This is a genomic window from Pseudomonas sp. NFACC45 (assembly GCF_900113505.1).
GTDB lineage: Bacteria > Pseudomonadota > Gammaproteobacteria > Pseudomonadales > Pseudomonadaceae > Aquipseudomonas > Aquipseudomonas tehranensis.
In genome coordinates this window covers 1-115,343 of sequence record NZ_FOPO01000008.1, presented here as the reverse complement: position 1 = coordinate 115,343, position 115,343 = coordinate 1, and the positions used below count along the sequence as shown (strand labels likewise).

Sequence of the window (115,343 nt, the reverse complement as noted above, 5' to 3'; positions counted from 1 at the left end):
TGCATCGCCTGGGCGCCAAACGCGTGATTATCTATGGCGGCGCGATCGCCGCTACCGGGTTCCTGTTGGCGACCCTGGCGCCGATGTGGCAGGCGGCGCTGTTGGGGTATGCGCTGGTGGGGGTAGGTTGTTCGAATATCGTGCCAGTGCTGTACACCGCGGTCGGCAAGCAGACCCTGATGCCTGAAGCGATCGCCGTACCGGCCATCACCACCATCGGCTACGCCGGCATCCTCGCCGGCCCGGCACTGATCGGATTCGTCGCCCATGGCAGCAGCCTGAGCTTTGCGTTTGGGTTGATTGCCCTGTCGTTGGTGGCCGTGGCGGTGAGTGGGAAAGTGTTGAAGGTTTGAAGCGTTACACCACGCTTTCTGTGGAAAGGAGATTTATCTGTGGCGAGGGGATTTATCCCCGCTGGGCTGCAAAGCAGCCCTAAAATCACCCACTCGGTGTGTCAGGCAGATTGAGCCTGCCGCTTCGGGTCTGCTGCGCAGCCCAGCGGGGATAAATCCCCTCGCCACAGGAGCACGCGTCAACCCTGGTTGTTCATCAGAACCCTACACTCGCCTGCACAAAAAACGTCCGGGGTGCGCCCACATAAATGCCCGAGTTGTTGTCGCTGGAGCGGGTGTAGTACTGATGGTCGAACAGGTTCTTCACCCCAGCGCCGACCTTCAGGTTCGATAGCTGCGAACCGAAATCGTAGCCGGCGCGCACGTTCCAGAGCACGTAACCGGGCATGTCACCGTAGCGTCCATCGGCGCTGCCGTCGGTGATGTAGTCGTCGCTGAAGCTGCCGTCGGGGTTCACGCTGTTGCCGGGTGAACGTTGTTTGGACTGAGCAAAGGCATCGAGGTTGTACGTCCAGCGATTGATCTCATAACGCAACCCCAGGTTCGCCACCTGACGCGAGTAGAACGGCAGGTCACGGCCCTTGAAGCTTGGAATATCACCTTCATAAGTTGCACGGGTGTAGGTGAAACCGGCATTGGCGCTCAGGCCTTCCAGGCGTGGATCCAGCGCAGCCATGTCGTAGTGCACCGAGGCTTCCAGGCCCTGGTGCTTGGTCGCGCCCATGTTGGTCCAACCCACGTCGTTGCTGATGTACTGCAACTCGTCGTCGAAGTCGATGTAGAACAGCGTCACTTCCCCGCCCCACACGTCATCGTTGTAGCGCGTACCGATCTCGTAGGTCTTGGCTTTTTCCGGGCTCAGGCCGTTGGCGGTGTCGTTGCCGTTACCGCCCTGGCCGAGCTGGAAATACTGCAGGCTGCCAAACGAGGTTTCGTAGTTGGCGAACAGTTTCCAGGCATCGGACAGGTGATACATCACGCTCAGGGCCGGCAGCGGCTCGTTGCTGTCGATACTGCGGCGTTTCTCCTCAACCGGGCGGCCGGCGGTGTCGAGTACCGGGCGGTCGTGCCACTCAGTGCTGATGCGTTCAAAACGGATCCCCGGGGTGATGGTCCATTTGCCGACGTCGATCTTGTCATCGATGTAGACCGCGTGGGCTTCAGTGCCGCCAGTGCGGTCCTGATAGACATGGCCGTCGGACCCCGGCCGCACCACCGGCTGATTATCGCGCAGCGCCAGGCGACTGGCCTCTTCGTGCATGCCTTCCTTGAGGTAGCGATAACCGACGCTGGCTTCCTGAGTGGTCGAGCCCAGGTCAAACACATGGGACACCCGCGGCTCGATGCCGAAGGTGTAGTAAGTACGCGGGTAGGACACCAGGTTGCGCTGGTCCCGGTTGGCGATGGTGCTGCCCCGGTAGCTGTCGGAATAATAGGTCAGCACTTCGGCCTGGGTACGGTCGCTGATCTCGCGGATCCACTTGAACGACACGTCCTTGCGCCGGCCGGCGAAGTTGTCCCAGTCACGGTCGGACTGATACGGGTCCGCGTCGTATTGCGCCTGGGTCAGGCCGCCGGGCATGTCAGCCTTGGCGTCGTAGTAATGGAAATTCAGCGAGAAGTCGTCCACCTCGGTGGGCGCCCAATGGGTCTTGAGGATGACGTCGTCGATGTCATTATCGTTGTTGCTCCGGCGATAGCCATTGCCGTTGACCCCCGAATACAGGAGCGCAACGCCCATGCCGTTATCGGCCGTGCCGCCGAGAAAAGCGCTATCGATGTGCTTCCAGCCGCCGCGCTGGGAGGTTTCCAGGGTGGTGCCGATTTCACCGGTGGCTTTTTCCGGAATGGCGCGGGTCACGAAGTTGATCACCCCGCCGACGTTCTGCGGCCCGTAACGCACGGACCCGGCGCCGCGCACCACATCGATGCTGTCCAGGTTGCCCGCAGAAATCGGCGCCATGGACAGTTGCGGCTGACCGTAAGGCGCAAACGCTGCCGGCACGCCGTCGATCAGCACCGTGGAACGGGGCGACAGACGCGAGGTGAGACCGCGCACGCCGACGTTCAGCGAGATGTCGCTGCCGCCAGTGCCATTGGCATCTTGCACCTGCACACCCGGCACCCGCCGCAGTACATCGCCGACGTTCATCGCACCCTGCTCCACCATCGCTTCGCGGCGAATTACCGTACGCGCGCCGGCATGGTTCTGCACCACTTCGGCATTGGCATCGCCGAGCCAGTCACCAACCACCTGGATGGCGGTGGCCCCCAGTTCCAGCGGGCCGCCAGTGGACGCCGAAGGCGCTGGCAGCACGGTCACCGAACCCTCATCGATCTGGTATTGCAGGCCGCTGCCTTGCAGCAGTCGGCCGAGGGCCGCTTCCGGGGACAAGTTGCCGTCCACCGCCGGGGCTTGCTTACCGGCCACCAGCTCCGGGCTGAAGAACACCTGCAAAGAGGTCTGCTGGCCGAGCTGGCTCAAAGCCTGAGCCAGCGGTTGCGCCTGGATGTGAATGGGCGTGGCGGCCTGATCGGCGAAGGCCTGGGGCAGCGCAGCGCTGACGGCCAGGGTGAGGGCCAGCGGCAGCCAGCGGGCGGGGGTGCGGTTGTTATTTTTGAGGGAGGTTTTCACGTCGAACCTTGTCCTGTTGAATCGCAAGAATACGCGTCTGTTAATGCAAACCAGTTGCAGTTGGACAAGAAGACGAAGAACTCGAAAAAAACCTGAATCTACCGCGCAATTATTTCCTGGCTGCCGTCATCCAGGGTGCGCACGGCCACCGGCAGAATGTTCGGCAAAGCCTTGAGCAGCGCCTCGGGGTTATCCGAGCGAAACACGCTGGTCAGACGCAGGTTGCCCACCGCCGCGCTGCCGATGCGCAGGGGTTTAGCGCGATAACGGGACACCTCCTGGGCGACTTCGCTCAAGGGAGCGTTGTTGAACACCAGTTTTCCGTGGCGCCAGGCGGTGAGTTCATCGGCGTTGATGCCATAAGGTGCGCCGACCTTGCCCTGTGCATCGATACGCGTGCCAAGGCCGGCCGTGAGGCTGACGAACTCGGCCTGCGACGCGTCGCGCCCCTGGACCTTGACACTGCCCTGCTCCACCGCCACCCGGGTTGAGTCGGCATCGCGGCGCACATCGAAGCGCGTTCCGGTCACCGTCACCCGGCCGTTGCCCGCCTCCACCGTAAACGGCCGGCCGGCGTCATGCTCGACGCGAAACAACGCCTCGCCTTCGGCCAGCTCCACGCGCCGTTGATGGTGGGCGAACTGAACACGCACGCGGCTGCGGCTGTTGAGGTCGATCACCGAACCGTCCGGCAAAGCGATATGCCGGCGCTCGCCCAGGGCCGTGGCAAATTCAGCGCTGTAATCGCTGGAAGCGCCCAAGCCGCTGAACAACCCCAGCCCAACCGCCATCGCCAACAGCCCGGCGGCCACGGCGAAGCGCAACAGCGGTCGACGCTTGGGACGTTTGGCAGGTGGTTCGCACAACGCTTGCAGACGTTCCTTGGGCAACAGATCCGTGGCGCTCCAAATGCCCTGCAGCAGTTGAATCTCATCACGGTGATTAGGATGTTCGTCCAGCCAGGCCTCGTAACGCTGGCGCTCATCGACACTCATGACGGGGGCTTGCAAGCGTACGAACCATTGCGCCGCCTCGTCGCGCACCCGGTTCTGCCCGCACGGGCATTCACGGTTATCCATCATGGAAGGTCCTGTGGCTCAGGTGGAAGATAACGACGGGTCATTGGCCAGGCCCGTCCAGACGATCGCGCAGATGCCGCAGGGTGCGGATCATATACTTTTCCACCATGTTTTTTGACAAGCCCAGGCGCTCGGCGATTTCCGCCTGGGTCAAGCCTTCGATCTTCTGCCAGACAAACACCGTACGGCAATTGGCCGGCAGCTCGGCCAGTGCCCTTTCGATGGAGTCTGCCAACTGGATCGCGTGCATGTAGTGCTCCGGGTCGCCCGAAAGCGACTGGCTGTGATCGAGCGCCGCCTCCTCCATGGCGCCCCGTCGATCTTCGCGCCGATAGCCATCCACCGCAATGTTGCGTGCCGTCTGGTGCAAATAGGCCCGCGGCTGCTGGACATCGGCCGAATCGGACTCAAGCACCCGCACGAAAGTATCGTGGGCCAGGTCCTCGGCCTGCTGGCGATTGCGCAGACGACGGGTCCAGGTGCCGATCAACTCTTCGTAATGTTCGAAAAAGCCTGGTCTGCGGGGCGGCTTGGGGGTCATCGCACTGCGCTGTGGGGACGGGGCGTGAATAGTAATGCTTCCTATTAAGCTGAAGCAAACGTATTGCAGTGCCTGTCGTCCGAAGCTTCAAAGCTGAGTGTAAGCGCGCGGCAGATTTGGCACCGCCTAGCGCGCTGTTTGGCACCGCTAGCCTCATGCGGCGGTCAACACACACTGCCGCTCACTCCATACCTGTAAGCCAAACAGGCGCCATAGGTCGTTGCGCACTGTTGGGGAAGTCTACTGCTTGCGGCCAATCACGCAGCGCCTGGCGGTAGGTCAGCATCTCGTCGAACTGCTCGGTGCCTAGCGTGGTAGGCCGCTGTAGGCCCTGCTCGTCGCGATGGCGGTTCACCAGCCACTCCGACGCGCTCAACGCGCCATCGCGCCACGCCCGCTCAACCAGGGCAGCCTCCTCGGTTGCCGCAGGCATGAAAGCACCCTCGATATAGCGCTCTCCCTGGACCGTCCCCACTGTACAGGGAAGCCACTCAAGCGATGGATGGAAGCGATCCACCGGATCGGTGCCGGTCACTTCGCGCACCACGCCATCTACAATCAATGCCCACATATCACGCTACCTCAATCAAGACTTCGCCGACGGCACCAAGGCCACCTCCACGCGTACCCGACGTGCCGGAGCCACCCGAAGCGCCACCGCCTGGGGCTCGACCGTCAGGCCCTTTTAACCAGGACTGCGCCCGCCCCTCGCCACCATAGCCTCCACCTGTGCCCAAGGCTGTCGGTAGCCCCGCGCTCGCCGCCGAAACGGGGTAGATAACATCCCCCGTCGTCGTTCCCGATGAGCCCGCCGAGGTACCGGCAGAACCGCCTGCCCCGCCCGATGAGCTGATGTACGCACCAAAGGATGAGGTGCCGCCGTTACTGCCCGAGTTACTGGCGCCCGCCGCTCCGCCAGTCCCGCCAACGCCTACCGTAACTGTGACCGAGGTCACACCAACCAGATCGATAGCGGATGAACCGCGCCCACCGCCGCCACCACCACCGCCTGACCCTGTCGCTGACTCCGTATGCCCACCGCCACCGCCGCCGCCAGTAACCGTTACTCGCGCCCGACGACGCCCCGAGCGAAACACCGCTGGAACGGTATAGGTGAAAACGCCAGCAGCCTGATATTTGGCAATGACGGACGTGATGCTTGGAGGCAATTGCGCCTGGCCCACGCACCACCACTTACCGGCCCCGTCACTGCGTAAGTGCAGGTAGTCACCTGCAAATAGCAACTCAGTAGAGGGCAAGCCAGTAGCTACCGTGGAAGTGTCCAGCATGATCTTGTCAGTGCCGGACGTGACAATAACCAAGCTATTCGCCGCGAGGTCAACCCGGCGCAGAACCACCTCCAGAATGCCCAATGCAGCGTCGGAGGGTGGCAAGCTGAAGGTGCGGTCGCCAGCCCCTGCATCCAGTAGTAACAGTCCACGGTGAGCTGACGTAAGGGCCGTGTTAGCGCTAAGACTAACGACACCGCCATACAGCTGCCCCATCGTAACGACATGCTGACTCCGTGAGCCATTCGCCGCTTGGAGCGCCCCGCCTGAGGAACTAACCAGCACCCATTTATCCAGCACGGCCGACCAGATCACAACGCACGTCCCGTTGGCAACGATCTCTCCCCCTTGCAGGGCAGCCTGGCCGAGGCCAACAATCGGCTTGGCAGCCAAGCCATTCAGGGAGAATGTGCTGGCGCCAGTGTTCGCGGCTTTAGCCCTGAAACGCAGCATCATACCGTCCGTCAGGACCTTAATAACTGGGGTACATGCAATGGCATAGACGTTTGCAGCGCCAGTATCAGCAGCATATGCACTAGAACTCTGCTGAAGCAGTACCTGTATTGCGCTCAGCACTTGATCATCTTTAGCAGGGTCAAGATCAATACCCGCAGCAACTATCACAGCAACCAGCTCACGCTGGACGGCATTAAGCCACTGCGCTTTTAGTAGCGTTGCGTCAACACCTGCTCCAGGATTGCCCTCAGTAAACTCACTAGACGCATTCGCGGTGGTGGTACTGTCTCCGATTTTTTGCATCAGTTATCTCCATATCCAAACAGCAAAATTGATTCGGCGGGCTTCATTTGGCTAAGCCGACATTCAAGGGATCTATTGCCCCACGCAGCCAACGGGTCACCTGCTCCGGTGATTCCCGCCCGTGCATAGCTGACTGTCACAGCGGGAGCGTTCACTCGCCAGGTGAACGCCCAATCGCCGCCATAAAGAGAATCGCCCGCCCGTGCCAGGCCTGCCTGGGGAGGCCTGAAAGTAGCAATGGTGATGTCGTAGCCGAGGGACTTGGCCAGAGCGATAAAGAACGGCTTGCTCTGACCACCACGGGCTTGCACCTTGCTACAAACGGCTTGCACGCGCTGCCCCACTGACTGGGAAACCCCGGTCAAACAAGGATCAGGCAGTGCCAAAACACGCTCCCAATCCTTTAGCGCTTGGCCAGAGTCAGGAAAGATGGCGCCATAAACCGCGTCCGCCTGCGTGTCAACCAGGTTCAAGGCATTGGCTTCTGCCTCTATCGCCGCCGAGAGGATTGGCGCGGTACCGTCATAGGAAACCGGAGGTAGCAGCGATCTCAATTGATCGGCAAGGCTACTCATTCCAACAACCCCAAAGTGATAGTGCCGGGCCTAATCCAACCCACAAGCACGGGATCATCGGAGGCGTTCACATTGCCAATTGGCGTAGACACAGAACGGTCGACGACGCCAGCAAGATTGTTGATCATCGCCTCGATCTGGGAGCGCTTGAGCACGTCGAGCGGTCTCAGGGCGCCTAGCAATGCCTCATAGGCTTTCTGCGCGGTTATCTGGACATCAGCGAGAAGATAGCCGGGGGCCAGCTCAACCAGTGCCGTCGAGTCCACCACTCGAATGGTGGGGACATATACCCATACGTCGGCGATGACGGAGCACTGACTCAGGATGTGCTCTCGACAGTTATCAACCACCTGGGCGGAGGGAAGACCGCCGCTGGCGGTAATGACTAGATCGACAGTGCCCGCACCTCGACGTTTTGGCAGTGGCAATACATCGGTAACGCCGTCGACCTCCTTCGCCCAACGAACATAGTCGTAGACGGCACCGCCTGCGGGTGGGTTCTGGATGATTTCCAGCAACCGTGCCAATAGCGATCCCGGTTTCTCCAGATCCTCACCACCTGCGGTTTCCCCGACAAACGTCGCTGCCGAGTCCATGCCCAGAGGTGGACTGATGATGATCAAATCGCCGCTCAGATGATTCAGACCGCTGCCGACTGTCTCGGCTTTAACGAGTACGGAAGCTGTTCCACCGGTGCCAATTGACACGCTAGACAAGGCGACAAACTGCTCTCCCGTGGTGACGTGTTTGAATTCTGCCCCCTGGAGCAACCCGACACCGGCAACCCCCTTCAGTGCAACTGTGCCAGTCGCGGCTACCGGGTCTTTACGCGGAACCCCACGGATGGCAGCCGCATGGACCAACTCTTCTTCGTCAGCGGTGTCTGGGAATATCTGGCGAAACACCCAACCTATTTTTTGGTAGAGCCCTTCAATTGCTGCGGAAACAGCAGCGGAGCGGACATAGTTATCACTGTCCGGGCCGATATCTGCCTCGGCTTGAAGGTTGCGAATGTCTCGTAGGATCCCCGCGAGGATGGTCTCCAGCGAGGGAGAGGTATAAGCCATTCAAATCACCCTTACAGGTTGGCGAAACACGTGCGGATTGCCGGTGGCGTCGATGATGTCGATTTGCAGCTCAAGCCAGCCGTTATGGGGCTGCTCGGCGGTGATGGTGATCTTCTTGGCGCGGCTGTCGTCCAGCAGGGGCTGGAGCGCTTGCTCGGCGTACTGCTTTGCAAGGATGCCCACCCGTGGGCGGTCTTTTTCGCGGCGAAGTTCGTGCAGGCGGGAGCCCAACGAGGGATCAGCCCACCAGGTTGCGAGGGGAGTCATGAGGCGGATGTAGACGGCGTTCGCCAGCGTATTGATACGCTGGCCCGTCAAGTCGCCAGTGGTGGGGTTTATGCCTGCGTCCATGGGGATGCATGGTGCAAAGGTACATGCAGGGAGTGTATTTCAGGACGGCTTAAGGTTTAGTCGGCCTGGAGGTCTAACAGAACATCACGACTTCAGATCGATAGTCACATGCTTGTTAAGGTCAGCCTTGAGGCAGTTGAATGCCACATCCGAAAGATCTCCAATATTGATAGTGCGCGAATCGGCATTCGACGTCCCGTTGTAGACAAAAATCCGATACTCCTTCTGATGACTGAAACATCTCTTTTTCCGCATTATCGCTTGGTCCTCATCAAACGAACCGCTGAAGGTTTCAGGGTCAAAATACTCAACCAAGCCCCGACCGACAACGCTGCCGGCTTGCGCCTCGATATTTAGCACTTCATCCAATCGTTCGATGAAGACACGAGCCTCGATAACTGAGCAATAGTTACCTAAATCTCCGGTCTCGACGTCTAACATTATGCTGGACTTCAGCTCTTCAAACGTCTCAAATCTGGATTCATCGTCAACGTAGATAGCCGACATACAGTAAACATGGTAGTCGTTATGACGCGTGAGCCCCACTAAAATTGGTCCTGCAAAATCCGTTATCAGGCGACTCTCACCGGTAGCCGAATCCTGAATAGTTAACCTTATCTGATCAGGCTGATACCAGCCTGATGTCCCCTCGTGCTTGTCCCCAATATTGCACGAATCTTGTTCCTCATACGCCTTAAAAAATCTCAAACGATTCATATACAAATCACCGCGTAGGAAAGTATCGCGATGTGATTCCGTTTTAAAAAAACGGACGAAGGCGTAAAGTTTTTTAGCCATGGGCTGGATGTCCATAAGGATTTTTAGTGGGAACTTCCATTCACTGCATCGGCGACGGCTTGGGGCCGCCTCCATGATCGTGTTGATTGTAGAGGGCCCGATCCATCTGCATAGTCCGCTTATGGTCGGCGATTTCCCCATCAGCCTTGATACTTCCCTCGACTTGTTGATCGCCACTCATTTCAACCAACGGCGTCTCGAAGCACACCTTAATTCCGGCTTTGACCACTAGCGTATCGGTTACGATCTCGATCACCCGTCCGCGCTTCAAATGCACGTGATCTCCCTCATCGGTGTAGATCGACACTTCGCCGTCCTGAAGCTCGATTCTATAGCGGCCATCCTCACTGGCAGCGACGATGGCATGTTTGCTGTTCCCGCCTACAGGTATAACCAGATACTCGGCCCCCGGCAGAGGCGCCGAGCTGAAGCCATAGTGCTGGAACAGCTCCCCAGTCACCGACTCGCCGGACAACCCCTGCATGTCCACACCGATCAGCTTGCCATGGCTGTTACGGGCCGCGACCGCACGAAACGGCAGCCGTATATTCGACATGACGCGACCAACCTGCTCGCGAATCAATCGCCCCATATTGCTCATCACAACCCCTTAACCATTTCGATGAAGGCCGCGTCTTTATTGACTTTGCCTTTGTGCTTCTTCTGCTTCACACCATCGAGCACCCACATTTTGTCCTCTCGTAAACGCAGCTCGGTAATAGCCCCTTCGCCTCGGGACAAGCGCAGCGTGCGAGCCATTAGAAAATAGGTGGCATCCAGCTCGTGGGGCTCGCTACGGACGATGATGCGCTGGCCAGGTGTCCAAACCTGCCCGTTGTCGGCCCGGTGCCCCTGGACGATGGCGCGGATCTCGAAACCTTCCAGACGGCTGTCAGCCAACAGCTTGCGGGCGCGGGTGGTGGCCATGTCCTGATTCTCGCTGGCGCTGTCGATAATAACCTTGGGCCGAAAGATCCCCCGGCGGGCCAAGGTTTCGTCCTGGATGACCGAACGCAAGTGGGAACGCTTGATGTCGAGGCCGTCATTGTCGTACTGCCCGTGCTGGCCAAGGACGGTGATCTGGCTAAAACGGTTGGCGATGGAACGGCGCACGCTCAGGCGTTGCACGTTGTTGCCGACGCCATCCTCACGCATGATCAGCGCACCAACGGGTGGTGTGTTGTAGTCGGGGCCACCGATGACCAGGCGGCCATCGGGCTCGACCCATGGCCATAGTCCATTAGCCTCGGCGACCTGGAGCAACGCCTCCCAAGCTGTTTGGCCTGGCTCTATCTGAATGCGGCGCCGGGTCTTGGCCTGGTCGGCGCGGATCTCGACCCGGTCAATGCCCAATGGCTTAACCACCTGGTCGAGGATCTGCGCCAATGACGCTTCGCGCATCGACACGAACGGCGCCGAGCAATCGACCAGGGGCGCAGCGCGGTCGCGGCCGTTGATGCGAATTGAAATGCCCTGACGGGAAATGTCGTGCTCGAACTCGTCGAGTTGCCCCGTCAGCACGCGATCCGTCCCTAGCGTCAGGGAACACGGCGCCCCTTCTTTCAGTACGGACGGCAAGCGCGTCGTGTCCTTGGTGTACAGCTCCAGCTCAAATGCATCCGCTGGTGTCAGCAAGTCGGATTCAACCGACCAACCGTCCCAAGTGTCGTGGGCCAAACCACCAATGGCGAGGCGGATCGGGGCCGTTTGGTCATTCTGCGTAGGCACGTAGCACCCTCCCGGCCGGGATGTTGTGTGGGGTACTCAGGTCGGGATTTAGACGGATCAACTCAAGGGCTCGGGTGTGGTCGCCATACCAACGATGGGCCAATAGGCGAAGACTGGCCGGTGTCTCGACCACGCGCTCAACCATGGGCGGGCTCTGCAAGATGACCTGACGAGCGCGGGCCTGGATCAACGCGGCAGTGTTGCGCAACGCTTCGATGATTGGCCGCGAGGTCTCAACGTCATACAAATGTCGCTGAAGCAGGATTGCGGACTGGACCAAGGAACGCACCAGGTTAACCAGGCCTTCCAATTCCAACGGGCTGAGCGTCGGCTTTTGGCCTTCGTCCTCGATGACGATGGCCACCGCCTGGGCATGTGCCGCCGCCAATTCAGTGATGACCAGCACCACCAGGGCAAAGCCACTACTTTCCACTGGATCATCAGGCATACCGTCGGGCAACAGGTTGGCATCCGGCGCAATCCCCTGGCGGGCGCTAATCAAAAAGGCGTTACCCGCTCGTACCGCTTTAGTGGTCAGGCTGGCACCGCCGGGAATGCTGGCCGGGACGCCGGACATGGACAGTAATGCAGTCGATGAACTGGGCGTGCTGCCTTGGATGGCACTGCGGATCTGCGTCGGGGTGCGGAACAGGTCAACCAGCGGATCGTAGGCAGCCGAAGGGTGTTTGGCCATGGACGCCACACCGGAAACCACGCCGAGGATCTGTGAGCGCAGTTGTTGCACACGGAGGAAAATACCGGGCAAGCCCAAAGCTTTTTCGATCAGGCCAACCCAACCACCACCGATCCAGGATTGAATCTCGCTGACCAGGGAATCGATACGGCCGAACAAATCAAAAACGCCATCCTGCCAGCTCGCTTGCTCTTCTGCGTCAGTGACGCCGATGTCGACGAATTCGAACTGGCGGGCGAAGAATGGCAGCTCTGGTGTGTCCTCCAGAAATAGCAGGCTGACCAGGGCCGAGTCGGGGCCGTCCGCATTGTGCTTAACCTCCCATGTCTGGCTAACGACGCTGAGGCTGCCATAGATGGGATGGATCAGCTCTCCAGAGCCTGGCGTGTCCAAGGCCCGCAAGATGTTCTGTAGTTCCAGCTCATAATTGACGCCGAATACCACGACCTGCATCTGGAAACGACGGGCGCCGCGCCCCAGATCCCGGACACTGTCCCCGTCTTTAAAGGGCGTGGCGTGCTCGGCCAAAGCCCGTTGGGCCTGGAGGCTTTCCTCGACCACCTGGATTGGCACCCCGCGAAACGAAGCGTCCAGTAGCGTCTCTGTCCAGCTCATTGGCCACGTCTCACTTGCAGGTCAGTACGGCGCTCGACTTCGGCCTGGATCATTCGAGAGTCTGACCGAACTTCGATAACCAATGGTTTGTCCAGGAGCTGTTGCAGTCGGGCCACGGCAGCTTGAGTGTCGGCACCAGCCCCCACGGCGCGGTTGGCAACGCCAGCCGCCCAGGCGTTGGCGCCTTCAACAGAATTACCCGATGCAGTCAGCCCGGTTTGTTGATGTGCCAGGCGCTGGGCCTGACTCGATAACCAGTCCTGCGATTGATTGGGGTTCTGCCCGGCCAAGGCGATACGGTTGCTGTAGAACGCTGACTGATAAGCACGTTGCCCGTCGTTCAATAGTTTGTTCCTGGCGACCATGGCCAGGCGATCTTCGTCGGTATTCTGGCCGGTCGAGCCGCTGAGCTGCGTTGCGCTGGCACCGAGCGCAAGCGGGGCCAACCATGGCGCGATAAAACCACCCGGCTTGCCCTTACCAGATGAAGAGGTGCCACCGGGCATATCCGGCATGCCAACACCAGGTTGCATATTGCCGGGCCAGTTGGTCACAAACACTGAAGTGACTCCCGTGGCTTCCTCCAGCACCTTCCCGACCGCTATGTTCTTCAGCGTCTCTGGGCCACCCATTACCTTATTCACCAATGCACCTGCACCGGCTTTGGCACCGCGCCCAGCGTAATAACCACCCACACCCAATGCAGCGCCACCGAAGAGCATTTGCTCGCCCGATAAATTCAAGTCATCGAGCAGGTAGCTCCCCATGTCCGCGAAGCTTTTATTAATTGGAGTTGCCATCCGGTCGATGGCCTCACCTAAAGTTGCCTTCATCCTGGTAGCCGTGCCGCTGGCACTGCTGGTGTTTTCCTTCAGATCATTTTTAAAAATCGGTTCTGCTTTTTGAAGCGTGGCAGCACCACTGCGGAAGTCGTCCAAGCGCTCACCGGTCAACATGCTGCGCATACCGCGCACAGTGTCCTGGTCCATACCCTTGAAAACGACGCCCATAAACTTTGCGCGCTGCTCATCGGTTTTCATTGCGCTGTACTTTCTCTTCAACTCTTCAAATACAGCGAGTGGGTTCTTTGATGTCCCGTCTTTGTTGAAAAAGCCAACACCGCTTGAGTTGGTGATTTGGTCTCGGTACTGCTTGTTACTGAATACGCGAAGGGTAGATTCAGCCAATGTCCCCAGACGATCCGGTTGCTGTTCGACTTTCGAAAGGGCTTCAGTGAAGGCAAGAGCTTGTTCAATCGACATTCCCGCGGCTGATGCGACACCGCCAATCTTTGGAAATAGATCAGACAAGTGCTCAAGCTCTGCCGTACCGAGGCGCCCAGCGACGGTCATTTTCTGCAAAAGGTCTAGGGCCGCACCGCCTTTGTTCAAATCGATGTTAAAGGCACTCGCAGCCGCAACAACGGCCTTACCCAGGACAGCAGAATCCGCGCCAGTAATGGTTGATGCCTGGCCAATCGCGTCGGCAGTCTTTTTGGCCGGTTCATAATCAACGCCGGACGCGATCAATGTATTAAAACCAGAATCTACACTTTCGCGGCTCAGGCCATAGTCTTTCGCAATCCTGAAACCTTCGTTCTTCCAGTCATCTTTCTGCTCTGGCGACATGTTCGCCGTTTGCTTTGTACGAATTAATTGACGATCTAAGCGAGCACTACCGGTTAAACCCGCGACAGCGCCGACGCCAACGCCAAGGCCTGCCAACTGGCCTTGAGCGCTCGATCCCAAAGACTTGATTCGATCAAACTCTTTTCGAACACCTGCTGCGACAGCCTTAAGCGCCTGGAGGTTGCGACCGCCGTTCTGCGCCAGGCGACGGAAGGCTGATTCGGTGCGTTCAACGCTTTGACGAAGCGGCCGCACACCTTGACTGTCCGCACTTGCGGAATCGGCCTTGATGTCGCGAGCAGCCTTGCGCCCGGCGTCGGCCATTGCTTTGAGTTCTTCCTTGGTCTTGCCTATTTCCAGCCGGGTCTGCGAGCCCGCTTTCGCGGTTTCGCGCATGGAGTTTCGGATTACCTGGTAACTCGTTGCGCCAGCCTGACCAACCTTCGAAATGGCCGCTCCAGCCTTCCAGCTTTCATCGGCCAATGACTTCGCGCCTTCCTTGCCAGCTTTGCGCAAGTCGCGGTTGAGCTGGTCGATTTCGCGGCGGCTGTTTCCCGAGTGGGCTTGAATACGGAGCGCAACGCGCAAATCTGAACTCATCAAACACTCCAGAGCGTCTTACAGATACAAGAAAGGCTCGGTGTCGAGCCTTTGAATCACTTGGGGACTGGCAGCTTTTTACGTTGCCGTTTGCTCACGTACCGCGTGGCCTTGGGCTTGCCTACGATTAGGTCAATACGTGCGTCGATCTCCGGCCGAGTCATCTGCCGAATTTCGTCTAGGCGGTAGCCTGCTCGGACAAGTGCATGTTCGATGCGTCGCCAGTCGGCGATGCCGCGCTCGGCGGCGCGAGCTTTTTTTCCAGGTCCATATCTGCATCTGCAATGACCCCAAGGTCAGTTTCGCTCAGCGCTTCGCGCAACAATTCCACTGTCAACGCTTCGGGCGGAATGTCACCCAAGGACAGCAACTGGCGGTGATACACCGCCAAGGTGATGAGCTGAATGGACCCATTCGGGTATTGCTCTTGAGCGGCGACTAGGTCTCCGGCCATACCGATACGCAGGGTGAAGCGCTTGTGGCGCAGACCTGAGTAGTAAACGCCGTGGTGCAACTCGCCATTGGCGGTCAAACCTTCCCACTGCTTGTTCGATTGCTCAGTCATTGCCTCACTCCGTGTAGTAGTTCAATGCGGCGACGGTTAGGTCGCGGGTGGCTTCGCCTTCAACCTGGTACTTGCTGCCCATCTCCAGGAGCGAACAACCGGTCCAGGTCTGGCGTTTACTGCCGCCGTCCTGGGGATAGATCGTGATCTTGGCGTCCATCAGGGCACGCCAGTCCGGCTCGCCGGATTTAGGAATCGCCACCGAGATTTTCAGCTCATGCTCTTCAATGCCCTTGGCCGTGCCGGTGGCCCGACCGGTGCGGTTCATGGTCTTGACCACCTTGCGCCCGGTCTTGAGGCTCGGCTCAACGCTGAGCACTTCATAATCGGTGCCGTTGATCTCCAGGACGATTTGTCCCACATAGTTATCAGCCATCTAGCGTTACCTCTTACAAGAGCAGGTCGATGCGACCGGCGAACACATGCAGGCCGTTGACGACATCGGTGGGAATGGAAGCGTTGAGGCGGTTCACGTCCTGGAGCGAGCGCTCGACCACCAGGCCATCGGCGTTGGCCTCGACCTCTTCGATGATCTCCAGCTCTTCCAGCTTGAGCAGCACGTCCAGCAGCTCGCCGCGCACGGCGTCGGGCGTTTTCTTGGAGAGCTTCGAGCGAGGAAAGCGCAGGCGGATGCGCTCGCGACAGGCATTGCGCACGTAATACAGGGTGCGCATGGTGGTCAGATCGAGCAGCGACACATCCGTCGCACCGGCTGCGGACTTGGTGTAGGTCGTGACGGCACGCACGATTTGAATCACATCACCGGCCGCGACTTCCAGCGGTGTGACGCCGTTGGCCAGGGCGGTTTCCTGCTCGGTGCGGCCGAGACGCTGGGTGATGGTCGGCACCTGGATACCTTTCAGCACCAGGGTATTCAATGGCCGGGCCGGATCTTCCTCCGAAGCAATCACGGCGGCGTAGGCAGCGGCGACCTGTCGCGCTGTCGAAGTGGTACCCGGCAGTACGGCCAAAGTAATTGCGCCCGCGTTCAGCGAGGCGGCTAAGGTGGTGGCGGCGGACAAGGTGCTGGTCAACGCGGCCACACCGATAATGCTTTGTTGCTCGATAGAGTCGGTGTAGGTCTGGATATGCGTGCGCAGCGCAGTTAGAGCGGTTTGGCTGAACCAAGCAGGCACCAACAGCGTGAAGCCGCCCAATGCCGTGGCATCCAGCGCAGCGTCAATGTTTGGCTCGGCATCACCTTCAACCACAACGCCGACGGCCGAGATAGCCACGTAGCGATAGGCGCCAATCGCGGCGGCGACCATCTCTTCCGCAACCGGCCCGAAGAGCTTTCCAGCTTCAATGGCGCTGTAGACCTGGATTGGCACGTGCGGTGTCGCCGTCGCATCGGCACCAAGCGGAACAATCAGGCAAATACTTTGCTTGTTGGTCGGCAGCGTGCGCACGGCAAGGCTGGTGTTGAATTCAAAATAGGCACCCGGCTTGCGGATCGAGGCTGGGATGGTTTCAAAGTCGATGGTCATTCGACGGGCTCCTGTGCGGGTTGTTTGGCACTGCTGCGCGACTTCTTGCCAATCAGCAGTTCGCCCGTCGCGATTCGGCGACGGTAATAAGAGGTGTCCGGCACCTCGACCGAGTCAGCGGGTGCTGCCTCGATATATTGGTGTGGGTCTTTTTCCATGGGCACCCGATGACCAGGCGCGGCGATTACGTGCATTACACGTCCCTCAATTCGATGTTGTCGGTGGCCACCGGCTCGGGGTTATCCGAGGGCGAGTGGTACGCCATGTTGATGCCCAACAGATCCGGCAAGGCCTCGGCTGGTTTCTGCCAATCCAGTTCAATCAGGAATGATTGGCCCAGGACAGAAAGGTGATCGCTCGACAACTTGCCGTTGACCAGGTTGGATAGTTCTGTAGGCCGGATGGCGGCGCGTTTTTCCCACGGCTGCCAGTCCACCAGTTGATGCATGCAGGCCTCCCAAAGCGCATAGCTGCCAATATCGGTTGGCGTCGTTCCGCGCCGGGTTTCCCGCTCACCGCGTGGGTGACGGGTGGCTATGACCAGGCGGAACGTAATCGGCACGCTGTAGCGCCCTTGGGCGGAACGTTTGAACGTCACTTTCGGCACCATCACCAGCACGGCCGGGCAACGCTTAAGCAAGCCGGACAACAGATCGGGGTCGCTCAATTCACCGCCATAGCTTTCAACGGCCAGCCTGGGCAGCTTGGCTTTCAGCTCTGTGAGTCGCGCCTCGATCAAGTCCTCCAGCTCGCCGAGCATTACAAAGCCCTCAAGGTGCGACGGCTCATAAGCCGGGGCTGACTGCTGACTTGTAGACCGGACTGGCCACCGTCACCGGCGTCGCGCTCCTTGTCCTCGGCAGCCAGGGTTTCCAGGCGCTTGATAACGTCCTTGTAGAGCACGCGCACTGTCGAATCCTCCTTCCCGGCGTCGTCGTACAGGTGGTAGCGGGCAATCTCGGCCAGGTCATCAGCCACCCATAGGGGCGCATCCTCTCCGGCCGGGCGGAAACGCAGGTAAAAAGAAACTTCACTGCGGGCCCGGGTCACGGCGTCGGCGATCCTGGCCAACGTCGCAACCGCAATGGCGATGTCTTCGGCGGGCCAGTCGTCCAGCGGTTGACCTGACGCAGCCGCTGCCAGCAGCTCCGGCTCAATGGGCCGCCCGTCATCCGGCGCCGCGACCTGGGAAATGTCGCGGGCACCAAAGCGGATCAGGAGTTGGGTAGCCGATGGCAGCGTCAGATTCATTTGCCGTCAGCCTTGGCTTTGGTGGAGCGGGCTTTCTCAGGCCTAACAGGCTCTTCAACAGCAACCGAAGGTGCAGGCGAATCGTCCGCAGGCCGACCATCTACCGAGACCTGGCCAGGTCCCTGAGCATCCGGTCCTGGCTCGCCGTCGCCCAAGACTTGAACGACGGTGTCGACCACCGCATCACCCACAGGTGCAGCGTTTGCTTGAGGCGCTTGCGACTGGCTTGTTTCCAAGGCGTCGGGCGCTTGCGATAACGGGGCTTGCGACAAAGGTTCATTGACCTGCTCCTGCACCTGATCGAATCCATCCTCCGCATAGGCGATGATCAATTGCGGCTCCTTGCTCAGCGCCTCCAACTGTTCATCCGTGAAGAAGTCATCCGCGTAACTCGTCGGCGTGCTGGGGTGGGCGATACCGCAGCGACGGAAACCGTCGCGCTTGGAGGTGATAACAATCGTCATGGCGCCCCCTTATCCCAGCCAGCTTGGCGCCAGCACTTCGGCGGTGCCTGCCCATTCGTTGCCGTTGTCGGCGTCCTTGACCAGGATCTTGCGGGCCATGCCTTCCAGTTGGGACGGAACGACCAGCAGCCCAGGGTTGATGCCGAGCGGACGGCCACCGTCGGCTTGAAAATTCTTCATGGCGGCACGGGCGGCGCCGTAGGTCTCGGCGGTCAGCGGCTCTTTCGAGCAGTATGCGAATTGCCAAAAACCAAAGCCGACATTGACGCGGGCGTCGACGCCGTAGCGGTACTCGTCGCGCATGAACACCTGCTCATCGTCCATGCTGGTCATCGCTTTGAGGGCATAGTTGCGACGGGTCTGGAAGATGATCGGCTTGATTGCGCGACTGACATCGAGCAGATACCAGGCCGGACCGGTGCCATCTTTGTAGTTGCTGACCGATACAGCAGTACCGGTGCCGTCGGTCTCTGGGTAGACAGGGTGATCGGCGTCGAAGAAGTTTTGGCCGTCGTAGCACTGCGTAGTCAGTCCGGCTTTCAGCAGGCCAAACACCAGCTCGTCGGGGTGGGCGCTAGAGGCCCGGCCCATCTCGGCGAACAGCGGCTTGTAGACGCCGATCTCGTCGTCTTCGATGGAGTCGCGAGGAACGCCTACCGACGATTCGAACTTTTTGTTAGTGATCGAGTAGCCGTGCGCCGCCATGTTCTTGAGCACACGGTCGCCGATCCACTCGCGGAAGGTCGGGAACTGACCCAGCCAGCCATAGGTATTGCTGGCGGAGGACGACGGCACAGGCGTAGCGATGCGCTTCCAATCCGTTGGGGTTGTCGCCTGGGCGTTTTGAAACTCAGCCTTGAACGCGGTAAACAATGCCGTCAAGGCGCTGGAGGTGATAATCATTGGGGGCTTCCTATATAGAGGGGTGGTTTACGCTTTGCCCTTGATGAACTCGGCTTCGCTCATACCCAGCAGCGAAGCGACCTTTTGCTCCTCGGCGTTCAGCGCAGTACCGGTGTTGTCGGGTTTGCGTTCGCCCAGGTTGGTGTCTGCGGCCACAACCGGGGCCGCCTCAACGAAGGCCTTGAAACGAGCCAGGCCGGTTTCGTCCTGGCAGGCGGCGCGGTGGTACTCGACGGTGGCCGGAGTGATCTTCCCGGCCTGAGCGGCAGCGGTGATCAGCGCGTCGACAGCCTTTTCGTGGTCGACCTTCTTCTGCGTGGCCAGGGCCTGTTCGGCGTTGGTGGCACGAGCTTCCAGAGCGTTGTAATCCGCCCGAGGGACGAACTGTTCCAGGTTGGGCCGCTCGGCATTCATTGCCTGGGCGGTGGTTTTGAGTTGCGTGGTGGCCGCGATGGCCTGTTCTTCGGTGGCGGTTTCGGGCAAGCCGAGCGTGGCCAAAAGCGCAGGTGAAAGCTTCACAGGCGAGTTCTCCAGGGTTTCTTGGTTGAGGGCTGTCAGCAGAAAATTGGGTTTATTGGTCAGCCCAGCGCTGACCAGGCGCACGATGCGCGTGGAGTCGGATTCGTAGTCGAAGACAGGAGAAAGGAAGCGGTACTCGCGGTTGATGACCTGAGTGGCACCGCGTGGCGTCCAGGCGACAAGACCCCACAGGCCGCCATTCCGTATTTCCAATTCTTTGATCCAACCAGCGGCCGGGGCGTCTTCGCCCTTGGTGGCGCGGTGCTGGGTGGCGTGCTCCCAATCAATGGGCAGGTCGATACCGCGACCGGTGAAGCTGGATTGCACCAGCATCCCGGCCTGCTCATCGAACAGCCATTGCCGACCGTCGCGGCCGGTGACCTTTGGGCCTTGGGGGATTAGTTCGACCCATTCAGGCGCCTGGCCGTCAGAGACGGCGGCGGACAGGTCGGTATTGAGGGCGAGTTGTGTATTCATGCCGCCAGCTTGGGCGGATCATGAAGGAAAGTAATTTCAGACCGGTTTAAGGTTTACCTTAAGGTTCGGTCAAAACTTGGAGGGGATTACTCTATCGAATTCCGATTCCAGTGCTTTGCCAAAAGCCTGGATTCGATCAAGAACTTTCCGAACGTCCTCGGCTGACACCGTAACAGCGTTCCCTTCTTTGTTCTTTCCGCCTCGATGGACGATGTCATGCCTCAAGAGAATATCCCCTTTCAGCTCGCTCGTTTTGGGGAACTCAATACCGAAACCTTTTTCAAAAATTTCTTTGACATCATCTAGTCGGTGCCAGACGTAGGTTTGCAAATACGCAAAGACTTTTTTCTTTAGACCGTCCATCTGTCCAAATATTTCGGACAGCTTTAGAGACCCGCCGCCAAGTTTAGGGTCCGTATTTTTTTCAACAAAAGATCGTAGTGACTCATCACTACTAAGCGCTCGCCAAGAAGCGACTTCTAGGAGATATGCTTCAAGAGCGGCGATTGCGGCACCATAGGCTAACTGCGTTACAAGTGCCTGGATATGCGGGCTGCCGTGAGCGGTGAGCACTTCTTTAACCTGCTCGAGCTTTTCAAGCAGCATCCTAAAAGGCGTTCCCTCATCTTCAAATAAAGAAAGAGCCTCACCGTATTCCCATTCATTAATGTCGTGATCCACAGGGGCCCACTCATCCCCAGCCTCCTGATACAGCTCGTCGATAAGTTCTTTCATGACATCGAACTCAACGAACTTTGAAAATCGTTCTTGTATCTCTTCGTCGGGATCGAAAGGGCCTCCGTAGACGAACTGATATCCGCCTTCGCGCCCATCGTAGGGCGTGCAATTAGCCGGATCCTCGTAGCGGGCGTAGAACCACCGTCGCATCGCCTCGATCTGCTCTTCTTTGGAGGCCTCGCTCAACCATTTATCATTAGGTTCAAACGGCATCAGCTCATGATTTCCGGCTTCATCCGGTAGGTCCGGTCTGTCGTTGACTGCGTACATATCCATGCCAAATTCTCCTCCGATAGATTCCAAGACTAGCGCCAGCTAGGATGCAGCCTCTCAAGGTCAATCTAACGCATCTCTAACGCCCTCTCGAAGCATTATCTATGGCGATATGCCCATAGAGCCTCATCGCAGCCCGAGGGGCGCGCTATGCCTCTACTCTCTGAGTGCTGCCCAAAGATAATCGTTGACGATCAGAACGACCTCGTTGTCGTCTTCGGAGGATAAGCCTAGATAAGGCCTCTCCGGCATCTCCATTGAGTGAGCGCCTCGTGTAATCCACCGAGCGAAGTTGGATTTACCTTTCTTCACGAAACGATTGCCGACGGAACCATCCTTACCCTGACGGAAGTAGACCTGTTGCGATCTTGCCGCGTGCTCGATCTTGCCGCCGAACTGATGGATCGCACCGTAAGCACGGTCGGTGCCAAACGCTAACTCGTTGTTGCTGACGCTGTGACGTAGAGTGTCCTGGAGGACGCCGGTCTCTCGCAGAATGCGTCCGTCTTTCTTTTTGGCCAGTGTTGACGGCGCGAGAGGCGCCCAGGGAGAACCGTCAGGAGCAATCTGGCGACGGAATCGATCATCCGTTGATTGGTGTAAATATTCAGCGATATCCAGAAGGGGCGTCGTCAGGTCACCAAGGCGTTCCATCAGCTCTGTGAGCGCGTCCCCCGCCCGGCTGTCGTCCAACTCCACATTAAGCATTGCACCGGCCACAAGCACCTCCTACTATCTATTCAGCCCATTGAGTGAGCAGTCCCCGCCAGGACCTCCAGGCCTACACTCAGGGTCTATCGCGTGTGGCGGCGCGCGGTTTTATTTCTGATCAATCTGCGGGCGGCGATACAAGCGAACCCCGATCCTTAGTTGCTTCAGGTAGTCGGGATCATTCGACTCTGGTGAAAACGTCGTTACACCGTCCCACCCATCATCCCCCACCTCGAACACAGACAGCGCCGGTACAAGTTCGCCATCGACTTGATAGCGAGAGATGTAGCGGCGGCGCACAACAGCCTTGTTCCTGGAATAAAGCCACTCCAAGCGCACCCATACCTCATCGGGATCTTTGATCGCATCGGCCAGAAGCAACAGCTCGCGAGCGTGGCCTCGTTTGCGGATCTTCAAAGCGCCGGTTTTGGCATTGGTGAACAACTCACGCCCGATGACCACTGCATCCCCCGTCACGTCCCTGAACACCACCGGCTTTGCGTCGGTCGCGCCGAATTCGCCAAGGAATCGTTCTACATACTCTGAGTCGCTTAAGTCCGTCGGCAACAGCCGGTCGGGCGCCATCTCCCGCGCCGCAGGTAACGCACCTGGTGCGCGACGGTTCGGCAGTCCGGCCCCTTGAACACTACTTGCACGCGCTCCGGGATCCGGCAGAGGGTCATAGGCTCGCAGAGGTGGAACGGCTGCATTCAGCCGCGATTGACCAGGCGCATAGTCGAAGCCTGGATCAATGCCTTTCGGCACCTGGACCACTCTCGGCCCGTTCGGACTGTTAACCCCAATGGTCCTGCTTTCGTACTCAATAACTGGCGCCGGGCCAACCGTGAGTCCTTGCCGGTCAACGTCTCGCTGACTCAGCATGAACTTCTTGCACTTGCAGCCCCAACCATTTTGCGGGCTGTGAGTTGCCCACCATGGATCATCCAACGCTAACACCGTGCCATCCCATGCCAAATGCTGCGGCCGAGGGTGCGCGCTGTCTCCGTGACGATATATCCCGAAGGGCCGACTCTTGCGCAGCTCGGGGTCTGCCATCTGCGTTTCGCGGCCAGCGTTATAGGACTGGCGTAGGTTGGTTTCGTAAATCACGCGGGAGCGCCAGCCCCGGCCGCCGTTGTACTGCCATCCATGCTTAACAACGACCTGATCAAAATCCTTTCTGAATTGTTCCAGGGTGAGCCCTTTACTAATCGCTTTCTCAACAGCGCCGTGCATATCACAGAGCAAATCCCGCTTCATGGTTCCGGCAACTACAAACGCCCAGTCATGCTCCACGTTGTAGATATCGGTCCAAGCGCGGGTAGGGATATCTGTCTTGCCTAAGAAATAGTTGATCTGCTCTTTGAACGGTAACGAACCGTGAGAAACTGCCATTATCGAAGCCCAATTAAAATTTCAGGAGGTAAGCGATGATTACGAAAAACGACATCAAACAGGCCCGTGAGCTGTGGATTCAGGCAAAAGAAAGAACGAGCATCGCTCTTGGAAAACTTGAACTCGTTACGCGAGCGTTGCGCGATATCAATCAAAACTTCCAAGCCACCCCAGATACTGCTAAGGCAGTGGCGGAGTTGGGTAAGGCCCTGGAGGGGGCGACACAGGAACTGCAAGGTGCTGTTCGCGAGCAAGACCGCGTTGAACGTCAGTACTCATCATTGCGGGATCAGTTCGATGAGCAAGCTCGTGATCCATCACAAGCCTCTTAAAATGTCATCCCGCCCCGCCAAACTGGCAGCCGCGAGCCCATCGGCAATGGCATCTGCAACTTGGTCGGTGCTCATCGCCGGGTAGGTTTCGATCAGCCTATCCCGAAACTCTTCCAAGCTATTGACGGTGTCGAGCAGTTCTTTAATTTGCTCGACCATGTCATCCAAGGGACCTGCTACGGCCTGTTCCAACCTTCGCACCTGGTTATCAACGATGTCCGGCACAACCGCTGGCTTGACTGGCGTCTGCTCGCGGTTCGTTGCCTGTGCCAAAGCTGGAGAAACGACCGGTGCTGGTACGCCGAGCAGTTCCGCCCCGTCCGCTGGTTCGGGAATGTTGAGCTTGTCCCGAATAACCGACTGCTCGACCTTCAGGCCCAGTGGCACGAGATCCTTTAGCGCCTGTATCAGAATCTTCGAATCTTCCGGCTGTGGCACGTCCAGGATCAGGCGCGGATAAGGTCGACCAGGTGCAAAGTTCAGGTCGCACCATGGCCGGACAAAGTATCGTTGCAGGGTGTTGGACTCGGCCTTGGCATCGGCTTGCAAGAGGTCGAGTCGTACCTCGTTGTGAACTTTGGCCTGGGCCTGGCTGGAGCCATCGTCGGTGGACATGGTTTGCCCGACCACCGCCTTGCTGACCTGTTTGTCCCACCACTCAGCCAAGCCTTTGAAGAAGTCACCCGCGCCCGTGACATTGGCGGCCTGGGTGAAGTCGATACGCATGCTGTCAGGGATGACGGCGGCGGCATCGCTGCCAAGGTTGGCCACCGCCGACATGAGTGTCGCAATGTCTTCTTTACTCGCCCCTGGCCCATAGCGACCGACGCGCATGGGCATCCCAAAGATGTCGGCAAAACCCATCCAGTCCTTCCATGTCCAGGCCTTGCACATGTAACCAACTGCGGCGAGACGCGCCAGGCCGCCCCGGATCGGCAGACCCGAACGGATGCGCGGCAAGTGGACGATGAACTTGTAAGGTGCCAACGCAACGCCGTCGACGGGATCAGCCTCATCTAGCAAGCGCAGTTCCCGGCCGGTGTCACGGTCGAACTGAAAGAAGCGCTGGTCGCGGGGTTCAAAACGCGATGGGTTCCAGGTCTTGCCGCTGCGGTCCCACATGATCTCCGACACGGCGTAACCCTTGCCCATCGCGTCGGTCAGGTCAGCTTGCAGCTCGCCAAACTCGGGCGAGTCGACGATCTCTTTTAATGCGTCGGCCCGCCGGATGTCCTCGGCATCATCGCTGGCAGCCTCGACCCGGATGGTCAGGCCAGCCACCGCCAACTTGCGAGTGCCCAGGACCGAGGCGTAATGCAAGTCGCGCTCTTCCATTTCCTCGGCCAGGGTCAGGTAGTCATGGGCCGAACCTTCGGAGGCAGCTTGCAGGATGTTGGCGAGCCGACCAGGCGTCAGGCCGCTGGCCACCGACTGGTGCCAAACCTGACGAATGCCGGTGGTGCGGGCGGCGGCCAGCTCTTCGGTGAGTTTGTCGTATTGGATGGGGTGACCGTACTGGTCGACGATGCGGGAATCAGCCATTACCAAATGCCTTTCTGAGTGCGCCAACCGGCCCCGAGCTTGATCTCGCGATCCAGCTGGGCAGCGGGTTGGATTCGGTGATATTCGAAGATTTCGGTTTCTTGCCGAGAGGCATAGTCCGCCAATACGGCCGCGATACCCGCGTCGCCGTGGCGCTTGGGACCGGACTTTTCGCCTTTCTCGTTGGTGCGCTTTTCTGGGATGCGAGCGACGCCCTTGACCATGCGAAAGGCGCGTACATCGCCAACCACATCCTTATCGGCCGGGATGTCATAGAAGGTGTCGTCTTCCAGGGCTGCCTTGAACGGCGGCATGTTGTCGCGATACCAGCCCTCGGTAAGCATCACCCGCTCAATACGGTTGAAGCCGAATTCAACGGCGGTATCCTCGGATAGTTGTGAACCGTTGCCCCTGGCATCGTCTGCGCCCTTAAGGAAGTTGGGCAGGCGACGGAGGATGTAGAACTTGATTTGTAGTTGCTGCTTGAACGGCACATTGCGCAGCTCCACCACAAACGGCGTGCGTTTGCGCAGGTTCTGTTCCTTGACCAGCGGCCAAATAACCGACAAGTCACCGCTACGCCCGAAGTCCATGCCGTAAAAGCTCTGAACGTCCAGCGGGATCGCTGCCAGCAGCGGCTTGAGATGTTCCTCGCACCATTCCAACGAGTCAGCCAGGCGCAGATGCTCGGGCATGACTTCGTAACCCTGCGGGTAGGCCAGGCGCAACACCGGCACGTCCCGGTTACTGCGCTGCTCGACCAGGGCCAGGCTAAGGAAGGCACCACCGCCTTGGGACGGCACACAATCCAACTCTTCTTCTGAGGCATCGCCATAGAAGTCATAAACGTCCTGGACCCAGGCGGCTTCCTCTTCGGGTTTGTACTCGATGCCCTTGCGCAGACATACGCGCTGGTAGAGCCCATCGGCTACCGCTTCGCGGAATGGGCAGCGGAACAACGCCCCCTTGCGTTTGCCTGCGCGAATGTCGTTGATCAGTTCATTGAAGGCATTTTCGGTGCCGTCGTGGGTACTGATGACGTGAACTTCGCCGCCCCAGATCAGCAGCGCCAGTGCGGCTTTCAACAGCTCGGCCAAGTCCTGGTGAAACGCCGCCTCGTCGATCACAACGACGCCCTGACGGCCGCGCAGGTTGGACGGGCGGCTGGTCAGCGCGACGATGCGGTGCCCGCTGGGAAATGCGATGGTGTAGGTCTTGATGTGCTTGTCGGGATCGCTGTCGGGCCAAATTCCTTCCTCGATCTCTCCGGCCGCGTAGTTGAAAGCCCGCGCCCACATGGCGCAGGCCTGGATGTATTCGACCGTCATGTCCTGGTTGTAGCCCAGGTAATAGACCGTCTGGCCTGACGCTGATTTTTCGGCGGCGGCCACTAGCACATTGTCAGCCGCTTCAGCCCAGGTGAGACCGATTCGGCGAGACTTTTCGCCGACCTTTAGCGGGGCTCGAATTCCGATCCATTGTTGTTGGTATGCCAGCAAAACCGCCGGTGCTGCTACGCTTGCGGTATTCTCAAGGACGATTGGCAGGCTCATGCTATGCACCGTTCAGCCCACAGTTTTACTCGACCAACAAAACTCAAAGGAAATGAAAAATGATTGACTGGGTTGCCGCCGCGTTCTCGAGCGCAAAAGCTGCGGGAGACATCGCAAAAAGTCTGGTAACTCTGCGAGACGAAGAGCTTGTAAGGGGTCGAGTTATGGAATTGACCAGCACGTTGATGGACTTGCAGCAGCAGATGATGCAGGGACAGTTGGAACAGATGGCCCTTATAAAGAAAATTGCTGATTTGGAGGACGCACTTAAAAGCACCAAAGCCAAACAGAACGTCCTTGAGCGCTATGAGTTGCGGGGTGTCGGTCCGGCGAAGGTTGTGTATGCCCTTAAGCCAGAATATGCAGACGCGGAGCCGGCTCATTTTTGCTGCACAAATTGCTACGACAAAGGACACCGTTCGGTTCTGAAAGCTATGCGGCAAAACAATTCGACCTCGATGAAGTTCTCTTGCCCTGAATGTTCGAACACCTTCTTCATTACCGGGGAGTACCTCCCTGACACACTGAAGGCCCGCTAAACAATACTTCATGCTGCCATCCCGAGGATTTCGCGACGGATCTCATCAACCGTCGCTTGATTCAAGCCACCTTTCTTGGCGATTTTCTCCACACGTGACGCAGCCGCTTCGACTTTCTCACGGTATTCAGCCTGCCATTTCTTTTGCACGACAGATGCTTTGCCCAGTTCGGCGACCGCCTTGGCGACCTTCGGCAGGTCCATCTTGTCGTCGTCCGCCATGAGCAATTTGAACAAGTGTTCTTGCACTAGGCGCATCAGCGCCTCGTTGACTGCTCCCTCTTCGTCCGGGGCGGCAGCCACAACCGCACGCGCTTGTTCACTCGCCACCCGCAGTGCCGATAGCTTGGATTCGAAGTCCTGGCCATAGCGATGCAGCGCTGACTTGCTGATGGAAAAGCCCTTGGCCGACAGCTCGGCCGCGAGGCTTTCGTACTCGCCGAAGCCGTTTTCAGCGAGGGCTTTATCCAGCCAAGCTTTAACAGCCGCTGGCAGGCTGGCGACTTTGCTGCGCGGGGGCATGGCTTAGCTCCAGTATTTTTCGGGGCGGGCAATGCCGGGATTGCAGGGGATGGTGTATTCAGCAATGTCTACACCGTAGTGAGTCAGGCCGCAGATCCAGACACCGTTTGGTTGCTTGTCCAGGGTCACCAGGCTACGGTCGGCCAGGTAGTCCAGCTCGCGGCGCAACTCCATTGTGGTTGAGTCCGGGTAGATGCCTTGAATGGTGGCAAGTACCACGGCTTCGTGCGGATCCACAGGACGCGAAGTGTCCAGGGTCTTGATGATGTACCAGCGCAGGGATTCCCGACGCGTCTTGGCGGGGTCGATCATTTGACGGTTCCTTTCAGTTGAACGTTTTCCAGCTTCATGGCCAGCGCGTCTAGCTTGGCCTCGATGACGGTCTGGTTACGTACGTAATCTTCCCGGCGCACGTAGTGCAGCGGCATGTCTCCCCGCAGTCGTTCAAAGCTCAGCTCAAGCTGACGCAGACGTTCACCGTCTTTAGCGATAGCGTTAAACCGGTCATCCATGACGGCGTTGCGTTGATCAAGACGACGTTCCATTTGCAGCAGCAAGAGTTTCACCAACCCAGCAAAGCCGCCCAGGACAGTCACTCCCACACCAATCAGTTGCCAAGCGGGCATTTCAATCATCAGCATCAGCGCCCCCTTGCTCGGTCTCGGCGAGCCTGGCATTCGGCGCAAAATTGCACGCCAACCAAAGCCAAGCGACGCCCTTCGGGGATCGGCATTTCACAATCCGGCATCTGGCAGAATTCGGCGGAGGGTCCAGTCAAGATTTCCCGTTGTGCCAAATGAGCCGCCAAAGAGGTTTCGTTGTGAATCGCCTCCAGTTCGCTGGCTCTATCAGTTGCTTTCATTCAGCGTCCAATCAATCAAGTTGTTGAGCTGCGCCCGGCAGATTCCATGCAGCTCGGCATTGCGCACCTGGTTGGCCAGGATCTGAGCCTGGCCAACGCCGGAGTCGAGTTCATCAGCGGCTCCGGTTCCGCTGGCCGTCGCAGCAGCTCCGCTGGCGTCGTTCGGGGTTGGCACTGCGGTGTAGATTCCGTTGGCGTTGTTCCACACGCGGACAAAGCCAGTAGTGAACACAGCAACAGGTAGCGGTTCGAGCTGCGCGCCAAGAATGGGACGGTAGAGACTGGTAACACGGGCTATTTCTCCAGTGAGTTTGTCGGTGGTCTTGCGCAACAAGTCCTTGGTGTCCGAAAGCTGGCTCGCCAGGCGGTTGCCCTTGGCCTGTTCGGCAATCAATGAGGCCGACGCTTGTTTCGCTGCACTGGCGGCGGCTTCGGACATGCCTTGTTTTTCCTGGGCGAAGGTTTCGCGCAGTCGGGCGACAACGACGTCACCGTCGGCTTTGCCAACCGCATAGCCATCGTCATAGCCATCCTGCCGGTTGAGGTGCAGGCCGTAGACGACCACTGCGGTAACGCCCAGATACCAGAGGGCTGGCTTGAGCAATTCGAAAGGCGTTTTCATGGGCAGACTCCCTGGCCCCAACCATTGGCGACATACAGAGCTTCCCAGCGCAAAAGGATTAGGCGCGGGTATTGGCGGTTCTCCTTGAAGGCTGCGGCCGAGCGGCCTGCGTTGTACCACTCGACGGAGTTGAACCAGGTCAGCGGATCGGCCCCTTTAGCCGATGCCAACTTGCGGTCGCGAAACACCCAGCCCAAGCCACCGTTATAGGCGGACAGGGTCAGCGCCGCGTGTTCGCACGGATCACGCCCCTGGAGACGAGACGACAACCAACGGTCATAGCTGACAAGCGCCTGCATGGACCAAATCGGGTTGAACGGCTCAACCTTGCCCAGAGCTTTAGGGAACACCTGAGCAAGCCAGGTCGCGGTCGAGGGCATCACCTGGCCCAAGCCTTGCGCGCCGACTGGCGACTTGGCGTCGAACCGCCACCGGCTTTCCTGGTGGATCTGCGCGGCAAAGGTCGCGACCGGGGCATCCAAGCCCCATTCCGCCTGCGCTATGCGGGTCAGGTCGCGGCGGTAGCGTTCGGCTTGGTCGGGGATCTCTGCGCGTACCGGCAAGCTGGCTGCCAGCCCAACGATAGAAGCCATGCAGAGCGCCGACAGATAAAGAAAAGGCGTTCGCATGATTAGAGCCCCAACGTCAGGCCAAGCACACAGGCCAGCACGACCAGAGCACGGCGGACTCCGGCCATGGCGCGTTCGGGGCGAGCCACTTGGTTGGGTCGTGCATAGGGGAACAACGCACGATCAATCCAATAGCCGAGCACCCCACCCAGCGTGACCAGCCCAGCTTTATAGAGCACGACCGGAAGTTTGGTGGGAGCGACCAGGGCAAGGCAGATCAAGAGAATCAGAGTGATCAAGGTCCAGTCGGTCATGCGTGGCGCACGGCGGCGCCGTTGAATGTGTTCCATCAACGAACTTCCTTTGTTGGTTTGAGTGCGGCGCGAATATCCGCAATTGAGCGCGCAGCAATAACGGGATTGCTCCGTACTGCATCCACGGATGTGTAGGTGCTTAACGCTGGCGCTGCGATTCGCTGTTTAGGTCGGAGTTTTTCTTTCTGCCGGACGTGTTCAGCAACACGTCGTTCATGACTCGCCACCATCAACTCGACAGTAGGCCGCCACTCCGGCGGACACTTGTCCAGGAGCGCTTGGGATTCATCCGCAAACGGAGTATCAATAACGAGTTGGGCGTATTGCCTGGATGAACGGGGCGCAATGGCCATGTGCGAACCTGCCGGAGTAGATGTCCGGACTAGATTCGCTCGGGAAGGAATGCCGCAGTGTTTCTTAAACGCACAAGAAAAAGCCCCGACTGTGCGGGGCTTTGATTAAAGGCCTCTGATCGCCTTCATGGTTTCGATCTCTGTATCCGTGGCGCCTTCCTTTCGGCGCTCCGCTTCCCATTCTGAATCCGAAAGCGTTTCCATATTCGATGATGGTTTGGCTATTTGCGCGGCACAATCCGCCTCATCCCGCGACCAGTTGGCTCGCACGCGATCCAACTCAGCTTGGGAAAAACTGCCGGTGTAACAGCCACCGCTGAAGTACACGACATCGGTTAGCAACAACCGGCAACTTGGAAAGCGCGACGCCGGTGCCTTACTTTGTGAATGCAACTGCTCATTTGCCGAGCGCTGGATCTGCGCTAGCGCCGAGGTGTCACGGGTCAAGCAAGCATCGATATTCTTCGACCACAGTTGCTGGGCAATCGACTGGTTAGCCTTTGCGTGGCTTAAGTCGTCTTCAAGAGTGGTGTCGGATGTCGGCGCTGCAAACGCCACTGACGCATACATTGCCGATACCGTGAACATCACTCTCAAAGCCGTCATCATTAATGGACTGTCCTGTCATCAAAGCCGAATAGATCGGGTTCATTGCGTCTGTGCAACACCCTTTGGCGGGCGATGATGTCATAAATGGTTGGTGATGCAAGCTTGTACTTGCGCACCAAATCTGTGGGCTGGATGTTTGCGTCGCGCCAATCCCGATAGATCGCGGCATCGCGCATGGCTTTCTTTAAAGAGTCACCACGAGGAAGATAAACCACCGCTCCTCCCATGGTGTCGCATATTGCAAAGACCACCGCCCTAGCGATTTCCGCCACTGCCTCCGGCCTGTCTTGAAGCTTGCCCCTCAGTTCAGCCTCAGCGATTTCAACCATTTCCTTGATCGTTCCCTCCCAACGATGCATGACCGAAGGATCTTCCATGTGGGCCAACACCTTATTAGGGTCCAGCCTGTCAGTGTCATTAGGGAATAGCTGATCCTGACTCATAAGGCTGGCCTCTTGTTACGCTTCGCATCGTAAGTCAGTGCCGAGACCAGGCTCCCCAACTGCTGGCAGTCCAGCCACTCAACTCGCTCAACCTTGAACATCCGCTTCGCCATTCCATCGGCATACTCCCAAGGTCGCTTGGCGTCGGCCATGAACGCTTGAATCTTGCCGATAAGCTTTTGTTTATCCGGTGCTACTTTCGGAGTTGCCCGCCCTGCGGGTTTGGCTTTGGGTTTCCAGCCCAGCCGCTCAAACTCGGCGAGCACGGCTGCCACTTTGATCGGCCCCAGATCCTTGGCGGACTTTACCCCCGCAACTCGGTTGAGCAAGGCCCGGTAGGTTTCATCGTCAAGGCCCAAATCCTTTTTAGCGATATGGATCTTTGACAGGTTCACGTTACGTCGATTCATTTCTCCTTTCCCCTCACATCCTCGGCAGCTCATCAGTATCCGGATGCCACGCCGGATAGACCGCCCCAGGAGGCCTGGGACGGTTTCGCTTAGTGGATGGTTGGGTTAAGGACAAGTTTTTCGCGCATCGCTTGGCAGATCTCGCAATCGCAGCCCCCCATGTGCCGGACGGAGCCTTCAAACGGAATGCGGGCGATAAGGCGTGCGGCGACTAGGCCTGCTGCGCTACCACTCATTTGGCTTGCGTTATCTACGGTGATGGACACGCCATCGGTGCTGTCTTCGATGATGATTTGGAATTTGGCCATTCGAACTAATCTCGCGGTTGGTCTGTGTTGGCAGATGTGTTTTCAGAGCTGGTCGCAATTCAATGCAACGTTGGGGACGCAGTGTCCTGCACGTAGATACTTGCGATATCAAGGGGTATGGGAGCGTACTGGTCTGAGTCCCCAATACGCTCATAAACCCGGATATAGCTCTTTGAACCAACAACCTGAACGGCCTCACTGATGGCTTGCATCGCCCGCTGCCATCGTTCGTCCTGGATATCCAACCTGCGTAGGCCAAGCACTCGACCGGTGCTGATTTCACCAGCCTTGTCGGTGCGGAATGCCTCGTTGACCAGGACGCGTACCTCGCTACGTGCGTCCTGTGTCCACTCGGCTGCGCATTCATCGATCAACACGCGTGCCGCTTGTAGCCGTTCGTCGAATTTGATGGAGTCCTGGACCGCGTGGATGATCTTGTAGCGGCCATCAAACGACAGCAGCGTGACATTGCCTTTCTTGCCTCCAATGGTCGCTTTGTATTGTTCTGCGGACATGTCCACAAACGCCTTGATGTCCCCAAACGCCGAGGCTTTGAAAGCACCCAATGCCCCTGACACTGCTTTTGCTTTGTTGACCAGCTCAGTGACCAGCTCATCGCGAGCCAGATCAATAGGCTTAATCAGTACGACCGGCACCAAGTGGCCCTTGGCGTCCTGGCGGAACCCTTCTGGAATGCTCATTCGTTGTGTTGCTCCGTGTTCGTTTCGTGTTTGGTAATACGGCGCCCAAGCACTTCGAAGATCTCCCCGATCCGTCGACGTCCATTTGCGCGTTGCTCATTTGTTAAAACAGGCTTCGGTAATGCCCGAGGGAGATCCCTGGAAGGCAACATCCGAATCAGTGCGGCAGGTGCTGGCCACCGCTCGCAGCTTGCAAATAGCATTTCGAAAGCGGCCTTAACACGCTCCCTGTCTGCCTCTTCGCTCCAGCGTTGCGCCTTTTTCAAGGCCACCAGCCAGATATCCAATGTGTGTGTCACGGCATCGGCGGCAGGCGCACCGTCCAAGCGCAGAGCGACGAGCCCCATCAACCCGGCGATTACTTCGCGCTCTAGCCAGTCATCCACCATTTAATCGCCCCTGTAGCGCTGACAACGCGGCAGTTGTTTGGCTTGGCCGGACGATCACAGGCGGTTTGTGCGTACTGCTCTCAGGCCGGAGTACCGTCGGACTCGTTTCACCTTGCCACTGACTCATCACTTGGTAGAGCCAGCCGTGGCCTTTAAGCGGTGGCGTTAATCGACCGGAGTCGCGTGCAGTAATTGCCTGTTCAATTGCCCATATCCAACATGCAGGAGGGGCATTGAAAAGTGCACCGTTCCGTTCGATGCGCTGGGCTTGAAGATCTGGAAGCAATTCCCCCAGGATCTTGGCCACGCGATCCATGGTCAGTTCTCGGGTCTCCGGCCGGAACAAGCCGACATACCGAATCAAGGCGCTACCGAGTTGACCGGAAACCTTAAAGGCCACTCCGAGCGCTTCACGTGCGCCGTCATGAGCGATCAGCGCATCAAGGCTTACTGTCGTCCCGCAGTTAGGGCATCGAGTACGCATCAATGCACCTCCCGTTTCGGCTTCGCCTTTGCCAGTTCATCCGCTCGGATCTGGGCGAACTTATAGCTGTTGGAAAACCCGACGCATTTCTCGCCCTGGTACAGGCGGATCATGCTGCGACCAGCGATATATATCTGGACGACGGGCACTGGTGGGCTGGCAATCTCAATGGATGGTTGCATTTTCGGCACCTGCACAATTGGGATTGAAGGCGCAGTACTGGCAGGCTCGCCAACTCTGCATCGCTTGTGGGTTATGCGTCGGAGGCAGCTTGTCGCGATAGTTTTGGCACTGTTCGATGGTCACCACATCATTGACGGCGACACAGTCCATCCGGCCAAGCGCGTTCATGACGCGGCGTTCAACACCCGCCGTGCTAGGACTGGTGTATTTATTCGCCAGGATCAAACTTACCGCTGTACGGCTCATGCCGATTCGAGCTGCCGCTTTGGTGCGGTCGCTTGCTGCCACTTCCGCCGCGAGCAGACGAACAAAGAGCGGTGGCTGCTGGCCCCATTTCGAAAGGTCTACTTGCGTCATTGGAGGCCTCCCGACTGTTCCTGCGAAGCCAGTTCCAAGTGAGTTCGCTGGACTAAGTCCGCAGGGAGCGAGACCGGTCCCTTGGCAGTTTTTGCCAAGGTCAACCATTCGCCCAATAGTTCACGGGTCCGCACTAAGTCGATACCGGGCTCGATCAAACTGCGATCTGCGCCCGGCGTACCGGTCGTCTTGGTGTAGATCAGTCGGTTGAGGTTTGGATCGTAGACTTGCAACGACTCAAGCTGACGGATCTCCGGTGGACGGGGACCGGTGTCTTTACCAGGAATGAGGCAGTAGAACGTAGGTATTCCCATGGCGGTGTCGCCAGGAGTCTTAGCCAGATAACCCGCCTCGCTAAGAGCATTCAGATACTGCCTAACTTTGGTAGCGGTGAGCGACACTGTGCCGACTGACGCCGCACTTACTACATCCCGTACCGTTACGTTCCCACCCAGGATCCGTAAAGAACGCCATATGTTCTCAGTTGCGAGATGGTCATAAGTGCGTTCGCCTTTACTATTGAGACGCGGGTGCTCAGCCCCCTCATCTTTAGCCAGCCTGTAAAGTCGAGTTTGGCCCTTGCGGTAGTCATCTACTACGGTCTCGACGATGCCCGCTTTTTTCAATGCTTCAAGGTAACGGATGATGTCATAAGGCATCTGATCACTACGTCTTGCGATGTCGTGAACATCGAATCCTTGGCCCAAAATGCGCATTGCTTCCCACATACGCTGCTTTGGGCTTTTGCCGCCTGAAACGATAAGGTGAGGTGCGCGGCCTGCCATTACATGGCCCTCCGAATCGGAGCTTCGCCGGTATACCAACCGCGATTCCCCCACGCTTTCAAATCCACTTGATCAAGCATCATCGCTGAAGCTTCGGACTGGACCTTGTAGAGGTTTACCGCCACGCGACGCAGGCAGCCCTTGGTCGCGGTATTCAAATCAGACAACAGGTCATCAGCAAAGCTGACGCCTGGATAGTTGTCGCGTGCCAGTTGGCGAACATCATCAAGCGTTGCTGCCTGTGCTGGAACCCACTCCAGTACACGGTTATGCAGACGCTCTAGACGTTGAAGCGATGCAGGAACGCGCTCTTCGCCAATCAGGACGATTGTCCCTTCGCTCGCGTTGTAGATATCCGTCAGCACATTTGCTACAGCCTTATCCAACAGATACTGCACGTCATCCACGATTAATGGGCGACGCGAAGCGGATAGCTGGACGGAGATCTGGTCGACCATTTCTGACAATGTGCGGCCAGGTAAAAGGCTCATCTCGCGAAGAATCGCAGTCAGAAACGCTTTCTTACTCCAGGTGTCGCGACATTCGATGTAATAGCAACGATGCTGATTGGCAGCAAATGCCGCCGCCGCGCTCTTGCCAAAGCCACTGGGGCCGTACATTGCCACCAGTCCTGGCAGCCCGATTGGACGCCCCATAGCGCGACTCATTGCGCCGGACAAAAGACCGACATTTGTTAAAGGAACAATTTTGTTTACACTCACTGTGCTTCTCCTCCTATGTCTAGCGTGTTGGCGCACGCTGACTGCTTTGAAACGTGGGCTTCTCAACCCGCGTGTTGAAATACTCTTTGCATTGCCACGAAGTCCGGATGGGCGGGATAACGCTCCCACCACCGGGCTTCGTCGGCAGTCAGTTCTTCACCGGCGATCTTTCGTTGATCCAACCGAACCCAAAGTCGGTAACGAGCTACGTCGTCCCCTGGGACTACGAACGTAGGCCGCTGCTGATCCAACGACTGGGCGTAATCTCGTGCCGCTTCCAGGGCTTCTGCCGAAAGGCTTGCAGACGGCGCCGTTGTAGGGGCGATCATCTCTACTCGCTGCCCGGTCAACGTTTCCAACTTGTCTACTGCACGCTTGAACTGGCCTTGTTGCCGTTTGTCTCGCGCCATCTCAACCATGGTGCGAGGCATATAATCCGAGCTGTTCCCATCCAGTTGGGCCGCGCCGATCAGCTCGCCGTCTAACGTGAACGTCCAGATTTGGCTAGCATCTCTAACGTCGTAGGCGATGCGTATTTCTTGCCCGTGCAAGGCCGTTAGATCCGTCAGGAAATAGGTACTGCCCGCCCAAGCGACTTCGCCGCGTCTCGTTGTGCGCACCACTTGCGGACGCATGAGCGATTCAACCAACGAACCGGGCGCGGTAATCGGCTCCCAGCCTTCCGCTATCGCGGCTTGCCAAGCCTCGTTCGGGCTCATATGCCGCAATACGCCGGTTTCGGGGTCGCGAATTTTGGCGAGGCCTCGATGGGGAGTATCGTTGTAGGTCGCGATTTCATGTTCAACGCCCGACATGAATTCACCGAACGCGGGGAGCAGTCTGCTTTTCCCGCCCTCACGCAGTTCCTTACGGCCAATGCGATGCACTCGTGTACCGGCGTGCTTATCCATGTCGGCACCGATGTAGCTCGTCAGCTTCTTGGCCGCTCGCACCCAAATGGTCTGGTGTCCCCGCTCGGAGAGGCCCCGCGCTTGGCTGTTGTATGGCAGCGAGTGGGTCATCGTGCCGCCCAAGCGGTCGACAACTTCCCGCACGGTGTCGTTAGCGAAACCGGAGCCGTTGTCTACGTAGAAGATGCCGAACATGCATTCACGGACCGCATCACGCAGCGCGTCCAGAACACCAATAGCCGACTCTGCTTCCCCAACCGATACGCCAACGACTTTCCGGGTGGCTACATCCAACACGGTTGTAATCTCTGGCCGGTATGGCTTGCCGGTGAGAGGATTGATGACCTCCGCATCGAATTTATGGCCGTCGGCGGTGTAAACGTCTCCTGGGAAAAGATTCTTCGTAGAGCGACGCCGGAACGGTTGCAGCGCTTTAAGTTCCTGCGGGCTCATTCGCCCCGCCTGCAAAGCTTCTGGCGACAGTTTCTTCAGAAAGCGTTGCACTGCATGGATGCTTGGCAGCGGACCTTCATAGCGTTGCGCAAACTCGGCATAGCTGGCCGCAACACTCGGCTTTGTAGGCCGCTGGTAACACCGAAGAAAATCTTTCGCCCACGCAGGAACCGTCAGGTTCGGACGTTGCCGCAACGGTGCTAAGCCCGCCTCACCATCGGTGCGATATGCAGACAGCCAACGCTTTAGGCTTCTTTCCGATAGCGTTCTGTCGCCCGTCTTTTTGTTATTGGCCAGAGCCAGCCGCTCAGTCAAATACGGGCTCAGCGCCCCATCACGGGCTTGCTTGACCAAAACGTCTATGGCGCGATTTTGCGAGGTCGCGACGCACATGCGTTCGATCTCCCGAATGAAGCAGAGCCGAGCCACCATGACTGCGCGCTGCATGTCATTCAGCTTTGCGGTGCCCTTGGCCACTGTTGCGATAGCCTTTTGCTCCGGAACCTCGGCAGGAACCGCTTCAATTGGAGCCTCAACCTCAGCAATGGACCGGGCCATCAGTGCAGCTTGCGTTTCGGTGGGCAGACTCGAAAACGGGTACTCGACCGCTTTGGTGCCGAGACGTTTCCGGCTCTCCCACTCAAGGCGAATAGCCACCTTGCGAATACCAGGAACGGTTCCTGGCAACCCAGGAAGGCCCGCCAGTTCCTGCGACGTATACCAGTCACGCATCGCCGTCTTTCCACTTGGTTTTACTGTGACCAACCGGACTATTTTCGGTATGCTTTGGATAGACCGAATTCGTTTCAGCTCGGTTTGGCCGCTGGCGAAGTGGAGAGCCATTGGGATTCCAGCGCTCTGGCCATAACTGGACAGGCTGAAGCCCTAGGGCTTGAGCAATCGCCCGCTCTACCCGAGGGTAAGGTCGGTGCTTAGCGTTACGGATGGCGCGCTCATTCAGGCCATGCGTTCTGGCCAGTTCGGCAAAGTTGGTGCCGCGAACACGGAGCTGGAATTTAATCCATTCCCAGCGTCGTTCTGAATCGAGCGGTATGTCGTAGGTTTCCATTTTTCAACCATCGTCTAGGGTGGTTTTTTTAGGCTTTCTAACGGCCGGTTTAGGACAATATATCCCGTATTCGGGATGCGGTAAACCGAATATGGGAGTTTTTATTCCCGTTTTCGGGCAAGACAACAGTCTATTGTGGAAAACTCAAGTGAATTCAGTGACTTACACGGAATCGAAACACGCGCCAGTAGGCGAAAACGCGGTTTCTTTTCCGAATTCGGGAATAGAAACCCGAATAGCCACGGTCGCAAGCTTGTTCGAATCCCGAAAACAGGCTGCCGAGGCTGCGAACGTGGCGCTGTCGTCGCTCCAACGGTGGATCGCTGGTGAAGGAATGCCCGCCTTCAATTCGTTGGCGTTGTTGGCTTCTGCGGTGGGGGTGTCTCTTGACTGGATTGCGTCGGGGCGCGGAGAGATGTATCCAGCGGAGGGGGCGCCTGCCCAAGCGAAGGACGACAGCATCTATGCCTATGTTCCGCTTTACGACGCCAGGATTAGCCAGGGCCACGGTGCTTGGAGCGATGGCGCACGCATCCTGACAATGCTTGCCTTCACTAAATACAGCTTGCAGAAGAAAGGGCTGCAAGCGTCGCAGCTCGCGGCGGTGCGGGTGGATGGCGACTCAAACGAGCCGTTTCTAAAGGACGGCGATACCGTGATGGTGGATCTTTCCCGGAACACCATCCAGGGCGAGGCGTTTTATGTGATACGCCTGGATGACCTCCTATACGCCAAGCGGCTGCAACGTCAGATCGACGGCGGGGTCTTGGTCATCAGCGCCAACACGGCTTATCCCAGCGTGCATGTTCCTACTGATCGGCTTGAGCGGCTTCAGGTCGTGGGTCGAGTGGTCTGGTCGGGCGGATGGATGATCTAAGCGTCAGTGCCAAAAAGCCCGCGAAATGCGGGCTTTTTAGTTTGTGGCAGGATTTTTGGGGGCCGCGCCTCTTTTGGCACCGATTAGTGCCGCTTACTTGCTCAAGCCCCCGTTTTTCCTGGCTTGTCCTTTTTCTTCCCTTTTCTTCCCACCAGTTTCCTCTGGTGCCATATCTCTCACCGCCTCACACTGAGAATTAGATCTATGTGGGAGCAAAGCTTGCTCGCGATAGCGCTCAGACAGTTCATGCTCCATCGACGGACACACCGCCATCGCGAGCAAGCTTTGCTCCCACAGGTAGTTTCTGCTTTCGACTACGCCTCAGGCATCTTGCGAAAGCCCACCGCCAGGCGGTTCCAGCCATTGATGGCGTTGATTGCCACGGTCAGGTCGACCATTTCCTTGGGCGTGAAATGCTGGTTCAGCTGTTCGTAGTCGGCGTCTGGCGCATGGGTGTCGCTCAAGCGGGTCAGCGCTTCGGTCCAGGCCAGCGCGGCGCGTTCACGAGGGGTGAAAAACGGGGCTTCGCGCCAGGCGGTCACGGCATACAGGCGACGCTCCGTCTCACCGTCCTTGCGGGCATCGGCGGTGTGCATGTCGATGCAGAAGGCGCAGCCGTTGATTTGCGAGGAACGCAGCTTGACCAGTTCCAGCAGGGATTTTTCCAGGCCCAGTTTCGAAGCAGCAGTTTCGAACGCCAGCATGGCTTTGAAAGCGTCCGGGGAGGCGGTGTAGAAATCGATACGCGGTTGCATGGTGAACTCCAGAACGATTGGGTGTGGCGCTACGTTAGCGTTGCGCTGGCGCGGTACAAATAGCCAATTGTTGGGAAGTTCGGGTGGCCAATGGGGGGATTTATCCTGTAGGAGCTGGCGAAGCCTGCGATCTTTTGATTTTTTGATCTTTCGCTTGAGATTCAAGTGGCTGGGGAAAGATCGCAGCCTCGTTGCACTCGTCAGCCCCTACACAGCTCCTACACGGTTCCTACTGGGCCCGGCTGCGCAACCATTGCAGGAAGCGCTTCTTGACGACCGGTTTGGGGACGTCGCGGGTCAGGTTCTGGGCCAGGTGCATGCGCACGTCCAGCAGGTTCTTCATCGCATCGTTGATGTCGCGGCGAGCGTCCAGGCAGGGTTTGAGGTAGCTCTTCTCGATGCGATAAAGGGTGCAGAAGGTCTTGGCGGAAAAGTTCGCCAGCGCGGCCTGGTCGGAAACGATCCCGGCTTCGCCAATAACCTCTCCCGGCCCCATGCGTCCGGCCTCGAACGGCTGGCCGTTACGAAACAGGGTGACGCTGACCACCCCCGACTCGATGATGAACAAATGATCGCTGACCTCCCCGGCCGGCAGGATCATGTCGCCGGCGCGGAAGGTCTGCAGGGTCATGTTCTGGCTGAAGGTGTCTTTCTCATCCTGGCGCAAGGTGGAGAAAATGCTCGAGCTTTCCAGCAACGCACGGGGCCGCGACACGCCATTGGCGGACGCGCTTTCGCTGGTGGACAACAGGCTTACGCCCGAAGCCTGCAAATGCCGGAACGCCAGGTCGAACAACTGATTGCGCACCTCGCGCTTCTGGCCCATGGACGCGACGAACCCGCTGATTTCATATTCCGCCCCGGTGCTGCCGGTGCTCTTGAGGGTCACGCAGGGTGCCGGGCTGGCAAGCAGGGAACGACAGCCAATCATCGCCCGCTCCAGCGCATCGATCACGGTTTGTGGCCGTGCATGCGGGCTGACCGGGATGCTGATGGATAACCCGTGGACGTCGCTGGGACGGCTGAAGTTGACGATCTTGGCCTTGGCCGCCAAGGAGTTGGGAATCACCGCCATGCTGCCCTGGGCGGTCTGCAACCGTGTGGCGCGCCAGTCGATATCGGTGACCCGGCCTTCGGTGCCATCAATGGAAATCCAGTCATCGACTTGATAGGGCTTGGTGGTGTTGAGCACGATCCCGGAGAACACGTCACTGAGGGTACTCTGCAAGGCCAGGCCGACGATGATCGCCATCGCCCCGGACGTTGCCAGGACGCCCTTGACCGGCAAGTCCAGCACATACGCCAGGGCCGCGATGACGGCGATCAGGAAGATCACCGCGCCGATCAAATCCTGCAAGAGCCGCCCGGTATGCCCCACCCGCTGCATCATCACCACGCCGATAATCACCGTCAGGGTCCGCGCAGCGAACAGCCACCAAGCAATTTGTAAACCGGTGGACGCCAAGTGGCGTGGCACGTCGTCAACCCACTGTGCCGGCTGCAGGGGGTTGAGGCCTTCGTTGAACAGCAGCGCGCTGAACAACGAAAAAATCAGCAGCCGCCCGCCGATCTTCCAATAGGTCCGATCAGCACTGACCAGCCGCCACAGCAGAATGTCGAGCACCAGCAGCACCAAGGCACTCAGCAGTGGGTGAGCGGAGATCAGAGACGGCATCGCGACAGCTCCAGGAAAGTCATGGGGCGAAGATTGGCACAAATTGAACACGGCGTAGAGAGCACCGCAGAAACTCATGTGGGAGCGAGCCTGCTCGCGATTGCGGCGTATCCGTCAATGATGCATCGACTGTCAGACCGCTATCGCGAGCAGGCTCGCTCCCACAGGACTTGTCTCTGGTCAGTCGTCCATCGCGCCAAAACGACCGGAGTGGAAATCGTTGAAAGCCTGGTGTATCTCCTGCTCGCTGTTCATCACGAACGGACCATGGCCGACGATGGGTTCGTCGATAGGCTCACCGCTGAGCAGCAACACCACCGCGTCTTGATTGGCGTACAGGTGCAACTGCTCGCCAGCCCGGTCGAACAGCGCCAGTTGCCCGGCCTCAACCCGCTCGCGACCGTTGACCTGAACCGTGCCACGCAGCACCACCAGTGCGGTGTTGCGGCCATCGTGTACGTCGAGGGTCAGGTTTTTTTCGGCATTCAAGCGCATGTCCCAGACATCGATGGGTGTAAAGGTTTTCGCCGGGCCTTGATGCCCCTCGAAGCGGCCGGCAATCAGGCGCAGGCTGCCAGCGTTGTCCTTCAGGTCGATGCTCGGAATGTCGCTGTTGAGGAGCGTCTGGTAGCCGGCCGGGGCCATTTTGTCCTTGGCGGGCAGGTTGACCCACAGTTGGACCATCTCCATGAACCCGCCTTGCCGGGCGAAGGCTTCGGAGTGGAACTCTTCGTGAATGATCCCGGAGGCGGCTGTCATCCATTGCACGTCGCCAGGGCCGATCTTGCCGCCGCTGCCAGTGGAATCCCGGTGTTCCAGTTCGCCCTGGTAGACGATCGTCACGGTTTCGAAACCGCGATGAGGGTGCTGGCCGACACCGCGACGCTCGGTGGTGGGTTCGAATGGCGTGGGTGCGGCGTGGTCCAGCAGCAGGAACGGGCTGATGTGCTTGCCCAGGTTGTCGTAGGAAAACAGCGTACGAACCGGGAAGCCGTCACCGACCCAATGGGCTCGGGGGCTGGTGTAGACGCCGATGATGTTTTTCATGCTGTGTCTCCAAAATCAGGTACTGCGATTTGATGGACATAGCTTAAAACCGCCCCCCTTGAAGCACTAGACAGCAAAAACCGGCCTTAGCGTTCTATTTGGAGAACAATGAAGGACCTAGAAAAACTGCAAGTCACCACAGTCCCCCTGTGGGAGCGGGCTTGCTCGCGAATGCGGTGTGTCAGCAAACATTTATTTCACTGACACTCCGCATTCGCGAGCAAGCCCGCTCCCACAAGTTCTGGTGTTATTCAAAGGTGATTGCGCTTGGCGAAATCCGAGAGGCCCACCAGCGTCTTGAGTCCGAGTTTTTCCAGCAGACGGGTCTTGTAGGTGCTGACGGTTTTCGGACTCAGGAACAACGCCTCGGCGATGTCCTTGCCGCGCATTCCCATGGCCAGCATTCGCAGAATGGACAACTCACGGGTGGAGAGCGTTTCCAGGGTCTGCTGTTCAGTGCGTTGTTGAAAATCCAGCCTGACCGGCATTTGAGGGAAATAGGAGTAGCCGGATTTCAGCGCATGAATGGCCTTGATCAGCTCTTTCAGGTCGCTTCTCTTGGTCACGAAGCCCCTGGCTCCGGCGGAAATGCAGCGGTTGCAAAAGTGCTGCGCGTCCTGGGAAGTGAACACCAGCACGCCGCACCCAGGGAACTGGGCCATGATCCAGACCAACAGATCCATGCCATCGAATCCGTTCATCACCAGGTCCAGAATTACCAGGTCTGGCGCCTTTTCCTTGATCATCGCCCTGGCGTCGGCGACACCGCCCGCGTCCCTGACTCCGGTAAACCCCTCGTTCTGGCAAATGAGCCGCAATGCCCCTCGTATGACAGGGTGGTCATCCACGATCAATACGTCTTTCAAGGCAACTCCCCACGTAAATGCAAACGGCGCCGATGCCATGACTGCTTCGGACTGTTGCACAGGCGCCGGGCCAAGCCACCTGTCAGGTCTGACAGTGCCGACCAACGGTGCAGCTTCACCCTGCGTGACCTTGCCTGAGGGGGCGAAGCCAGGGTCGCGTCAACTCGCAGGCCTGGGGATCAATCCGCTCCATCAGACTGGCCAATGACGCAAGGTCAGGCAGTTGGGCCGTGCTCAAGTGCATGCTCGGCCGACGCGCGACAACCGCCGAGGACAGACCGATCTGGGGGGTGTTGTAAATCAGCGCGTGAAGAAGCTGTGGGTTATCGAGGATGAAATCGTGCAAGTCCAGCGCGCCCTTCGCCAGGCCGGCATTGACCACGACCAGGTCGAACGGCTCGCTGCCGTATTCCACCAGCGTCAACAGCTCCTGCAGGCCACTCACGGGGGCGATCCGAAAATAGCCCTGTTGATTGAACAGGTGCTCAAGCCTCATTCGATGAGCATGTTGCGTGTCGGCAATCATGATACGTAATGCTTTGTTCGGCATGACAGGCGTCCCAATCGTTAAGGGGCGTCAGGCTAGAGGAAGCTTTTGATAGGCGCTGTAGGACGAATCCCAAAAAATGGAGGAAAAAGGTACTTCGTATGTAGCTTCGGGATGACTACGCGGCTCGCTTAGCCATGAGAAGACCCGCGGGGACCGCTTCGCGGCCCAGCGCAAGCACGCTCCCCCGCCACATAGGTCTCCAGTCGTTCAGTCAGGTGCTCCATGGCTTGGCGCACGTCATCCACGGCGGCGCCGAGCAACGGCCGGTCACCCCCGCGGCAGGCACTTTCCAGGGCTTCGCAGGCGGCAATCAGGCGCTGGGCCCTGATCATCAGCGCGCCGCCCTTGACCCGGTGCGCCAGGTCAGCCAGCGCTGGCAGGTCCTGGCGAGCGAGCAGACGCATTAATTGCGCCTGGTCATCGGCATTGCTGTTGACCAGTTCCCTTAGCAGTTTTTTGATTGAGCCAGTGTCACCTGCGCTCAATTGTTCAAGGCTGCTCAAGTCGATGTCGCCGGTGGTCGGCGCGAGCGCCAGTTCATCGGGCACTGCGGCGCAACCCTGCGTGACTGAAGCCAGGCAGCTGTTCAGCTCCTTGAGGCTGATGGGTTTGAACAGGCAATCGTCCATGCCGGCTTCGACACAACGGGCCTTTTCCTCGGGCTGGGCATTGGCCGTGAAACCCAGGATCACCCCCGGCGACAAACCCTCGGCCCGCTCCGCCTCGCGAATGGCGCGGGCCAGTTCGTAGCCGCTCATCAACGGCATGTTGCAGTCGGTAATGACGACATCGAAGCGTTCAGCCCGCCAGGCGCGCAACCCCTGGACACCCTCGTCGGCTTCCCGGACACGATGACCCAGATAGCTCAGTTGCTGGGACAGCAGCAGACGGTTGGCCGGGTAGTCGTCCACCACCAGAATGTTCAGCGCCCGCACCGGTGCCAGCGCCTCGACTTGCGCCGACGGCGCCTGAGCCAAGGCCTCGAGCGCCGGCAAGCTCAGCAAAACTTCAATCTGCGTGCCCTCCCCCGGCACGCTGCTCAACGTCAGGGTGCCGCCCATCATTTCGCAGAGCGTGCGGCTGATCACCAGCCCCAACCCGGAGCCGCTGCGGGCCGACTGGGTGTTGTTGCTGGCCTGGGTAAAAGGGCTGAACAAGCGGCGCTGATCCTCGGCCGAAATACCACAGCCGCTATCTTCAACACGCAGGCGGATTGGCAGGCACTGCGCGTCGCCGCCCGGTTCGGCTCGCACACTCAAGCGCACCTGCCCCTGCTCGGTGAACTTGATGGCGTTGCTCAGCAGATTCGACACGATCTGCTTGAAACGCAACGGATCGATCAACACGTCGCGGTTGATCGCGGCGTCGAGCTCAAGCTGCAAATGCAGTTGTTTCTGCCAGGCAAGGCCTTCAAAGATCCGCGCCACCGATTCGATCAGCTCCCGCAGATTGGCCCGCTGCGGGGTCAGCGACAGCCTGCCTGACTCGATGCGGGCGATGTCGAGGATGTCACCGATCAAGTCGAGCATGCCGCGGGCGGCGCCTGACGCGACCTCGATGGCGAGCCGGTCCATGACACCCTGGTCGGCTTTTTTCAGGGCCAGTTCCAGCATGCCGATCACCGCGTTCATCGGTGTACGGATTTCATGGCTCATGGTCGCCAGAAAAGTGGTCTTGGCCCGATTGGCATCATCGGCGCTTTGCTTGGCCACGCGCAGCTGTTCCAGCAGACGCCGCAGGTAAAAGGCCCACCCCAGTGCCAGCAGCAACAGCAGCGCGGCGATGGCGAAACCCTGGACGATGGTGGTGCGGTTGCGCAACCAGTAGCTGTCGTCGATCACCACTTCACTGCGCCAACGATTGGTCAGCTCGTCCATTTCTTCGGGAGAAATACTCAGCAGCGCCTTGTCCAGGATCGAATGCAGCTCCGGCGCATCACGATGAGTCGCCAGGGCCACGCGCGCCGGCAACGTCCCCACGGTACTGGTGATGTGCAGTTTGCCGCGGTATTGGCGAGAAATCATATAGCGGGCGCTGATCAGCGAATTGATCGCGCCGTCCACCGTACCGGCGGCGACCATGGACATCGCGTCCGCTGAATTTTCAGCCGGCACCAGATGCACCCGGGGAAATTGTTCCAGCAGATATTCACGCAGCGCATTGCCACGGATCAGCGCCAGGCGTTTGCCCTCCATCTGGTCCAACGTCAACGGGACCTTGCCCCCGGCGGACGCCACCAGCACGAACGGATTGCTCAGGTAAGGCCGGGTAAAACGCAACGTCCCCTCAAGCTCGGTGCTGGGTGGCGCGGCGGCCAGTACGTCGGCCCGACCGCTGCTGACGCGCCCGATCACATCATGAAGCGAGGTACCCCACTGGATATCGAACTTCAGGCCGGTGCGCAGGCTGATCCTGGCCAGCACATCAGCGCTGATACCCCGCAAATGCCCTTCATCGATAAACGTGAGTGGCGGGAAGTTCTGGTTGACGGCCACCGTGATCCGCGGATGGGCATCCAGCCAACGCTGTTCCTTGACACTGAAATGCAGAGGTTGCTGACCGGGGATGCTCGCGCCGCCAGCGCTCCAGCGGCGCAGGATGCTCATGCGCTCACTGGCGGGGATGGCTTGTAGCGCGGCGTTGATAATGCGCAGCAGGCGTGCGTTCTCGCGGCTGACCGCAAAGGCGAACGGCTGCACTTCCATGCGTGAGAAATCAGCCAGTTGGACGTTGTTCAGGTAGTTCTTGCTGATCAGGTAATTGGAGCTGATCGAATCCCCCAGGTAAACGTCGGCCTGCCCAAACGCCACGGCGCCGATCGCGCTCAAGGTCGAGGGGTACAACTGCAAGGCCGCATCCGGATAAAACGCCTTGACCGTATCGGTAGGCAGATAGTGATACAGCATCGCCACGCGCATGCCCGCCAGGTCCGTGGGCAAATCCTGGCTATCCTCGACCCGGGCCACCAAGGTGGGCAGGTCATCGGCATAGGGCTGGGACATCGCCAACTCGGGGTCGCTGGCTTCGAAGCCGTTGGCCGTTCCGAGCATGTCGATCTCACCACTGCGCAAAGCCTGGAGCGATGCCTCCCGTGACGCGTAGCGCTGCACCCGCACATCGACGTGCAACATCTGCCCCAGCAATTGGGCATAGTCAGCCGTAAGACCCTCATAGTCGCGGCCATTGCTGGTGATACCGAAAGGTGCGTAATCCGGCGCCGAGGCCCCTAACAGCAACGTCCCCTTGCGGCGTAGCCAGTTCTTGTCGGCCTCCCCCAGGGACACCGAATAGTCGCTCACACTGGAACGCCCGAGCACTTGCAGCGACTCAGGCGCCGCGCCAACCTGCGGCGTCACACTTGATAAGCCCAGCAACAGCGCCACCAGGCCTGTGCGTAAGAACAGCGTCATTTGGATCAGGTTGTTTCGTTTGGCGTAGTCGGCCCGGAACACCACCGACTTCACGTCAAGTCAGGGAGACCGGCTGATGGGTTCAGACTGCCAAAGCGAGGGAACAGCGAACCGTCAACGCGCCCTGCCTGAAAGACAGGACACGTGAGGTGAGTGTAGGAAGTTTCTGAGAAATTGCCCGCAGGCCGATTGTTGTAGGCAGGGTTATGCCGTGGCCAGCTTCAGGTCGCGCACCGAACGGCTCTGTCCGCGATGCATGCTGTGCTCGTACAGCGAACCGGCGATTTCATCGGCGCGCACCGGCAGGATCGACAACAAGGTATCGCTCAGGCCATGGCTGGCCTGGCAGAAGCCCTGCATGTAGATCGCCGCTTTGCAGCGCTCGTCGGTGATCAACTTGTAGTTGCGGTCTACCTCGAAATTCCCCAGGTATTGCTCAAGTGGCGCCAGCAATGTGCGGTGCATCTGCCGTTCGTAACCGGTGGCCAGCACCACCGCGTCATAACGGCGCACGGTCAGCTCTCCGGTGGCGTTGTTGCGCACCGCCAGCTCCACGCCGGCACCGGTGGCCGTGGCTTTCTCCACCGTGGTGAGAGTACGGAAGGCATGACGGGCGATGCCTGAGACTTTCTGGCGATAGAAAATCCCGTAGATCCGTTCGATCAGGTCGATGTCCACCACTGAATAGTTGGTGTTGTGGTACTCGTTGACCAGCCGCTCGCGTTCGCTGTGGGGCTGCTGGAATACCAGATCGGTGAATTCCGGGGAGAACACCTCGTTGACGAACGGGCTGTCATCGGCCGGCTTGAGGGCCGAGCCGCGCAGGATCATGTCGACCTGCACCGAAGGGAAGCTGTCGTTGAGGTCGATGAAGGCTTCCGCGGCGCTCTGTCCGCCGCCGATGATCGCGATGTTCATCGGCTGGCCGTTCACGCACGGCTGCGTCGCCATGCGCTCCAGGTACTGGGAATGGTGGAACACCCGAGCGTCCTCCTTGAAAACGCTGAACGCTTCGGGGATGCGCGGTGTACCACCGGCACTGACCACCACCGAGCGAGCAGTGCGCACCCGCTCTTCACCCTGGCTGTCGCGGGAAATCACCTGCAACGCTTCGACCTGCTGGTTGTGCAGCACCGGTTCAATGCGCAGCACTTCTTCGCCATAGCGACTCTGCCCGGCGAACTGCGCGGCCACCCAGCGCAGGTAGTCGTTGTACTCCATGCGACACGGGTAGAACGTGCCGAGGTTGATGAAGTCTACCAGCCGGCCGTGATGCTTGAGGTAGTTGACGAACGAATAGGGGCTGGTGGGGTTACGCAGGGTCACCAGGTCCTTGAGGAAAGAAATCTGCAACTCGCTCTGGGTCACCAGGGTATTGCCATGCCAGCGGTAGTCGGCCTGCTTGTCGAGGAACAGCACATCCAGTTCGCCCTGGACCGGGCCCCGCTCCTGCAGCGCGATAGCCAGCGCCAGGTTCGAGGGGCCGAAGCCGATACCGATCAAGTCGTGAACGTTGGGCGAAGCAATTGCCTGTGTCATGTCCAGTGTCCTCTGGAGAAGCCCCTCAACAGGGCGCGAAAAGCCTGGGGTGACCCGACCGATCTTTGGCAAGCCGGCAAGTCGTCTGTTGAGAGGAACGAGGACAGTGAAAAAAAATTTACCGTGATGCGACCGGCGTGGAGGGATTAATGCGCGTCCCACTGCCGCACGCGAATGCGGCAATGCTTCATGGCGTTGACGATGTGTTTTTCCACCAGTGCTCGGGAAATGCCCAGGCGTTCGGCGATTTGCGGGTGGGACAGACCTTCGAGCTTGCGCAGCAGGAAACTCTCGCGGCACAGCGGCGGCAACTCGGCCAGCGCGCGCTGGAGCAGGTCCAGGCGCTGACCGTGGTCAAGGCTGGTATGGGGCGATGGCGTGAAAAAACGCTCTTCGCTGTCCAGCACGTCCAGGGATTCGACCTGGCGCAGGGTATTGCGCCGATGTCCGTCGATCACCAGGTTCAGCGCGGTGCGGTACAGGAACGCCCGAGGCTGCTCGATGGGTGTGTCACTGGCGCGCTCAAGTACCCGCACATAGGCGTCATGCACCACATCCTCGGCCGCCTGGCGGTTGCCTAGCCTGGCGTTCAGGAAACACACCAGCTCGCGATAGTAGTTTTCCAACATGACTCCCCTGCGCAATGGCTGCGACAGCTATCCCTGTGCCAGATCGGCGCGCCTGAAATCGGCAATGGCACGATAGTGGCAGATTTAATCGCGTAATTTATAGTAATTCTCATATAGATTTAAAGCTTTGGTTTGTATCAGTCCGGATTCGTTCAGATAACTAGGCGCCAAGCACCGCTTTTGTGGTGAGGGAGCTTGCTCCCGCTGGATTCTGTAGGAGCTGTCGAGCGAAGCGAGGCTGCGATCTTTCCACTGCCAATTGAGTTTGAAGCGAAAGATCAAAAGATCGCAGCCTCGCTTCGCTCGACAGCTCCTACAGAGCCCGACGGGAGCAAGCGCCCTCGCCACAGGGGAGCAGTGGCGCTTCAACTGATTTTTCCAACCTGCTACCAAGTGTTTCACACAGTAAATTCCCGTCCGAAGCGCTCGTTTACCAAGACAGCCTCCCGTCCCTGCCCTGCCTGCGACGGGCCCGACACCACCGGCCGGAACCCTGCATGAAACGTCCCCGCCCTACCCGACGCGCCTGGCTTTTAACCTTCGCTCTGCTCCCAGCCGTGGCCTTTGCCGCCTGGCAAGCGGTGGCCCCGAGCCGTGAATCGCTGATGACCGCACCCGTCACCCGTGGCGATATCGAAAACAGCGTCACCGCCCTGGGCACCCTGCAACCGCGGCGTTACGTGGACGTCGGCGCTCAGGCGTCCGGGCAGATCCGCAAGATTCATGTAGAAGCCGGCGACGACGTTCGCGAAGGCCAATTGCTGGTTGAGATCGATCCCTCCACACAAAAGGCCAAGCTGGACGCCGGACGCTTCTCCATTGAAAACCTCAAGGCCCAGCTCCAGGAACAACGAGCCCAGCACGATCTGGCCCAGCAGAAATTCCGCCGTCAGCAGCAACTCAAGGCCGGCGGCGCCACCCGCGAGGAAGACGTGCAGACCGCCCAGGCCGAAGTGCGGGCGACCCAGGCGCGCATCGACATGTTCCAGGCCCAGATCCGCCAGGCCCAGGCCAACCTGCGCAGTGACGAGGCCGAGCTGGGTTATACGCGCATTTTCGCGCCCATGAGCGGCACCGTGGTCGCCGTCGGTGCCCGGGAAGGCCAGACCCTCAACGCCCAACAGCAAACTCCGTTGATTCTGCGCATCGCCCGCCTGTCGCCGATGACCGTCTGGGCCGAAGTCTCGGAAGCGGACATCGGTCACGTCAAACCGGGCATGACCGCCTACTTCACCACCCTGGCCGGCGGCGCCCGTCGCTGGAGCAGCACCGTGCGTCAGATTCTGCCGGTGCCGCCGCGCCCGCTGGAGGCGAGCCAGGGCGGCAGCCTCACGGGCGGGCGCAGTGGCAGCGAACGGGTGGTGCTCTATACCGTGTTGCTGGATGTGGATAACGCCGACCGTGCCCTGATGACGGAAATGACCGCCCAGGTGTTTTTTGTTGCCGCCCAGGCACGCGATGTACTGACCGTTCCCAGCGCCGCGTTGCAGGCCAACGCCGGGCAAGTGCAGGTGGTGGCCGACAATGGCGATGTCCAGCTGCGCACCGTGCGTACCGGCGTCAGCGATCGGCTGCGTACCGAAATTCTCGACGGCCTGAGCGAAGGCGACCAGGTGCTGATCGGTCCGGCCTCCGGCAGCGGAGGCTGAATGGACACGCCCCTGATCGAACTGCGGGACATTCGCAAGGCCTACGGCGGTGGTGACAGCCCTCGGGTGGAGGTGCTGCGCGGCATCGATTTGTCCATTCACGCTGGGGAATTCCTGGCGATTGTCGGGGCGTCCGGCTCCGGTAAATCAACGCTGATGAACATCCTCGGTTGCCTCGACCGCCCCACCAGCGGCGAATACCGGTTTGCCGGCGAAGACGTCGCCGGCCTGGGCAGCGACGAACTGGCCTGGCTGCGGCGCGAAGCCTTCGGCTTCGTGTTCCAGGGCTATCACCTGATCCCGTCCGGCACTGCCCAGGAAAACGTCGAGATGCCGGCGATCTACGCCGGCACCTCGGCCGCCGAGCGCCACGCCCGGGCCAGCGCCCTGCTCGAACGCCTGGGTCTGGCCAGCCGTACCGGCAACCGCCCTCATCAACTGTCCGGCGGCCAGCAGCAACGGGTGTCGATTGCCCGGGCCTTGATGAACGGCGGCCACATCATCCTCGCCGACGAACCCACCGGCGCCCTCGACAGCCAGAGCGGCATCGAGGTCATGGCGTTGCTCGACGAACTGGCAAGCCAGGGTCATGTGGTGATCCTGATCACCCACGACCGCGAAGTGGCGGCGCGGGCCAAGCGCATCATTGAGATTCGCGACGGGCTGATCATCAGCGACAGCGCCGGCGGCGATCCGACTCCGCACCACGCCAACCCGAACGCGTTGCAAGCGGTGGACCTGCGCCAGCGCCTGAGCGCCGGCAGCGAACACAACGGCGCCTGGAAAGGCGAACTGCTCGACGCCGTGCAAGCGGCGTGGCGGGTGATGTGGATCAACCGCTTCCGCACCGCCCTGACGCTGCTGGGCATTATCATCGGTGTGGCCTCGGTGGTAGTGATGCTGGCGGTGGGCGAAGGCAGCAAGCGCCAGGTCATGGCCCAAATGGGCGCCTTCGGCTCCAACATCATCTACCTCAACGGCACCGCGCCCACCCCGCGCGCCGCCAAGGGCATCATCAGTGAATATGACCTGGCCGCCCTCGCCGCCCTGCCCGAGGTGCAGCGGATCATGCCGGTCAACGGCGCCGACGCCAGCGTGCGTTTCGGCAACCTCGACCACACCAGCTACGTGGGCGGCAACGATACGAATTTCCCGACCATCTTCAATTGGCCAGTGGCCCAGGGCAGCTACTTCACCGATGCCGATGAACGCAGCGCCGCGGCAGTGGCGGTGATCGGTCACAAGGTCCGGCACAAGCTGCTCAAGGAGGTCGACGACCCCATTGGCCGCTACATCCTGATTGAGAACGTGCCGTTTCAGGTGGTCGGCGTGCTGGCGGAAAAAGGCGCCAGCTCCGGGGATTCGGATGCCGACAATCGCATCGCCGTGCCCTACTCTGCCGCCAGTGTGCGCTTGTTCGGCAGCCGGCATCCCGAGTACGTGGTGATCGCCGCCCGGGACGCTGGCAAGGTCAAGGAGGCCGAACAGGCCATCTCCCGCACCCTGCTGCGCCTGCATGACGGCAAGCAGGATTTCGAGTTGACCAACAACGCCGCGATGATCCAGGCCGAGGCGCGTACACAGGGCACGCTGTCGCTGATGCTCGGGGCCATTGCCGCGATTTCGCTGCTGGTGGGCGGCATTGGGGTGATGAACATCATGCTCATGACCGTGCGCGAGCGAACCCGCGAGATCGGCATTCGCATGGCCACCGGCGCCCGCCAGCGGGACATCCTGCGCCAGTTCCTCACCGAAGCGGTGATGCTCTCGGTGGTCGGCGGACTGGCCGGCATCGGTTTGGCCTTGCTGGTGGGCGGTGCGCTGCTGCTGGGCAAGATCGCCGTGGCCTTCGAGTGGCTGGCGGTGTTCGGCGCCTTCGGCTGCGCCCTGGTCACCGGCGTTGTTTTCGGTTTCATGCCGGCCCGCAAGGCGGCTCGCCTCGACCCGGTCGCGGCCCTTACCAGTGAATGAACGCCACTCTATGAAAGCGCACCTGACCCTCCTCGCCGCCGGCCTGTTACTGGCAGCCTGCGGCACTCCTCTGCCGGCGCCGGACAGCGGCATCCAGCCGCCACCGGCCTGGCAGAACCTCAATACGCCAAGCACGCACGCCGATAACCAACAATGGTGGACGCAGTTCGGCAGCCCACAGTTGAACCGACTGATCGAACAGGCGCGCCTGGACAGTCACGATCTGGCAGCCGCCATGGCCCGGGTGCGTCAGGCCCAGGCCAGCGCGGTGATCGCCGGCGCGCCGCTGCTGCCGGAAATCAAGGCCGGGCTCAATGGCAATCGCCAGGAATTGTTGCGGGGCAAGGGTTACAGCCAACTGGACGTCGACCGGAACAACCGCACCATCGACTACTACGACGCCAACCTCAGCGCCACCTATGAACTGGATTTCTGGGGCGGCAAACGGGCGGCCCGGGACAGCGCACTGAGCAACCTGTCGGCCAGCCAGTTCGACCGGGCGACCGTGGAATTGACCCTACTCAGCGGCGTCGCCAACAGCTACACCCAGGCGTTGTCCCTGCGCGAGCAACAGCGCATCGCCGAACAGAACCTGGACAACGCCCAACGTGTACTCGACCTGGTGCAGACCCGCTACGACGCCGGCAGCGCCACGGCCCTGGAGTTGTCCCAGCAAAAAAGCCTGGTGGCGGCGCAACAGCGCAGGTTGCCTCAAGTGCAGCAGCAGGCCCGGGAAGCCTTGATCACCCTGGCGGCGCTGCTGGGGCAACCGGTGCAGTCGGTCACACTCGACGATGAACATTTCGACCGTTTGCACTGGCCCGCTATCGACGCCGGGGTGCCCAGCGACCTGCTCAGTCGCCGCCCGGACATCGCCGCCGCCGAAGCGCGCCTCGCCGCCGCCCAGGCTGACATCAGCGTGGCCCGCGCGGCCATGCTGCCTTCCGTGACCCTGGGCCTGAGCCTGGCGACCGGCGCCGACATCGCCGAGCAGTTGCTGCGCAACAACGTCTACAACCTCACCGCAGGTTTGACCGCGCCGATCTTCAACAACGGTCGCCTCAAGGCCGAACGGGACAAAGCCACCGCGCGCCAGGAAGAACTGCTGGAGCTCTACCGCGCCGCCATCATCAACGGCTTCGCCGACGTCGAAAAAGCCCTGAACGGCATCCATGGGCTCGACCAGCAGCGGCAGTGGCAGAGCGAAGAACTGCATCAGGCCCAGCGCGCATTCGACATCGCCCAGCGCCGTTATCAGGCCGGTGCCGAAGACCTGCTCACCGTGCTGGAAACCCAACGCACGCTGTACGCCGCCCAGGACATGAACGTGCAATTGCGATTAGCGCGGGTGCAGGCGAGCGTGGCGTTGTACAAGGCGCTGGGTGGGGGTTGGCGGGTGATGTAAGGCTAAATTGTAGGAGCTGTCGAGCGCAGCGAGGCTGCGATCTTTTGATCTTTGGCTTCGGACTCAATTGGCAGTGGAAAGATCGCAGCCTCGTTGCACTCGACAGCTCCTACAGAGCCCAGCGGGAGCAAGCTCCCTCGCCACAACTGCGTTCGCTTCAGTGCTGTTGAGGCTGCAATGTAGGACGTCCGAGCGAGGCTACATCGCCTTGCGCCATTGCCTACAACTACGCCAGAATCCGTCGGCTTGTGCGCCTGGCTCGTGGCATTTACTGTTTCCGGGTCGCTGATTTCAGCGATCGGGTTTGGTAGCCCGCGAGTCAACTAGGCGCAAGCGCCACCTCCTACAGATGCTCTCTCGGCGTCTGTTTCATGGTGGCCGTGCGCAGGGCGTCTTCGGGCGCGCCGGGTTCCTAGTGCTCCGGTCTACCAACCCGCGTACGGCCGCCACCCAATCGTTTGGTAGCGATGGTGTCGGCTCCTGAAAATGAATACTAGGAGTTACACCATGTTCAAGATCACCCCCAATCCCCCCGAAAACGATTCAAAAAAACTCAACGAAGCCGCCGACCGCGCCCTCGCCTTCTATCTCGATCCGAAACCCACAAAACCCACCTCATCACCCGGCCAGTTATTCACCGTCGTCGAAGACGCGGACATGGAATGCCTGCTCGCCAACCTCAGCGAAACCCTGGCTTCGATCAATGTCATGGCCAACGAGCTGGCATTTGATTTGGACGGCACGCGACGGAGTTTTGCCCTGGGGATCCAGCAGATGGTCGAGCTGAGTGAGCTGCTGGCGAACCGCGCGCTGGACATCGCAGTGCCGCGTTAAAGGCGCATGCCCTCTAAAGCCAAGTGATATTTGTGGCGAGGGGATTTATCCCCGCTGGGCTGCGCAGCAGCCCCATTAGCCGGCACCTCGGTGAGTCAGTTGTTTTGAGTGCGCTGGTTTGGGGCTGCTTCAGCCCAGCGGGGATAAATCCCCTCGCCACAACAGCGTTCGCTTTGGTTTTCTTTGGGAAGCGAAGCTTTACACCGGCTTGGCCTTGAGATTCCGCGCATACCAAGGCCGTTGCGGCACGCGGCGAAACAGTTCGGAGAGTTTTTTGTCGTCGCTGCCGAAGGTGATGCGCAGGGCCAGTTTCATGGTTTCCGGGTCCATCTCCACCGAACGTCCGGGCTGCAGCCCCGGCGTGGTGCTGCAGCCGTGGGTGTCCGGGCCCAGCCAGGGGTCGGCGATTTCTACCCAACGGCCCGGGGCGAACCAAGGCACGCCGTTGACCTCAAGCCGGCTCACTTCCCCCGGATGGAAACGTTCGTGGGCCCGAAACCAGTCTTCGAGGCGGTCGTCGATCCAGCCATGGAAGGCCCAGAACACCGGGTTCACATGGGAGGAAAACGGGTCGCCCAGAAAGTCGTTTTCCGGCGCATACCAGCGCTGGGCGAAGTCGGCCGGGTCGCGGGCGAAGGGCACCGGGTGGCCGTTGGAAGGATCGCGGGGCACCGAGGCCCAGCGCATGTGCAGCCAGTCGTGCAGGCCCAGCTCCACTTCCGAGCCGAACTGACCCAGGGTCAGTTTCGACAGGTAGCGCGGGTCGCGGTAGCGCGATTCCCAGACCTGGAAATTGCTGTGATAGGTCTCGGCAGTCTTGATATCACTCACCCATTGGGCGTACTGCTCGTCGCCGCTGGCCAGCCAAGTGGGCGGCAAAGCTGTGCCATCGTGGTTATCGAAATACCGGGCAAAGCCCAGCCGATCACGCTCCAGCTCCGGTTGCGGCAACGGGAAGCGCGGCCACGACGGCAGCGGCTGGAACGAACGGGCCGTGCCGAGCATGTGCCGGTGCATGAAAAAGAAATCCACGCCCGAGCCGTTGCGATCCTTGCGCTTGCCGCGAGCGTCACGTTCATGGTCCCGTGGGCCGGGCTGCCAGCCGATGCCACGCAGGGCGTTGCGCTTGTCTTCGTCCAGGCTGTGCCATTTGTCCCGTGAGGCGTGCCAGAGCTGATGGAACAACCGATGCTCCGGCGACACCAGCCAGGCCAGCAACGGCGGGCTCAGCGGCGTGCGTTCCCGGGCTTCGGGGAACGGCAACTTGCGGGCGATGAACTGATTGTCGAGTTCCGGCAGCGCCAGCGGGCGATCCAGGCGCAACACGCGACCGCTGAGGGTGGCGGTGCCGGCATTGCCGAAGCCGGCCCAGACCTCGTCCAGGGTCATGATGAATTCGTAGTCCGGTGCCCCATGCTGAGCACCGATCAGGCGCCAGCTCAGTTGTTTCGGATCGGTTCCGGCCAAATCGCCCAACACTCGATAATGAGGCTCATCACCGGCGCGCAGGCGTTCAGCGGTGTCGAGGCAACCCACGACACCACGCCCCTTGTGGGCAATGTCGAGGAACACTTGCAGACCGTCCTGGGGCAAGCCGTCCAGGCCCGCGTCGCTTCCTGAAAAACGGATCGTCCAGATCCCCCGCAGCGTATCGGCCCGGCGCTGGCCTGCCACGTCCGCCACATCGAATGAGGCCTCGCCGGGGGTGATGGTGGGGTCCGGCCGGGTCAGTTCGCGATGCCCGTAATACACCGCAGGCACGGCGGCACCGGTCAGCGCCAGGCCCGCCATGAACCATCGTCGAGAAATCGTCATTGCCTTACCTGTGTTCGGCCCTGGGGCGGGCGTTATCCAAGCTAGAACGATGGGCGGGCCAACAAATTTATAGAGGCTGTGAGGGCGTCATCGCGAGCAGGCTCGCTCCCACAATAGAGGTGCGTACATGCGATGAAAATTTGATGAGTTCAAGGCCGCCTTCGCGAGCAAGCCCGCTCCCACACTGGAACGCGCTGAATTCCACTGTGGGAGCAAAGCTTGCTCGCGATGGGGCCATCAGGCTCACCTAAATTTCCTGCCCGATCACTCGTTCTCCCCAGATAGCAAAGCCCCCCGCAGCGAACCTGACTGAGATCGGCAATGACAACACCACGTTCGAAAAAAGCTCTCTTCATCGGCGTGCCCCTGGCCCTTGCACTGATGGTCGGTGGCGGCCTCGCGGCCTGGGACCACTGGTGGCGAGACAACCCCGGCTACCCGGTCAAGGTGATGAAAGAGGCCAGGGAACTGCACGAGCGCCTCCTCTCCTTTGACAGCCACATCAGCCTACCGCTGGATTTCGGCACCGCCGGCAATGAAGTCGACAAGGACGGCAGCGGCCAGTTCGACCTGGTCAAAGCCAATCGCGGGCATCTGTCCGGCGCGGCGCTGACGATCTTCGGCTGGCCGGAGCTGTGGAACGGCCCCAATGCGCCGCACAAGCCCACCGCCGGTTTCGTCGAGGAAGCGCGCAATCAGCAGGAAGTGCGCTACAAGATCATCACCGGCATGGTCCGCGACTTTCCCAACCAGGTCGCCATCGCCTACACCCCGGATGATTTTCGGCGCCTGCATGGCGAAGGCAAGTTCGCGATTTTCATCAGCATGCTCAACGCCTACCCACTGGGGCACGACCTGAGCCTGCTGGACCTGTGGACGGCGCGGGGCATGCGCATGTTCGGCTTCAGTTACATCGGTAACAACGACTGGGCCGACTCCTCGCGCCCGCTGCCGTTCTTCAACGACTCACCTGATGCCCTCGGCGGCCTGTCGGAGATTGGCAAGCAAGCGGTGACGCGCCTGAACGACCTGGGCGTGATCATCGACGTGTCGCAGATGTCGACCCAGGCCCTGGAGCAAGTTGCCCAACTGAGCCGCACGCCCTTGGTGGCCTCCCATTCCGCACCCCGGGCCATGGTGGATATCCCGCGCAACCTCAGCGACAAGGAAATGCAGCTGATCAAGGCCAGCGGCGGCGTGGTGCAAGTCGTCGGTTTCTCCCAATACCTGCGCCCGCTGACGCAAAAAACCCAGGACAAACTCAACGACCTGCGCCAACGTTTCGACCTGCCACCGCTGCCCAACCTCGCCATGGCGCTGATGCCGGGCGATCCGATCATCGCCGCGTGGCCGGAACAGAAATTCGGTGAATACGCCGGCCAGCTCTACGGCATTCTGGAGGAGGAACCCAAGGCCAGCCTCAAGGACCTGGGCGACGCCATCGATTACACCGTGCGCAAGATCGGCATCGACCATGTCGGCATCAGTTCGGACTTCAACGAAGGCGGCGGCGTCAAAGGCTGGGAGGACGTGGGCGACATCCGCAACGTCACCGCCGAACTGCTAACCCGCGGCTATTCCGAAGCGGACATTGCCAAACTGTGGGGCGGCAACTTTCTGCGGGTCTGGGATCAGGTCCAGCAAGCCGCCCATCCCGCCGTGGCTTCGAACCAGAAGGCCGGCCAACCATGAACGAACGCCGTACCTTCCTGAAGCAGGCCGGGATCCTCGCCGCCGGCTTGCCGCTGGCCACCAGCCTGCCTGGCACCGCTATCGCCGATCCGCTGCCGCCGCTGCCCCGAGACAAATGGGCGCAGTTGCGCTCGCTGTTCAACCAGGACCCGGACTACCTGCACTTCTCCAATTTCCTGGTCACCACCCACCCGCGGCCGGTACGTGAGGCCATCGAAAAACACCGCGCCGCCCTAGATAAAAACCCGGGATTGCTGATGGACTGGGACCTGGGTGTCACCGAGGAGCGCGAAGAAAACGTACGGACATGGGCCGGCCGTTATCTGCAAGCAAACCCTGCGCAGATCGCCCTCACCGGCAGCACCACCGAGGGTCTGGCGATCATCTACGGCGGTGTTCATGTGAGCGCCGACCAGGAAATCCTCAGCACCGCCCACGAACATTACGCCACCCACACCATCCTTGATTTGCGCAACCAACGGGATGGCACCCGGGTGCGCAAGATCAAACTGTTCGAGAACGCCCACAACGCCAGCCACGATGAAATCCTGAGCACCATCGACCGCAACATCCGCCCGCAAACCCGCGTACTGGGCCTGACCTGGGTGCATTCGGGCAGCGGCGTGAAGCTGCCGATCGACAAGATCGGCGCGCTGGTGGACAAGCACAACCAGGGCCGCAGCGAGGAACAGCGCATCATCTACGTGGTGGACGGCGTGCACGGCTTCGGTGTTGAAGACCTGAGCTTCCCAGCGATGAATTGCGACTTCTTCATCGCCGGCACCCACAAATGGATGTTCGGCCCACGGGGCACCGGCCTGGTGTGCAGCCGCAGCGAAGAGCTCAAGTACGTCACGCCGATCATCCCGACCTTTTCCGAAGCCACGACGTTTTCCACCACCATGACACCCGGCGGCTACCACGCCTTCGAGCATCGCTGGGCGGCGGACGAGGCGTTCAAGCTGCACTTGCAATTGGGTAAGGCCGAGGTGCAGGCGCGCATTCACGCGCTCAATACCTACTTGAAAAAACAGCTGCTGGCGTTGCCGCAAATCGAGCTGGTCACGCCCATGAGCCCGGACGTGTCGGCCGGTTTCACCTTCTTCCGGGTCAAGGGCCGTGAGAGCGACGAGATCGCCGCCTACCTGATGCAGAACCGGGTGATTGCCGACGCCGTGCATCGCGACGCCGGGCCTGTCATTCGAACCGCGCCGGGCCTGCTCAACACCGAAGCCGAGATCGATCGCTTCATGGGCTTGCTGGGCAAGACACTCTGAACCTGACTATCGAGAGAGATGGATGAACAGTTTTTCCTTGAAGCTATTCCCGGCACTGGCCCTCGCCGCCCTGCTGCCCTCCGGTGCCCAGGCGTCGCAACCGGGCCAGGTCTTTCGCGACTGCAAGGACTGCCCGGAAATGGTCGTGCTGCCCACCGGCACCTTTCAGATGGGCACCCCGGAAGACGAAGTGGGACGCGAGCCCGACGAAGGCCCGATGCACCCGGTGACCTTCGCCAAACCGCTGGCGATCAGCCGCTTCCAGGTGCTCAAGGGCGAATGGTTCGCCTACCTGCGTGACACCGGCTATCAGATGCCCGATGGCGATAAACGGCCTGGTCGCGCGTGCAAGGCCGGGATTCCTGATTACCAAGGCAGCGACCCGCGCAAGCAATACACCGACCGGCATCCAGCAGTGTGCATGGATTTCGCCGAAGCCAATGCCTACGTGGCGTGGTTGTCGAAAAAAACCGGCAAACAATACCGGCTGGTCAGTGAATCCCTGCGCGAATACGCGGCACGCGGCGGCACCACGGGGCCGTTCCCCTTCCCGTTCGATGAAGGCAAGGAGTACAGCATCGCCCAACACGCCAACACCTACGGCGCCGCCGATGGCTACAACTTCACGGCACCGGCCGGTACTTATCCGCCCAATGCATTCGGGGTGTACGACATGCACGGCAATGTCTACGAGTGGACGGCCGATTGCTACAACGAAAACTACGCCGGTGCACCCAGTGACGGCAGCGCCTGGCTGACCGGCAAGTGCGAGTACCAGCGCATCCGCGGCAACGATTGGGGTGAAGCCCCGGTGTTCTCCCGCTCCGGCAACCGCAACGCGCTGGTGCCCAGTGTGCGTGGAGACTGGATCGGCTTTCGGGTGGCGCGGGATATGTAAATCGGCAGGCCCACCCAAATACCTTGTGGCGAGGGGATTTATCCCCGCTGGGCTGCGAAGCAGCCCCCAAACAGGCAACACAGATCAGTCAGGAATATCCAGGCAATATTCATTGGGGCTGCTTCGCAGCCCAGCGGGGATAAATCCCCTCGCCACAAACGGTGTTCCTCAGGCCATTCGCCGTTAAATCCCCTCCCACATCAACCGTCTTACAGACAGGCGCGCCTGCGCCCTAAAGCCCTCCCGGCGACCACCCGCGATGGCCTTCGCCCTTTTCATCAAGCAGGGAAACCTCCATGAGCCAACCAACACGCGGGGTGATCAATGAACTGTTCATCCTGCTCAAACCCTTCCGGCTGATTGTAGTGGGCTCCATTCTCTTGGGCATGCTTGGCGGCCTGAGCATCACTGCCCTGCTGGCAACCATCAACGACGCACTGAACGCCGATGCAGGGCCCACACCCCAAGTACTCGCAACCTTCGCCGGGCTTTGCGCGGCGGCGCTGCTGACGTCGATTCTGTCGGACATCGGCACCAACCACGTCGGCCAGAACATCATCGCCAGTCTGCGCAAATCCCTCGGCCAGAAAGTCCTGCTGGCGCCCATCGAGCAGATCGAACGTTTTCGCAGTCATCGGCTCATCCCGATACTGACCCACGACGTCAACATGGTCAGCAACTTTGCGTTTTCCTTCGCACCGCTGGCCATCGCCTTCACCGTGACCCTCGGTTGCCTGGGCTATTTGGCCTACCTGTCATTGCCGATGTTTGCGCTGTTGCTGGTGGCGCTGGTGATCGGCACTGTCATCCAATACGTGGCACGGGCCCGCGGCATCCGCGGTTTCGAAGCAGCCCGCGAGGCCGAAGACGCCTTGCAAAAGCACTACAGCGCAATCGCCGCCGGCGCCAAGGAATTGCGCATCCATCGCCCACGCCGCCAGCGCATGTTCAGCCAGCGTATCGAAGCCACCGCCGACCAGATCTGCGACACCAACATCCGCTCGGTCAACACGTTCGTGATTGCCAAGACCTTCGGCTCGATGCTGTTTTTCGTGGTCATCGGCCTGGTCCTGGCCCTGCAATCGCTGTGGCTGGGCACTGATAAAGCCGTGCTTAGCGGTTTCGTGCTGGTGTTGTTGTACATGAAGGGGCCGCTGGAATATCTGGTGATGACCTTGCCGGTGATCAGCCGGGCAAACATCGCCTTCAAGCGCATCGCCGAACTGGCCGAGCAATTTTCTTCGCCGGAGCCGCACCTGTTGCTCGCCGACAAGAGCGTCCCCAAGCCGACGATCCAGCAGCTTGAATTGCGTGACGTGCATTACGCCTTCCCGGCGGTCGCTGGCGACCAACCGTTCGCCCTGGGACCGGTCAACCTGTCCATCGCCCAGGGCGACATTGTGTTCATCGTCGGTGAAAACGGTGGCGGCAAGACCACGCTGATCAAACTGCTACTGGGCCTTTATTCGCCCCAAGGCGGCGAAATCCTCCTGGATGGCAAGCCGGTAGTGGCTGCAGGCCGCGACGATTATCGCCAATTGTTTACGACGATTTTCGCCGACTACTACCTGTTCGATGAACTGGTCCAAGGCGATCAACAAGTGCCTGAAGACGCCAACCGCTACCTGCAACGCTTGGAAATCGCCCATAAGGTCAGCATTCACGACGGGGTCTTCAGCACCACCGATCTGTCCACCGGCCAACGCAAACGCCTGGCGTTGCTCAACGCCTGGCTTGAGGAGCGCCCAGTGCTGGTGTTCGATGAATGGGCCGCCGACCAGGACCCGGTGTTCCGACGGGTTTTCTATACCGAACTGCTGCCGGAGCTCAAGGCGTTGGGCAAAACCATCATCGTCATTTCCCACGACGACCGCTATTTCGACATCGCCGATCAACTGGTCCGGATGCAGGCCGGTCAGGTCATCAGTGAAAAAGCCCCCGCAGCCTTTGCCTGAACCTGCCTGACGCCCTGCTATTTGCCGCGAGAACACCATGAACCCATTGCTAGATGATGACCTGCTGACCCTGTTGCTGGAGGAAGACGCTGGCGACATGCAAGCCCGCTCCAGCCGCAGCCGGCCGGACCGCGCGCCCTTGTCCTTCGCGCAGCAGCGCTTGTGGCTGGAGCAACAGCGCAATCCGAGCCGTTCGGCCTACAACCTGCCGCGCGCCCTGCGCCTGACGGGCGACCTTGATGCCGACGCCCTGGAGCAGGCACTCAATCGCGTCATCGACCGACACGACATCCTGCGCACCGCGTTCAATGACCTCGACGGTGCAGCGGTCCAGGTGGTGGAGCGCAACGCCTGCCTGAGCCTGCACCGCGAGGACCTCGGCGCGCTCGACCAACAGGCCCGTGCCGTGGCGCTCGCGCAACGCATCGCGCAGCACGCCCGACATCCGTTCGACCTCACCCGCGCGCCGCTGATGCGAGCAACACTTCTCAGGCTGGGCAGCGATGAACAGGTGCTGTTGCTCAATATGCATCACATCGTCTCCGACGCCTGGTCCAACACGATCCTCATGCACGACATGACCCAGGCCTATGCCCGGGCCGTGCTCGGCGATTCGTCGCCACTGCCACCGTTGCCCATGCAATACGCCGACTACGCGACCCATCAGCGAGGCGAGTATGTGCAAAGCTCGGCCTGCCAGCGCAGTGGCGAATACTGGCGTCAGTACCTGGGCCACGACCTGCCCACGCTGGAACTTCCTCAAGACTTGCCCCGCGTCGCGGGCCAGCAACATGTGGCCGGACGCGTGCAGGTGGCGCTTGCACCTGCGCTGGCCCAAGCCCTGGATGCGTTCTGCCAACGCCAGGGGCTTACACCTTTCGTGGTCGCGCTGGGTGCCTGGCAACTGTTGCTGGGCCGCTACAGCAACCAGAACGACTTCACCGTCGGCGTTCCAAACGCCAACCGCAACAGCCATGAGAGCCAGGAGCTGGTGGGATTTTTCGTCAGCAGCCAGGTGTATCGGACGCGGATCGACTCGACCCGCAGCGCGCTGGATTTCCTCCGGGACCTGCGCGCGCAGTCCCTCGCCGCGCTGGAACATGCCGACTACCCCCTGGAACTGATCCTTGATCAGTTGCAACGTCCCGGTGCACAGGGCGCCAGTGCGCTGTTCCAGGTCTTGTTCAACTGGCGCACCGGCTCGTCCTCACCGTCGACGCCAAGCTTGGGTCAACTCACGCTGGAGTTTCTCAGTACCGGTGACAACCAGGCCAAGTTCGACTTGTCGCTGGATGTTGATTATTCACAGCAGCAGATACGGGCGACCTTCGAATACAGCCGTGATCTCTATCGCACTGAAACCATCGAGCGCATGGCCGAGCACTGGCAGCACCTGTTGCAGAGCGTGATCGAGACGCCTGAACGCGCCCTCGGCGAACTGCAATTGCTCAACGCTGATGAGCACCAGAAAACCCTGAACGACTGGAACCGCCAGCCAACCCGGCTGCACCGCGGACAGTGCCTGCACTCGTTGATCGAAAGCCATGCCGCCGCCACGGGTGAGGCCATCGCCCTGACCTTTGAAGGGCAGCACATGAGCTATGCCGAACTCAACCGACAGGCCAACCAACTGGCCCATCGGCTGATCGAGCAAGGCGTCGGGCCCGATGTGCTGGTCGGCATCGCCGTCGAGCGTACGCCACAGATGATCATCGGCCTGCTGGCGATTCTCAAGGCCGGGGGCGCCTACGTGCCGCTGGACCCGGCCTACCCGACCGACCGCCTGGCCTACATGATTGCGGACAGCGGCGTCACGCAGATCCTGACCCAGGCTCATCTGCGAGAATCGCTGGCGCTGCCCGCTGGCATAAGCTGTCTGTTGCTGGATTCGGTCGATGCCGATGGCGCCTACCCCGAGCACAATCCGAATGTGCCGATGGACCCGGACAACCTGGCCTACGTGATTTACACCTCAGGCTCGACCGGCCGGCCCAAAGGCGCACTGTTGGCGCACCACAACGTCAGCCGATTGTTCCAGGCCACGGACCACTGGTTCAGCTTCGATCATCAGGATGTCTGGTGCCTGTTCCATTCCTATGCCTTTGACTTTTCCGTGTGGGAGATCTTCGGCGCTCTGCTGCACGGCGGCCGATTGGTCATCGTGCCCCACGCCGTGAGCCGTTCACCGCAGGATTTCCATGCCCTGCTTTGCCAGGAAAACGTCACGGTGCTCAACCAGACACCTTCGGCGTTCAAGGCGTTGCTGCAGGTCGCCTGCGAGCCTGGGCAGCCTCTTGCCCACCGGCTACGACAAGTGATTTTTGGCGGCGAAGCGATCGATGTACAGAGTCTTCGCCCCTGGTTCGAACGCTTCGGCGACCAGACGCCGCAACTGATCAATATGTATGGCATCACGGAAACGACCGTGCATGTCACCTGGCGGCCGTTGTCGATGAGTGACTTGCACAGCGAGGCCGCAAGCCCCATCGGCGAACCCATCGTCGACCTGTCCTGGTATTTGCTCGACGCTCATCTGAACCCGGTGCCCAAGGGTTGCATCGGTGAGCTATACGTCGGCCGTGCCGGCCTGGCCCGCGGCTATCACCGACGTGCCGACCTGACCGCCACCCGCTTCATCCCCGACCCGTTCGACCCGCTGCCGGGTGGCCGCCTCTATCGCACCGGGGACCTGGCCCGCTACCGCACCGACGGCAGCATCGAGTACATCGGACGCCTGGATCATCAGGTCAAGATTCGCGGGTTTCGCATCGAGCTGGGGGAAATCCAGGCGCGCCTGCAAACGCTGCCGGCGGTGCAAGATGGAGTCGTGTTGACGCATGAAGGCCCAGGCGGCCTGCAACTGGTCGCCTACGTGATTGCCGCGCAACCGGCCACGGCCGAGTTACGCGAAGGCATGTTGAGCGCACTCAAAGCGCAGTTGCCGGACTACATGGTGCCCAGCCACCTGCTGTTCATCGATCACTTCCCGCTCAATGCCAATGGCAAGCTCGACCGCAAGGCGTTGCCGGAACCCGACGCCAGTCTTTGGCATTCCCATTACCTGGCGCCTCGCACTCAGCTGGAAGAAGCCCTGGCACAGCTCTGGCAACAGTCCCTCAAGGTTGAACGCGTGGGTATCAACGACAGCTTCTTTGAACTGGGCGGGCATTCGATCCTGGCAATCGAGCTGATCGCCAACCTCAAGACACACCTGAATATCAGCGTGCGGCTGCAAGAGCTGCTGGCCAACCCGAGCGTGGCCGAGCTGGCCCTGTTCGTCTCGCAAAAACATCGGGAGCAGACCCAGTGCCTTGTCGAACTGAACAACGCACCGGTCAACGCACCGCAGCTGTTTTGCCTGCATCCCAGCGGCGGCATCGTGTTCTGTTACCAGCCGCTGGCGCGCAAACTCCAACATCGGGCGCGCACCATTGGCGTCATGCACCGCGGCTTCAGTGAACCGCATGTCGGGCCTGAAGCCTGGCGCGAGATGATCGCCGATTACAGCCAGGAAATCGTCAAGGCCCAGCCGCAAGGCCCTTATGCCTTGATGGGTTGGTCGTTGGGCGGCGCCATTGCGCTGGACATCGCGGCGACGCTGGAAAGCCAGGGCCACACCGTGAGTTTTCTCGGCCTGGTGGACAGCACGGTTCCAGAGCATCTGTATCCCGCAGCGTTGCCGCGTCATCGGCATCTGCCAGCTCTGGAAAAAGCCGACCCGGCCTCCCAGGACCTGATTGAAGCCATCGAATACTTCGACCTGCTGTTTCCGACCCTCACGGAACGCACGGCGGCTTATCGACGTGAGCACCCCGAGAGCACGGTCAGGGCATTCCATGAGTGGGCCGCCAGCCAGATCGAGCCGGAGCGAGGCGACTTGCTGGCGACCGTGCAGAGCATCAAGGATGAAGTCATGAACGCCCAGGCGTTCTCGGTGCATGATCGTTTGCTGGAAGCCTTCGACAGGTTCACCTTCAAACCGGTACGGGTTCGGCCTAGCTGCTGGTGGACACAGGTAGAAAAAACCCCGGAGGAATTGGCCTTCTGTGAAGCCTTGATCAAGGACTACAGCCTGACTGGCGAGCTGCAATGTTCGGTGTATTCCCCGTTACGCCATCGCAGCATGATTTTTGATGATGGGTTACTTGATTCGCTGATCGAGAGTTTTCTGGCCAGTGCGATTGAAGGGGAAAAGCGCTTAGGGTAGGTGTGCCTGAACCACCGCCATCGCGAGCAGGCTCGCTCCCACATGAGGTTTCGAATATTCACAGCATCTGCAAACGACACAAAACCTGTGTGCGAGCCTGCTCGCGATGACGTCGGCACGTCCAACATCAACGCAAACTCACCCGCCGCTTTCGCGAGCAAGCCCGCTCCCACATGGGGTTGCGAATATTCACAGCATCTGCAAACGACACAAAACCTGTGGGAGCGAGCCTGCTCGCGATGACGCAGGCACATCCAACATCCTCGCAAACTGACCCGCCGCTTTCGCGAGCAAGCCCGCTCCCACATGGGGTTTCGAATATTCACAGCATCTGCAAACGACACAATACCTGTGGGAGCGAGCCTGCTCGCGATGACGCAGGCACATCCAACATCCTCGCAAACTGACCCGCCGCTTTCGCGAGCAAGCCCGCTCCCACATTGGATTGAGTCCCCCCGCAAAAACAGGTCGGCTATGAGACCACCTCGCGGTGGACGTTGATCTCGGCGCCCCGTTAACCACGCTGGCCGAACGCAGGTGTTGCGCAGTGGGCACCTCGGCAAAGAAAACGGCGCTTTCCCGTCTCGAAAAGCGCCGTTTCCTTAAGTGAACAGCATTACCCGCAAGGCAGGTCTATATCACTCTCGCGAGGATCAGAACTGCGGTTTGTACGTCACGCTGAACATCAGATTGCGCGGGTCACCGAAGTTGTTGTTGCCATTGAGCTGGTTGTAGGCGGACGTTATGTACGTCTTGTCGAACAGGTTGTTGGCGTTGACCGCCAAAGCGATTTCCGGCGTCAACTGGTAGCCGACACGGGCGTTCCATACGGTGTAACCCGGGATTTCACGATCATAGTCGTAAACCAGCGTGTGGCTTTGGGTGGTGAAGCCCAAGCCGGTACTGACACGGCTCCAGTCGCCGGTGAACTGGTAGTTGCCCCACACACGCAGCATGTGTTTCGGCGTCCAGGTGCTGAAGACACTCCCTTCATTGTCCGGGTCCTCCAGGTACTTGGTGGTGTTGTAGGTGTAGCCCGCGAACAGCTGCAGGTTGTCTATCACTTCACCACTGATTTCGGCATCGATACCCTGGCTGCGCACTTTGCCCGAGGCCACCGAGCAACCCGAGCCGCCACACCCCGAACCGCCGTCGTTGATGGCACGGTTCTCATGGTCGTAGCGGAAGATTGCCAGGGAGGTATTGACCCGACCGTCCATCAACTCGCCCTTGAGGCCGACTTCGTAGTTGGTGCCGACTATCGGCTTGAGCACCGAACCGTTGGCATCGCGATTGGTCTGCGGCTGGAACACGTCGGTATAACTGGCATACACAGCCCATTCGCGGCTCAGGTCATAGATGATGCCCGCGTAGGGCGTGACTACCCCGGTTTCAGTTCCGGTGCTAGGCGCGTTGCCAGTGATACCGACTGAATTTTCGGTTTTCGACTTGTAGCTGTAGTCGTACCAGCTGACCCGGGAACCCAGCACCAGCGTCAGATCGTCCACCGGCTTGACGCGCCAGGTGCCGTACACACCCTTCTGGCGGATATCGTATTTGCTGAGGGTGCCTTGGCCGCCTGCGGCGATCAAACTGTCGTAGCTGATGTCCGGACGATCATTGTCAATGTCGAAGATGGAATCACTAGTGTTGTTGAATGTACGGGCGTAGCGGTCATCGGTCTCCAACTGCGAGTAGTTGCCGCCCAGCATGACTTCCTGCTCCATCGACAAGGCTTCGAACTTGCCGGTCAGGTTCATGTCGAGACCGGCCTTCGTGGACTGGAAATCGGTCAGGAAGTCGGCGTATTGCACGCCACTGCCATCAGGCAAGAGACCCCCCCCCCTTTGGACGCGCTGGTTTTTCGCCTGGTTGTCTTCGCTCATATGCACCGCGCCGATCTTCAACGCCCAGTCCTCGTTGAAGCGGTGCTCCAGATCGGCATAGAGGGTGGTGACGTCGATTTCGGACCGGTTCCAGCGCGCCCCCGTGTAGGTCGAGCGCGACACGTCCGGCATCCTGCCATCGGCGTAGCGTGGCAGGCCGCGGATGTTGCCCCGCGATTCGCCGTTGGATTGGCTGACCGCGAAACCCAGGGTGGTGTCTTCGCTCAGGTCGACGTCCAGCGCGCCGTACAGCGAGTGAGTCTTGCTCCACGCATGGTCGACGAATGAATTGCTCTGGTCTTCGTCGACCACGATGCGACCGCGAATGTTACCGGCCTGGTTCAGCGGGCCGCCGGCGTCCAGTTGCAGACCGTAGTGATCCCAGGAGCCGGCCTTGCCGGTCAGGGTCACGGTCGGTGCATTCTGGCCACGCTTGCGTACCAGGTTGACGGCACCACCGGGGCTGCCGGTGCCTTGCAGCAGGCCGGAGGCGCCGCGCATGATTTCCAGGCGGTCGAAGAAGATCAGGTCCTGGGTCGCCCAGTTGCCCAGCGAATAGTTGTTCCGCAGGATCGGCACACCATCGTATTGCCAATCGTCGATCTGGAAACCACGCGACGACAGGATCATGCCTTGGCCGACGCCCTGCAGGCCGACGATGCCGGTGGTCTGGTTGACGGCGTCCTTGAGGTTGACCAGGTTCTGGTCATCCATCTGCTTACGCGTCATCACGGTGATCGACTGAGGAATTTCCTTGAGGCTGTGGGTGCCCTTGCCGATGGTCACGGCGTTGCTGGTGTATGACTTGCTGCCTTCGGTCGTCGCAACCAGCTCCTGTGCTTTGACGGTGGTCGCGCCCAGCTCAAGGGCTTGGGCGGAACCGCGCACGAGCATCAGGGTATTGCCCTCAATGCTGTAGCGTACGCCAGTGCCCTTGAGCAATTCGGCGAGGGCCGCCTGCGGGCTCATCTTGCCGCTGACGCGGTTGCTTTTCAGTCCGGCCATATCACCGGCGTTGTAGATCACTTGCTGGTTGGTCTGCTGACCGAACGCTTGCAGTGCCTGGGGCAGCGATTGCGCAGGGATGTCGATGCTGACGTCTTCAGCCATCACCTGAGCGCTGAGTGGCAGCAAGCAGACCAGCCCCAGACCGGTCAACACCCTACGCGAACGCAGGCCGCGGGACATGACGAGTGCCTTGAACAGAGGTTTGAACTCATGAATGGATGACATCGTGCTCTCTATTATTGGTAGAAGTAAAAGTCCATGGGGCCGAAGGGCCCGCCGCTGGCCAGCACGAGAGAACCCGCACGATCGATTGCCACGAGGCAATGTGTCAGTGCGTGGCCGACCGGCCCCTCCCCGGGCACGGTCATTCGGCTGGACGACGGCGAAATTTTTGCTGAACACATCCGGTGCCTGAGCGTCCTGCCCGACCCGATTTGTCCACATACCTAAGTAAGACGCAGCACCTGCCAAAAACCGGAATGAGTTTATTTATCATTTGCGAAAAAAGATAAAAAAAACCGGCGCATAGGGGCGCCGGCCTTTTGTTTCATGCGAGTGTCAGTTGCCTTGGGCAGCCTTGGCGGCTTGCAGCTGCCGAGCCTGTTCGGTCAGGAGGGCCTTTTCCTCAGGACTCATCGCCTCCATGCGCAAGCGCACCTGGGCCATTTTTTCCAGCTGCCCCGGACTGCTCTCTAGCGCCCGCAAGGCCAGGGCCAACGACGCCACGGTCGGATGATCGAAGACCAGTCCCGGATGAATTTCGCACTGCAACAACTTGCGAATACCAGCCACCAGTTTGATCACCAGCAACGAATGACCTCCGGCGGCGAAGAAGTCGCGATCGATGCCCAATCGCTCAAGCCCAAGCAACTGCGCCATGCGCGCGGCGAGCAATTGCTCCAGCGCATCACGTGGCGCGGCGTCTTCATCATCCGCTGTAGCCATCGCCAACTGCTGCAGTGCGTGGCGATCGATCTTGCCGTTGGCCAGTCGCGGGAATCGTTCGATCAGGTGCACGTGCTGGGGCACCATCACGCTGGGCAAGCGGGCGCTCAGCTCAGCGCGGGCGGCGTCGAGCAAGCCCGTCGACGGCCCCGACTGCGGTACTACAAAGGCCAGGAGCCCCTGCTCGACCGACGCTGCCGGCAACACCAATGCTTCGGCCACGTGTGGCATGCGTACAAGCACGGCCTCGATCTCCGCCAATTCAATGCGGAACCCACGCACCTTGACCTGCTGATCGCGCCGTCCATATAGCTGGATCGCCCCGTCCGGCCGATAACGCGCCAGGTCGCCGGTGCGATATAAACGCTGCGCTGGATCGAACGGACTCTGGATGAACATAGACTCATCGGCCTCGGCATTCAGATAACCCCGGCACAACTGCGCTCCGCCCAGGTACACCTCACCCAGCACGCCCACCGGCGCCAAACGCAGATCGGCGTCCAGCACGTAAACCTGGTTGTTGCCCAACACCTGGGTCAGCGCCGAACAGTCGCCGGCCGCGCCGTTCAGTGACAGCGGATGAATCATCACCCCCACCGTGGCCTCGGTCGGCCCGTAGTGGTTGAACACCCGGCAATCGCTGCGCAACCGGGCGATGCGCTCGACCAACGTCGCAGCGATCGGCTCACCGCCAAGCACCAGCGTAAGCGGCAGCATCGCCCGGTCACTGTCCAGCAGCGCCGCGAGGTGCGAGGGCACGATTTTCAGGCAATCGATCTGTTGCTGTTGCAGGTACTGGGCAAACAGCGCGCCGTCCTGCATCTGCTCATCGCTGGCCACATGCAGGGTCGCGCCGTTGAACAACGCGCCAAACAACGCCGTATTGCCCAGGTCCGCCGCCACGGTGGAACTGAAAGCGACGTTTTTGCACTGGGCAAGCCCCAGCGCCTGACTGGCCTGGGTGGTGTAGTTGAGCAGTTGCCGATGCTCGATCACCACGCCTTTGGGCACACCGGTGGAGCCGGAGGTAAACAACACATAGGCGATATCGTTGCCTTGGGTAGCGAGCGCAGGCAGTGCCATAGCCGGATGGCTCAGCTCAGCCGCGGTCAGCGCCTTATACGGCTGCCCCTGCCAGACCGGCAGATGCGCCGCATCGGTCAACAACACTGCCGCGCCGGCCTGTTCCAGCATCAACGCCTGACGCGCCTGGGGCCACTGCACATCAAGGGGCAGATACGCCGCACCAAGGCGCCAGCTCGCCAGCATTGCAATCACCAGATCCACCGAACGCGGCAACGCCAGCGCGACAATCGAACCGGCGCCCACGCCTTGCTGCTTGAGGCCCTGCGCCATGCTGTCGACCCGGGCTTGCAACTGGCCGTAGCTCAGTTGCTGACGGGCGTCGGTCAGGGCAATGGCGTTCGGTGTATGCAACGCCAGATCGGCGATGTGCTGCGGCAGATAACGACCATCAGCCAATGCCTGCATGGCGGGGTTGATTGCCAGCAAGCGCTGCTCTGCGGTGCGGCTCAACAGGCCGAGCCGCGCTAATGCGGTGTGTGGAGCGGCAAGGATCGACGCCAACAGCACCCCGTACTGTTCCAACACGGCGCTGGCCGAGGCCGGCGAATAACGCGAGCTGGCGTAACACAGATTGACCGCGGCAAGCTGCTGGGCAGCGTTCAATTTAACCTGCAACAGCAATTCGAACGAGTCTGCCGGCACACGCACGGACTCTGCGACCGCCCAGTTCAGACCAGCACGGGTCCCGGTAGGCCTCTCCTGCCCCAGCGTAAAGCCGTAGGCCGGGCGCGCCGCCCCAGGCGACAGTTCCGGCGCCCAGTATTCCTGCCAGGTACGATGGGCTTCCAGACGCGCCGCCAGCTCGTCCAGCCACTCGCTGAACGACACCGTCGCGGGCAATGAAACGCTAAGCGACAGGGTTTTCTCGAACACCCCCACGGCATTGGCGAAGTATTCATAGTCGCCACGGCTGTCATGGCGCACGCCCACCAGCGCCTGCTCAAGGCCGCTCAGACGTCCCAGCAACACCCACCATGCGCCTTGCAACACCGTGGAAAGCGGCTGACCGAGCTGCTCGGCCAACCGTTGCAACGCGTCGCGCTGGGCCGGTTCCAGTGTCAGCGACACACAGGTATCGGCGGGCCCCGCCTCACTGCCGGCGCTGCGCGCAGCCAACCACGGGGTGGCGATGTCCGTTTGCACGCCCTGCAGGTATTGCTGCCAGTAGGTTCGTCCGGCGGCGGCATCTTCATCAAGCACCACCTCGCTGCGCCATTCCAGGTACTGGGCAAACTCGCCCGGCGCTTCGTCTTCCGGCGCCTGAACTGCGGCGTACACTTGCTGGATTTGCTCCAGCAACAGATTCAGCGATTGCGCATCGGCACTGTAGCGGGCGATGCCCAGCACCAGTTGCCACTGCTGCGGCGCCAGACGATAAAGCACGGCCTGGACGTTTGGCGATTCGCCCACCACAAAAGCTCGGCCCAGCCAATCCTTGATCTGCGCCTGGACATCCTCAGTCCGTTGCTCGCCTGCCGGTATCGTCAACGGGAAACGAGCGGCGCCGCTGGCGGCCTGACGCAAACCGTGGAAACCGGCCACTTTGTCCAGCCGCGCCAGCAGCATTGGCTGCTGCGCCAGGAACGTATCGAACGCGGACTGCAATCGCTGCGGATCGAGATCGCCGTCGATGACCACGTTCAGCCAACGCAAGGCTTCGCCACAGGTCGCCGTGCTCGACAGTTGCTCGAGCATCGCTTGTTGCTCGGGGGTCAAGGCGAAGCCGGGATCCTGCTGGTCCATCAATACCTCGTTCATGCTCCGGTTTCCTCCAGGTTGCGGATGCCCTGGATGGCGGGCCCGGCATCGGCCTGGCCCTCCAGCGCGCTGCGCTCATACATATCGCCCATGGCAACCACGATCTTGCGGGGGCCCTCGAACGGGTCGCGGGCGTGGGCCACCAGCATGTTGTCCAGCAAGATCACGTCGCCCTTGCGCCAGTCGAAACGCACCGCACAGGCTTCATACAAATCACCGATGCGCGCCATCACCTCATCCTCGATGGGTGTGCCATCGCCGTAATACACATGCCGAGGCATGCGTTCCAGGCCGAACATCGACAGCAGGTCCTCCCGCACATCCGGCTCCAGCCAATAGATGTGATGCAATTGCACCTGATTGAAGAACGACTTCTCCCCAGTGATCGGGTGCGTGATGATCGCCGGCCCCGGTGTACGGGTCTGCAACTCGTCGTTGTCGAGCCAGCGCCACTGGATACCGCCCGCCCGACACCGGGCCTCCACTTCGCGGCGGTCCTCGGTCTTGAAGAAGTGCTGCCACGACACGTCGAGTTTGTCGGTGAAGGTGCGCACATACAGCAGCCCTTTGTCTTCGAACTTCTCGCGAAGGTCCGCCGGCAGCTTTTCGTACATCAACCGGCAATCGACCACCGGCGTCGCACCGCCCACAGGCGCGGCTTGCTCGCAATAGAACATCTGCTTGCGCGGCCAGCGGTCCTGATGGGAGCTTTCGTTGTGGAACAGAATCATCTTGCGCTCCGGATACGGCGTGGAACGGTAGGTGTTCTTGCCCCCTTCCTTCTTCGGCAGATCGCCGTACTGGCCATAAAGGCCGGGCTGGATCGCTTCGGCGAACGCTTCAAAGCCCTGGATGCCGTCCAGTTCAAAGCCGCGGAACAGAATGCCCGCGTGTTCGGCCAGTTTTTGCTCGATCAGCGGCCGGTTCTGGTGAATCCACTCGATGACATCCAGCTGGGGTTCACCCGGCTCCAGCATCAACGGGAATCGCTGCGGTGCTGCCACTAGTGATTCACGCACCCGCGCCGGTCGAGGCTTGGCGAGCGGTGTCACGGAGCGTTTGAGAAACTTGCCCAGCTTATCGGCCTTGGGCCCCGGGACGGTGGCAGGCCTGGCGGCGGCCGCCAAGTTGTCGACTGGCATGCTGATAGCTCCCAATTGAATGTTCTGATCAGCGACGATCTGTTCCAACAGGGCGGTCCAGGCCTGAATCAGGTGCTGAATGCGCTCATGTCCGAACAAGGTTGTGGCGAATTGCCAAGTGCCGCGCAATTGCCCTTCTTCTTCGTCAACGAACAACGCCATATCGAATTTAGAATGGGTCTCCAGCGCCGGCAGCAATTCCACGCTCAACCCCTTTATGGCGCGGGTACGCACCGGCACGTTGTTCATCACGAACAACACCTGGAGCAAAGGGTTCATGCCCTTGTGTCGCGGCACGCCCGAGGCTTCGACAATCTGGTCGAACGGCAAGTCCTGATGCTCCAGGGCGCTGAGCAGGTTGTCCTGGGTTTGCGACAAAAAGCTTGCGAACGTGGCATCGGCGTCCAAGCGCGAACGCAGGGGCAGCACGTTGACGAAGAAACCGATCAGCCGCTCCAGCTCCGGCTGTTCACGACCCGCCACGTCGGCGCCAACCACCAGATCTTGCGCAGCGCAGAGCCGATGCAGCAACACCTGGAAGGACGCCAGCAGCGTGCTGTACAACGTCACCCCGGCTTCACTGGACAACCGGCGCAAGGCTCCGGTCAGCCCGGTAGGAAGCTGGAACTGCAGCGCATCACCGTCATAGGAGGCGGTCTGGCCCCGAGGACTTGCCAGCGGCAGGTTCAGGCGCCCCTCATAGCCACTGAGCCGATGTTTCCAGTAGTCGGCCTGACGCGCCAAGACGCCCTGCTCTTCCAGCGCCTGCTGCCACAAGGCGAAGTCATGGTACTGAATCTCCAGGGGCGCCAGCGGCATCGTTTCACCCGTGAGGGATGCTTCGTAGACCTGCACCAGTTCGTTGATCAACAACCCCATCGACCAGCCATCGGAGATGATGTGATGCATGGCGTACAGCAACACATGTTCAGTCGGCCCCAGGTGCAGGATCCGCCCGCGCAGCAGCGGTGCCTGCTCCAGATCGATCGGGGTGCGGGCATTTTCCAGCGTCGCCTGGGCCACTTGTTCCTGCCGGGCACTGGGCGACAGACCAGACAGGTCGATCACCGGGAAGTCCAGTCGGACCTCATCGGCAATCAGCGCCACCGGATCCCCTTCTTCGTTTTGGCGATACGCAGTGCGCAATACGTCATGACGGCGTACCACGTCGGCAAAGCTGCTCATCAGACGCTCCACCGACAACTCGCCGCACAGGCGCAGCGCCATGGGCATGCCATACGCCGAAGTGCCGCCGGACAATTGTTCGGCGACCCACAAACGTCGCTGCACCAACGACAGCGGCGCGGAACGTCGTGGCCCATGGGCCTGGAGCCGCACCTCACGGGAATCGCCCGCCCGGACCGGCCCATCGGTGGTGCCGGCCATCAGCGTCGCCAGCGCCTTGAGCTGCGGATGATTGAACAGGTCACGCAGACTCAGCGGATAGCCGGTCAGCTTGCGCAAGCGTGAAACGGCCTGGGTCGCCAGCAATGAGTGCCCCCCGCGCTCGAAGAAGTGATCGTTGCGACCGACCTGTTCCAGCTCCAGCACCTCTTGCCAGACACCGGCAATCTGTTGCTCCAGCTCACCCTCAGGTGCCACGAAGCCTTGCTGCGACTGGCTGGCGTCGAACCGAGGCAGCGCCTTGCGTTCCAGTTTGCCGTTCGGGCTCACCGGCATGCGCTCCACCAATACCCAGTGCTGCGGGACCATGTAGTCCGGCAGATGCTGGCTCAAGTGGGCCTTCAATGCCTGCTCGAATTCGTGGCGGATGTCGTCTTCGGCACTCAACAGCGCCTGGCGTTGTGGCACCACATAGCCCACCAGCACCGCACCGTCCTGGGCGATCACTACGGTTTCGCGGACCTGCGCATGCTCGGCCAGCCGCGCCTCGATCTCCCCCAACTCGATGCGCAGGCCACGGATTTTCACCTGGTGGTCCATGCGCCCGGCGTACTCGATGACACCGTCGGCACGGTAGCGCGCCAAATCGCCGGTCCGGTACAGGCGCGTACCGTCACCGAACGGGCTGGTGACGAAGCGCTCGGCCGTCAGCGACGGGCGAGCATGGTAACCGCGAGCCAGGCCTTCACCGCCCAAGTACAACTCGCCCGTCACCCCCGCCGGCAACGGCGAAAGGTTGTGGTCGAGGATAAACGTACTCAGGTTGGCAATCGGCTGACCGATCGGCACCGCGTCGCGGCCCTCGTCCACGCACGTCCAATGGGTCACGTCGATGGCCGCTTCGGTGGGGCCGTACAGGTTGTACAGGCCGGCCGCCGGCAACTTGGCGAACACCTGCAATTGGGCATCCACCGGCAAGGCTTCACCGCTGCAAATGATCCGCGTCAGGCTCTGGCAGCCGCCGACTGCGGGATCTTGCATGAACGCCTGCAACATCGAAGGTACGAAGTGCAAGGTGGTGATCTGCTGCGCGGTGATCAGCTCGATCAACTGTTCCGGATCGCGGTGGGCACCCGGTGGCGCCATCACCAGGGTCGAACCGGTCAGCAATGGCCAGAAAAACTCCCAGACCGATACGTCGAAACTGAACGGTGTTTTTTGCAGCACACGGTCGCTCGCGTCCAGCTGATAGGCGTCCTGCATCCAGCACAACCGATTGACCAGGGCCGAATGCCGGTTGCCCGCACCTTTGGGTTTGCCGGTGGAACCGGAGGTGTAGATCACATAGGCCAGGTTTTCGCCGCTGAGCTCGACCACCGGATTGGCCTCGCTGCGGCCAGCCAGCCAGTCGCCCGGCTGATCCAGCACCAGGCTGCGCAGGCCCGCCGGCAGCGGTAATTGTTCAAGCAAGTGGCGCTGGGTCAGCAACAAGCCAATGCCGCTGTCTTCGAACATATAGGCCAGGCGCTCCTGTGGATACTCAGGGTCCAGCGGTACGTAGGCGCCACCGGCCTTGAGGATCGCCAGCAGGCCGACCACCATGTCCACCGAACGCTCCATGGCGATGCCCACCAACACTTCCGGCCCGACGCCTTGCTCCATCAGTACATAGGCCAGTTGGTTGGCCTGGGCATTGAGGGCCGCATAGCTCAGCCGTTGCCCGGCAAATACCAGGGCACACGCATCAGGCGTCTTGGCCACCTGCGCTTCAATCAGTCGCTGCACGCTGCAATCGAGCGGGTACGGCGTCGCGGTGGCGTTCCACGCCTGCTGAACCCGTTGCTGTCCTGCATCGAGCAACGACAGTTGCCCCACCGAGCGCTCGCCGCCAAGCACCATCTGTTCCAGGAGATAACGCAGGGACTGGCCGATACCGACAATGTCGTCTGGCGCGAAGCTGGCGTGGTTGTAGCTCAAGAGCAACGACAGCGTGTCACCCAGGTTCACCGCCAGGGTCAGTGGATAGTTGGTTTGTTCATGATTGGCGACTTCACCGAAGCGCAACGTGTCCGGGGCGCCCTGCTGCAACGCCTGGGACACTGGATAGTTCTCGAACACCAGCAACGTGTCGAACAGCGCCGCACCACCCTGCCCGGCCCAGCGCTGGATGTCGAACAGCGGCGTGTGTTCGTGCTCGCGCAGGCTCAGGTTTCGCCCCTGGACCTCTTGCAACCACTGGCCGATGCTCTGCTCCGCCCGCGGGCTGCCCACCAGCGGCAAGGTGTTGATGAACAGACCGATCTGTTGTTCCACGCCGGGGATATGTGCGGGACGTCCGGCCACGGTGGCGCCAAAGGCAACCACCGACTGCCCGGTGCAACGTTGCAGCAATAACTGCCAGGCCGCTTGCACCAGTGTGTTGACCGTCACTTTCTGCTCGCGGGCAAAGGCATGCAGCCGGGCCGTGGCATGGGTATCGAGCACCTGCTCATATTCGCCGTGGCCGGCGCTTGCCTCGCCGCGATGGTCCCGGGCAAAGGCCCCCGCAAGGTGGGTCGGCTCGTCCAGTTCGGCCAGTTGTGCCGTCCAGAACTGCTCGCTGGCCTGTGGGTTCTGAAGCGACAACCAGTCGATGTAGTCCCGGTAACGTCCAGACGGTCGGGCCGGTGTCTGGCCGCTGTAGCGTTGCAACACTTCACCGAGCAACTGCGAGTTGCTCCAGCCGTCCATCAGGATGTGATGGCTGGTGTAGATCAGGTGATAGCGGTCCTCCGCCACGCGCGCCACCAGCAAGCGCAACAGCGGCGCCACATCCAGCTCGAAACCCTGCTGACGCTGCGCCAACGCCAGGGCGTCCAGGTCCAGGGATGGATTCGCTACGGCGCCCCCATCGTGGAACAGGAACGCAACCTCCCTCTGTTTATGTACCACCTGCAGCGCCCGCTTGAAATCGCCGTCCCAGACGAAACTGCTGCGCAGCACTTCATGGGCGTCCATGGCCGCCTGCCAGGCCTGACGGAAGCGCTCGACATCCAAGCCTGCAACATCTACACGCAGTTGATTGATGTAATTGCCAGCCTGTTGCTCATACAGCGTATGGAACAGCATGCCTTGCTGCATGGGCGACAACGGATAGATGTCTTCGATCTGCCGCGCAGCCAGCGGCAACGCGTCCAGCTGGGCCTGGGTCAACCCGGCCAGCGGGAAGTCCGACGGTGTGAAGCCCTGATGCCGGGTCTGGCAGCAGTGCTCGATCAACGCCTGCAGCTCCTGAGCGTAATCCAGGGCCAGCGCCTGGATCGTCGACTCATCGAACATCTGCGTGCTGAATGTCCAGTCGATGCTCAACTCACCCGCGTAGACGCTGCCATTGAGCGTCAACCAATTATCCAGTGGCGCCAGCGGGCTCTGTGGCGTGCCCGCCGATTCGCTGGCCGGGATAAACAGCCCGGCGGCGTCATCCGCAAATCCGCTGTCGAACTGGCCCAGATAGTTGAAGGTGATCCGTGGCACCGGCAACGCCTGAAGGGTACGCCGCGTCTGCTCATCCCCCAGGTAGCGCAGCACAGCGAATCCGAGGCCCTTGTCGGGTATCGCGCGCAATTGCTCCTTGATGGCCTTGATCGAATCCTCGGTGGTCGCGGCCGGTGTCAACCGGACTGGAAACAAACTGGTGAACCAGCCGACGCTGCGGCTCAAATCCAGGCCATCGAACAGAGCCTCGCGGCCATGGCCCTCCAGCTGAATCAAGGTCGAGGCATCCCCGGTCCACCGACCGATCACTCGGGCCAGGGCCGTCAAGAGCAAATCGTTGACCTGGGTGCGATAGGCCGCTGGCGCTTGCTGCAAGAGTTGGCGGGTCTGGTTTTTATCCAGACGCGTCTGGATCTGCGCCCCATGGCACCTGCGCAGTTCGCCCTGCGGCCGGTCACAGGGCAAATCGTTGCGAGCGCCCTCAAGTTGCCCTTGCCAGTACGCCCTCTGGGTGTTGAGCGCTGCACTGCCTGCATGGGTTTTCAAGCGTTGTGCCCAGGCCTGGGTGGCACTGGTCTTGGCCGGCAGTTTCGGCGCCTGACCGGCCTGCAATTGTTCATAAGCCTGTTGCACGTCTTCCAGCAGAATGCGCCAGGACACCCCATCCACCACCAGGTGATGGATCACCAACAACAGCCGTTGACTACCATCGGCCAGGTTCGCCAGGACACCGCGCAACAACGCGCCGTTTTCCAGGTCCAGGCTGCGCTGGGCTTGTTCGGCCAAGCGCTCCAGCGCCGGGGCATCTGCCACCTCAGCGGTCCACAACAGCGGTGAGCGGCGCCAAACCGCCTGCTGTTCGGCGAGTGTTTGATGGCGAGCGGTCCACGCGTCGTCCTCACGCCTGAAGGCCAGGCGCAAGGCATCGTGATGGGCAACCAATGCTTGCAACGCCTGCTCCAGATGCCCGGCGTGTACCGGCCGCAGCCCCTTGAGCAGCACCGACTGGTTCCAGTGATGAGGCTCAGCCATGGGCTGGTCGAAAAACCATTGCTGGAACGGCAGCAGCAGCGTCTCTCCCGTCACCGGCCCTTGATCGATAGTCAACCCGCTGTCACCCAGGGTCGCCACGCTGGCCAGGCCCTGGATGGTCTGGTGTATGAACAGATCTTTGGGGCTGAAATGGATGCCTGCCTGACGGGCCCGGCTGACCATCTGGATGGAGACAATCGAATCGCCCCCCAGCTCGAAGAAGTTGTCACTGATCCCCACTTTCCCGCGCCCGAGCACGCTTTGCCAGATATTGGCCAAGGCCTGTTCGATGGCGGTGACCGGTGCGGTGTATGCCTTGGGGCTGACAGTGATATCGGCTTTGGGCAGGGCTTTGCGCTCCAGTTTGCCATTGGGGCTGACGGGCATTTTTTCCAGCCACAACCAGTGCTGCGGCACCATGTAGTCGGGCAAGGCCTGGCTCAAATGCTCCTTGAGACGGCCTTGCAATGTCTGGCGAGCGATGTCTTCGGCGGCCAGCCACTCGGCGCACGCCGGCACCACGTAGGCCACCAGCAAGGTCCCGTCCTGAGCGATGACAACCGCTTCGCGCACGTCGTCGTGCTCGGCCAGGCGCGCTTCAATTTCACCCAACTCGATGCGCAGGCCACGGATCTTCACCTGATGATCCATCCGCCCGGCGTATTCGATCACGCCATCGGCGCGGTATCGCGCCAGATCACCGGTGCGATACAGCCGCTGACCATGGCCGAAGGGGCCGGTCACGAACCGCTCGGCCGTCAGCGCCGCGCGTCGATGGTAACCACGGGCCAGGCCCTCGCCCGCCAGGTACAGCTCGCCGATTACCCCCACTGGCACCGGCGACAGTTCATCATCGAGGATGCAGGTGCCCAGGTTGGCAATCGGTTGACCGATCGGCACGCTGTCGCGCCCCTCCTCGACACAGGTCCAATGGGTCACGTCGATGGCCGCCTCGGTCGGACCGTAGAGGTTGTACAGGCCGGCGTTCGGCAGTTTGGCGAACACCTGCTGCTGCGCATCCACCGGCAAGGCTTCACCGCTGCACACGATGCGTTTCAGGCTGGTGCATTCGGCCACGTGTGGGTCTTGCAGAAAAGCCTGCAACATCGACGGCACGAAGTGCAGCGTGGTGATGCGCTGCGCCGTGATCAGTTCGATCAGTTGCGTCGGGTCGCGATGAGCGCCCGGCGCGGCCACCACCAACGTCGAGCCGGTCAGCAGTGGCCAGAAAAACTCCCAGACCGACACGTCGAAACTGAACGGCGTTTTTTGCAGCACGCTGTCGTTCGCCTCCAGCCGATACGCGTCCTGCATCCAACACAGCCGGTTGACCAACGCCGAATGACGATTGCCTGCGCCCTTGGGCTTGCCGGTGGACCCCGAGGTGTAGATCACATACGCCAGGTTTTCACCGTCGAGCTTGACCTGCGGATTGGCATCGCGGCCTGCTTGCAGCCCGTCATCGGGCAGATCCAGCACCAGGCTGCGCAGCCCCTGCGGGATCGGCAATTGTTCAAGCAAGTGGCTCTGGGTCAGCAGCAAACCGATGCCGCTGTCGTCGAACATGTAGGCCAGGCGCTCCCGTGGATATTCCGGGTCCAGCGGCACATAGGCACCGCCGGCCTTGAGAATCGCCAGCAACCCCAGGACCATTTCCACGGAACGTTCCACGGCGATGCCCACCAGTACATCCGGACCGACGCCCAGCTCGATCAGCCGGTGAGCCAACCGATTGGCCTGGGCGTTGAGCTGGGCATAGGTCAGACGGTGCTCGCCGAAAACCAGTGCCGGCGCATCCGGGGTTCGCCGCACCTGTTCTTCGATCAGCCCGTGCACACTGCGATCGAGGGGATATTGGGCCGTCGTTGCGTTCCAGTCGACCAGCATCCGCCGCCGTTCGTCATCGTCCAGTAGCGCCCACTGCGCAACGGGGCGATGCAGGTCCTGCACCAGGCCTTGCAACAGGTTGAGCCAATGCCGGCCCATGCGCTCGACGGTGGCCGGCTCGAACAGATCCGTGGCGTAGGTCAGGGCGGCGTGCAGCCCTTGCGGGCTGTCGGTGGTATCCAGGCTCAGGTCGAATTGTGCGGTGCGCTGCGCCCAGCCAAACGGTTCGACCGCCAAGCCCGGCAAGGCATGGGCCAGTGTCGCACCGGTTTCGTTGCGATGGTTGAACATGGCCTGGAACAACGGGCTGTGGCTCAGGTTGCGCTGCGGTTGCAAGGCATCGACCAATTGCTCGAACGGCAGGTCCTGATGCATCTGCGCCGCCATGGCCGTCTGCTTGAGCTGTTGCAACAAACCGGCGCCGGTCAAATCGCTGTGGAACTCGGCCCGCAGCACCTGGGTATTGACGAAGAAACCGATCAACCGCTCGGTTTCCAGGCGTTGACGGTTGGCAATCGGCACTCCGACGCGGATGTCGGCCTGACCGCTGTAGCGATGTAGCAGCGCCTGAAAAGAACCGAGCAACAACACGAACAGCGTGACGTTTTCCCGTCGGGCCAAGGCCTTGAGGGCATCGCTCAACGCGCGATCCAGCACAATCGGTAACCGCGCGCCGCGCAGGCTTTGCTGCGCCGGGCGCGGATGGTCTGTGGGCAGCGCCAACAGCGGTTGCTCGCTGCCCAGTTGCCCGGTCCAGTACGCCAGTTGTCGCTCCTGTTCGCCGGCGGCCATCCATTGCCGCTGCCAGACGGCATAGTCGGCGTATTGCACCGCCAGAGGCGGCAACTGCGCGGGCTGCTCCTGAATGAAAGCCGAATACAGGCTCATCAGGTCATCGACCATCACCTGCAACGACCAGGCGTCGGCAACGATGTGATGCACAGTCAGGACCAGCATGTGCTCCCGCTCACTCAGCTCCAGCAGCGCCACGCGCAACAGCGCCTCGCTGAGCAAATCGAACGGGCGTTGCGTCTGCTGCTCGAGGAACGCCTGAATACTGGCCTCGTCCGCCACTGCCAGGCGGTGCTCGACGAAGTGGACCTGCCACTGCGGGCGAATCACCTGGCAGGTGCGGCCATCGTCCTCGACGAACGCCGTGCGCAAGCTTTCGTGACGTGCCAGCAGCGCTTCAAAGCTGTGACGCAGGGCGATTTTGTCCAGCGCACCGCGTATCCGCAGCGCGGTCGGAATATTATAGGCGGCGCTGTCGGGGTCCATTTTCCACAGGAACCACTGGCGTTCCTGGGCAAACGACAGCGGCAGCGGTGCGTCACGCGACACCGGCACCATCGCAGGCGCCTGTTCGCCTTGGCCGGCGTCGAGGCCATTGACAAAGTCCTGCAACGTGCTGTGTTCGAACAGGCTGCGCAGCGGCACTTCGATATCCAACGCTCGACGGACCCGAGACACCACCTGGGTGACCAGCAGCGAGTGTCCGCCCAACTCGAAGAAGTTGTCCTCCAGCCCTACTCGTTCAAGCTTGAGCACCTCCTGCCAGATCGCTGCCACCTGTTGCTCACGCTGATTGCGGGGTGCCACGTAAAGCCGTTGCACGTCGCCAACATCGGGCGCCGGCAACGCCTTGCGATCGACCTTACCATTGGGCGTCAGCGGCAGTTGTGCCAGGAACACCAGGTGCGCCGGAACCATGTACTCGGGCAATTGCGCCTTGAGCGCGGCCTTGAGCGAAGCGCGTAACGAAGACTCGTCCGCTACTTCACCGGTCGCGGGCACCACGTAACCCACCAGTTGTGCACCGGTCGGGGCTTCATGGGCCACCACCACGGTTTCCCGCACACTGTCCTGGGCCAGCAACGCCGCTTCGATTTCCCCCAGCTCGATGCGCAAGCCGCGGATCTTGACCTGATGGTCGATGCGTCCGATGTACTCGACCACGCCTTCGGCCCGATAACGGGTCAGGTCGCCGGTGCGGTACAGCCGCTCGCCGCAGGTGGAGAACGGGTCCGGCACAAAACGTTCGGCGGTCAACGCCGGACGTTGAAAGTAGCCGCGGGCCAGCCCGTCACCGCCAATCAGCAACTCACCCGGCGCGCCCGCAGGGTTGAGCGTCAGGTCACTGCCCACGATGTATAGGGCCGTGTTGTCCAGCGGCTTGCCCAGGAACGGACGGCTGTTTTCCAGACTCAGCGGATGCACCGCCGACCAGATCGTGGTTTCGGTCGGGCCGTAGAGATTCCAGACCCTCGGCGAAAGCGCCAGCAGTCGTTGCGCCAACTCCAGGGGCAACGCCTCGCCGCCGCAGAGGAACGTGCGACCGGCCAGCAACGCCGAGTGTTCATGATCGAGCAACATACGCCAGCTCGAAGGCGTGGCTTGCAACACCGTCACATCGTGTTGTTCGATCAGCGCCAACACCGCTTGCGGATCCTGGTGCACGTTCTGCCCGGTCAGCACCACGCTGGCTCCAGCCGACAATGGCCCGTAGATTTCCAGGCCAAAAATGTCGAAGGAAAACGTCGTCAGCGACAGCATGCGATCGCTGGCCGTGATGCCTGGCCGGGCGATCATGCTGGTGACGAAATTGCTCAGCGCCCCATGACGCACCATCACGCCCTTGGGTTTGCCGGTGGAGCCGGAGGTGTAGATGACGTAGGCCAGGTGCTCGGCGGTCAAGGGCACCTCCGGACAGGTGCGCGGTGCACCGAGCCAAGCGGCGTCCGGCTGGTCCAGCAACAGGGTCTGGAGGGTCGCTGGGATCGGCAGTTGAGCTTGCAAAGGGGCCTGAGTCAGCAGCAACTCGATGCCGCTGTCCTGGATCATGTAGGCCAGGCGATCCTCGGGGTACGCCGGGTCCAGTGGCACATAAGCGCCGCCGGCCTTGAGAATCGCCAGCAGGCCGACGATCATCTCGGCGCTGCGCTGCACCGCGATGCCCACCGGCTGATCCGGCGTCACGCCCAGGCCAATCAAGCGGTGGGCGAGTTGGTTGGCGCGCGCGTCCAGTTGCCCGTAGTTCAAGGCCTGTCCATCGATGGTCAGCGCCAGTGCATCAGGCGTGTTGCGCGCCTGTTCGGCGATGCGCTGGTGCACGCACAGGGCGGCGCTGCCATGGTCGACCACACGGTGCCAGTCTTGCTGCGTGAGGCGCTGCTGGGCGGTGTCGAGCAGCGGCAACTCACCGATGCGCTGCTGCGGCGCATCGACGATGCCTTGCAACAGGTTCTGCCAGTGGCGCGCCAGGCGTTCGATGGTTTGGGGTTCGAACAGGTCGGTGGCGTAAGTCAGCTCCGCCGCGACACCCTGCCCGGTTTCATAAGTGCCCAGGGTCAGATCGAACTGGGCGGTGCGCCCTTCCCATACCAGGTCTTCGACGCTCATGTGCGGCAGTTGCAGTTGTCGGTTCTGGGTGTCGCTGGCGGTCTGGTGGTTGAACATGACCTGGAAGATCGGACTGTGGCTGAGGCTGCGTTCAGGTTGCAGGGCCTCGATCAACTGCTCGAACGGCAAGTCCTGATGAGCCTGGGCCGCCATGGCCGACTGCTTGACCTGCGCGAGCAAACGGTCGAACGGCAGTTGTCCATCCACATGGGCGTTGAGCACCTGGGTGTTGACGAAAAAGCCGATCAGGCCCTCGGTCTCGACCCGATTGCGGTTAGCCACCGGCACGCCGACGCGAATCTGCGGCTGGCCGCTGTAGCGATGCAGCAAGGCCTGGAAAGACGCCAGCAAGACCATGAACAGACTGGCGCCTTCGCGCTGGGCTAACTGCTTGAGCGCCGCGCCCAGTTCCGGCGGCAGGTTCAGGTCCAGGCGCGCACCGCGAAAACTCTGCACGGGCGGGCGCGGATGATCGAGGGGCAACTCCAATACCGGTTGTTCGTCGCCCAGGGTTTGCACCCAGTAGGCCAACTGCCGCTCACGTTCACCGGCCTCGAGCCAGTGACGCTGCCAGATCGCATAGTCGGCGTATTGCACGCTCAGCGCTGGCAACGCCAACGGCTGGCCGGCGGTGTCGGCCGCGTAGTGCCGCACCAGTTCATCCACCAGCACCTGCATCGACCAGCCATCGGCAATGATGTGATGCTGGATCAACGCCAGCACGTGGTCGTCCTCGGCGATTTTCAACAGCGAAACCCGCAGCAACGGCCCCTGGCGCAAATCAAACGGGCGTGTGGTTTCAGCCTCGACGAACGCCTTGATGTCGTCGTCCTGGTTGGCCGACGGACCGGCGGTCAAGGCCTGGACCGCGATGCCCAGAGGCATGTGCCGGTGGATGACCTGCACGGTTTGCTCGCCGTTCTCGCTGAAGGTGGTGCGCAAGCTTTCGTGGCGCTCGAGCAGTGCGTTGAAGCTGCGCTCCAGGGCCGGCACGTCCAGTTGCCCCTTGAGGCGCAGGGCACTGGGGATGTGGTAAGCCGAACTGTGGGGATCCATTTGCCAGAGGAACCATTGACGTTCCTGGGCATAGGAGAGCGGGATGTGTTCGAACCCCAGACGCACCTCGGGAATCGGCAGATTGGCCGGCGAAACACCCTCTTCGAGCATCTTCTCCAGGTACAGCTTACGTTTGTCCAGCGGCAGAGTGATAAAGCGCTTGGCAATCGTCAAAGCAACACTCTTGTCCATCAGACTTCCTCCATTTCATCAAGCAGGGCTTGCAGCTTGCTGAGTTTCTGTTCATTGATTGGCGCGTCCCCGGTGTCCAGTTGCGCGACAAAATCCCTCAGGACGGGGTGCTGGAAAATCAGTTGTGGGGTCAGGGTCAAGCCCAGTTCGAGCGCCATGCGCGAGACGGCATTGACCGCCAGCAGCGAATGCCCGCCCAGCTCGAAAAAGTGATCGTTCAGGCCCACACGCTGCACAGTGAGCACCTGTGCCCAGATCGCCGCGACCTGCTGCTCAAGCTCAGTGACAGGCGCGACATAACCGGCCTGCAACAGACCGGTGTCCACAGCCGGCAGGGCCTTGCGGTCGAGCTTGCCGTTGGGGGTCAGCGGCAATTGATCGAGGAACAGCAGATGGGTCGGAATCATGTAGTCGGGCAGGTGTTCCTTGAGCCTGGCCTTGAGTTCATCGCGCAGTGCGCGTTGCTCCTCGGCGCCCTCCAGGTTCAGGGACGGCGCAACCACGTAGGCCACCAATTGCTGGCCGCCCGACACGTCCTGGGCCAGCACCGCCACTTCACGCACCTGAGGCTGTTGCAGCAGTCGCGCCTCGATCTCTCCCAGCTCAATGCGGAAACCGCGGATCTTCACCTGATGGTCGATGCGGCCCTGATACTCGAGCACGCCATCGGTGCGATAACGGCTCAAGTCACCCGTGCGGTATAGACGTTCGCCGGTGGTGGAAAACGGGTTGGGCACGTACTTCTCGGCGGTCATCGCGGCGCGGCCGAGGTAGCCACGGGTGATGCCCGCGCCGCTCAGGTACAGCTCGGCCGAAATACCCTGGGGCACCGCTTGCAGGTTGGCGTCGAGCAGGTAGCTGGTGGTGTGCTTGAGCGGCCGGCCGATGTTCGCCGTGCCGCCAGCGGTGCGGCGGGTCCAGGTGGAATAGGTGGTGTCTTCCGAGGGGCCGTAAAGGTCGTAGACGTGCTCAATCCCTGCCAACTGTGGGAGCAGGCCTGTGGGAGCAAAGCTTGCTCGCGATAGCGGTGAGTCAGTCACGCACAAGTCAGCCGATAGGACGCCATCGCGAGCAAGCTTTGCTCCCACAGGCGTTACTCCTACAGGCTGGGGAGGATGCTGATACAACTCATCCACCAGGCTCTGCTTCAGCGGCTCACCGGCCAGGTTGATGATGCGCACGCTGGCCGGAATTTCGCCGCTGCGCTGCAACGCGGCGACGGCCGACGGCACGCTGTTGATCAGCCGTACCTGATCGCGGGCCGGCAGTTGCGGCAGCTCCAGGGCATTGCGGGCGATGATCAGCGAACCGCCGTTGGCCAGGGTCACGAACAGCTCCCACACCGACAAGTCGAAGCACACTGAAGTCGAAGCGAGCACGCCCTGGATGTCGTCCTGGCTGTAGACCGATCTGGACCAGTCGATCAGCGCCAGCACATTGCGATGGGCAATCGCCACGCCCTTCGGTTGGCCGGTGGAGCCGGAGGTGTAGATCACGTAGGCCAGGTTGTCTGGCGTGACCGTTGTGTGCGGTGCGCTCAATGGGTAGTGCGCCAGGTCGAGCTGATCCAGCATCAGCACAGCGGTTTCGGCCGGCACGGTCAGCGTCGCCGCCACGGATTGTTCAGTCAGCAACACTCGCGCGCGGCTGTCGTCGAGCATGTAGGCCACGCGCTCGGCCGGGTAATCCGGGTCCAGCGGCACGTAGGCGCCGCCGGCCTTGAGCACCGCCAGCAAGGCGATCAGCAGGTGTTCGGAGCGCGGCATTGCCACGCCCACCCGCACTTCCGGGCCCACGCCCATTTCGATGAGCTGGTGAGCCAGGCGATTGGCGCGGCTATCGAGTTCGCTGTAGCTCAGTCGGGTATTGGCGAAGGTCACCGCCAGGGCATCCGGTGCGGCCTCGGCCTGGCGAGCAATCATCTGGTGGATGCACAGCGCTTGTTCGAAGGGCGCATCAACCGGGTTCCAGTCGTGGGTCAGGCGCTGATGCTCATCGAACTCAAGCATCGACAGTTCACCCAGGCAGCGCTCGCCTTGGGCGGTCATCTGGCCCAACAACTGGGCCAGATGCGTCGCCAGTCGCACGACGGTAGCGGGTGCGAAACTCGCCCGCTGATAGCTCATATGCACCGACAGTTGCTGGTCCAGGCCCACCAACAGCGTCAACGGGTAGTTGGTTTGCTCCTGGGTGAGCGCCGGGCCGAAGCGCAGGCCATCCGGCGCGCCCTGCTCCAGGGCCTGGGCAATCGGGTAGTTCTCGAACACCAGCAAACTGTCGAACAGCGCTTCACCGCCCTGCCCGGCCCAGCGCTGGATATCCAGCAACGCGGTGTGCTCGAACTCGCGCAGCGCCAGGTTTTGCCCTTGCACCGTTTGCAACCAGCTGTCCAGGGACTGCTCGGCTCGGGGGCTGGCGATCACCGGCAGGGTGTTGATGAACAGGCCGATCTGCTGCTCGATACCGGGCAAGTCCGCCGGGCGGCCGGCCACCGTCGCGCCGAAGGCCACGGTGTCTTTGCCGGTGTAACGCTGCAACAACAGCAGCCACGCGGCCTGCACCAGCGTGTTGACGGTGACTTTCGAGGCGCGGGCAAACGTTTCCAGGCGCCGGGTCAGCGTCTCGTCCAGGACCTGCACATGATCGCCGTAGCCCGTGTCGGCCTCCCCGGACTTCGCCACAGCATCGGCCAGACGCGTCGGCGTCTCCAGGCGCTGCAGCGCCGGTCTCCAGAACGCTTCGCTGGCCGCCGCATCCTGACGTTGCAGCCAGGCGATGTAATCGCGGTAACGACCGCCGTGCAGCGAAACGCTCTGGCCGCTGTAGCGCTGCAACACTTCCCCCAGCAACTGGGAATTGCTCCAGCCGTCCATCAGGATGTGATGGTGGGTGTAGATCAACTGATAGCGCTGCTCATCGAGCCGCACAATCAGCAGCCGCAACAGGGCCGGCGCGTTCAGGTCCAACTGCCGGCGCTCGGCTTCGGCCAGGGCCTGCAAGGTTTCATCGGGCTGCGCAGCGTCCCGCAAATCATGCAAGCGGTAAGGCAAGTCCAATTGCTTGCTGACGATCTGCACCGGATCTGGCAGGTCACCCTGCCAGACAAACCGTGTGCGCAGGATGTCATGGGCGTCCACCGCTGCCTGCCAGGCTTGACGGAAACGTTGCGGGTCAAGCCCTTCAACGTCCAGGCGCAATTGGTTGATGTAGTCGCCCGTGGCGTCGCCGTAGACGCTATGGAACAGCATCCCTTGTTGCATCGGCGACAGTGGATACAGGTCGGCGATCTGCGCCGTCGCCACCGGCAATCCATCGAGTTGCTGCTGGTTCAGGCGGGCCAGGGGGAAGTCCGACGGCGTCACGCCGCCATGCTCGCCGTGGCAGCAATGTTCGATCAGGCCTTGCAACTCGCGGGCGTAATCGTCGGCCAGGGCCTGGACGGTGGCTTCGTTGAACTGCTCGCGGCTGAAGGTCCAGCCCAGGTTCAGTTCGCCGCCAAACACTTGGCCGTTAAGCGCCAGGACGTTGGACAGCGGTGCCTGGGCGTTCAATTCATCGCCGGCGCCTTCGCTGGCCGGCACGAACAAGGCACCTTGCGCTTCGCTGAAGCTGGCATCGAACTGCCCCAGGTAATTGAAGGTCAGCTGCGGTACCGGCAGCCGGGCAAGGATCGCCTGCGTCGGGCTATCCGCCAGATGGGCCAAGGCACCGAAACCCAGGCCTTTGTTGGGGATCGAGCGCAACTGCTCCTTGATCTGCTTGAGGGAGCTGCCCAGGTCCGTCGACGGCGTCAGTCTGGCCGGGTACAGGCTGGTGAACCAACCGACGGTGCGGGTCAGGTCCACATCATCGAACAACGCTTCACGACCATGGCCTTCGAGCTGGATCAACGCGCTGTCGGTGCCGGTCCAGCGCACCATGACCCGGGCCAAAGCGGTGAGCAGCAGATCATTGACCTGGGTGCGATAGGCCTTGGGCGCGTCTTGCAGCAGTTGGCGGGTCAATGAAGCATCGAGCCGGGTGCGTACCGTCAGCGCGAGGTGGTTCTGCTGGCCGCCCAGGGGATTGTCCATCGGCAACCGCCCATCGACACCCTCCAGTTGGGCCTGCCAGTAGGCCAGTTCTTCCTGCAACGACGCGCTGCGGGCATAACCTTGCAAACGTTCGGCCCAGACCTGTGCCGAGGTCGTTTTCGCTGGCAACTGCAGCATCGCGCCGTCGGCCAGTTGCCGGTAGGCGCTTTGCAGATCGTCGAACAGAATCCGCCACGACACGCCATCCACCACCAGGTGGTGGATCACCAGCAACAGCCGCTGGCTGCCATCGGCCAACGTCGCCAGCACCGCCCGCAGCAGTGGCCCGTCTTGCAGGTCCAGGCTGCGTTGTGCACGGTTGGCAATGTTATCCAGCGCCTGGGCGTCAGGCACGTCCACCGCCCAAAGCAGCTCTGCGCAGTCGCTGGCCGGGGACCGGTAAGTGGCCTGCCAGCCCTCGCTGCGCTCGCTGAAGCTCAAGCGCAGGCCATCGTGCTGCACCACCAGCGCGCTCAAGGCTTGCGCCAGCACGCGGGCATCCAGAGCGTGCGTGGGCTTGAGCATCACCGCCTGGTTCCAGTGCTGACGCTCAGGGATCGCCTGCTCGAAGAACAGCCGTTGCACCGGCAACAGGGTCAGCGCACCGGTCACCGGGCCTTGATCGATGACGTGCGTGGTTTCACCCAGACGCGCCACCACCGCCAACGCTTCGATGGTCTGGTGCTGGAACAAGTCTTTGGGGGTGAAATGAATACCCGCCTGCCGGGCGCGGCTGACCACCTGGATCGAGACGATGGAATCACCCCCCAACTCGAAGAAGTTATCCCGCAGGCCGACTTGCCCGAGCTTGAGCACGTCCTGCCAGATGGACACCAGTTGCTGCTCCAGGGGGCTGCGCGGTGCCACGTAGCGTTGCTGCAATTGACTGACGTCAGGCTTGGGCAGGTTCTTGCGGTCGAGCTTGCCGTTGGGGGTCAGTGGCAGGCGTTCGAGCAGCAGCAGATAGGCCGGGACCATGTGCGCCGGCAGGGTGGCCTTGAGTTGGTCGCGCAGGTACTCGGTGACATCGGCACGCGAGACCATTGATTCATCGGCCACCACATAGGCCACCAGACGCTTGCCGCTGCCGGCGCTGCCTTCCTGGGCGACCACCACCGCTTCACGCACGCCATCGAGGGCTTGCAGGCTGGCTTCGACTTCTCCCAGTTCGATACGGAAACCACGAATCTTCACCTGGTTGTCGATGCGGTCCAGATAATCGAACGTGCCGTCTGCGCGCTGGCGCACCAGGTCGCCGGTGCGGTACAGCAAGCCACCACCCGCACTGAACGGGTCGGCGATAAACCGCTCGGCCGTCAAGCCTGGACGGTTGAGGTAACCCCGGGCCAGACCGCTGCCACCCAGGTACAGCTCACCGGCCATGCCTTGGGGCAGCAGGTTCAGGTCGGCGTCCAGCACGTAGGCGCTGCGGTCGCCGATGCGGCTGCCGATGGGCGCATACGCAGCCCCGCACACCACGTCACGGCCGGCTTTCCAGATCAGCGGCGTGACCACGGTTTCGGTCGGGCCGTAGCCGTTGATGATGAAGTCTGGATTCAGGGCGCGCTTGACCCGTTCGAAACTGGCGTTGGCCACCGCATCGCCGCCAAAGCAATAGATGCGCACCTTCGGCGGGTTGCCCTCGCGCTCGGCGTGTTCGGCCAGTTGTTGCAGGTACACCGGCGGGAACGCCACCACCGTCACAGCGTGCTCGCGCAGGGCGTTATAGGTTTGTTCCGGGGTCCACAGGCTGTCATCGCGAATCAGCAAGGAGGCACCGTGGGTCAGGCTGGTGAGCCAGCGCTCATGGGCACCGTCGAAGGCGAAGGACATGAAATGGAATTCGCAATCGCTGCTGTGCATTTCATAGCGCTCGCCGATGGCCTGGCAGTGCATCGCCAACGGACCATGGGCCACACTCACCCCCTTGGGATTACCGGTGGAACCGGAGGTGTAGATCACGTAAGCGAGGTTCTGCGGGTCGATCTGGACGGACGGTGTGCTCACCGGTTGCAGGCTCAGGTCCAGGCGATCGAGTTCCAGCACCTGGGCGGCGCCTTCCAACGGCAACTGCGCCGACACCCGGGAGTCGGTGAGCAACAACGCCAGCCCTGAATCCTCGATCAGGTACGCCAGGCGTTCACGGGGATAGCCAGTGTCCAGCGGCACATAAGCACCGCCGGCCTTGAGCACCGCCAGCAGCGCGACAATCACCCCTTCGCTGCGCGGCAAAGCCACACCGACCCGGGTTTCCGGGCCCACGCCATGAGCAATCAGCGCATGAGCCAACTGGTTGGCCCGCCGCTCGATGTCGCCATAACTGAAACGCTGGCCGTCGAAAATCACCGCCGTACTGTGCGGGTTTAGCGCCGCCAGATGGGCGATGCGGTGGTGTACGGCAATCTCGGTCGGGTACGGCTGCGGGTGGTTGGCCGCCTGCTGCCGGGCCTGTTCCTCGGCGCCGGCCAAGGCGATTTCCCCCAGGTGGCGCAGCGCCGATTCGGCGAAGCGTTCCAGCAGTTGCAACAGGTGCTCGCTGATGCCGGCGATGGCCGCCGGGCTGAAATGCGCCCGGTCGAAGCTGTAGTGCAGCGCCAGGCTCTGGCCAATGGTCACCGCAACGCTCAACGGGTAATGGGTTTGCTCCTGGTGTGTGACCTCACCGAACACCACGCCCTGCCCGGCGCCTTCTTGCAGGGCCTGGGCAATCGGGTAGTTCTCGAACACCAGGATGTTGTCGAACAGCGCTTCGCCGCCCTGCCCGGCCCAGCGCTGGATGTCGGCCAGCGGCGTGTGCTCGAAATCGCGCAGGCTCAGGTTCTGCGCCTGCACCGCTTGCAGCCAGGCCCCGACCGACTGATCCGGGCGCGGCGCGGCGATCACCGGCAACGTGTTGATGAACAGGCCGACCTGTCGCTCGATGCCCGGCAAGTCCGCCGGACGCCCGGCCACGGTGGCGCCAAAGGCGACGCAGTCGTGACCGGTATAGCGTTGCAGCAACAACAGCCACGCCGCTTGCACCAAGGTATTGAGGGTGACTTTCTGCTGGCGGGCAAACTGTTCCAGAACCTGGGTGCGCTGCACGTCCAGGGTCTGGAAGTGATCGCCATGACCGCTGTGGATTTCGCTGGCGGACATCACTCGCGCCAAGCGGGTCGGCTCCTGCAAAGTCGCCAGTTGAGCGCTCCAGAACGCCTCGCTCAATTGCCCGTCCTGACGTTGCAGCCAGGCGATGTAATCGCGATAGCGCCCGACGGCGCTGGCCGACGTGCGGCCGCTGTAGCGTTGCATCACCTCACCGAGCAGCTGCGAATTGCTCCAGCCGTCCATCAAGATGTGGTGATAGGTGTAGATCAAATGCCATTGGCCGGCGCCGGTCTGCACCAGCACCAGGCGCAACAGCGGCGCCTGGCTCAGATCGAAACCTTGCGCGCGCTCGGTATCGGCCAGCGCGGCAAGGGCCTGCGCCAGGTCGCTACGCTCGCGCCAGTCCAGCACCGTGAACGGCAATTGCACCTTCTTGTGGACGATCTGCAGCGGTTGCTGCAATTGCCCCTGCCAGACGAAACCGCTGCGCAAGATGTCCTGCGCATCGACGGTGGCTTGCCAAGCGGCGCGGAAACGCTCGGTGTCCAGGCCTTGCACGTCCACCCGCAACTGGTTCACGTACTCACCGGCGGCCTGCTCGTAGAGGGTGTGGAACAACAACCCCTGCTGCATCGGCGACAGTGGATAGAGATCGTCGAGCTGGCCGGCCGGCACCGGCAGCCCGTCGAGTTGCGCCTGAGTGACAGACGCCATCGGGAAATCCGACGGTGTGGCTTGCGGCGTGACCAGGTTGGCGCAATGTTCGATCAGCGCCTTGAGCTCAATGGCGTATCGATCGACCAGTTGCTGCACGGTCGCGCGGTCGAACATCTCACGGCTGAAACCCCAACTCATCGCCAGTTCGCCGCCATAGACCTGACCTTCCACGGTCAGCCAGTTGGCCAGGGGTGCGGTCGGGTCCTGGGCGACGCCGCTGCCTTCGCTGGAGGGCACGAACAACGCCGCCTCATCGAACTGCCGGTCGAACTGCCCGAGATAGTTGAACGTGATGCGCGGGGGCGCCAGATCCGCCAGTTCGGCGCGCACCGAAGGTGCCGCCAAATGACGCAGCACGCCATAACCCAGGCCTTTGTCCGGGACGCCGCGCAGGTGCTCCTTGATCGCCTTGATCGAACCGCCGAGATCGTCGCTGGCCGTCAGCTTCACCGCGAACAGGCTGGTGAACCAACCCACCGTCCGGGTCAGGTCGATGTCTTCGAACAGCGCTTCACGGCCATGACCTTCCAGTTCGATCAGCGTGTCCGGCTGCCCGCTCCAGCGACTGATGGTGCGGGCCAGCGCGGTCAGCAGCAGATCGTTGACCTGAGTGCGATACGCCGCAGGCGCCCGCTGCAGCAATTGTCGGGTCAGTTCGGCATCCAGACGCCATTCGATCTTCGCGCCGTGGGTATTTTCCAGGCTGCCTTGGGGCCGATCGCACGGCAGATCCAGCGCGCCCAGATGCTGGGCTTTCCAATAGGCCAACTGATCGTCGAAGCGCGACGTTTCGACGCTCAGACGCGCGGTCCAGCTCTGAAACGCACTGGTCTTGGCCGGCAAGGTCACGCCGCCACCCGCCGCCAGTTGTTCGTAAGCCTGCTGCAAATCTTCCAGCAACACCCGCCACGACACGCCGTCCACCACCAGATGATGGATGACCAGCGCCAGCCGCTGGCTGCCGTCGGCCAGATTCACCAACATGGCGCGCAACAGCGGCCCTTCTTGCAGGGAGAGGCTGCGCTGTGCCTCGTCGCACAGCGCATTCAATTGCTCGGCGGATTGGGCTTCGCGCAGCCACAGATCAGCGCTTTGCTGCAGCAGTCCGTGGCTCTGTTGCCAGCCGTCCGCGCCAGGCACAAAGCGCAGGCGCAGGGCATCGTGATGATTGATCACGCAGGTCAGCGCCGCGTCGAGCCATTGCCCATTCAAGGGCTCGCGAGCGGTCAGCAGCAGCGACTGGTTCCAGTGCTCACGGGCGTTCATCGGCCGCGAGAAAAACTGCTGCTGGATCGGCCCGAGGAGGGCCGCGCCGGTGATGGGCCCCTGATCCACCGCACTGTGATGGTCGAGGCTGGCGACCAGGGCCAGGCTGCGCACGGTCTGGTACTGGAACAGATCACGCGGATTGATGCCGATACCGACCTGTCGCGCACGACTCACCACTTGAATGGAGATGATCGAATCACCGCCCAGCTCGAAGAAGTTGTCTTCGAGGCCGACCCGCTCCAGCCCGAGTACGTCCTGCCATATTTCAGCCAGCGCGATCTGCAGCGCATCCTGCGGCGCGACGAACGCCTGCTGCGGCGTCGCGTCCGGTTGCGGCAGGGCCTTGCGGTCCAGTTTGCCGTTGGCGGTGACCGGTAATCCGGCCAATGGCATCAGGTAGGTCGGCACCATGTATTCCGGCAGACTGCCCAGCAGCCAGGCCTTGACGTCCTGCTGCCACTGCTCGTGCGGGTGGGTGTGTTCCAGCACCAGATAACCCACCAGATGCTTGCCGTCCTGCACCAACACCACCGCCTCGCGCACCAGCGGGTGCTGCATCAGGCGGGTTTCGATTTCACCCAGTTCAATGCGCAGGCCACGCAGCTTGACCTGATGGTCGAGGCGGCCAAGGTATTCGATCACCCCGTCGGCACGCTGGCGCACCCGGTCGCCGGTGCGGTACAGGCGCGCGCCGTCATGGAAGGGGCACGGCACAAAACTCTCGGCGGTCAGCGCCGGGCGCTGGTGATAACTGCGCGCCAACCCCGCCCCGCCCAGGTACAACTCGCCAGACACGCCGTACGGCACCGGCGCCAATTGGGCGTCGAGCACGTGGGTGCGCACGTTGGCGATCGGCCGACCGATCGGCACGCAATCGGCACCTTCGTCGACGCACGTCCAGTGGGTCACGTCGATGGCCGCTTCGGTCGGCCCGTACAGGTTGTAGAGGCTGGCGTTCGGCAGTTTGGCGAAGACCTGTTTCTGCGCGTCCAGCGGCAAGGCTTCGCCGCTGCAGACGATGCGCCTTAGCCCTTCACAGGTTTCCACGCCCGGCTCATGGATAAACGCCTGCAGCATCGACGGCACGAAGTGCAGCGTGCTGATGCCGTAACGGTTGATGATCTCGATCAGTTGCTGCGGGTCGCGGTGCACGCCCGGCGCGGCCACCACCAGACATGCACCGGCCATCAGCGGCCAGAAGAATTCCCACACTGACACGTCGAAGCTGAACGGCGTTTTTTGCAACACCGCATCGCTGTCGTCCAGGCCGTAAGCCTGCTGCATCCAGCACACACGGTTGACCAGTGCCGCGTGACTGTTGCCCGCGCCCTTGGGTCTGCCCGTGGAGCCGGAGGTGTAGATCACATAGGCCAGACTCAGCGGATCAACCGTCACCTCGGGGCGACGCTGGCTGTAACCGTCGAGCCAGCCGCTCGGCTGATCGAGCAAAATCACGGTGACGCCATCGGTTGGCAGCCCCGCCGCCAGCGAGCGCTGGGTCAGCAGCAACGCGATCCCGCTGTCTTCGATCATGTAGGCCAGACGATCCTGCGGGTATTCCGGATCCAGCGGCACATAGGCGCCGCCAGCCTTGTGAATCGCCAGCAGGCCGACCACCATTTCCACCGAACGCTCGACGCAGATCCCCACCAGCGTGTCCGGCCGCACACCGCGCTCACGCAGCAGATGGGCCAGGCGGTTGGCGCGGGCATCGAGCTGGGCGTAGCTCAGGCTTTGGTCGCCAAACAACAACGCCGGAGCATCCGGGGTACGCGCCACTTGGGCTTCAATCAGTTGATGCATGCAGCGGTCGCTCGGATAGCGTTGGCCCGTGGCATTGCAACCGTGCACCAGGGTGTTGTGCTCGTCGGCGTCGAGCAGCGGCAACTCACCGATGCGTTGCGACGGATCGGCGACCATCGCCGCCAGCAAACGCAACCAATGCTGGGCCATGCGCGCGATGGTTGGTGCTTCGAACAGGTCGTTGGCGTACGTCAGCGCGGCATGCAGCTTGCCGGCCTTTTCGTAGGTGTCCAGGGTCAGGTCGAACTGGGTGGTGCGGCCCTGCCAGTCGAGCATGCCGAGTTCCAGCCCGGACGCGGTGCTGACCGTGGTGATGTCGGCTACGTGCGGCTGATGGTTGTACATCACCTGGAACAGCGGCGTATGGCTGAGGCTGCGTTCCAGCTTCAAGGCTTCGACCAGACGCTCGAATGGCAGGTCCTGATGGGCCTGGGCACCAAGCGCGGTCTCTTTGACTGCGCGCAATAAATCGGCAACCCGCGTCTGCCCGTCGAGTTCGGTGCGCAGCACCTGGGTGTTGACGAAGAAGCCGATCAGGCCTTCGATTTCATCGCGATTGCGGTTGGCGATCGGCACGCCGACGCGGATATCGGACTGGCCGCTGTAGCGATGCAACAGCACGTTGAACGCGCCGAGCAACAGCATGAACAGCGTGACGCCATGCTGCTGGGCGGTACTGCGCAGTTGCTCCGCCAAAGTGGCGTCGATGGCAAACTCATGACGGCTGCCGCGATAGCTCGGCATGGCCGGGCGCGAGTGATCGGTCGGCAGTTCGAGCACCGGATGCTCGCTGCCCAGTTGCGCCTGCCAATACTCGAGTTGCCGCGCCTGCTCGCCCGCTTCGAGCCAGCGACGCTGCCACAGGGCGTAGTCGCTGTACTGGATCGGCAGCGGCGCGAGTTGCGGCGTCTGCCCCGCTTCATGGGCGTCGTAGCAGCGGATGAATTCGTCGATCAGCACGTTCATCGACCAGCCGTCGGAGACGATGTGGTGCAAGGTCAGCAACAGCACGTGTTCCTGCTCGTCGAGCTTGAGCAACTTCACCCGCAGCAGCGGCCCGACCGCCAGATCGAAGGGCAGCAGTGACTGTTGCTGCGCCGCCTCGGCCACCGCCCGTTCGCGCTCGGCGGCCGGCAAGGCACTGAAATCCTGTTGCTCGATCACCAGCGGCGCGCAGGTCGGCACTTGCAACAGGCTATCGTCCGCCTGACGCTGGAACACCGTACGCAGGGTTTCGTGACGCGCGACGAGGCTGGCGAAGGCCTGCTCCAGCGCCGTCAGACTCAACGCGCCCTTGAGCCGCACCGCCCCCGGCAGGTTGTAGGCTGCGCTGCCGGGCTCCAGTTGCCAGAGGAACCACATACGCTGCTGGGCGTAGGACAACGCTTGGCGATCTTCGGCTTCGACGCCCTGGGGGATGGGGAAACCGCTGAACTCGACGCCCTCCTTGTCCAGCGCCGCCAGGAACATCCGGCGCTTGTCCAGGGGCAACCCGATAAACCGGCGAGCAAGTTTCAAGGCGTCTTCAGCATTCATTTCTGGGTATCCGGAATCAGTGGGCACAAGGCACAAAGGCATGTCGTCCCTATAAAACGAATGCAGACCGGAAAAATTAGCGTTTGAGAATAGAGGTCAGGAAAGAGGGAAATCCGTGGCTGTAGGAGCTGGCGTAGCCTGCGATCTTTTGATCTTGATCTTGATCTTTCGCTTGAGACCTAAACTGTCCGGGACAAGATCGCAGCCTCGTTACACTCGTCAGCTCCTACACGGGGCGCAACCCAGCGGGAGCAAGCTCCCTCGCCACAAAAGCAGATTGTTTGTGAATCAGTGCATCAGGCGCTGATTGCCAACCCATGCCGCCGATGATGCACGCTCAACTGATCCTTGATCAGCCTTAGCACCCTGGCCTCGTGCTCATGGATAAAGAAGTGACCGCCGGCTAGCATGTCCACCGAAAAGCTGCCGGAGGTTTCCCGGCTCCAGCCGATCAGCTGCTCGGTGCTGGCCTTGTCGGTGGTGCCGCCGAGCACGTGTACCGGGCATTTGAGCGGCGCTCGGGTTCGCGGCTCGAAGCGCCCACACAGCAGAAAATCCGCCCGCAGCACAGGCAAGGTCAGGGCCATCAGTTCTTCATTGGCCAATACCTCTTCGCTGGTGCCATTGAGGGTGCGCAGTTGCTCGATCAATTCGGCATCGGTTTTCGGCATGGCAAAACCGCGGTCGTAATCAGCGCGCATCGTCGGCGCCGCGGTGCCCGAGGCGAACAGCGCTACCGGTTCCGGGCAACCCAACTCGCGTAAGGCATGGGCGATTTCACAGGCCAGCAGCGCGCCCAGGCTGTGGCCGAACAACGCATAAGGGGTCTGGAGAGTGGGGCGCAGTTCGCGGGCCAATTGCATCGCCAACGGCCCCATGTCGGTGTGCAGCGGCTCGCCGAAACGCGCCCCGCGCCCCGGCAACTCCACCGGTTGCAGGTGCAGCCATTGCGGCAATTTGCGCCGCCAGCGGCTGTAAACCATCGCGCTGGCGCCGGAATACGGCAGGCACAGCAGGGTCAGTTGGGTCACTGCGGTTTTCTCCGATCGGTCGTGTATGAAAGATAACGAAGTGGCAACACGGCGAATTAGTCAGCGTCGCGGGATGGACCCCATGCTTTCACAGACGCCCTATACTGGCGAGCATCTCGGTCAGATCCACTCCACAGGAGAACACCATGAGCTGGTCCGCCAAGCAATACGTCACGTTTGAACAGGAACGCACCCGCCCGGCCCGGGACCTGCTGGCCGCCATCCCGCCGGGGCAGGCGCGCTCGGTGATCGACCTGGGGTGCGGCCCCGGCAATTCCACAGAATTGTTGGTGGAGCACTTTCCCGGGGCCACGGTGCGCGGCCTGGACAGCTCCAGCGACATGATACAGGCCGCCCGCCAGCGCCTGCCCGAAGTGGCATTCGACACCGCGGACATCGGCCAATGGGACGAACCCGGCCCCTTTGATGTGATCTTCGCCAACGCGGTGCTGCAATGGCTGCCAGACCACGCCACCCTGCTGCCGTCACTGGTAAACAAACTGGCCGAGGGTGGCAGCCTGGCGATCCAGATGCCCGACACGCTGCACCAGCCGTCCCACCGCTTGATGCGAGAAATCGCCGCCAACGGGCCCTGGGCCAGGCAACTGGCCGGAGCAGCCGATACGCGCACGGAAGTGGCCGATGCCAGCCAGTACTATTCGATCCTCAAGCCCCATTGCGCCCGCGTCGATGTGTGGCGCACCACGTACCATCACCCGCTGGCCGGAGGCGCCGCAGGCGTGGTGGAGTGGTTCAAGGGCAGCGGTTTGCGGCCGTTTCTCGAGCCGCTGGATGAGGTGCAGCGTGTGCAATACCTGGAGCAGTACCTCAACGCCGTCGAACAGGCTTATCCAGCCCTGGACGATGGAACGGTTCTGCTGCCATTTCCTCGTGTGTTCATGGTTGCAACCCGCTAGGAGGGTTAAATTTCCGGTCCCGGCCCTCGTTACCTGCTCAGACTAAAACCCGCAAGAGTGACCGCCGTGGACCTGCAAACCATCCTGGGCAAACTGTTCGCCAACGCCGGCGCCGTTGGTATCGAAGGTGTTTTCCAATTCGTGTTCGGCCCCCAGCAGGCGTACTGGTCCGAGGTCAAGACCAGCAGCCGCACCCAGGCCGGTCGCCACAGCAGCCCCGACGTGACCATCGAAGTGGCGGAAAAAGACTTTCTTGGGATCATGGCCGGTATGGCCAATGTCGAGGAGCTGTTCGCCAGCGGACGCCTGAAGATCGGCGGCAACATGGGCCTGGCGACATTGTTGCCGCAGATCATCGAGCATGCCCGCCACGGCGGTGGCGCGGTGGAAAAAGTCGACATGAACAAGCGCTATCCCACCCCGCCGCGCTTCAGCGAAAAGCTCACTGCCAGCCTGCCGACCCAACGCAGCGTGGAACGTCGGCCGCGCAGCGAGCTGTCGGTGCAGGAGTTTCGCGCGCGCTACCTGCCTCACGGCATTCCGGTGGTGATCAGCGATGCCTTGCAGGACTGGCCGTTGTTCAAGCTCAGCCGCGAAGAATCCCTGGTGCATTTTGCCGAGCTGCAAGGCATCACCCGCCACGGCGATTACGTGAAGAAAACCTTCTCCACCGAGCGGGATTTTCGCTCAACGTCCATGGCCGATTTCATTGCTTCCCTGGACAGCCCGGCGGTCAAGGGCGCCGATGGCGAACCGCCGGCCTACATGGGCAACAACATTCTGCCGGCGCAGCTGATGGAGCAGATCAAGTACCCGGCCTACTTCGACCCGTCGCTGTTCATCCCCCCGCGCATCTGGATCGGCCCCAAAGGCACCCTGACGCCACTGCACCGCGACGACACCGACAATCTGTTCGCCCAGGTCTGGGGTCAGAAAACCTTCACCCTTGCCGCGCCCCATCACCGCGAAGCCCTCGGCACTTGGTCCACAGCGCCCCAAGGTGGTCTGGACGGTTGCGATTTCAACCCAGATGCGCCGGACTACCAGCGTTTCCCCCGCGCCCGTGATGTGACCTTCCTGCGGGTGACGTTGGAAGCCGGGGATCTGCTGTTCCTGCCCGAAGGCTGGTTCCATCAGGTGGAGTCGGTGTCCACTTCGTTGTCGGTGAATTTCTGGGTGAATTCGGGGCGGGGTTGGTGACGTTCGGGTGAGAGCGCATGCTCCCGCCGGGCTGTGTAGGAGCTGGCGAAGCCTGCGATCTTTTGATCTTTCACATGAAATCCAAGTGCCTGGGGAAAAGATCGCAGCCTCGCTTCGCTCGGCAGCTCCTACAGGTCCAACAGGCGCTTGCCCCCTTGGCGTCCGGCAGCCGTTGAAATGTGAAGACTGTTTTACCTAAATGAACTCCACGCACCTCATACCAGTCAGCAGGTAAGGCTCTCCATTCAAGGTGCTAGACCATGCAGATATCCCTCGACCGACAGGTTGCCCTGGTCACCGGCGCCAGTTCCGGCATTGGTGCGGGCTCGGCCAGGGCATTGGCGGCGGCCGGTGCCGCCGTGGTGCTCAACTACCACTCCAGCGCCGGCCCGGCCGAAGAACTAGCCCGCGAGATCAACGACAACGGCGGCCAGGCCATCGCTATCGGTGCCGATGTATCGAAAGAGCAAGACGTCGAACGGTTGTTCGCCCAGACCCTGGATGCGTTTGGCACGCTGGACATTCTGGTCGCCAACTCTGGCCTGCAAAAAGACGCCGCCGCCGTCGACATGAGCCTGGAGGATTGGAACACGGTGATCGGCGTCAACCTGACCGGTCAGTTCCTCTGCGCGCGCGCTGCACTGCGGATTTTCAACCAGCAGGGCATTCGCCAAGGCGTCTCCCGGGCCGCGGGCAAGATCATCCACATGAGCTCGGTGCATCAGCGCATCCCTTGGGCGGGTCACGCCAATTACGCCGCGTCCAAGGGCGGCGTCGATCTATTGATGCAGAGTCTCGCCCAGGAAACCAGCCACCAGCGCATCCGCATCAACGGCATCGCGCCCGGCGCGATCCGCACCGCCATCAACCGCGAGGCCACCGAGGGTGAGCAGGAGCAAAAACTGCTGGAGCTGATCCCTTACGGTCGTATTGGCGATGTGGAAGATGTCGCCAACGCGGTGGTCTGGCTGGCGTCGGACTTGTCCGATTATGTCGTGGGCACCACATTGTTCATCGATGGCGGGATGAGCCTTTATCCGGGGTTTCGCGGCAATGGCTAACGATCACGAACCACAAAGCCCTATCGAGAACCACGGCATCATCGGCGACATGCGCAGTGCTGCGCTGGTGAATGACCGAGGCAGCGTCGACTTTTTCTGCTGGCCGGAATTCGACAGCCCATCGATTTTCTGCTCGCTGCTGGACACCCCCGAAGCGGGCATCTTCCAGCTCGCCCCGGACCTGCCCCACGCCCGTCGCCAGCAGATCTACCTGCCTGATACCAACGTGCTGCAAACCCGCTGGCTGAGTGACGGTGCGGTGGTGGAGATCACCGACATGCTACCCATCAGCGACAGCGAGGATGATTTGCCGGTGCTGATGCGCAAAGTGCACATGACCGTCGGCCGAGCGACCTTTCGCATGCGCTGCGCGGTGCGCCACGACTATGCGCGAGCAGCGACCACTGCGCGCCGGGACGGTGATCACGTCCTCTTCGAAGCCGCGCAACAACCGACCCTGCGCTTGTGTTCCGATCAGGCCATGACGCTGAGCGGCAACGCGGCGCAGGCCGAGTTCACCCTGGAAGAGGGCCAGACTGCCGAGTTCCTGTTGGGCGGTATCGACGACCCACGACTTCAGGATGACGTCGGCGCCCTCTGCCTGGAACGAACCCTGGCGTTCTGGCGCGGCTGGATTGGCCAATCGAATTATCGCGGGCGCTGGCGCGAGGTGGTCAACCGCTCCGCCCTGGCGCTGAAACTGCTGACCTCGCGTAAACACGGCGCCATCCTCGCCGCCGCGACCTTCGGCCTGCCGGAAACCCGTGGCGGCGAGCGCAACTGGGATTACCGCTACACCTGGATCCGCGACGCTTCCTTCACCGTTTATGCGTTCATGCGCCTGGGCTTCGTTGAAGAAGCCAACGCCTACATGCGTTTTCTGCGGGGCCGGGTCAGCGACTGCTGCGATCAGCCGACCAAGCTCAACATCCTGTATGGCCTGGATGGCAGGCAGGAGCTGCCGGAAACCGAGTTGCCGCACCTGAGCGGCTTCGGCAATGCCCAGCCAGTGCGCATCGGCAACCTCGCCTACAAACAGGTGCAACTGGACATCTTTGGCGAGCTGATGGATGCGGTGTACCTGGTCAACAAGTACGGCGAAGCCATTTCCCATCAAGGCTGGAAGCACACCGTCAACGTGGTCGATCAGGTGTGCGAAATCTGGCAGGACAAAGACGTGGGCATCTGGGAAATGCGCGGCGACAAGCAACACTTCCTGCATTCGCGCCTGATGTGCTGGGTCGCCGTCGACCGTGCCATCCGCCTGGCCGAAAAACGCTCCCTGCCCGCCCCGTTCGCGCGCTGGGACCAGACCCGCCAGGCCATCTACGAAGACATCTGGACAAACTTCTGGAACGAGGACCGGCAGCATTTCGTCCAGCGCCTGGGCAGCACCGCTCTCGACGGTTCGATGTTGCTGATGCCCCTGGTGCGCTTCGTCAGCGCCCGCGACCCGCGCTGGCTTTCAACCCTTGATGCCATTGAAAAAGACCTGGTGCGCGACGGAATGGTGTACCGCTACCGCAACGACGACAGCCCCATCGACGGGCTTAGTGGCACCGAAGGTTCGTTTGTCGCCTGCTCGTTCTGGTACGTCGAATGCCTGGCACGCGCCGGCCGCGTGGAAAAAGCCCAGCTGGAGTTCGAGCAGTTGCTGCGCTACGCCAATCCACTGGGCTTATATGCCGAAGAGTTCGACAGCCACGGCTACCACCTGGGCAACACCCCCCAAGCCTTGAGCCACCTGGCACTGATCAGCGCCGCCAGTTTTCTGGACCGAAAATTGAGTGGGGACAAAACCCATTGGCAGCCGTGAGTTGTACTGGCTTGGTTTTAGGGTAAACCCATCCATCTGTGGCGAGGGGATTTATCCCCGCAGGGGTGCGAAGCGGCCCCGAAAACTGCCAACTCGGTATGTCGGGTGAATGGGGTTGGCCTCTGGAGGGGCTGCTACGCAGTCCAGCGGGGATAAATCCCCTCGCCACAGAGAACAGGTGCAATGACTATCGCGTAGGCTCAGCCAATTCGATGTCATCCAACGCACGATCGGCCAGCAACGTCCCCAGCTCAATCAACTGCTGAATCCCCAGCGCCACATGCCGCCGGGAGCCTTCCAGCTCGAATGCCAGGTCACTGACCATCGCATTGGCCGAAGCCAGGGTTTCGCTGAGGCTGGTCAACACGGATTCGGTGTTGAGGCCTGGGACCACTGAAAATACCTGGCCATGCTGGGTATCGGGTTTGGCTGAGGCCGGGGGAGACAAGTGAATGTTCAGCGCCCGGTCGGCGGCTTCGCGGAGCTTTTTTGTGTCGAGGGTGGTGTAGGCGGACAGGTTTTCGGCTTTTGGCGGGTTGGGGGTGATCTTGACCATGACGTGAAGCTCCATTCAAAAGAGGGAGTTCGCCCTTTCCGCGACCAAGCAGGAGGGTGGCGAACTGTACGCAGGTTGGTCGACCAGGGAATGGAAACCCGGCAGGGCCCGAAGCCCTCCCACGCACAGCCAGCCATAAAGCAGCTTGCCGCTCGCGCGGCACCGTGCGCCATTCTAAACCCGGGCGACCAAACCCGGTCGCTGATTTTGCAGCGACCGGCAAAGCCTAGCCCCGCCGCTTCCGAACCGACAACCGCCACGACTCGTCAGAAAATTCCGGTTCACCTGTTTTTTTGTAGGAACCCCATCCCCCTGTAGGAGCTGCCGAAGGCTGCGATCTCTTCCTTAGCGCTTGAGTCCCAAAATCAAGATCAAAGATCGCAGCCTTCGGCAGCTCCTACAGGGGTCGAATGGGGTTGGCCTCTGGAGGGGCTGCTACGCAGTCCAGCGGGGATAAATCCCCTCGCCACAGAGAACAGGTGCAATGACTACCGCGTAGGCTCTGCCAATTCGATGTCATCCAGCGCACGATCGGCCAGCAACGTACCCAGTTCAATCAACTGCAGAATCCCCAGCGCAACATGCCGCCGGGAGCCTTCCAGCTCGAATGCCAGGTCACTGACCATGGCGTTGGCCGAAGCCAGGGTTTCGCTGAGGCTGGTCAACACGGATTCGGTGTTGAGGCCTGGGACCACTGAAAATACCTGGCCATGCTGGGTATCGGGTTGGGTTGGGGTCGGGGGAGACAAGTGGATATTCAGCGCCCGGTCGGCGGCTTCGCGGAGCTTTTTTGTGTCGAGGGTGGTGTAGGCGGACAGGTTTTCGGCTTTTGGGGGGTTGGGGGTGATCTTGACCATTGTGAAGCTCCTGACTTGAAATTGAGCCCTCTCACCTCGTGACCAAACGAGGGGTGGTGGGCTATACGCAGGTTGGTCAACCGGGAAGTCAGGCACCCGGCGCACTCGAAAGTGCCCCGCGCACAGCCCACCGCAAAGCATACCGACAAGCACATAAAAAAGCGCCGACATGCTGAGGTTGGCGCGTGTGCGCCTGACATTGGACGGGTGACCAAACCCGGTCGCTGATTTTGCAGCGACCGGCAAAGCCTAGCCCCGCCGCTTCCGAACCGACAACCGCCACGACTCGTCAGAAAATTCCGGCTCACCTATTTTTTTGTAGGAACCCCATCCCCCTGTAGGAGCTGCCGAAGGCTGCGATCTCTTCCTTAGCGCTTGAGTCCCAAAATCAAGATCAAAAGATCGCAGCCTTCGGCAGCTCCTACAGGGTGTCATCAGCGGAAATAATCTGCTTGCCACAAAAAAGCATCACAGGCATCCCTCCCATTTATCGCCACGCCCCGCTACAGGTTGCCAGCCCCGCAAACCCCTCCTAAGATCGATGCACTCACGGGTGCAGCGGAGCTGCCCGATAAAACCCGATTCAAGGATCTGACATGACCCATGTAAAACGCTCTATCACCACCCCGCCCCGAACAGGCCTGACCCGGGAAGACCTCTGGGAAGGCCAGGACAAGGGCCTGATCAAGTGCTGGGAAATCGGCCGCGACCGGGCGCTGAAGTTTCCCGAGCTGGCGCAGCGTTGCCTGGCCGGTGAATTGCCGGTGCTCGGCTGGAAAGGCGGTGTCAGCCGCAGCCTGAAGAAAAACGAAAAGTTCGGCTGCCTCAAGTACCTCGCCCAATGGCAGGGCCTGCGCGGTGAAGATTTGGACATCGACCTGTCCCAGGACCGCACCCTGACCTGCTCCAGCACGAACATGATCGTGACCTTCACGCCGGATCGGAGCAAATACGTGAATCAGGAACCCGCATAACGGCAACCGAGCCGTGCAGGAGGCCGACATGAACCAGGCGCCCAGGATCAGCTTCGCGGTGACGCCTCTGCTGCGCATCGCCTACGAAGAGCACGGCCCCGCCAGCGGCGCCCCGGTCATTCTGCTGCACGGTTTCCCTTACGACCCCAGGGCCTTTGATGAAGTCGCTCCGGCCCTGGCTCAGCGCGGCTATTGGGTTATCGTGCCGTACCTGCGCGGCTACGGCCCGACCCGGTTCAATAACCCGAGCATCCTGCGCTCCGGCCAGCAAGCGGCGCTGGCCCAGGATCTGCTGGACCTGATGCAGGCACTCGCCATCCCCCAAGCAGCGTTATGCGGCTACGACTGGGGCGGGCGGGCCGCGTGTATCGTGGCGGCGCTGTGGCCCGAACGGGTTCGCTGCCTGGTGACTGGGGATGGCTACAACTTGCAGGACATTCCCCGATCGACTCAGCCACTGGCCCCTGAGACCGAGCACAGATTGTGGTACCAGTATTACTTCCACAGTGCCCGGGGCGTCGAAGGCCTGACCCAGAACCGGCGCGAACTGTGCCAGTTGCTCTGGCGCCTGTGGTCACCGACCTGGACGCGCGGCGCAGCGCTGTATCCACTCAGCGCCCCGTCCTTCGACAACCCGGATTTCGTCGAGGTGGTGATTCACTCCTACCGCCATCGCTTCATGTACGCACCGGGCGACCCGACGCTGGAGTGGATGGAGGAGCGACTGACCGCGCAACCGGCCATCAGCGTACCGAGCATCTCCCTGTGCGGTGCCGATGACGGCGTCGGACCTGCGCCTGAACACGACGAAGACGCCGAGCATTTCAGCGGTTTTTACCAGCGTCGAGTGCTGGCCGGCGTTGGCCACAACATTCCCCAGGAAGCCCCCCAGGCCACGCTCAGGGCATTGCTGGATCTGCTTGAAGGCTGACCGCGAAACGCTCGCGATACGCCTGAGGCGTCACGCCCATGGCCCGCAGGAAGCTGCGGCGCAGGGTTTCTTCGCTGCCAAAGCCGCACTGCACCGCGACCCGCTTGATCGGCAGTGCAGTGTCGGCCAGCAGCCGGCGGGCGGTTTCCACGCGAATCAGCTCCACCGCCCGCGCCGGCGTCTGGCCGGTGTCGGCGCGGTAGTGGCGCACGAAACTGCGCTCGCTCATCCCCGCCTCGGCCGCCAGATTCGGCAAGCCCAGGTCCTGGGTGAGGTTTTCCGCAATCCAGGCGTGCAGATCGTCAAAACGACTGCCCTGATTCTGCAGTGACAAGGTCACGCTGAACTGCGATTGACCGCCCGGACGCTTGAGGAACACCACCAGTTGCCGGGCGACTTCCAGGGCGATGGCGCGACCCAAATCGTCCTCCACCAGGGCCAACGCCAGGTCGATGCCGGCCGTAACGCCCGCCGAAGTCCAGACCGGGCCGTCGTTGATAAAAATCGGGTTGGGTTCGACCCGCAGTTGCGGATGTTGCCTGGCCAGTAGTTCACAACGGGTCCAGTGTGTGACCACTCGGCGTCCGTCCAGCCAACCGCTGGCGGCCAGCAGAAACGCCCCGGTGCACACCGACGCCACCCGGCGCGAACGCAGGCCATGGTCCCTGACCCAGGCCACCAGCGCCGTGTCCTGCGCCGCCTCGTACACCCCCCAACCGCCGGCGATGAGCAATGTGTCGCTGCCCTCGCTCGGCAGCGGCTCGGCTAGCAGCGCCAGCCCCGCCGACGACATCACCGCCCCGCCACCGGCAGCAATCACGGTCGGGGCGTAAGGCAACGGCAAGCCTTGCTGGCGTGCCAGGTCGTTGGCCGAAGCAAAGACCTGCAAAGGCCCGGTGACATCCAGCACCTGCACGTTGGCAAAGGCCAGTACATGAACGGTTTTCGGGGGATTTGGCATATTGGCGTAATTCGTGGGCTTATTGGCGTATACGCCAGAGCCTACGGGCCTAAAGTTAAACCGTCCACCTCTCAGGCATCACTTCAGGAGAAAGCGCCATGGCGTTGCAGATCGGTTTTCTGTTATTTCCCCAGGTTCAACAACTGGACCTCACCGGCCCTTATGACGTGCTCGCCTCGCTGCCAGACGTGAAGGTGCATCTGATCTGGAAAGACCTGGCCCCCGTCACCGCCAGCACCGGGCTGGTACTCCTACCGACCACCACGTTCGAGAAGTGCCCCAAGCTCGACGTGATCTGCATCCCAGGCGGCAGCGGCGTCGGGCCCTTGATGGAAGACGAGCAGACCTTGGCGTTCATCAAGCAACAGGCGGCCCACGCGCAGTACATCACCTCGGTGTGCACCGGTTCGCTGGTGCTGGGTGCGGCGGGCCTGTTGCGGGGTAAACGGGCCACCACCCATTGGGCCTATCACAGTCTGCTGCAAACCCTGGGCGCCACACCGGTCAAGGACCGCGTGGTACGCGACGGCAACTTGTTCACCGGGGGTGGCATCACCGCCGGGATCGATTTTGCCTTGACCCTGGCGGCCGAACTGTTCGACCAGGACACCGCCGAGCTGGTCCAGCTACAGCTTGAATACGCCCCGGCCCCGCCATTCAGCGCCGGCAGCCCGGACTCTGCGCCATCCCAAGTGCTGGCAGAAGCCAACCGACGCGCAGCAGAGTCGTTTCGAGTGCGCTCGCAGATTACTCAACGGGCAGCGGCGCGATTGGCACTGCAATAACGATTCCAGTCAGAACGGGCTGGCCGTCGGGCGCACCACCAGTTCGCTGACGTCCACATCGGCCGGCTGTTCAATGGCATAGGCAATCGCCCGGGCAATCGCCTCGGCGGGAATGGCGATCCGGCGAAACTCGCGCATCTCGGCGCGCCCGCCTTCATCGGAAATGCTTTCGGCCAACTCCGACTCGGTTACGCCAGGGGAAATCACCGTCACTCGCACGTCACCGCCGACCTCCTGGCGCAAACCCTCGGAAATCGCCCGCACAGCGAACTTGGTGGCGCAGTACACCGCCGCCGTCGGGCTGACGGTGTAGGCACCAATAGAAGCGATGTTGATAAATTGGCCACTGCGCTGGCGTTGCATCAAGGGCAAACCGGCGGCGATACCGTGGAGTACGCCACGAATGTTGACGTCAATCATGCGGTCCCATTCATCAACTTTCAGCGCCTCGAGTTTGGAGAGCGGCATGACCCCGGCGTTGTTGACGATCACATCGACCTTGCCGAATCGCTCGACAGCGAAGTCGATCAGGCTCTGGACATCATCACGGCGCGTCACGTCCACGGCTTTGCAAGCAGCCTGCTGGCCGTCGGCTTCAAGTTCCTGCACCAGCGCCTGCAAGCGATCGACGCGTCGTGCACCCAGCACCACTCGCGCGCCCCGGGCAGCCAGCAACCGTGCGGCGGCTTCGCCAATACCGCTGCTGGCGCCGGTGATAACCACAACTTTGTTTTGAATAGTGGACATGATGGTTTCCTCGTCTGGATGTATTGCCCCCCGGTGGGAGCGTTTTGACAGGTCCAGATTAGGGAGCAGATCCGTGTCTGGGTTAGCCGGATCCTCCTGCGCCCTTGCACGATCCTGTAGCGATAAAACCGCCTCTGGTCGCCGGGCGCACAATCGGCTTTACTAGCGCGGTCCACCCATTTGGCCAGGGAGATAGATCGGCATGTCGGTATCCACGTCCATCCACGTTGCGCCTGAGGACGGCGTCAACCCGCGCCGCACCGAACTGGCGGAACTGATGAAGCGCTTCGCCCCGGAATTCGGCGTTCATCCCACGGCCATCGAGGCCTTGCACCTGATCCGTAGCGACCAGCCCACAGAGGCCCTGCACACGATCCACAAGCCCGGTTTGTGCGTGATCGTCCAGGGCCGCAAAGAGGTTCGGCTGGCGGATGAATGCTACGTCTATGATTCGCTCAACTACCTGGTGGTATCGGTCACCCTGCCGCTGGCGGGTCAGGTGATCGAAGCCAGCCCCGAACGCCCCTACCTGTGCATTCGCCTGGATATCGACCCGGCTCAGATCTGCCGTCTGATCGCCGACGCCAGCCCCATTGGGGTACCGGCCCAACGGACCGGTCGAGGATTATTCCTGGACCGCATCGATGCGCCGCTGCTCGATGCGGTGTTGCGTTTACTACGGCTGTTGGATAGTCCGGACGATATCGCCACACTCGCGCCCTTGGCCCAACAGGAAATTTTCTACCGCCTGCTACGGGGTGCCCAGGGCCAGCGCTTGCACGAAATTGCTATCCCCGACACGCAAACCCACCGTATCAGTCGCGCAATCGAGTGGCTCAACAGCCATTATGCCGAGCCGCTGAGCATCGATAGCCTGGCACAAATGATCAATCTCAGCCCTTCGGCACTGCATCATCGCTTCAAAGCTGTGACTGCCATGAGCCCGCTGCAATACCAGAAACAGCTGCGCCTGCAGGAAGCCCGACGGCTGTTGCTGGCGGAGAATAGCGACGTTTCGTCAATCGGCTACAAAATGGGGTATGAAAGTCCCTCGCAGTTCAGCCGCGAATACAGCCGTCTATTCGGGGCCTCGCCGAGCAAGGACATCGCCCGGCTACGTGCCGAGGCCTTGCAGGTGAGTCGCGCCTGATCCTGCACACAAACAGGATCAGGCAAACCGAGGGCAGTATCCGTCTAACGGCGTCCCCCTCCTCGCCCCTACTCTGAACCCATGCAGCAAGACTACCGTCCGGGCTGCAACGGGTTCAGCAGATCGCGACATCTGAACGACCCGGCACTCAACCCCTTTGATATGACCGGAGTCATCGCCATGAAAACTTTCAGCTCCTTGATCGCCGTTACCACCTTCGTCCTGAGCGTCAGTGCCTTTGCCCTGCCGAGCCAGCAGCAGGACCGTTTCTTTACGCAAACGCTCGGATATCAGCAGCCTGTGGCCGCTGATGGTTCGGACCGCACACCTGGGCAGGCCCTGGCCGCTGATGGTTCGGACCGTACACCTGGGCAGGCCCTGGCCGCTGATGGTTCGGACCGTACACCTGGGCAGGCCCTTGCTGCTGATGGCTCGGACCGTACTATGGCGCAACGCCTGGCTTGATAGGTCGGCTTTTCTGCAGACGAAAAAAAACCCGCCGAGGCGGGTTTTTCCAAGACCATCACGACTCCCTGTCGATAGCCATCCTTGCAAGGTCGATCGTCCCTGATCCTGAAGCACTCCCTGTGCTTCAGTGGTTGAGTACAGATTACGCATCGGATCCAAAACGCAACAGACGATATAGCAACCATAGCGTGTAAGACATTCGCTATAGCCGCCCTTCCGTAAACCCTTAGAGTGCTCAAACACTGAGGATCAGGCCTTGGCCAGGAATGCTTCGATATTGACCATCTGCTCGTCCCAACCACGGCTGTCCATACGAAAAGCCTTAAGCCGACGCGCCTGCGGGATACCGTTAAAGCCCGACTCCACCACTTTGAGCAAGGTGCCGCCATCCATGTCTTCAAGTTCGAACTGAACCCTCGTTTCGGGTTCCTGAGAGTAGTCCACCTGCGGTTCAATGGCGTACGGATGCCAGCGAAACGAAAAAACCCGCTCCGGCTCGACTCGCTCCACCGCAACGTCCCAGATGAGGTGTTCATAGCCTGGATAGGTGATCTGCCCCTGGGTACGCTCGCCCGCGACAAATCGTCTACCCTCAAGCGCGACGCCGAACCATTGACCGAAGGCTTCAGCATTGGCCAAGGCCCGCCAGACCTGCGAGCGCGGCGCCTTGAGCAGAATTTTTCTTTCGATGCGATCAGATGAATGCATGAGTCACCTCCTGTGTTCAACACTAGGCCTGTAAGACCACGAGGCCAACCAGAAAGTTGTATCGAACCCGCGTTTGGGTACACTCCTTCGGCATTTGTAACCCCATCAGGGAGAGATCGACCATGTCCTCACGCTTGTTCCTAGGACTGACGCCGCTGCTTTTTGTCAGCGTCGTTCAAGCCAATGACTGCGCCAATGCTACCACCCAGGGAGCGATGAACCAGTGCGCAGCCCAAGAGCACAAAGCCGCTGACAACGAGCTGAACCAGCTGTACAAGCAGATCACTGCACGCCTGAAAGATGACCCGCAGGCCAAGCAGCTACTGGTCAAGGCACAGCGGGCCTGGATCAGCTTCCGTGACGCCGAATGCAATTTTTCTGCCTCCGGAGTCGAAGGGGGTAGCGTCTATCCGCTGGTCCACAGCAATTGCACCACAGCCGTAACCAAGGCCCGGGTCGAGACGCTCAAGACCTACCTCAAGTGCGAAGAAGGCGATCTGAGCTGCCCGGTCCCTGGGGCTTAACTGCCAGATGCAAAAAAGGATGACCTCTTCAGGTCATCTTTTTTTTTCGGCACAAAAACAAAACCCCTACCTGCATCAGCAGATAGGGGTTTCGGAATTTAATCTTGACGATGACCTACTCTCACATGGGGAAACCCCACACTACCATCGGCGATGCATCGTTTCACTGCTGAGTTCGGGATGGGATCAGGTGGTTCCAATGCTCTATGGTCGTCAAGAAATTCGGTAGCCAGCGCGTGCCTTGCGGTCACGTTCCAGCGAATGGGTATGCGATAGGTTTGTGTGTTGTGCGAACTTTCGGTTCATAGCGTCTTCACACACCGCAATCTGGTGCCCTTTGTGTATCGGGTCAACAAATTGCTTGGGTGTTATATGGTCAAGCCTCA

90 protein-coding genes, 1 rRNA gene and 1 other RNA gene (1 of these 92 running past the window's edge) are annotated in these 115,343 nt (G+C 61.0%); 23 read left to right on the top strand and 69 right to left on the bottom strand.

The features are described 5' to 3' along the window. Positions 1 to 353: the final stretch of an MFS transporter gene (locus BM132_RS16085; RefSeq protein ID WP_092456795.1), read on the top strand. The gene continues 799 nt to the left of window position 1, outside the view; the window shows 353 of its 1,152 coding nt (coding positions 800–1,152); the start codon falls outside the window, past its left edge; it ends in the stop codon at positions 351 to 353. Positions 354 to 549: 196 nt separating this feature from the next. Here BM132_RS16085 and BM132_RS16080 read toward each other — a convergent pair whose 3' ends face one another. From BM132_RS16080 to BM132_RS15960, 25 genes are all read right to left on the bottom strand, one after another. Next, positions 550 to 2,988: a TonB-dependent siderophore receptor gene (locus tag BM132_RS16080; protein ID WP_092456792.1), complete on the bottom strand. Its 2,439-nt coding sequence runs from the start codon at positions 2,986 to 2,988 to the stop codon at positions 550 to 552. 98 nt (positions 2,989 to 3,086) lie between these two features. Beyond that, the gene (locus BM132_RS16075) at positions 3,087 to 4,070 is read right to left on the bottom strand and encodes a FecR family protein (RefSeq protein WP_092456789.1); all 984 of its coding nucleotides are present in this window, start codon (positions 4,068 to 4,070) and stop codon (positions 3,087 to 3,089) included. A gap of 37 nt (positions 4,071 to 4,107) precedes the next feature. Next, positions 4,108 to 4,608 carry a sigma-70 family RNA polymerase sigma factor gene (locus BM132_RS16070; protein ID WP_092456786.1) on the bottom strand — a complete coding sequence of 167 codons (501 nt, stop codon included), beginning with the start codon at positions 4,606 to 4,608 and terminating at the stop codon, positions 4,108 to 4,110. A gap of 181 nt (positions 4,609 to 4,789) precedes the next feature. After that, positions 4,790 to 5,179 carry a phage tail assembly chaperone gene (locus BM132_RS16065; protein ID WP_092456783.1) on the bottom strand — a complete coding sequence of 130 codons (390 nt, stop codon included), beginning with the start codon at positions 5,177 to 5,179 and terminating at the stop codon, positions 4,790 to 4,792. Position 5,180: 1 nt separating this feature from the next. Next, complete coding sequence (locus tag BM132_RS16060) at positions 5,181 to 6,656, bottom strand: glycine-rich domain-containing protein (RefSeq protein ID WP_092456780.1); 1,476 nt, start codon at positions 6,654 to 6,656, stop codon at positions 5,181 to 5,183. Beyond that, a complete protein-coding gene (locus BM132_RS16055; RefSeq protein ID WP_092456777.1) occupies positions 6,656 to 7,231 on the bottom strand; it encodes a YmfQ family protein in 576 nt (191 codons plus the stop codon). The genes BM132_RS16060 and BM132_RS16055 overlap by 1 nt, the downstream gene beginning before the upstream one ends. Further along, entirely contained in the window at positions 7,228 to 8,298 is a 1,071-nt protein-coding gene (locus BM132_RS16050; protein WP_092456774.1) for a baseplate J/gp47 family protein, read from the bottom strand. Before BM132_RS16050 ends, BM132_RS16055 begins: the two co-directional genes overlap by 4 nt. Further along, positions 8,299 to 8,649 carry a phage GP46 family protein gene (locus BM132_RS16045; RefSeq protein ID WP_092456772.1) on the bottom strand — a complete coding sequence of 117 codons (351 nt, stop codon included), beginning with the start codon at positions 8,647 to 8,649 and terminating at the stop codon, positions 8,299 to 8,301. An 84-nt stretch (positions 8,650 to 8,733) separates the two neighbouring features. Then, a complete protein-coding gene (locus tag BM132_RS16040) occupies positions 8,734 to 9,447 on the bottom strand; it encodes a hypothetical protein (protein ID WP_143092359.1) in 714 nt (237 codons plus the stop codon). A 40-nt stretch (positions 9,448 to 9,487) separates the two neighbouring features. After that, positions 9,488 to 10,048, bottom strand: a complete 561-nt coding sequence (locus BM132_RS16035; RefSeq protein WP_092456766.1) for a phage baseplate assembly protein domain-containing protein — start codon at positions 10,046 to 10,048, stop codon at positions 9,488 to 9,490. Further along, positions 10,048 to 11,175 carry a phage baseplate assembly protein gene (locus BM132_RS16030; RefSeq protein WP_256244269.1) on the bottom strand — a complete coding sequence of 376 codons (1,128 nt, stop codon included), beginning with the start codon at positions 11,173 to 11,175 and terminating at the stop codon, positions 10,048 to 10,050. The genes BM132_RS16035 and BM132_RS16030 overlap by 1 nt, the downstream gene beginning before the upstream one ends. Next, positions 11,159 to 12,484 (bottom strand): DNA circularization protein, encoded by a 1,326-nt coding sequence (locus BM132_RS16025; RefSeq protein ID WP_092456763.1) that lies wholly within the window; start codon positions 12,482 to 12,484, stop codon positions 11,159 to 11,161. Before BM132_RS16025 ends, BM132_RS16030 begins: the two co-directional genes overlap by 17 nt. Continuing rightward, on the bottom strand, positions 12,481 to 14,712 hold the full coding sequence (locus tag BM132_RS16020) for a phage tail tape measure protein (RefSeq protein WP_092456760.1): 2,232 nt from the start codon (positions 14,710 to 14,712) through the stop codon (positions 12,481 to 12,483). Before BM132_RS16020 ends, BM132_RS16025 begins: the two co-directional genes overlap by 4 nt. 178 nt (positions 14,713 to 14,890) lie before the next feature. Next, on the bottom strand, positions 14,891 to 15,277 hold the full coding sequence (locus BM132_RS16015; RefSeq protein WP_092456758.1) for a hypothetical protein: 387 nt from the start codon (positions 15,275 to 15,277) through the stop codon (positions 14,891 to 14,893). 4 nt (positions 15,278 to 15,281) lie between these two features. Then, entirely contained in the window at positions 15,282 to 15,653 is a 372-nt protein-coding gene (locus tag BM132_RS16010; RefSeq protein WP_092456755.1) for a phage tail protein, read from the bottom strand. 13 nt (positions 15,654 to 15,666) lie between these two features. Continuing rightward, complete coding sequence (locus BM132_RS16005; RefSeq protein ID WP_092456752.1) at positions 15,667 to 16,764, bottom strand: phage tail sheath C-terminal domain-containing protein; 1,098 nt, start codon at positions 16,762 to 16,764, stop codon at positions 15,667 to 15,669. Beyond that, positions 16,761 to 16,958: a DUF2635 domain-containing protein gene (locus BM132_RS16000; RefSeq protein ID WP_092456749.1), complete on the bottom strand. Its 198-nt coding sequence runs from the start codon at positions 16,956 to 16,958 to the stop codon at positions 16,761 to 16,763. The genes BM132_RS16005 and BM132_RS16000 overlap by 4 nt, the downstream gene beginning before the upstream one ends. Next, positions 16,958 to 17,524, bottom strand: coding sequence for a phage protein Gp37 (locus BM132_RS15995; protein ID WP_092456745.1), 567 nt, complete (start codon positions 17,522 to 17,524; stop codon positions 16,958 to 16,960). Before BM132_RS15995 ends, BM132_RS16000 begins: the two co-directional genes overlap by 1 nt. Then, positions 17,524 to 18,015, bottom strand: coding sequence for a phage protein Gp36 family protein (locus BM132_RS15990; RefSeq protein WP_092456742.1), 492 nt, complete (start codon positions 18,013 to 18,015; stop codon positions 17,524 to 17,526). Before BM132_RS15990 ends, BM132_RS15995 begins: the two co-directional genes overlap by 1 nt. Continuing rightward, entirely contained in the window at positions 18,012 to 18,479 is a 468-nt protein-coding gene (locus BM132_RS15985) for an HI1506-related protein (RefSeq protein WP_092456739.1), read from the bottom strand. The genes BM132_RS15990 and BM132_RS15985 overlap by 4 nt, the downstream gene beginning before the upstream one ends. A 9-nt stretch (positions 18,480 to 18,488) precedes the next feature. Further along, positions 18,489 to 19,382, bottom strand: coding sequence for a Mu-like prophage major head subunit gpT family protein (locus BM132_RS15980; RefSeq protein ID WP_092456736.1), 894 nt, complete (start codon positions 19,380 to 19,382; stop codon positions 18,489 to 18,491). A gap of 27 nt (positions 19,383 to 19,409) precedes the next feature. Then, entirely contained in the window at positions 19,410 to 20,378 is a 969-nt protein-coding gene (locus BM132_RS15975; RefSeq protein WP_092456733.1) for a phage protease, read from the bottom strand. A 69-nt stretch (positions 20,379 to 20,447) separates the two neighbouring features. Further along, positions 20,448 to 21,392: a hypothetical protein gene (locus BM132_RS15970; protein ID WP_092456730.1), complete on the bottom strand. Its 945-nt coding sequence runs from the start codon at positions 21,390 to 21,392 to the stop codon at positions 20,448 to 20,450. A gap of 153 nt (positions 21,393 to 21,545) precedes the next feature. After that, positions 21,546 to 22,109 (bottom strand): phage virion morphogenesis protein, encoded by a 564-nt coding sequence (locus tag BM132_RS15965; protein WP_092456727.1) that lies wholly within the window; start codon positions 22,107 to 22,109, stop codon positions 21,546 to 21,548. 99 nt (positions 22,110 to 22,208) lie between these two features. Further along, a complete protein-coding gene (locus BM132_RS15960; RefSeq protein WP_092456724.1) occupies positions 22,209 to 23,495 on the bottom strand; it encodes a PBECR2 nuclease fold domain-containing protein in 1,287 nt (428 codons plus the stop codon). A 35-nt stretch (positions 23,496 to 23,530) separates the two neighbouring features. Between BM132_RS15960 and BM132_RS15955 the strand changes: the two genes are divergently transcribed. Then, entirely contained in the window at positions 23,531 to 23,827 is a 297-nt protein-coding gene (locus BM132_RS15955) for a hypothetical protein (RefSeq protein ID WP_092456720.1), read from the top strand. Here the strand turns inward: BM132_RS15955 and BM132_RS15950 are convergent. Both BM132_RS15950 and BM132_RS15945 read right to left on the bottom strand, forming a co-directional pair. Then, positions 23,813 to 25,369, bottom strand: a complete 1,557-nt coding sequence (locus tag BM132_RS15950) for a DUF935 domain-containing protein (protein ID WP_092456717.1) — start codon at positions 25,367 to 25,369, stop codon at positions 23,813 to 23,815. The two genes, BM132_RS15955 and BM132_RS15950, sit on opposite strands and share 15 nt — an antisense overlap. Then, positions 25,369 to 26,922 (bottom strand): hypothetical protein, encoded by a 1,554-nt coding sequence (locus BM132_RS15945; protein WP_092456714.1) that lies wholly within the window; start codon positions 26,920 to 26,922, stop codon positions 25,369 to 25,371. The genes BM132_RS15950 and BM132_RS15945 overlap by 1 nt, the downstream gene beginning before the upstream one ends. 59 nt (positions 26,923 to 26,981) lie before the next feature. Between BM132_RS15945 and BM132_RS15940 the strand changes: the two genes are divergently transcribed. Next, on the top strand, positions 26,982 to 27,461 hold the full coding sequence (locus BM132_RS15940) for a hypothetical protein (protein WP_092456711.1): 480 nt from the start codon (positions 26,982 to 26,984) through the stop codon (positions 27,459 to 27,461). Positions 27,462 to 27,469: 8 nt separating this feature from the next. Here the strand turns inward: BM132_RS15940 and BM132_RS15935 are convergent, their stop codons facing one another. The 22 genes from BM132_RS15935 to BM132_RS15835 all read right to left on the bottom strand — a co-directional run bounded on the left by BM132_RS15935 (position 27,470) and on the right by BM132_RS15835 (position 38,526). Further along, positions 27,470 to 27,982: a DUF3486 family protein gene (locus BM132_RS15935; protein WP_092456708.1), complete on the bottom strand. Its 513-nt coding sequence runs from the start codon at positions 27,980 to 27,982 to the stop codon at positions 27,470 to 27,472. 3 nt (positions 27,983 to 27,985) lie between these two features. Beyond that, positions 27,986 to 28,294, bottom strand: a complete 309-nt coding sequence (locus BM132_RS15930) for a hypothetical protein (RefSeq protein ID WP_092456705.1) — start codon at positions 28,292 to 28,294, stop codon at positions 27,986 to 27,988. Next, on the bottom strand, positions 28,291 to 28,623 hold the full coding sequence (locus BM132_RS15925) for a hypothetical protein (RefSeq protein WP_092456702.1): 333 nt from the start codon (positions 28,621 to 28,623) through the stop codon (positions 28,291 to 28,293). Before BM132_RS15925 ends, BM132_RS15930 begins: the two co-directional genes overlap by 4 nt. Further along, on the bottom strand, positions 28,623 to 28,715 hold the full coding sequence (locus BM132_RS28955) for a TraR/DksA C4-type zinc finger protein (RefSeq protein ID WP_371264137.1): 93 nt from the start codon (positions 28,713 to 28,715) through the stop codon (positions 28,623 to 28,625). Before BM132_RS28955 ends, BM132_RS15925 begins: the two co-directional genes overlap by 1 nt. A 115-nt stretch (positions 28,716 to 28,830) precedes the next feature. Then, the gene (locus tag BM132_RS15915; protein ID WP_092456696.1) at positions 28,831 to 29,466 is read right to left on the bottom strand and encodes a DNA-packaging protein; all 636 of its coding nucleotides are present in this window, start codon (positions 29,464 to 29,466) and stop codon (positions 28,831 to 28,833) included. Beyond that, positions 29,463 to 30,059 (bottom strand): transglycosylase SLT domain-containing protein, encoded by a 597-nt coding sequence (locus tag BM132_RS15910; RefSeq protein ID WP_092456694.1) that lies wholly within the window; start codon positions 30,057 to 30,059, stop codon positions 29,463 to 29,465. The genes BM132_RS15915 and BM132_RS15910 overlap by 4 nt, the downstream gene beginning before the upstream one ends. Positions 30,060 to 30,097: 38 nt before the next feature. Further along, entirely contained in the window at positions 30,098 to 30,385 is a 288-nt protein-coding gene (locus BM132_RS15905) for a putative holin (protein ID WP_256244268.1), read from the bottom strand. Further along, positions 30,385 to 30,702, bottom strand: coding sequence for a hypothetical protein (locus tag BM132_RS28090; RefSeq protein ID WP_143092358.1), 318 nt, complete (start codon positions 30,700 to 30,702; stop codon positions 30,385 to 30,387). The genes BM132_RS15905 and BM132_RS28090 overlap by 1 nt, the downstream gene beginning before the upstream one ends. A 105-nt stretch (positions 30,703 to 30,807) precedes the next feature. Next, positions 30,808 to 31,311, bottom strand: a complete 504-nt coding sequence (locus BM132_RS15900) for a hypothetical protein (protein ID WP_092456691.1) — start codon at positions 31,309 to 31,311, stop codon at positions 30,808 to 30,810. Next, a complete protein-coding gene (locus tag BM132_RS15895) occupies positions 31,311 to 31,688 on the bottom strand; it encodes a Mor transcription activator family protein (protein WP_256244267.1) in 378 nt (125 codons plus the stop codon). The genes BM132_RS15900 and BM132_RS15895 overlap by 1 nt, the downstream gene beginning before the upstream one ends. A 62-nt stretch (positions 31,689 to 31,750) precedes the next feature. Next, entirely contained in the window at positions 31,751 to 32,164 is a 414-nt protein-coding gene (locus BM132_RS15890) for a gp16 family protein (RefSeq protein ID WP_092456684.1), read from the bottom strand. A 19-nt stretch (positions 32,165 to 32,183) separates the two neighbouring features. Next, an RNA gene (locus tag BM132_RS15885) (hammerhead ribozyme type II) lies at positions 32,184 to 32,255 on the bottom strand. Next, positions 32,254 to 32,472, bottom strand: coding sequence for a hypothetical protein (locus BM132_RS15880; protein WP_092456681.1), 219 nt, complete (start codon positions 32,470 to 32,472; stop codon positions 32,254 to 32,256). The genes BM132_RS15885 and BM132_RS15880 overlap by 2 nt, the downstream gene beginning before the upstream one ends. Positions 32,473 to 32,531: 59 nt before the next feature. Further along, positions 32,532 to 33,173 (bottom strand): DUF3164 family protein, encoded by a 642-nt coding sequence (locus BM132_RS15875; RefSeq protein ID WP_092456678.1) that lies wholly within the window; start codon positions 33,171 to 33,173, stop codon positions 32,532 to 32,534. Next, positions 33,170 to 33,562, bottom strand: coding sequence for a hypothetical protein (locus BM132_RS15870; RefSeq protein ID WP_092456675.1), 393 nt, complete (start codon positions 33,560 to 33,562; stop codon positions 33,170 to 33,172). Before BM132_RS15870 ends, BM132_RS15875 begins: the two co-directional genes overlap by 4 nt. Next, positions 33,552 to 34,046, bottom strand: coding sequence for a hypothetical protein (locus BM132_RS15865; RefSeq protein WP_092456672.1), 495 nt, complete (start codon positions 34,044 to 34,046; stop codon positions 33,552 to 33,554). Before BM132_RS15865 ends, BM132_RS15870 begins: the two co-directional genes overlap by 11 nt. Beyond that, positions 34,046 to 34,228, bottom strand: a complete 183-nt coding sequence (locus tag BM132_RS15860; RefSeq protein WP_092456669.1) for a hypothetical protein — start codon at positions 34,226 to 34,228, stop codon at positions 34,046 to 34,048. The genes BM132_RS15865 and BM132_RS15860 overlap by 1 nt, the downstream gene beginning before the upstream one ends. Beyond that, positions 34,212 to 34,586, bottom strand: coding sequence for a hypothetical protein (locus BM132_RS15855; protein WP_092456666.1), 375 nt, complete (start codon positions 34,584 to 34,586; stop codon positions 34,212 to 34,214). The genes BM132_RS15860 and BM132_RS15855 overlap by 17 nt, the downstream gene beginning before the upstream one ends. Next, a complete protein-coding gene (locus tag BM132_RS15850) occupies positions 34,583 to 35,371 on the bottom strand; it encodes a helix-turn-helix domain-containing protein (protein ID WP_092456663.1) in 789 nt (262 codons plus the stop codon). Before BM132_RS15850 ends, BM132_RS15855 begins: the two co-directional genes overlap by 4 nt. Next, entirely contained in the window at positions 35,371 to 36,093 is a 723-nt protein-coding gene (locus tag BM132_RS15845) for an AAA family ATPase (protein ID WP_092456660.1), read from the bottom strand. The genes BM132_RS15850 and BM132_RS15845 overlap by 1 nt, the downstream gene beginning before the upstream one ends. A 62-nt stretch (positions 36,094 to 36,155) precedes the next feature. Further along, a complete protein-coding gene (locus BM132_RS15840) occupies positions 36,156 to 38,189 on the bottom strand; it encodes a DNA-binding protein (protein WP_092456657.1) in 2,034 nt (677 codons plus the stop codon). After that, positions 38,182 to 38,526 carry a helix-turn-helix domain-containing protein gene (locus BM132_RS15835; protein WP_092456654.1) on the bottom strand — a complete coding sequence of 115 codons (345 nt, stop codon included), beginning with the start codon at positions 38,524 to 38,526 and terminating at the stop codon, positions 38,182 to 38,184. The genes BM132_RS15840 and BM132_RS15835 overlap by 8 nt, the downstream gene beginning before the upstream one ends. Positions 38,527 to 38,674: 148 nt before the next feature. Between BM132_RS15835 and BM132_RS15830 the strand changes: the two genes are divergently transcribed. Then, positions 38,675 to 39,403, top strand: coding sequence for a S24 family peptidase (locus BM132_RS15830; RefSeq protein ID WP_256244266.1), 729 nt, complete (start codon positions 38,675 to 38,677; stop codon positions 39,401 to 39,403). Positions 39,404 to 39,717: 314 nt separating this feature from the next. Here BM132_RS15830 and BM132_RS15825 read toward each other — a convergent pair whose 3' ends face one another. The 8 genes from BM132_RS15825 to BM132_RS15790 all read right to left on the bottom strand — a co-directional run bounded on the left by BM132_RS15825 (position 39,718) and on the right by BM132_RS15790 (position 49,874). Further along, entirely contained in the window at positions 39,718 to 40,158 is a 441-nt protein-coding gene (locus BM132_RS15825; protein ID WP_092400340.1) for a carboxymuconolactone decarboxylase family protein, read from the bottom strand. Between the two features lie 229 nt (positions 40,159 to 40,387). Then, a complete protein-coding gene (locus tag BM132_RS15820; RefSeq protein WP_092456648.1) occupies positions 40,388 to 41,833 on the bottom strand; it encodes a mechanosensitive ion channel family protein in 1,446 nt (481 codons plus the stop codon). Between the two features lie 180 nt (positions 41,834 to 42,013). Further along, positions 42,014 to 42,880 carry a pirin family protein gene (locus tag BM132_RS15815; RefSeq protein WP_092456644.1) on the bottom strand — a complete coding sequence of 289 codons (867 nt, stop codon included), beginning with the start codon at positions 42,878 to 42,880 and terminating at the stop codon, positions 42,014 to 42,016. 251 nt (positions 42,881 to 43,131) lie between these two features. After that, entirely contained in the window at positions 43,132 to 43,746 is a 615-nt protein-coding gene (locus BM132_RS15810; RefSeq protein WP_092456641.1) for a response regulator transcription factor, read from the bottom strand. Between the two features lie 115 nt (positions 43,747 to 43,861). Further along, complete coding sequence (locus tag BM132_RS15805; RefSeq protein WP_092456638.1) at positions 43,862 to 44,296, bottom strand: ANTAR domain-containing protein; 435 nt, start codon at positions 44,294 to 44,296, stop codon at positions 43,862 to 43,864. 128 nt (positions 44,297 to 44,424) lie between these two features. Further along, complete coding sequence (locus tag BM132_RS15800; protein ID WP_092457128.1) at positions 44,425 to 47,706, bottom strand: transporter substrate-binding domain-containing protein; 3,282 nt, start codon at positions 47,704 to 47,706, stop codon at positions 44,425 to 44,427. 204 nt (positions 47,707 to 47,910) lie between these two features. Beyond that, a complete protein-coding gene (locus BM132_RS15795) occupies positions 47,911 to 49,245 on the bottom strand; it encodes a lysine N(6)-hydroxylase/L-ornithine N(5)-oxygenase family protein (RefSeq protein WP_092456635.1) in 1,335 nt (444 codons plus the stop codon). 146 nt (positions 49,246 to 49,391) lie between these two features. Beyond that, complete coding sequence (locus tag BM132_RS15790; protein WP_092400328.1) at positions 49,392 to 49,874, bottom strand: sigma-70 family RNA polymerase sigma factor; 483 nt, start codon at positions 49,872 to 49,874, stop codon at positions 49,392 to 49,394. A gap of 497 nt (positions 49,875 to 50,371) precedes the next feature. Between BM132_RS15790 and BM132_RS15785 the strand changes: the two genes are divergently transcribed. The 4 genes from BM132_RS15785 (at position 50,372) to BM132_RS15770 (ending at position 55,733) form a co-directional block, all read left to right on the top strand. Next, positions 50,372 to 51,523: an efflux RND transporter periplasmic adaptor subunit gene (locus tag BM132_RS15785; RefSeq protein WP_092456632.1), complete on the top strand. Its 1,152-nt coding sequence runs from the start codon at positions 50,372 to 50,374 to the stop codon at positions 51,521 to 51,523. Further along, complete coding sequence (locus tag BM132_RS15780; protein WP_092456629.1) at positions 51,524 to 53,494, top strand: MacB family efflux pump subunit; 1,971 nt, start codon at positions 51,524 to 51,526, stop codon at positions 53,492 to 53,494. A gap of 10 nt (positions 53,495 to 53,504) precedes the next feature. Further along, the gene (locus BM132_RS15775) at positions 53,505 to 54,899 is read left to right on the top strand and encodes an efflux transporter outer membrane subunit (protein WP_092456626.1); all 1,395 of its coding nucleotides are present in this window, start codon (positions 53,505 to 53,507) and stop codon (positions 54,897 to 54,899) included. A 507-nt stretch (positions 54,900 to 55,406) separates the two neighbouring features. Further along, positions 55,407 to 55,733: a DUF6124 family protein gene (locus BM132_RS15770; RefSeq protein ID WP_092456623.1), complete on the top strand. Its 327-nt coding sequence runs from the start codon at positions 55,407 to 55,409 to the stop codon at positions 55,731 to 55,733. Between the two features lie 198 nt (positions 55,734 to 55,931). Here the strand turns inward: BM132_RS15770 and BM132_RS15765 are convergent, their stop codons facing one another. Continuing rightward, positions 55,932 to 57,548, bottom strand: coding sequence for a pyoverdine maturation tyrosinase PvdP (locus BM132_RS15765; protein ID WP_092456621.1), 1,617 nt, complete (start codon positions 57,546 to 57,548; stop codon positions 55,932 to 55,934). 321 nt (positions 57,549 to 57,869) lie between these two features. Between BM132_RS15765 and pvdM the strand changes: the two genes are divergently transcribed. The 5 genes from pvdM to BM132_RS15740 all read left to right on the top strand — a co-directional run bounded on the left by pvdM (position 57,870) and on the right by BM132_RS15740 (position 67,577). After that, positions 57,870 to 59,240, top strand: a complete 1,371-nt coding sequence (gene pvdM, locus BM132_RS15760) for a pyoverdine-tailoring dipeptidase-like protein PvdM (RefSeq protein ID WP_092456618.1) — start codon at positions 57,870 to 57,872, stop codon at positions 59,238 to 59,240. Beyond that, positions 59,237 to 60,517: a pyoverdine-tailoring periplasmic protein PvdN gene (locus BM132_RS15755; protein ID WP_092456614.1), complete on the top strand. Its 1,281-nt coding sequence runs from the start codon at positions 59,237 to 59,239 to the stop codon at positions 60,515 to 60,517. The genes pvdM and BM132_RS15755 overlap by 4 nt, the downstream gene beginning before the upstream one ends. A 22-nt stretch (positions 60,518 to 60,539) precedes the next feature. Further along, positions 60,540 to 61,415, top strand: a complete 876-nt coding sequence (locus BM132_RS15750; protein ID WP_092456611.1) for a dihydropyoverdine dehydrogenase — start codon at positions 60,540 to 60,542, stop codon at positions 61,413 to 61,415. Positions 61,416 to 61,711: 296 nt separating this feature from the next. Beyond that, positions 61,712 to 63,370: a cyclic peptide export ABC transporter gene (locus tag BM132_RS15745; RefSeq protein WP_092456608.1), complete on the top strand. Its 1,659-nt coding sequence runs from the start codon at positions 61,712 to 61,714 to the stop codon at positions 63,368 to 63,370. A 37-nt stretch (positions 63,371 to 63,407) separates the two neighbouring features. After that, positions 63,408 to 67,577, top strand: coding sequence for a non-ribosomal peptide synthetase (locus BM132_RS15740; protein ID WP_092456605.1), 4,170 nt, complete (start codon positions 63,408 to 63,410; stop codon positions 67,575 to 67,577). 653 nt (positions 67,578 to 68,230) lie between these two features. Here the strand turns inward: BM132_RS15740 and BM132_RS15735 are convergent. From BM132_RS15735 to BM132_RS15715, 5 genes are all read right to left on the bottom strand, one after another. Continuing rightward, a complete protein-coding gene (locus tag BM132_RS15735; protein WP_092456602.1) occupies positions 68,231 to 70,696 on the bottom strand; it encodes a TonB-dependent siderophore receptor in 2,466 nt (821 codons plus the stop codon). A gap of 333 nt (positions 70,697 to 71,029) precedes the next feature. Next, positions 71,030 to 74,260 carry a non-ribosomal peptide synthetase gene (locus BM132_RS15730; RefSeq protein ID WP_092456599.1) on the bottom strand — a complete coding sequence of 1,077 codons (3,231 nt, stop codon included), beginning with the start codon at positions 74,258 to 74,260 and terminating at the stop codon, positions 71,030 to 71,032. Next, positions 74,257 to 87,786 carry a non-ribosomal peptide synthetase gene (locus tag BM132_RS15725; RefSeq protein WP_092456595.1) on the bottom strand — a complete coding sequence of 4,510 codons (13,530 nt, stop codon included), beginning with the start codon at positions 87,784 to 87,786 and terminating at the stop codon, positions 74,257 to 74,259. Before BM132_RS15725 ends, BM132_RS15730 begins: the two co-directional genes overlap by 4 nt. Continuing rightward, a complete protein-coding gene (locus BM132_RS15720) occupies positions 87,786 to 100,271 on the bottom strand; it encodes a non-ribosomal peptide synthetase (RefSeq protein WP_092456592.1) in 12,486 nt (4,161 codons plus the stop codon). Before BM132_RS15720 ends, BM132_RS15725 begins: the two co-directional genes overlap by 1 nt. Positions 100,272 to 100,567: 296 nt before the next feature. Next, positions 100,568 to 101,302, bottom strand: a complete 735-nt coding sequence (locus BM132_RS15715; RefSeq protein ID WP_092456589.1) for a thioesterase II family protein — start codon at positions 101,300 to 101,302, stop codon at positions 100,568 to 100,570. 146 nt (positions 101,303 to 101,448) lie between these two features. Between BM132_RS15715 and tam the strand changes: the two genes are divergently transcribed. From tam to BM132_RS15695, 4 genes are all read left to right on the top strand, one after another. Then, positions 101,449 to 102,219, top strand: a complete 771-nt coding sequence (tam, locus tag BM132_RS15710; RefSeq protein ID WP_092456586.1) for a trans-aconitate 2-methyltransferase — start codon at positions 101,449 to 101,451, stop codon at positions 102,217 to 102,219. A gap of 66 nt (positions 102,220 to 102,285) precedes the next feature. After that, positions 102,286 to 103,419 carry a cupin-like domain-containing protein gene (locus BM132_RS15705; protein ID WP_092456583.1) on the top strand — a complete coding sequence of 378 codons (1,134 nt, stop codon included), beginning with the start codon at positions 102,286 to 102,288 and terminating at the stop codon, positions 103,417 to 103,419. A gap of 260 nt (positions 103,420 to 103,679) precedes the next feature. Then, positions 103,680 to 104,480 carry a glucose 1-dehydrogenase gene (locus tag BM132_RS15700; RefSeq protein ID WP_092456580.1) on the top strand — a complete coding sequence of 267 codons (801 nt, stop codon included), beginning with the start codon at positions 103,680 to 103,682 and terminating at the stop codon, positions 104,478 to 104,480. Then, positions 104,473 to 106,296, top strand: coding sequence for a glycoside hydrolase family 15 protein (locus tag BM132_RS15695; RefSeq protein WP_092456577.1), 1,824 nt, complete (start codon positions 104,473 to 104,475; stop codon positions 106,294 to 106,296). The genes BM132_RS15700 and BM132_RS15695 overlap by 8 nt, the downstream gene beginning before the upstream one ends. 187 nt (positions 106,297 to 106,483) lie before the next feature. On the opposite strand, the gene BM132_RS15690 is transcribed toward BM132_RS15695, so the two are convergent. Beyond that, a complete protein-coding gene (locus BM132_RS15690; RefSeq protein WP_092456574.1) occupies positions 106,484 to 106,852 on the bottom strand; it encodes a DUF6124 family protein in 369 nt (122 codons plus the stop codon). A gap of 488 nt (positions 106,853 to 107,340) precedes the next feature. After that, entirely contained in the window at positions 107,341 to 107,709 is a 369-nt protein-coding gene (locus tag BM132_RS15685; RefSeq protein WP_092456571.1) for a DUF6124 family protein, read from the bottom strand. A 596-nt stretch (positions 107,710 to 108,305) separates the two neighbouring features. On the opposite strand from BM132_RS15685, the gene BM132_RS15680 reads away from it, so the two are divergent. Both BM132_RS15680 and BM132_RS15675 read left to right on the top strand, forming a co-directional pair. Continuing rightward, complete coding sequence (locus BM132_RS15680; RefSeq protein WP_092403154.1) at positions 108,306 to 108,683, top strand: hypothetical protein; 378 nt, start codon at positions 108,306 to 108,308, stop codon at positions 108,681 to 108,683. Between the two features lie 28 nt (positions 108,684 to 108,711). Continuing rightward, a complete protein-coding gene (locus tag BM132_RS15675) occupies positions 108,712 to 109,614 on the top strand; it encodes an alpha/beta fold hydrolase (RefSeq protein WP_092456568.1) in 903 nt (300 codons plus the stop codon). On the opposite strand, the gene BM132_RS15670 is transcribed toward BM132_RS15675, so the two are convergent. Further along, on the bottom strand, positions 109,583 to 110,575 hold the full coding sequence (locus BM132_RS15670; protein ID WP_092456565.1) for a GlxA family transcriptional regulator: 993 nt from the start codon (positions 110,573 to 110,575) through the stop codon (positions 109,583 to 109,585). The two genes, BM132_RS15675 and BM132_RS15670, sit on opposite strands and share 32 nt — an antisense overlap. Before the next feature lie 98 nt (positions 110,576 to 110,673). Here BM132_RS15670 and inhA point away from each other — a divergent pair, with 98 nt between their 5' ends. Next, positions 110,674 to 111,360 (top strand): isonitrile hydratase, encoded by a 687-nt coding sequence (gene inhA / locus BM132_RS15665; RefSeq protein ID WP_092456562.1) that lies wholly within the window; start codon positions 110,674 to 110,676, stop codon positions 111,358 to 111,360. Positions 111,361 to 111,369: 9 nt separating this feature from the next. On the opposite strand, the gene BM132_RS15660 is transcribed toward inhA, so the two are convergent. Then, complete coding sequence (locus BM132_RS15660) at positions 111,370 to 112,107, bottom strand: SDR family oxidoreductase (protein WP_092456559.1); 738 nt, start codon at positions 112,105 to 112,107, stop codon at positions 111,370 to 111,372. A 202-nt stretch (positions 112,108 to 112,309) separates the two neighbouring features. Between BM132_RS15660 and BM132_RS15655 the strand changes: the two genes are divergently transcribed. Both BM132_RS15655 and BM132_RS15650 read left to right on the top strand, forming a co-directional pair. Next, a complete protein-coding gene (locus BM132_RS15655) occupies positions 112,310 to 113,257 on the top strand; it encodes an AraC family transcriptional regulator (RefSeq protein WP_092456557.1) in 948 nt (315 codons plus the stop codon). Positions 113,258 to 113,437: 180 nt separating this feature from the next. Next, positions 113,438 to 113,722, top strand: a complete 285-nt coding sequence (locus BM132_RS15650) for a hypothetical protein (protein ID WP_092456554.1) — start codon at positions 113,438 to 113,440, stop codon at positions 113,720 to 113,722. Between the two features lie 252 nt (positions 113,723 to 113,974). On the opposite strand, the gene BM132_RS15645 is transcribed toward BM132_RS15650, so the two are convergent. Next, on the bottom strand, positions 113,975 to 114,433 hold the full coding sequence (locus BM132_RS15645) for an SRPBCC family protein (protein WP_092403140.1): 459 nt from the start codon (positions 114,431 to 114,433) through the stop codon (positions 113,975 to 113,977). A gap of 122 nt (positions 114,434 to 114,555) precedes the next feature. On the opposite strand from BM132_RS15645, the gene BM132_RS15640 reads away from it, so the two are divergent. Beyond that, entirely contained in the window at positions 114,556 to 114,957 is a 402-nt protein-coding gene (locus tag BM132_RS15640) for a lysozyme inhibitor LprI family protein (protein ID WP_092456551.1), read from the top strand. 102 nt (positions 114,958 to 115,059) lie between these two features. Here BM132_RS15640 and rrf read toward each other — a convergent pair. Next, positions 115,060 to 115,175, bottom strand: a 5S ribosomal RNA gene (rrf, locus tag BM132_RS15635). Positions 115,176 to 115,343 lie beyond the last annotated feature (168 nt).

Coding starts and splice junctions, on each gene's coding strand:
- BM132_RS15650 (WP_092456554.1), top strand. CDS start 113,438: ATGAAAACTTTCAGCTCCTTGATCGCCGTTACCACCTTCGTCCTGAGC.
- BM132_RS16075 (WP_092456789.1), bottom strand. CDS start 4,070: ATGATGGATAACCGTGAATGCCCGTGCGGGCAGAACCGGGTGCGCGAC.
- BM132_RS16045 (WP_092456772.1), bottom strand. CDS start 8,649: ATGGACGCAGGCATAAACCCCACCACTGGCGACTTGACGGGCCAGCGT.
- BM132_RS15960 (WP_092456724.1), bottom strand. CDS start 23,495: ATGGCAGTTTCTCACGGTTCGTTACCGTTCAAAGAGCAGATCAACTAT.
- BM132_RS15990 (WP_092456742.1), bottom strand. CDS start 18,015: ATGAATCTGACGCTGCCATCGGCTACCCAACTCCTGATCCGCTTTGGT.
- BM132_RS15890 (WP_092456684.1), bottom strand. CDS start 32,164: ATGAATCGACGTAACGTGAACCTGTCAAAGATCCATATCGCTAAAAAG.
- BM132_RS16010 (WP_092456755.1), bottom strand. CDS start 15,653: ATGGCTGATAACTATGTGGGACAAATCGTCCTGGAGATCAACGGCACC.
- BM132_RS15980 (WP_092456736.1), bottom strand. CDS start 19,382: ATGATTATCACCTCCAGCGCCTTGACGGCATTGTTTACCGCGTTCAAG.
- BM132_RS15765 (WP_092456621.1), bottom strand. CDS start 57,548: ATGACGATTTCTCGACGATGGTTCATGGCGGGCCTGGCGCTGACCGGT.
- BM132_RS16070 (WP_092456786.1), bottom strand. CDS start 4,608: ATGACCCCCAAGCCGCCCCGCAGACCAGGCTTTTTCGAACATTACGAA.
- BM132_RS15895 (WP_256244267.1), bottom strand. CDS start 31,688: ATGGAAGATCCTTCGGTCATGCATCGTTGGGAGGGAACGATCAAGGAA.
- inhA (WP_092456562.1), top strand. CDS start 110,674: ATGGCGTTGCAGATCGGTTTTCTGTTATTTCCCCAGGTTCAACAACTG.
- BM132_RS16060 (WP_092456780.1), bottom strand. CDS start 6,656: ATGCAAAAAATCGGAGACAGTACCACCACCGCGAATGCGTCTAGTGAG.
- BM132_RS16065 (WP_092456783.1), bottom strand. CDS start 5,179: ATGTGGGCATTGATTGTAGATGGCGTGGTGCGCGAAGTGACCGGCACC.
- BM132_RS15955 (WP_092456720.1), top strand. CDS start 23,531: ATGATTACGAAAAACGACATCAAACAGGCCCGTGAGCTGTGGATTCAG.
- BM132_RS15655 (WP_092456557.1), top strand. CDS start 112,310: ATGTCGGTATCCACGTCCATCCACGTTGCGCCTGAGGACGGCGTCAAC.
- BM132_RS15785 (WP_092456632.1), top strand. CDS start 50,372: ATGAAACGTCCCCGCCCTACCCGACGCGCCTGGCTTTTAACCTTCGCT.
- BM132_RS15725 (WP_092456595.1), bottom strand. CDS start 87,786: ATGGACAAGAGTGTTGCTTTGACGATTGCCAAGCGCTTTATCACTCTG.
- BM132_RS15985 (WP_092456739.1), bottom strand. CDS start 18,479: ATGACGATTGTTATCACCTCCAAGCGCGACGGTTTCCGTCGCTGCGGT.
- BM132_RS15660 (WP_092456559.1), bottom strand. CDS start 112,107: ATGTCCACTATTCAAAACAAAGTTGTGGTTATCACCGGCGCCAGCAGC.
- BM132_RS15940 (WP_092456711.1), top strand. CDS start 26,982: ATGATTGACTGGGTTGCCGCCGCGTTCTCGAGCGCAAAAGCTGCGGGA.
- BM132_RS15855 (WP_092456666.1), bottom strand. CDS start 34,586: ATGACGCAAGTAGACCTTTCGAAATGGGGCCAGCAGCCACCGCTCTTT.
- BM132_RS15750 (WP_092456611.1), top strand. CDS start 60,540: ATGAACAGTTTTTCCTTGAAGCTATTCCCGGCACTGGCCCTCGCCGCC.
- BM132_RS15670 (WP_092456565.1), bottom strand. CDS start 110,575: ATGCCAAATCCCCCGAAAACCGTTCATGTACTGGCCTTTGCCAACGTG.
- BM132_RS16005 (WP_092456752.1), bottom strand. CDS start 16,764: ATGACCATCGACTTTGAAACCATCCCAGCCTCGATCCGCAAGCCGGGT.
- pvdM (WP_092456618.1), top strand. CDS start 57,870: ATGACAACACCACGTTCGAAAAAAGCTCTCTTCATCGGCGTGCCCCTG.
- BM132_RS15880 (WP_092456681.1), bottom strand. CDS start 32,472: ATGGCCAAATTCCAAATCATCATCGAAGACAGCACCGATGGCGTGTCC.
- BM132_RS15790 (WP_092400328.1), bottom strand. CDS start 49,874: ATGTTGGAAAACTACTATCGCGAGCTGGTGTGTTTCCTGAACGCCAGG.
- BM132_RS28955 (WP_371264137.1), bottom strand. CDS start 28,715: ATGCCGATCCCCGAAGGGCGTCGCTTGGCTTTGGTTGGCGTGCAATTT.
- BM132_RS15930 (WP_092456705.1), bottom strand. CDS start 28,294: ATGATCGACCCCGCCAAGACGCGTCGGGAATCCCTGCGCTGGTACATC.
- BM132_RS28090 (WP_143092358.1), bottom strand. CDS start 30,702: ATGGCCATTGCGCCCCGTTCATCCAGGCAATACGCCCAACTCGTTATT.
- BM132_RS15910 (WP_092456694.1), bottom strand. CDS start 30,059: ATGGCTTCTATCGTTGGGCTGGCAGCCAGCTTGCCGGTACGCGCAGAG.
- BM132_RS15795 (WP_092456635.1), bottom strand. CDS start 49,245: ATGACACAGGCAATTGCTTCGCCCAACGTTCACGACTTGATCGGTATC.
- BM132_RS15680 (WP_092403154.1), top strand. CDS start 108,306: ATGACCCATGTAAAACGCTCTATCACCACCCCGCCCCGAACAGGCCTG.
- BM132_RS15745 (WP_092456608.1), top strand. CDS start 61,712: ATGAGCCAACCAACACGCGGGGTGATCAATGAACTGTTCATCCTGCTC.
- BM132_RS15755 (WP_092456614.1), top strand. CDS start 59,237: ATGAACGAACGCCGTACCTTCCTGAAGCAGGCCGGGATCCTCGCCGCC.
- tam (WP_092456586.1), top strand. CDS start 101,449: ATGAGCTGGTCCGCCAAGCAATACGTCACGTTTGAACAGGAACGCACC.
- BM132_RS15730 (WP_092456599.1), bottom strand. CDS start 74,260: ATGAACGAGGTATTGATGGACCAGCAGGATCCCGGCTTCGCCTTGACC.
- BM132_RS15950 (WP_092456717.1), bottom strand. CDS start 25,369: ATGGCTGATTCCCGCATCGTCGACCAGTACGGTCACCCCATCCAATAC.
- BM132_RS16055 (WP_092456777.1), bottom strand. CDS start 7,231: ATGAGTAGCCTTGCCGATCAATTGAGATCGCTGCTACCTCCGGTTTCC.
- BM132_RS15735 (WP_092456602.1), bottom strand. CDS start 70,696: ATGTCATCCATTCATGAGTTCAAACCTCTGTTCAAGGCACTCGTCATG.
- BM132_RS15975 (WP_092456733.1), bottom strand. CDS start 20,378: ATGAATACACAACTCGCCCTCAATACCGACCTGTCCGCCGCCGTCTCT.
- BM132_RS15805 (WP_092456638.1), bottom strand. CDS start 44,296: ATGCCGAACAAAGCATTACGTATCATGATTGCCGACACGCAACATGCT.
- BM132_RS15740 (WP_092456605.1), top strand. CDS start 63,408: ATGAACCCATTGCTAGATGATGACCTGCTGACCCTGTTGCTGGAGGAA.
- BM132_RS15695 (WP_092456577.1), top strand. CDS start 104,473: ATGGCTAACGATCACGAACCACAAAGCCCTATCGAGAACCACGGCATC.
- BM132_RS15835 (WP_092456654.1), bottom strand. CDS start 38,526: ATGGAAACCTACGACATACCGCTCGATTCAGAACGACGCTGGGAATGG.
- BM132_RS16025 (WP_092456763.1), bottom strand. CDS start 12,484: ATGAGCTGGACAGAGACGCTACTGGACGCTTCGTTTCGCGGGGTGCCA.
- BM132_RS16000 (WP_092456749.1), bottom strand. CDS start 16,958: ATGCACGTAATCGCCGCGCCTGGTCATCGGGTGCCCATGGAAAAAGAC.
- BM132_RS15825 (WP_092400340.1), bottom strand. CDS start 40,158: ATGCAACCGCGTATCGATTTCTACACCGCCTCCCCGGACGCTTTCAAA.
- BM132_RS15640 (WP_092456551.1), top strand. CDS start 114,556: ATGTCCTCACGCTTGTTCCTAGGACTGACGCCGCTGCTTTTTGTCAGC.
- BM132_RS15925 (WP_092456702.1), bottom strand. CDS start 28,623: ATGCTGATGATTGAAATGCCCGCTTGGCAACTGATTGGTGTGGGAGTG.
- BM132_RS16050 (WP_092456774.1), bottom strand. CDS start 8,298: ATGGCTTATACCTCTCCCTCGCTGGAGACCATCCTCGCGGGGATCCTA.
- BM132_RS16035 (WP_092456766.1), bottom strand. CDS start 10,048: ATGAGCAATATGGGGCGATTGATTCGCGAGCAGGTTGGTCGCGTCATG.
- BM132_RS15935 (WP_092456708.1), bottom strand. CDS start 27,982: ATGCCCCCGCGCAGCAAAGTCGCCAGCCTGCCAGCGGCTGTTAAAGCT.
- BM132_RS15995 (WP_092456745.1), bottom strand. CDS start 17,524: ATGCTCGGCGAGCTGGAGGACTTGATCGAGGCGCGACTCACAGAGCTG.
- BM132_RS15900 (WP_092456691.1), bottom strand. CDS start 31,311: ATGATGACGGCTTTGAGAGTGATGTTCACGGTATCGGCAATGTATGCG.
- BM132_RS15770 (WP_092456623.1), top strand. CDS start 55,407: ATGTTCAAGATCACCCCCAATCCCCCCGAAAACGATTCAAAAAAACTC.
- BM132_RS15860 (WP_092456669.1), bottom strand. CDS start 34,228: ATGCAACCATCCATTGAGATTGCCAGCCCACCAGTGCCCGTCGTCCAG.
- BM132_RS16015 (WP_092456758.1), bottom strand. CDS start 15,277: ATGACTGAGCAATCGAACAAGCAGTGGGAAGGTTTGACCGCCAATGGC.
- BM132_RS15720 (WP_092456592.1), bottom strand. CDS start 100,271: ATGAATGCTGAAGACGCCTTGAAACTTGCTCGCCGGTTTATCGGGTTG.
- BM132_RS15780 (WP_092456629.1), top strand. CDS start 51,524: ATGGACACGCCCCTGATCGAACTGCGGGACATTCGCAAGGCCTACGGC.
- BM132_RS15945 (WP_092456714.1), bottom strand. CDS start 26,922: ATGAGCCTGCCAATCGTCCTTGAGAATACCGCAAGCGTAGCAGCACCG.
- BM132_RS15850 (WP_092456663.1), bottom strand. CDS start 35,371: ATGGCAGGCCGCGCACCTCACCTTATCGTTTCAGGCGGCAAAAGCCCA.
- BM132_RS15700 (WP_092456580.1), top strand. CDS start 103,680: ATGCAGATATCCCTCGACCGACAGGTTGCCCTGGTCACCGGCGCCAGT.
- BM132_RS15775 (WP_092456626.1), top strand. CDS start 53,505: ATGAAAGCGCACCTGACCCTCCTCGCCGCCGGCCTGTTACTGGCAGCC.
- BM132_RS16040 (WP_143092359.1), bottom strand. CDS start 9,447: ATGGCTAAAAAACTTTACGCCTTCGTCCGTTTTTTTAAAACGGAATCA.
- BM132_RS15875 (WP_092456678.1), bottom strand. CDS start 33,173: ATGAGCATTCCAGAAGGGTTCCGCCAGGACGCCAAGGGCCACTTGGTG.
- BM132_RS15820 (WP_092456648.1), bottom strand. CDS start 41,833: ATGCCGTCTCTGATCTCCGCTCACCCACTGCTGAGTGCCTTGGTGCTG.
- BM132_RS15645 (WP_092403140.1), bottom strand. CDS start 114,433: ATGCATTCATCTGATCGCATCGAAAGAAAAATTCTGCTCAAGGCGCCG.
- BM132_RS15915 (WP_092456696.1), bottom strand. CDS start 29,466: ATGAAAACGCCTTTCGAATTGCTCAAGCCAGCCCTCTGGTATCTGGGC.
- BM132_RS15800 (WP_092457128.1), bottom strand. CDS start 47,706: ATGACGCTGTTCTTACGCACAGGCCTGGTGGCGCTGTTGCTGGGCTTA.
- BM132_RS15840 (WP_092456657.1), bottom strand. CDS start 38,189: ATGCGTGACTGGTATACGTCGCAGGAACTGGCGGGCCTTCCTGGGTTG.
- BM132_RS15815 (WP_092456644.1), bottom strand. CDS start 42,880: ATGAAAAACATCATCGGCGTCTACACCAGCCCCCGAGCCCATTGGGTC.
- BM132_RS15675 (WP_092456568.1), top strand. CDS start 108,712: ATGAACCAGGCGCCCAGGATCAGCTTCGCGGTGACGCCTCTGCTGCGC.
- BM132_RS15690 (WP_092456574.1), bottom strand. CDS start 106,852: ATGGTCAAGATCACCCCCAACCCGCCAAAAGCCGAAAACCTGTCCGCC.
- BM132_RS15870 (WP_092456675.1), bottom strand. CDS start 33,562: ATGGTGGATGACTGGCTAGAGCGCGAAGTAATCGCCGGGTTGATGGGG.
- BM132_RS16020 (WP_092456760.1), bottom strand. CDS start 14,712: ATGAGTTCAGATTTGCGCGTTGCGCTCCGTATTCAAGCCCACTCGGGA.
- BM132_RS15970 (WP_092456730.1), bottom strand. CDS start 21,392: ATGGATATGTACGCAGTCAACGACAGACCGGACCTACCGGATGAAGCC.
- BM132_RS15905 (WP_256244268.1), bottom strand. CDS start 30,385: ATGGAACACATTCAACGGCGCCGCCGTGCGCCACGCATGACCGACTGG.
- BM132_RS15685 (WP_092456571.1), bottom strand. CDS start 107,709: ATGGTCAAGATCACCCCCAACCCCCCAAAAGCCGAAAACCTGTCCGCC.
- BM132_RS15865 (WP_092456672.1), bottom strand. CDS start 34,046: ATGCGTACTCGATGCCCTAACTGCGGGACGACAGTAAGCCTTGATGCG.